At 71.5% G+C, this 102,040-nt stretch carries 104 protein-coding genes, 5 tRNA genes, 1 other RNA gene and 1 pseudogene (1 of these 111 cut by a window edge); 46 read left to right on the top strand and 65 right to left on the bottom strand.

The window, feature by feature from the left end; translation table 11 throughout:
* On the bottom strand, window positions 1–1,674 hold a 1,674-nt coding region (locus ACZ49B_RS16550), incomplete at its 3' end, for a DNA polymerase III subunit gamma and tau (protein ID WP_468305977.1).
* Window positions 1,675–1,740: 66 nt separating this feature from the next.
* An RNA gene (gene ffs / locus ACZ49B_RS16545) (signal recognition particle sRNA small type) lies at window positions 1,741–1,839 on the bottom strand.
* Window positions 1,840–1,969: 130 nt separating this feature from the next.
* On the opposite strand from ffs, the gene ACZ49B_RS16540 reads away from it, so the two are divergent.
* Window positions 1,970–2,054, top strand: a tRNA-Ser gene (locus tag ACZ49B_RS16540).
* A 75-nt stretch (window positions 2,055–2,129) separates the two neighbouring features.
* Here ACZ49B_RS16540 and ACZ49B_RS16535 read toward each other — a convergent pair.
* On the bottom strand, window positions 2,130–2,780 hold the full coding sequence (locus tag ACZ49B_RS16535; protein ID WP_468305975.1) for a DUF1326 domain-containing protein: 651 nt from the start codon (window positions 2,778–2,780) through the stop codon (window positions 2,130–2,132).
* Window positions 2,781–2,964: 184 nt separating this feature from the next.
* Here ACZ49B_RS16535 and ACZ49B_RS16530 point away from each other — a divergent pair, with 184 nt between their 5' ends.
* Window positions 2,965–3,798, top strand: coding sequence for a DUF2182 domain-containing protein (locus ACZ49B_RS16530; protein ID WP_468305973.1), 834 nt, complete (start codon window positions 2,965–2,967; stop codon window positions 3,796–3,798).
* A 22-nt stretch (window positions 3,799–3,820) separates the two neighbouring features.
* On the opposite strand, the gene ACZ49B_RS16525 is transcribed toward ACZ49B_RS16530, so the two are convergent.
* Window positions 3,821–4,333 (bottom strand): PadR family transcriptional regulator, encoded by a 513-nt coding sequence (locus ACZ49B_RS16525; protein ID WP_468305971.1) that lies wholly within the window; start codon window positions 4,331–4,333, stop codon window positions 3,821–3,823.
* Window positions 4,334–4,424: 91 nt separating this feature from the next.
* On the opposite strand from ACZ49B_RS16525, the gene ACZ49B_RS16520 reads away from it, so the two are divergent.
* Window positions 4,425–4,976: a hypothetical protein gene (locus tag ACZ49B_RS16520; RefSeq protein WP_468305969.1), complete on the top strand. Its 552-nt coding sequence runs from the start codon at window positions 4,425–4,427 to the stop codon at window positions 4,974–4,976.
* Window positions 4,977–5,202: 226 nt separating this feature from the next.
* Here the strand turns inward: ACZ49B_RS16520 and ACZ49B_RS16515 are convergent, their stop codons facing one another.
* The 15 genes from ACZ49B_RS16515 to ACZ49B_RS16445 form a co-directional block, all read right to left on the bottom strand.
* Window positions 5,203–5,385: a hypothetical protein gene (locus ACZ49B_RS16515; protein ID WP_266627812.1), complete on the bottom strand. Its 183-nt coding sequence runs from the start codon at window positions 5,383–5,385 to the stop codon at window positions 5,203–5,205.
* 64 nt (window positions 5,386–5,449) lie between these two features.
* Window positions 5,450–6,388, bottom strand: coding sequence for a lantibiotic dehydratase C-terminal domain-containing protein (locus ACZ49B_RS16510; protein WP_468305966.1), 939 nt, complete (start codon window positions 6,386–6,388; stop codon window positions 5,450–5,452).
* Between the two features lie 2 nt (window positions 6,389–6,390).
* Window positions 6,391–8,877: a hypothetical protein gene (locus ACZ49B_RS16505; protein WP_468305964.1), complete on the bottom strand. Its 2,487-nt coding sequence runs from the start codon at window positions 8,875–8,877 to the stop codon at window positions 6,391–6,393.
* Window positions 8,877–10,055 (bottom strand): PqqD family peptide modification chaperone, encoded by a 1,179-nt coding sequence (locus ACZ49B_RS16500; RefSeq protein ID WP_468305961.1) that lies wholly within the window; start codon window positions 10,053–10,055, stop codon window positions 8,877–8,879. The genes ACZ49B_RS16505 and ACZ49B_RS16500 overlap by 1 nt, the downstream gene beginning before the upstream one ends.
* A 165-nt stretch (window positions 10,056–10,220) precedes the next feature.
* Window positions 10,221–10,424, bottom strand: a complete 204-nt coding sequence (locus tag ACZ49B_RS16495; RefSeq protein ID WP_468305959.1) for a thiocillin family RiPP — start codon at window positions 10,422–10,424, stop codon at window positions 10,221–10,223.
* Window positions 10,425–10,480: 56 nt separating this feature from the next.
* Window positions 10,481–10,657 carry a thiocillin family RiPP gene (locus ACZ49B_RS16490; protein ID WP_468305957.1) on the bottom strand — a complete coding sequence of 59 codons (177 nt, stop codon included), beginning with the start codon at window positions 10,655–10,657 and terminating at the stop codon, window positions 10,481–10,483.
* A 57-nt stretch (window positions 10,658–10,714) separates the two neighbouring features.
* Window positions 10,715–10,891 (bottom strand): thiocillin family RiPP, encoded by a 177-nt coding sequence (locus ACZ49B_RS16485; protein ID WP_468305954.1) that lies wholly within the window; start codon window positions 10,889–10,891, stop codon window positions 10,715–10,717.
* 43 nt (window positions 10,892–10,934) lie between these two features.
* Window positions 10,935–11,108 (bottom strand): thiocillin family RiPP, encoded by a 174-nt coding sequence (locus tag ACZ49B_RS16480; RefSeq protein ID WP_468305951.1) that lies wholly within the window; start codon window positions 11,106–11,108, stop codon window positions 10,935–10,937.
* 74 nt (window positions 11,109–11,182) lie between these two features.
* The gene (locus ACZ49B_RS16475; protein ID WP_468305949.1) at window positions 11,183–11,956 is read right to left on the bottom strand and encodes a nitroreductase family protein; all 774 of its coding nucleotides are present in this window, start codon (window positions 11,954–11,956) and stop codon (window positions 11,183–11,185) included.
* A 2-nt stretch (window positions 11,957–11,958) separates the two neighbouring features.
* Window positions 11,959–13,668: a nitroreductase family protein gene (locus ACZ49B_RS16470; protein WP_468305946.1), complete on the bottom strand. Its 1,710-nt coding sequence runs from the start codon at window positions 13,666–13,668 to the stop codon at window positions 11,959–11,961.
* Window positions 13,669–13,677: 9 nt separating this feature from the next.
* On the bottom strand, window positions 13,678–14,406 hold the full coding sequence (locus ACZ49B_RS16465; protein ID WP_468305943.1) for a TOMM precursor leader peptide-binding protein: 729 nt from the start codon (window positions 14,404–14,406) through the stop codon (window positions 13,678–13,680).
* Between the two features lie 35 nt (window positions 14,407–14,441).
* Entirely contained in the window at window positions 14,442–15,776 is a 1,335-nt protein-coding gene (locus ACZ49B_RS16460; RefSeq protein WP_468305940.1) for a YcaO-like family protein, read from the bottom strand.
* Window positions 15,773–16,813, bottom strand: a complete 1,041-nt coding sequence (locus tag ACZ49B_RS16455; protein WP_468305938.1) for an ABC transporter permease — start codon at window positions 16,811–16,813, stop codon at window positions 15,773–15,775. Before ACZ49B_RS16455 ends, ACZ49B_RS16460 begins: the two co-directional genes overlap by 4 nt.
* Window positions 16,813–17,805: a heme ABC exporter ATP-binding protein CcmA gene (gene ccmA, locus ACZ49B_RS16450; protein ID WP_468305936.1), complete on the bottom strand. Its 993-nt coding sequence runs from the start codon at window positions 17,803–17,805 to the stop codon at window positions 16,813–16,815. The genes ACZ49B_RS16455 and ccmA overlap by 1 nt, the downstream gene beginning before the upstream one ends.
* Before the next feature lie 411 nt (window positions 17,806–18,216).
* The gene (locus ACZ49B_RS16445) at window positions 18,217–19,080 is read right to left on the bottom strand and encodes a LysR family transcriptional regulator (protein WP_468305933.1); all 864 of its coding nucleotides are present in this window, start codon (window positions 19,078–19,080) and stop codon (window positions 18,217–18,219) included.
* Window positions 19,081–19,369: 289 nt separating this feature from the next.
* On the opposite strand from ACZ49B_RS16445, the gene ACZ49B_RS16440 reads away from it, so the two are divergent.
* Window positions 19,370–19,774, top strand: a complete 405-nt coding sequence (locus ACZ49B_RS16440) for a TOBE domain-containing protein (RefSeq protein ID WP_468305931.1) — start codon at window positions 19,370–19,372, stop codon at window positions 19,772–19,774.
* Window positions 19,775–19,784: 10 nt separating this feature from the next.
* On the opposite strand, the gene ACZ49B_RS16435 is transcribed toward ACZ49B_RS16440, so the two are convergent.
* Window positions 19,785–20,126 carry a PucR family transcriptional regulator gene (locus ACZ49B_RS16435; RefSeq protein WP_468305929.1) on the bottom strand — a complete coding sequence of 114 codons (342 nt, stop codon included), beginning with the start codon at window positions 20,124–20,126 and terminating at the stop codon, window positions 19,785–19,787.
* The gene (locus ACZ49B_RS16430) at window positions 20,102–21,241 is read right to left on the bottom strand and encodes a PucR family transcriptional regulator ligand-binding domain-containing protein (RefSeq protein ID WP_468305926.1); all 1,140 of its coding nucleotides are present in this window, start codon (window positions 21,239–21,241) and stop codon (window positions 20,102–20,104) included. Before ACZ49B_RS16430 ends, ACZ49B_RS16435 begins: the two co-directional genes overlap by 25 nt.
* 267 nt (window positions 21,242–21,508) lie before the next feature.
* Here ACZ49B_RS16430 and ACZ49B_RS16425 point away from each other — a divergent pair, with 267 nt between their 5' ends.
* The 3 genes from ACZ49B_RS16425 to ACZ49B_RS16415 all read left to right on the top strand — a co-directional run bounded on the left by ACZ49B_RS16425 (window position 21,509) and on the right by ACZ49B_RS16415 (window position 25,652).
* Window positions 21,509–22,336 (top strand): FAD binding domain-containing protein, encoded by an 828-nt coding sequence (locus ACZ49B_RS16425; RefSeq protein ID WP_468305925.1) that lies wholly within the window; start codon window positions 21,509–21,511, stop codon window positions 22,334–22,336.
* On the top strand, window positions 22,333–25,125 hold the full coding sequence (locus ACZ49B_RS16420; protein WP_468305922.1) for a molybdopterin-dependent oxidoreductase: 2,793 nt from the start codon (window positions 22,333–22,335) through the stop codon (window positions 25,123–25,125). Before ACZ49B_RS16425 ends, ACZ49B_RS16420 begins: the two co-directional genes overlap by 4 nt.
* An 80-nt stretch (window positions 25,126–25,205) precedes the next feature.
* Window positions 25,206–25,652 (top strand): molybdopterin-dependent oxidoreductase, encoded by a 447-nt coding sequence (locus ACZ49B_RS16415; RefSeq protein WP_468305919.1) that lies wholly within the window; start codon window positions 25,206–25,208, stop codon window positions 25,650–25,652.
* A gap of 8 nt (window positions 25,653–25,660) precedes the next feature.
* Here the strand turns inward: ACZ49B_RS16415 and ACZ49B_RS16410 are convergent, their stop codons facing one another.
* Together ACZ49B_RS16410 and ACZ49B_RS16405 are read right to left on the bottom strand one after the other, a co-directional pair.
* A complete protein-coding gene (locus ACZ49B_RS16410; RefSeq protein ID WP_389009052.1) occupies window positions 25,661–26,080 on the bottom strand; it encodes a TOBE domain-containing protein in 420 nt (139 codons plus the stop codon).
* Between the two features lie 159 nt (window positions 26,081–26,239).
* On the bottom strand, window positions 26,240–26,431 hold the full coding sequence (locus tag ACZ49B_RS16405; RefSeq protein WP_468305917.1) for a DUF1059 domain-containing protein: 192 nt from the start codon (window positions 26,429–26,431) through the stop codon (window positions 26,240–26,242).
* A gap of 110 nt (window positions 26,432–26,541) precedes the next feature.
* Here ACZ49B_RS16405 and ACZ49B_RS16400 point away from each other — a divergent pair, with 110 nt between their 5' ends.
* The gene (locus tag ACZ49B_RS16400; protein WP_468305914.1) at window positions 26,542–27,063 is read left to right on the top strand and encodes a hypothetical protein; all 522 of its coding nucleotides are present in this window, start codon (window positions 26,542–26,544) and stop codon (window positions 27,061–27,063) included.
* A gap of 174 nt (window positions 27,064–27,237) precedes the next feature.
* Here ACZ49B_RS16400 and ACZ49B_RS16395 read toward each other — a convergent pair whose 3' ends face one another.
* Both ACZ49B_RS16395 and ACZ49B_RS16390 read right to left on the bottom strand, forming a co-directional pair.
* The gene (locus ACZ49B_RS16395) at window positions 27,238–27,486 is read right to left on the bottom strand and encodes a DUF397 domain-containing protein (RefSeq protein WP_468305912.1); all 249 of its coding nucleotides are present in this window, start codon (window positions 27,484–27,486) and stop codon (window positions 27,238–27,240) included.
* Complete coding sequence (locus tag ACZ49B_RS16390) at window positions 27,483–28,340, bottom strand: Scr1 family TA system antitoxin-like transcriptional regulator (RefSeq protein WP_468305911.1); 858 nt, start codon at window positions 28,338–28,340, stop codon at window positions 27,483–27,485. The genes ACZ49B_RS16395 and ACZ49B_RS16390 overlap by 4 nt, the downstream gene beginning before the upstream one ends.
* A 356-nt stretch (window positions 28,341–28,696) precedes the next feature.
* Here ACZ49B_RS16390 and ACZ49B_RS16385 point away from each other — a divergent pair, with 356 nt between their 5' ends.
* The 4 genes and pseudogenes from ACZ49B_RS16385 to ACZ49B_RS16370 all read left to right on the top strand — a co-directional run bounded on the left by ACZ49B_RS16385 (window position 28,697) and on the right by ACZ49B_RS16370 (window position 32,582).
* Window positions 28,697–29,590 carry a helix-turn-helix domain-containing protein gene (locus tag ACZ49B_RS16385; RefSeq protein WP_468305908.1) on the top strand — a complete coding sequence of 298 codons (894 nt, stop codon included), beginning with the start codon at window positions 28,697–28,699 and terminating at the stop codon, window positions 29,588–29,590.
* Window positions 29,587–30,146, top strand: a pseudogene (locus ACZ49B_RS16380) (Uma2 family endonuclease). The gene ACZ49B_RS16385 and the pseudogene ACZ49B_RS16380 overlap by 4 nt, the downstream one beginning before the upstream one ends.
* 94 nt (window positions 30,147–30,240) lie before the next feature.
* Window positions 30,241–30,648 carry a hypothetical protein gene (locus ACZ49B_RS16375; protein ID WP_468305906.1) on the top strand — a complete coding sequence of 136 codons (408 nt, stop codon included), beginning with the start codon at window positions 30,241–30,243 and terminating at the stop codon, window positions 30,646–30,648.
* A gap of 104 nt (window positions 30,649–30,752) precedes the next feature.
* A complete protein-coding gene (locus ACZ49B_RS16370) occupies window positions 30,753–32,582 on the top strand; it encodes a tetratricopeptide repeat protein (protein ID WP_468305904.1) in 1,830 nt (609 codons plus the stop codon).
* A 28-nt stretch (window positions 32,583–32,610) separates the two neighbouring features.
* Here the strand turns inward: ACZ49B_RS16370 and ACZ49B_RS16365 are convergent, their stop codons facing one another.
* Window positions 32,611–33,429, bottom strand: a complete 819-nt coding sequence (locus ACZ49B_RS16365) for a VOC family protein (protein ID WP_468305901.1) — start codon at window positions 33,427–33,429, stop codon at window positions 32,611–32,613.
* A 119-nt stretch (window positions 33,430–33,548) separates the two neighbouring features.
* Between ACZ49B_RS16365 and ACZ49B_RS16360 the strand changes: the two genes are divergently transcribed.
* A complete protein-coding gene (locus tag ACZ49B_RS16360) occupies window positions 33,549–34,148 on the top strand; it encodes an HhH-GPD-type base excision DNA repair protein (protein ID WP_468305900.1) in 600 nt (199 codons plus the stop codon).
* Between the two features lie 87 nt (window positions 34,149–34,235).
* Window positions 34,236–34,721, top strand: a complete 486-nt coding sequence (locus tag ACZ49B_RS16355; RefSeq protein ID WP_199828095.1) for a cupin domain-containing protein — start codon at window positions 34,236–34,238, stop codon at window positions 34,719–34,721.
* Here ACZ49B_RS16355 and opcA read toward each other — a convergent pair.
* Both opcA and ACZ49B_RS16345 read right to left on the bottom strand, forming a co-directional pair.
* Window positions 34,670–35,602: a glucose-6-phosphate dehydrogenase assembly protein OpcA gene (gene opcA, locus ACZ49B_RS16350; RefSeq protein ID WP_468305897.1), complete on the bottom strand. Its 933-nt coding sequence runs from the start codon at window positions 35,600–35,602 to the stop codon at window positions 34,670–34,672. The genes ACZ49B_RS16355 and opcA overlap by 52 nt on opposite strands.
* Before the next feature lie 166 nt (window positions 35,603–35,768).
* Window positions 35,769–37,349 (bottom strand): helicase HerA-like domain-containing protein, encoded by a 1,581-nt coding sequence (locus tag ACZ49B_RS16345; RefSeq protein ID WP_468305895.1) that lies wholly within the window; start codon window positions 37,347–37,349, stop codon window positions 35,769–35,771.
* A gap of 88 nt (window positions 37,350–37,437) precedes the next feature.
* Between ACZ49B_RS16345 and ACZ49B_RS16340 the strand changes: the two genes are divergently transcribed.
* Together ACZ49B_RS16340 and ACZ49B_RS16335 are read left to right on the top strand one after the other, a co-directional pair.
* A complete protein-coding gene (locus ACZ49B_RS16340) occupies window positions 37,438–37,737 on the top strand; it encodes a type II toxin-antitoxin system VapB family antitoxin (RefSeq protein ID WP_030160221.1) in 300 nt (99 codons plus the stop codon).
* Window positions 37,738–37,942: 205 nt separating this feature from the next.
* Window positions 37,943–38,593, top strand: a complete 651-nt coding sequence (locus ACZ49B_RS16335; RefSeq protein ID WP_468305892.1) for a LytR C-terminal domain-containing protein — start codon at window positions 37,943–37,945, stop codon at window positions 38,591–38,593.
* An 85-nt stretch (window positions 38,594–38,678) separates the two neighbouring features.
* On the opposite strand, the gene upp is transcribed toward ACZ49B_RS16335, so the two are convergent.
* A complete protein-coding gene (upp, locus tag ACZ49B_RS16330) occupies window positions 38,679–39,314 on the bottom strand; it encodes a uracil phosphoribosyltransferase (RefSeq protein ID WP_030160225.1) in 636 nt (211 codons plus the stop codon).
* A gap of 203 nt (window positions 39,315–39,517) precedes the next feature.
* Here upp and ACZ49B_RS16325 point away from each other — a divergent pair, with 203 nt between their 5' ends.
* The 10 genes from ACZ49B_RS16325 (at window position 39,518) to ACZ49B_RS16280 (ending at window position 46,473) form a co-directional block, all read left to right on the top strand.
* The gene (locus ACZ49B_RS16325) at window positions 39,518–40,468 is read left to right on the top strand and encodes a universal stress protein (RefSeq protein ID WP_468305890.1); all 951 of its coding nucleotides are present in this window, start codon (window positions 39,518–39,520) and stop codon (window positions 40,466–40,468) included.
* Between the two features lie 117 nt (window positions 40,469–40,585).
* Window positions 40,586–40,771, top strand: a complete 186-nt coding sequence (locus ACZ49B_RS16320) for a hypothetical protein (protein ID WP_030292405.1) — start codon at window positions 40,586–40,588, stop codon at window positions 40,769–40,771.
* 370 nt (window positions 40,772–41,141) lie between these two features.
* Window positions 41,142–41,690 (top strand): tRNA adenosine deaminase-associated protein, encoded by a 549-nt coding sequence (locus ACZ49B_RS16315; protein WP_468306170.1) that lies wholly within the window; start codon window positions 41,142–41,144, stop codon window positions 41,688–41,690.
* A 62-nt stretch (window positions 41,691–41,752) separates the two neighbouring features.
* The gene (tadA, locus tag ACZ49B_RS16310; RefSeq protein WP_468306167.1) at window positions 41,753–42,181 is read left to right on the top strand and encodes a tRNA adenosine(34) deaminase TadA; all 429 of its coding nucleotides are present in this window, start codon (window positions 41,753–41,755) and stop codon (window positions 42,179–42,181) included.
* Between the two features lie 67 nt (window positions 42,182–42,248).
* Window positions 42,249–42,333 (top strand) — tRNA-Ser (locus ACZ49B_RS16305).
* Between the two features lie 196 nt (window positions 42,334–42,529).
* Window positions 42,530–42,820, top strand: a complete 291-nt coding sequence (locus tag ACZ49B_RS16300; RefSeq protein ID WP_468305887.1) for a hypothetical protein — start codon at window positions 42,530–42,532, stop codon at window positions 42,818–42,820.
* Window positions 42,821–43,208: 388 nt separating this feature from the next.
* On the top strand, window positions 43,209–43,370 hold the full coding sequence (locus tag ACZ49B_RS16295) for a hypothetical protein (RefSeq protein ID WP_266995657.1): 162 nt from the start codon (window positions 43,209–43,211) through the stop codon (window positions 43,368–43,370).
* Between the two features lie 287 nt (window positions 43,371–43,657).
* Window positions 43,658–44,611 (top strand): RNA polymerase sigma factor SigF, encoded by a 954-nt coding sequence (locus ACZ49B_RS16290; protein WP_468306164.1) that lies wholly within the window; start codon window positions 43,658–43,660, stop codon window positions 44,609–44,611.
* Between the two features lie 219 nt (window positions 44,612–44,830).
* Window positions 44,831–45,697 carry an RNA polymerase sigma factor SigF gene (locus ACZ49B_RS16285; protein ID WP_468305885.1) on the top strand — a complete coding sequence of 289 codons (867 nt, stop codon included), beginning with the start codon at window positions 44,831–44,833 and terminating at the stop codon, window positions 45,695–45,697.
* 50 nt (window positions 45,698–45,747) lie between these two features.
* On the top strand, window positions 45,748–46,473 hold the full coding sequence (locus tag ACZ49B_RS16280; protein WP_468305882.1) for a hypothetical protein: 726 nt from the start codon (window positions 45,748–45,750) through the stop codon (window positions 46,471–46,473).
* Window positions 46,474–46,633: 160 nt separating this feature from the next.
* On the opposite strand, the gene ACZ49B_RS16275 is transcribed toward ACZ49B_RS16280, so the two are convergent.
* Window positions 46,634–46,876, bottom strand: a complete 243-nt coding sequence (locus ACZ49B_RS16275; protein WP_468305880.1) for a hypothetical protein — start codon at window positions 46,874–46,876, stop codon at window positions 46,634–46,636.
* A 214-nt stretch (window positions 46,877–47,090) separates the two neighbouring features.
* Here ACZ49B_RS16275 and ACZ49B_RS16270 point away from each other — a divergent pair, with 214 nt between their 5' ends.
* Both ACZ49B_RS16270 and ACZ49B_RS16265 read left to right on the top strand, forming a co-directional pair.
* Complete coding sequence (locus tag ACZ49B_RS16270) at window positions 47,091–47,483, top strand: MarR family winged helix-turn-helix transcriptional regulator (RefSeq protein WP_468306161.1); 393 nt, start codon at window positions 47,091–47,093, stop codon at window positions 47,481–47,483.
* 88 nt (window positions 47,484–47,571) lie between these two features.
* Window positions 47,572–49,125 carry an MDR family MFS transporter gene (locus ACZ49B_RS16265; RefSeq protein WP_468305878.1) on the top strand — a complete coding sequence of 518 codons (1,554 nt, stop codon included), beginning with the start codon at window positions 47,572–47,574 and terminating at the stop codon, window positions 49,123–49,125.
* Between the two features lie 81 nt (window positions 49,126–49,206).
* On the opposite strand, the gene ACZ49B_RS16260 is transcribed toward ACZ49B_RS16265, so the two are convergent.
* From ACZ49B_RS16260 to ACZ49B_RS16205, 12 genes are all read right to left on the bottom strand, one after another.
* On the bottom strand, window positions 49,207–49,842 hold the full coding sequence (locus ACZ49B_RS16260) for a TetR/AcrR family transcriptional regulator (RefSeq protein WP_468305875.1): 636 nt from the start codon (window positions 49,840–49,842) through the stop codon (window positions 49,207–49,209).
* Between the two features lie 90 nt (window positions 49,843–49,932).
* Window positions 49,933–52,224, bottom strand: a complete 2,292-nt coding sequence (locus tag ACZ49B_RS16255; RefSeq protein WP_468305873.1) for a glycosyltransferase family 39 protein — start codon at window positions 52,222–52,224, stop codon at window positions 49,933–49,935.
* Window positions 52,221–53,489, bottom strand: coding sequence for a bifunctional glycosyltransferase family 2/GtrA family protein (locus tag ACZ49B_RS16250; RefSeq protein ID WP_468305871.1), 1,269 nt, complete (start codon window positions 53,487–53,489; stop codon window positions 52,221–52,223). Before ACZ49B_RS16250 ends, ACZ49B_RS16255 begins: the two co-directional genes overlap by 4 nt.
* Window positions 53,490–53,514: 25 nt before the next feature.
* The gene (locus ACZ49B_RS16245) at window positions 53,515–55,080 is read right to left on the bottom strand and encodes a sensor histidine kinase (protein ID WP_468305868.1); all 1,566 of its coding nucleotides are present in this window, start codon (window positions 55,078–55,080) and stop codon (window positions 53,515–53,517) included.
* Entirely contained in the window at window positions 55,080–55,847 is a 768-nt protein-coding gene (locus ACZ49B_RS16240) for a response regulator transcription factor (protein WP_053785396.1), read from the bottom strand. Before ACZ49B_RS16240 ends, ACZ49B_RS16245 begins: the two co-directional genes overlap by 1 nt.
* A 190-nt stretch (window positions 55,848–56,037) precedes the next feature.
* Complete coding sequence (locus ACZ49B_RS16235; RefSeq protein WP_468305866.1) at window positions 56,038–56,916, bottom strand: amidohydrolase family protein; 879 nt, start codon at window positions 56,914–56,916, stop codon at window positions 56,038–56,040.
* Window positions 56,900–57,238 (bottom strand): antibiotic biosynthesis monooxygenase family protein, encoded by a 339-nt coding sequence (locus ACZ49B_RS16230; RefSeq protein ID WP_468305864.1) that lies wholly within the window; start codon window positions 57,236–57,238, stop codon window positions 56,900–56,902. Before ACZ49B_RS16230 ends, ACZ49B_RS16235 begins: the two co-directional genes overlap by 17 nt.
* A 117-nt stretch (window positions 57,239–57,355) precedes the next feature.
* Entirely contained in the window at window positions 57,356–58,237 is an 882-nt protein-coding gene (locus ACZ49B_RS16225; protein WP_468305861.1) for a DUF2797 domain-containing protein, read from the bottom strand.
* Window positions 58,234–58,668 carry an Lrp/AsnC family transcriptional regulator gene (locus tag ACZ49B_RS16220; protein ID WP_468305859.1) on the bottom strand — a complete coding sequence of 145 codons (435 nt, stop codon included), beginning with the start codon at window positions 58,666–58,668 and terminating at the stop codon, window positions 58,234–58,236. The genes ACZ49B_RS16225 and ACZ49B_RS16220 overlap by 4 nt, the downstream gene beginning before the upstream one ends.
* Window positions 58,669–58,859: 191 nt before the next feature.
* Entirely contained in the window at window positions 58,860–59,225 is a 366-nt protein-coding gene (locus ACZ49B_RS16215; protein WP_030292447.1) for a PH domain-containing protein, read from the bottom strand.
* Between the two features lie 220 nt (window positions 59,226–59,445).
* Window positions 59,446–59,518: transfer RNA gene (locus ACZ49B_RS16210), tRNA-Arg, on the bottom strand.
* A 266-nt stretch (window positions 59,519–59,784) separates the two neighbouring features.
* Window positions 59,785–59,875: transfer RNA gene (locus tag ACZ49B_RS16205), tRNA-Ser, on the bottom strand.
* A gap of 228 nt (window positions 59,876–60,103) precedes the next feature.
* On the opposite strand from ACZ49B_RS16205, the gene ACZ49B_RS16200 reads away from it, so the two are divergent.
* The 3 genes from ACZ49B_RS16200 (at window position 60,104) to ACZ49B_RS16190 (ending at window position 64,723) form a co-directional block, all read left to right on the top strand.
* The gene (locus ACZ49B_RS16200; protein ID WP_468305857.1) at window positions 60,104–60,541 is read left to right on the top strand and encodes an SSI family serine proteinase inhibitor; all 438 of its coding nucleotides are present in this window, start codon (window positions 60,104–60,106) and stop codon (window positions 60,539–60,541) included.
* 119 nt (window positions 60,542–60,660) lie between these two features.
* Window positions 60,661–64,125, top strand: a complete 3,465-nt coding sequence (locus ACZ49B_RS16195) for a response regulator (RefSeq protein WP_468305854.1) — start codon at window positions 60,661–60,663, stop codon at window positions 64,123–64,125.
* A 13-nt stretch (window positions 64,126–64,138) separates the two neighbouring features.
* On the top strand, window positions 64,139–64,723 hold the full coding sequence (locus ACZ49B_RS16190) for an antibiotic biosynthesis monooxygenase (RefSeq protein ID WP_468305851.1): 585 nt from the start codon (window positions 64,139–64,141) through the stop codon (window positions 64,721–64,723).
* 18 nt (window positions 64,724–64,741) lie between these two features.
* Here the strand turns inward: ACZ49B_RS16190 and ACZ49B_RS16185 are convergent, their stop codons facing one another.
* The 9 genes from ACZ49B_RS16185 to ACZ49B_RS16145 form a co-directional block, all read right to left on the bottom strand.
* On the bottom strand, window positions 64,742–66,391 hold the full coding sequence (locus tag ACZ49B_RS16185; protein WP_468305850.1) for a long-chain fatty acid--CoA ligase: 1,650 nt from the start codon (window positions 66,389–66,391) through the stop codon (window positions 64,742–64,744).
* 259 nt (window positions 66,392–66,650) lie between these two features.
* The gene (locus tag ACZ49B_RS16180; RefSeq protein WP_468305848.1) at window positions 66,651–67,184 is read right to left on the bottom strand and encodes a SigE family RNA polymerase sigma factor; all 534 of its coding nucleotides are present in this window, start codon (window positions 67,182–67,184) and stop codon (window positions 66,651–66,653) included.
* A gap of 169 nt (window positions 67,185–67,353) precedes the next feature.
* A complete protein-coding gene (locus ACZ49B_RS16175) occupies window positions 67,354–68,520 on the bottom strand; it encodes a lipid-transfer protein (RefSeq protein WP_468305847.1) in 1,167 nt (388 codons plus the stop codon).
* Complete coding sequence (locus ACZ49B_RS16170; protein WP_468305845.1) at window positions 68,517–68,900, bottom strand: MaoC family dehydratase; 384 nt, start codon at window positions 68,898–68,900, stop codon at window positions 68,517–68,519. The genes ACZ49B_RS16175 and ACZ49B_RS16170 overlap by 4 nt, the downstream gene beginning before the upstream one ends.
* Window positions 68,897–69,946: an acyl-CoA dehydrogenase family protein gene (locus ACZ49B_RS16165; protein WP_468305843.1), complete on the bottom strand. Its 1,050-nt coding sequence runs from the start codon at window positions 69,944–69,946 to the stop codon at window positions 68,897–68,899. The genes ACZ49B_RS16170 and ACZ49B_RS16165 overlap by 4 nt, the downstream gene beginning before the upstream one ends.
* Window positions 69,946–70,893, bottom strand: a complete 948-nt coding sequence (locus ACZ49B_RS16160; protein ID WP_468305842.1) for a bifunctional MaoC family dehydratase N-terminal/OB-fold nucleic acid binding domain-containing protein — start codon at window positions 70,891–70,893, stop codon at window positions 69,946–69,948. The genes ACZ49B_RS16165 and ACZ49B_RS16160 overlap by 1 nt, the downstream gene beginning before the upstream one ends.
* The gene (locus ACZ49B_RS16155) at window positions 70,890–72,041 is read right to left on the bottom strand and encodes an acyl-CoA dehydrogenase family protein (RefSeq protein WP_468305841.1); all 1,152 of its coding nucleotides are present in this window, start codon (window positions 72,039–72,041) and stop codon (window positions 70,890–70,892) included. Before ACZ49B_RS16155 ends, ACZ49B_RS16160 begins: the two co-directional genes overlap by 4 nt.
* 193 nt (window positions 72,042–72,234) lie before the next feature.
* Complete coding sequence (locus ACZ49B_RS16150; RefSeq protein WP_468305839.1) at window positions 72,235–72,546, bottom strand: hypothetical protein; 312 nt, start codon at window positions 72,544–72,546, stop codon at window positions 72,235–72,237.
* A 500-nt stretch (window positions 72,547–73,046) separates the two neighbouring features.
* Window positions 73,047–73,409, bottom strand: a complete 363-nt coding sequence (locus tag ACZ49B_RS16145; protein ID WP_468305838.1) for a DUF6344 domain-containing protein — start codon at window positions 73,407–73,409, stop codon at window positions 73,047–73,049.
* Between the two features lie 143 nt (window positions 73,410–73,552).
* Here ACZ49B_RS16145 and ACZ49B_RS16140 point away from each other — a divergent pair, with 143 nt between their 5' ends.
* Window positions 73,553–74,059 (top strand): GNAT family N-acetyltransferase, encoded by a 507-nt coding sequence (locus ACZ49B_RS16140; protein WP_468305837.1) that lies wholly within the window; start codon window positions 73,553–73,555, stop codon window positions 74,057–74,059.
* Window positions 74,060–74,132: 73 nt separating this feature from the next.
* Here the strand turns inward: ACZ49B_RS16140 and ACZ49B_RS16135 are convergent.
* From ACZ49B_RS16135 to ACZ49B_RS16110, 6 genes are all read right to left on the bottom strand, one after another.
* Window positions 74,133–74,217: transfer RNA gene (locus ACZ49B_RS16135), tRNA-Ser, on the bottom strand.
* Window positions 74,218–74,256: 39 nt separating this feature from the next.
* Complete coding sequence (locus ACZ49B_RS16130; protein ID WP_468305834.1) at window positions 74,257–75,228, bottom strand: trypsin-like serine peptidase; 972 nt, start codon at window positions 75,226–75,228, stop codon at window positions 74,257–74,259.
* Window positions 75,229–75,409: 181 nt separating this feature from the next.
* Window positions 75,410–76,468, bottom strand: a complete 1,059-nt coding sequence (locus ACZ49B_RS16125; protein WP_468305832.1) for a YeiH family protein — start codon at window positions 76,466–76,468, stop codon at window positions 75,410–75,412.
* Window positions 76,468–77,022 carry a cysteine dioxygenase family protein gene (locus tag ACZ49B_RS16120; protein ID WP_468305829.1) on the bottom strand — a complete coding sequence of 185 codons (555 nt, stop codon included), beginning with the start codon at window positions 77,020–77,022 and terminating at the stop codon, window positions 76,468–76,470. Before ACZ49B_RS16120 ends, ACZ49B_RS16125 begins: the two co-directional genes overlap by 1 nt.
* A gap of 99 nt (window positions 77,023–77,121) precedes the next feature.
* Window positions 77,122–78,027 (bottom strand): LysR family transcriptional regulator, encoded by a 906-nt coding sequence (locus tag ACZ49B_RS16115; RefSeq protein ID WP_468305827.1) that lies wholly within the window; start codon window positions 78,025–78,027, stop codon window positions 77,122–77,124.
* A gap of 120 nt (window positions 78,028–78,147) precedes the next feature.
* Window positions 78,148–79,698 carry a S1C family serine protease gene (locus tag ACZ49B_RS16110; protein ID WP_468305824.1) on the bottom strand — a complete coding sequence of 517 codons (1,551 nt, stop codon included), beginning with the start codon at window positions 79,696–79,698 and terminating at the stop codon, window positions 78,148–78,150.
* Between the two features lie 237 nt (window positions 79,699–79,935).
* On the opposite strand from ACZ49B_RS16110, the gene ACZ49B_RS16105 reads away from it, so the two are divergent.
* The 3 genes from ACZ49B_RS16105 (at window position 79,936) to ACZ49B_RS16095 (ending at window position 82,554) form a co-directional block, all read left to right on the top strand.
* On the top strand, window positions 79,936–80,721 hold the full coding sequence (locus ACZ49B_RS16105) for a glycerophosphodiester phosphodiesterase (RefSeq protein ID WP_468306158.1): 786 nt from the start codon (window positions 79,936–79,938) through the stop codon (window positions 80,719–80,721).
* A gap of 85 nt (window positions 80,722–80,806) precedes the next feature.
* Window positions 80,807–81,409 carry an ATP-binding protein gene (locus ACZ49B_RS16100; RefSeq protein ID WP_468305821.1) on the top strand — a complete coding sequence of 201 codons (603 nt, stop codon included), beginning with the start codon at window positions 80,807–80,809 and terminating at the stop codon, window positions 81,407–81,409.
* 170 nt (window positions 81,410–81,579) lie between these two features.
* Window positions 81,580–82,554: a DUF5926 family protein gene (locus ACZ49B_RS16095; protein ID WP_468305819.1), complete on the top strand. Its 975-nt coding sequence runs from the start codon at window positions 81,580–81,582 to the stop codon at window positions 82,552–82,554.
* Between the two features lie 181 nt (window positions 82,555–82,735).
* Here the strand turns inward: ACZ49B_RS16095 and ACZ49B_RS16090 are convergent, their stop codons facing one another.
* On the bottom strand, window positions 82,736–83,329 hold the full coding sequence (locus ACZ49B_RS16090) for a hypothetical protein (protein ID WP_468305817.1): 594 nt from the start codon (window positions 83,327–83,329) through the stop codon (window positions 82,736–82,738).
* 205 nt (window positions 83,330–83,534) lie between these two features.
* The gene (locus ACZ49B_RS16085; protein WP_468305815.1) at window positions 83,535–84,233 is read right to left on the bottom strand and encodes a bifunctional DNA primase/polymerase; all 699 of its coding nucleotides are present in this window, start codon (window positions 84,231–84,233) and stop codon (window positions 83,535–83,537) included.
* A gap of 407 nt (window positions 84,234–84,640) precedes the next feature.
* On the opposite strand from ACZ49B_RS16085, the gene ACZ49B_RS16080 reads away from it, so the two are divergent.
* A complete protein-coding gene (locus tag ACZ49B_RS16080; protein WP_468305812.1) occupies window positions 84,641–86,245 on the top strand; it encodes a PP2C family protein-serine/threonine phosphatase in 1,605 nt (534 codons plus the stop codon).
* 87 nt (window positions 86,246–86,332) lie between these two features.
* Entirely contained in the window at window positions 86,333–87,799 is a 1,467-nt protein-coding gene (locus tag ACZ49B_RS16075; RefSeq protein WP_468305810.1) for an aminopeptidase P family protein, read from the top strand.
* Between the two features lie 169 nt (window positions 87,800–87,968).
* Here ACZ49B_RS16075 and ACZ49B_RS16070 read toward each other — a convergent pair whose 3' ends face one another.
* Window positions 87,969–88,460 (bottom strand): ATP-binding protein, encoded by a 492-nt coding sequence (locus ACZ49B_RS16070; protein ID WP_468305807.1) that lies wholly within the window; start codon window positions 88,458–88,460, stop codon window positions 87,969–87,971.
* Between the two features lie 219 nt (window positions 88,461–88,679).
* Here ACZ49B_RS16070 and ACZ49B_RS16065 point away from each other — a divergent pair, with 219 nt between their 5' ends.
* The 9 genes from ACZ49B_RS16065 (at window position 88,680) to ACZ49B_RS16025 (ending at window position 98,445) form a co-directional block, all read left to right on the top strand.
* The gene (locus tag ACZ49B_RS16065; protein ID WP_468305804.1) at window positions 88,680–89,504 is read left to right on the top strand and encodes a hypothetical protein; all 825 of its coding nucleotides are present in this window, start codon (window positions 88,680–88,682) and stop codon (window positions 89,502–89,504) included.
* Window positions 89,505–89,613: 109 nt separating this feature from the next.
* A complete protein-coding gene (locus ACZ49B_RS16060; RefSeq protein WP_468305802.1) occupies window positions 89,614–90,318 on the top strand; it encodes a YcnI family copper-binding membrane protein in 705 nt (234 codons plus the stop codon).
* Between the two features lie 108 nt (window positions 90,319–90,426).
* Complete coding sequence (locus tag ACZ49B_RS16055) at window positions 90,427–91,077, top strand: SCO family protein (RefSeq protein ID WP_468305799.1); 651 nt, start codon at window positions 90,427–90,429, stop codon at window positions 91,075–91,077.
* Window positions 91,074–91,565: a copper chaperone PCu(A)C gene (locus ACZ49B_RS16050; RefSeq protein ID WP_468305796.1), complete on the top strand. Its 492-nt coding sequence runs from the start codon at window positions 91,074–91,076 to the stop codon at window positions 91,563–91,565. The genes ACZ49B_RS16055 and ACZ49B_RS16050 overlap by 4 nt, the downstream gene beginning before the upstream one ends.
* 20 nt (window positions 91,566–91,585) lie before the next feature.
* On the top strand, window positions 91,586–93,574 hold the full coding sequence (locus ACZ49B_RS16045) for a copper resistance CopC/CopD family protein (protein WP_468305793.1): 1,989 nt from the start codon (window positions 91,586–91,588) through the stop codon (window positions 93,572–93,574).
* Window positions 93,571–94,854 carry an iron uptake transporter deferrochelatase/peroxidase subunit gene (gene efeB, locus ACZ49B_RS16040; RefSeq protein WP_468306155.1) on the top strand — a complete coding sequence of 428 codons (1,284 nt, stop codon included), beginning with the start codon at window positions 93,571–93,573 and terminating at the stop codon, window positions 94,852–94,854. Before ACZ49B_RS16045 ends, efeB begins: the two co-directional genes overlap by 4 nt.
* A 42-nt stretch (window positions 94,855–94,896) precedes the next feature.
* A complete protein-coding gene (gene pheA / locus ACZ49B_RS16035; protein ID WP_468305791.1) occupies window positions 94,897–95,832 on the top strand; it encodes a prephenate dehydratase in 936 nt (311 codons plus the stop codon).
* Window positions 95,833–96,358: 526 nt separating this feature from the next.
* Window positions 96,359–97,636: a serine--tRNA ligase gene (gene serS, locus ACZ49B_RS16030; protein WP_468305788.1), complete on the top strand. Its 1,278-nt coding sequence runs from the start codon at window positions 96,359–96,361 to the stop codon at window positions 97,634–97,636.
* Entirely contained in the window at window positions 97,633–98,445 is an 813-nt protein-coding gene (locus tag ACZ49B_RS16025) for an HAD family hydrolase (protein ID WP_468305785.1), read from the top strand. Before serS ends, ACZ49B_RS16025 begins: the two co-directional genes overlap by 4 nt.
* A gap of 163 nt (window positions 98,446–98,608) precedes the next feature.
* Here the strand turns inward: ACZ49B_RS16025 and ACZ49B_RS16020 are convergent, their stop codons facing one another.
* The 5 genes from ACZ49B_RS16020 to ACZ49B_RS16000 all read right to left on the bottom strand — a co-directional run.
* The gene (locus ACZ49B_RS16020; protein ID WP_468305782.1) at window positions 98,609–99,256 is read right to left on the bottom strand and encodes a rhomboid-like protein; all 648 of its coding nucleotides are present in this window, start codon (window positions 99,254–99,256) and stop codon (window positions 98,609–98,611) included.
* Between the two features lie 85 nt (window positions 99,257–99,341).
* Window positions 99,342–100,061: an ABC transporter permease gene (locus ACZ49B_RS16015; RefSeq protein WP_468305781.1), complete on the bottom strand. Its 720-nt coding sequence runs from the start codon at window positions 100,059–100,061 to the stop codon at window positions 99,342–99,344.
* Between the two features lie 14 nt (window positions 100,062–100,075).
* A complete protein-coding gene (locus ACZ49B_RS16010; RefSeq protein WP_266627666.1) occupies window positions 100,076–100,987 on the bottom strand; it encodes an ABC transporter ATP-binding protein in 912 nt (303 codons plus the stop codon).
* A complete protein-coding gene (locus tag ACZ49B_RS16005) occupies window positions 100,984–101,871 on the bottom strand; it encodes an ABC transporter permease subunit (RefSeq protein WP_468305778.1) in 888 nt (295 codons plus the stop codon). Before ACZ49B_RS16005 ends, ACZ49B_RS16010 begins: the two co-directional genes overlap by 4 nt.
* Window positions 101,861–102,040 carry the 3' portion of an ABC transporter ATP-binding protein gene (locus ACZ49B_RS16000; protein ID WP_468305776.1) on the bottom strand. Its footprint extends 804 nt past the window's final position, so the window shows 180 of its 984 coding nt (coding positions 805–984); its start codon lies off the right edge, out of view; the stop codon is at window positions 101,861–101,863. The genes ACZ49B_RS16005 and ACZ49B_RS16000 overlap by 11 nt, the downstream gene beginning before the upstream one ends.

Genomic DNA, 102,040 nt, shown 5'->3' with positions numbered 1-102,040 from the left:
GTAGGAGGGGGGGGGGGGTGGTGGGGGGGGGGGGGGGTGTGGGGGTGTGGGGGGGCGGGAGGGGGGGTCGGGGCTGCCGCCCGTGGTCCCCCCCCCACCCCCCCCCGCGGCGGCACTCGGCCAGGCGCCCGCGGCCGGGGCGGAAGCAGCCGGGGCCGGGGCGGAAGCGGCGGCTCCCGGCCAGGCGCCGGGGGCACCGCCGCCGGGCTGCGCGGCCCCGGGCCAGGCACCGGGCGCGGGAGCAGGGGCCTGGGAGGCAGGGGCCTGCACGGGAGCAGGAGCCGGAGCCGGAGGCTGCACCGCAGCAGGGGCCGGCGCCTGGACCGGAGCCGGCGCGGCCGGGGCCTCCGGCTCGGGAGCCCGTACGGCGGCAGCAGCGGCACGCGCGGCGGCGACGCCCCCGCCGGGGCCGGCCGGGGCCATGGCATGCGCCTCGGGCCCGGGCACGTACCCCATGGCGGGCCCACCGGCCGGGGCGGCGGCCATGCCGACGCCACCGGCGGCGCCGGGCGTGAACCCGCTCCGCTCCAGCCGGTCGAGCCGGGCCTGGAAGGACCGCTCGTCGTCGAAGGCGGCGGGCAGCAGCACCCGGGCGCAGATCAGCTCGAGCTGGAGCCGCGGCGAGGTCGCACCGCGCATCTCGGTGAGCCCGGTGTTGACCAGGTCGGCGGCGCGGCTCAGCTCGGCGGCGCCGAACACGGACGCCTGGGCCTGCATCCGCTCGACGACATCGGCGGGGGCGTCGATGAGCCCCTTCTCCCCGGCGTCGGGCACGGCGGCCAGGATCACCAGGTCCCGCAGCCGCTCCAGCAGGTCGGCGACGAAGCGGCGCGGGTCGTTGCCGCCCTCGACCACGCGGTCGACGACCTCGAAGGCGGCCGCCCCGTCCCCGGCGGCGAAGGCGTCGACGACGGAGTCGAGCAGCGAACCGTCGGTGTACCCGAGCAGGGAGGTGGCCATGGCATACGTCACACCGTCCTCGGCGGCGCCGGCGAGGAGCTGGTCCATGACGGACATGGAGTCGCGCACGGATCCGGCGCCGGCCCGCACGACGAGCGGCAGCACGCCGTCCTCGACCTTGGCCCCCTCGCGCCCGCAGACCTCGCCGAGGTACTCGCGCAGCGTGCCGGGCGGCACGAGCCGGAACGGATAGTGGTGCGTCCGGGACCGGATGGTCCCGATGACCTTCTCCGGCTCGGTCGTCGCGAAAATGAACTTGAGGTGCTCCGGCGGCTCCTCGACCACCTTCAGCAGGGCGTTGAAGCCCGCCGAGGTGACCATGTGGGCCTCGTCGATGATGTAGATCTTGTAGCGGCTGGAGGCGGGCCCGAAGAAGGCCTTCTCCCGCAGGTCACGGGCGTCGTCCACACCACCGTGCGAGGCGGCGTCGATCTCGATGACGTCGATCGACCCCGGCCCGTTGCGCGCCAGGTCCTTGCAGGACTGGCACGCGCCGCAGGGCTCGGGAGTGGGACCCTGCTCACAGTTCAGGCACCGCGCCAGGATCCGCGCGCTGGTGGTCTTGCCACAGCCCCGGGGCCCGCTGAACAGGTACGCGTGATTGACCCGGTTGTTCCGCAGGGCCTGCATCAGGGGGACAGTGACATGCTCCTGTCCGATGACCTCGGCGAACGACTCGGGGCGGTAGCGGCGGTACAGCGCAAGGGACGACACGTCTACGAGGTTATCCGGGCCCACCGACAAAGACGCCCCGCCGACGGCCCCGCCGGCCGTCCCGGAACGCAAAGCGCCCCCCACGCACCCGCCAGAGCCCACTTACCCTTGCTGCCTTCCGGCCCTGGGGGAGTTGGGTGAGATAGCGCCACGTGAGGGGCTGGGCCCCACCCTAGCGGATGAAAGCCCCCGGAATCGACCCGCCCCCGCCCCGGATCCCGACCACCTCCCCGCCGGATCCCCCGCAGACGATCACGTTCGCGAGCACCCCTCAACGTCTTGTATTGTTTGCGGCGGAGGATTCGCCTAGTGGCCTAGGGCGCACGCTTGGAAAGCGTGTTGGGGGCAACCCCTCACGAGTTCGAATCTCGTATCCTCCGCACTCGCCCGCAAGGGCAAACGAAGGACCCGACCGCACAGCGGCCGGGTCCTTCGTCATGTTGCTGTCGGTGGCCCTAGGGCCCGGTCCAGTCGAAGGTGATGTGCTTGCTCGACTGGCCTTCCCTGCTCCACTGGAAGCCATAGGCATCGGCGCGGTCCGCTGTCGAGCGGCCCCAGGTCGCGACCTGGCCCGGTCCCGTCTCGGCGCCCGGCAGGTTGGTCGACTGCACGCGGGCGCCCTCCGGGGTGTTGGGTCCGGTGAGTGCCTGCGCGCCCGCCTCGACCCGGCCGGGCACCACGGCCCGCCAGCTCGAGAGGTCGTCGGCGACCTCCACCTCGATGGGGGCGAACTCCATGCCGCGCATCTCCGCGCCCATCATGCTCACCATCTCTGCCGGCCAGCTGCCCGCCTGGCCGCCGAAGATCATCTGGAGCGCTTGGCGCTGCGCGTCGTCGGCGCGCTCGTCGACGAAGACCGCCGCGTACGTGTCGGAGTGCTCGGCCCAGATGTTGCCGACGAAGGAGCCCAGCATCAGCACGTTGAGGCCGTCCAGCGGCACGTCCCCGTATCGGCCCTCTCGGATGTGCCACGCGAGGATGCCCTCGCAATCGCCGTAGGTGGGCAGCTGCGCGAACGAGCAGGGGCACGGCACGTTGCACTTGCAGGTGTCGAACCAGTCGCCCGCCGCGTGCCACCTCGGAACGGTCGCCGTCGTCTCGGACATCTTCCCGCCTCCTCGTGACGGCCCCGGACATCGTCTCGGGAGGACGGCGAGGCCCCCGGAAGACATCACCGGCCCACGCCCGGGTCGTACAGGTCTCCACGTCGATTATCCCCCCGCCGCGGCTGCCCGGAGGGGGCCAGGTTCCGCCCGCGCACGCACCCGTACGCCGTGATGTGCTGGAAGCGTGCGCCTCGACCGGAATGCCCTGTCGCCACCCCTGCGTCCGGCCAACCTGCTGTCGGTCCGGCAGCTTGCGCTCGCCTGGTCCGTGATGGGATCGATCGCCCTGCTCGCCTGGGTGCTGGTCGTCGACCAGGCCCGTGACATGGGGGTCGAACCGGGGACCATGGGCATGGGCATCCCGCTGTTCCTGCTGCTGTGGCTGGTCATGATGATCGCCATGATGTTCCCGTCCGTGGCCCCGGTGGCGATCACCTGGGCCCGGGCCATCGGCCGCCAGTCGGCCGGAGCCGTCCGCGCGGCCCGTACCGCCCAGTTCGTGGCCGGCTACCTCCTGGCCTGGACGGCCTTCGGCCTGATCGCCTACGGGCTCCTCGCCGCGACCGGGGCCCTGGTGGACGACCACCCCGGCGCCGGGCGGTGGATCGGGGCAGGAGCCTTCCTCGTCGCCGGGCTGTACCAGTTCAGCCCGCTGAAGGACCTCTGCCTGCGGCACTGCCGCAGCCCCATGGGCCAGCTCGTGCGCTACGCCGGCTTCCGGCCCATGGCCCGCGACCTGCGGGTCGGGGCCCATCACGGGGCGTACTGCGTCGGCTGCTGCTGGGGACTGATGGTCGTCCTCGTCCCGCTCGGCGTCATGAACGTCCTGGCCATGGCCGCGGTGGCCCTGGTGATCTTCGTGGAGAAGCTGTGGCGAATGGGCCCCGTCTTCTCGGCCGCCATCGGGATCGCCTTCCTCGTCCTCGCGGTCCTGGCCCCCTTCCAGCCCTGGCTGCTGCCGGGCCTGGAGCCGCCGCAGTCGCCGATGACGCACATGCTCCAGGCCTTCCGCGTGTGACCGGCGCCGCAGATCGTCGCCGCTACCGGATCTGGGCGGCCGCCCATTCGGCCCACTCGCGGCGCATGGCGTTGAAGCGGAGGCCGTACTCCAGGGCGATCTTGCCGTGGACCGACAGGGGGTCGTCGCCCCAGTCGATCGACTCGTCCAGCCGGCGCAGGCCCTCGTACTCCTGCTCGGACAGCTGCATCAGCTCGGTGAGATAGCCCCGCGCCTGCTCGGGCGTGAGCACCCCGAGGAAGAAGACCCTCAGCAGGATGTCGCTGCGGGTGTTGCGCTGCGGCTTGGTCTCGGTCAGCCAGTGCCGCAGTTCTGCCAGCCCCTCGTCGGTGAGGGTGTACTCCTTGCGCCCGCGCGGGCCCTCCGCCGAGACGCTGATCATCCCGGCGTCGGCGAGCTTGGACAGCTCTGTGTACATCTGGCTCTGGGTGGCGGGCCAGACGTTGGCCAGCGAGGTCTCGAAGCGCTTGAGCAGGTCGTATCCGCTGGCCGGGCGCTCTGACAGGAGTCCGAGAAGGGCATGTCGAAGGCTCATGCCCCTCACCTTACCTTCCATCCTTGACATGTCAGTAGTGGAACATCTACTTTCGACATGTCAGAACAGGAATATGAGCCGGGGGTTTCCGATGTCGTACGTACGCACCTTCCTCCCGTGGATCGTCTTCGCAGTGCTTCCGTCCGGCCAGTGGCAGTGGGCCGCGCTCGCCGGCCTCCTCGCAGCGGTGGCGGTGACCGTCCAGCAGCGCCGGGCCGGGGCCGGCTACGACGCGCTGATCATCGAGATCGGCTCCGCGGCCTTCTTCGCGGCCCTGACGGCCATCGCCTTCGCCGACCCGCACTCGGGCGTGCACGGCTACTCGGCAGCCCTCTCCTCGGCCACGCTGGCCCTCATCGCCGGGGCCTCGCTGCTCGTGGGCAGGCCGTTCACCCTGGGCATCGCCAAGCGCAGCACCCCCCGCGAGGTCTGGGGTCTGCGACCGTTCGTCCGGGCCAACGCCGTCATCACCGGAGTGTGGACCGCGGCCTTCGCCGTCACGGCCGCCGCGCTCGCGGCCCTCGCCCACGCCGGTCACGGCCACTCGGTGTCCGCCACGCTCGTCCAGGCCGCCGGGTTCGTCGTCCCGATGCTCTTCACCGTCCGCTACGTCGCCGCCGCGCAGGCCAAGACCGGCGCCTGACGAACACCCCACGGCACCTCGCAGGCGACTACGCCCCGGTCGGCGAAGAACTGACCGCGCACGACCTGCCCGTCACGAGCCTCTCCCCGGCAGGGGCGATCCGGTCTGCCGGTCGGCTAGGAAAAGGGTCGCGGGGTGTTCTGCATTCGGCGACCGCCCGTGCCGCGGGCGTGAAGAAGCCCCAGGGGGACCCTGGGGCTTCTTCGGGCTCAGGCGCCGAGCGGCGTCATTCCTTTGCAGCCTTGAAGGAGACCGCCGACAGCGTGACCAGGATGACCGCGAGTGCGACGCACGCGGCTCGCAGCGTGGCGTCGGTTCCGAGGGCGCCTCCGGCGGCCGCGGCGATCGCCGCGGCGAGCGCCGCAAAGGCGACCGTGCGGGAGCGGCCGGACTTCGGTGTCTGCTGCATCTCAACCTCAATCATTTCTTGCTGCGTGGTACATCCATGATCGGCCATGTTCAGTGACGAAACATCATCTTGTGGCCGGAATCGCATGGTTGATGGCAAACGGTTCGCCGAACGCCCCGGCCGCCACCACCCCCAGCAGGGCCTCCTCCCTCGGGAGGACACCGAGCCGGTTCGTCATCATGTGCACCTGATGGAACAACAAGTGGCCCGTGGTGCGCGGGATCCCGGCGGCGGACGCCTCGCGCAGGTGGGCGGTGAGCGTCGCGGTCCACGATGCAAGCCGTGCCGTCACCACTGCGTCCGCCGCGAGTTCGGCCATGCGGGCGACGATTCCCCAGCGGTCCAGCGCCGCTTCGTCACGCAGTCTCGACTGCAGTTCCCCGGCCTCAGGACCCGCGTCCCGTGTCCACCAATGCAAGTGCCGAACCCAGAAGTGCGCGGCGTCGAGCGGCACGTCTGCGGCTGCCTCGCCTAGGTGGTCCAGCGAGCGGACCGCCGCCTCCATCAGCAGTGCCGCCAGCGCGGCCCGATCCGGCGAGCGCCGGAAGTCTGCTGCCCACAGGGCCAGGTCACTCGACTCCTGGAAGACCGACTCGGCGAGCCGCGTGCCGTCCGGGCCGCCGTACTTGCCGTATTCCGGCTCGTACACCGCTACATCCGCCCCCGCATGGCTCCCGCCGAAAGGCCGGAAGTCGAGGTCGAAGAGGGAGAACCGCCTCTCGGCGCGCTCCCGGCCCAATGCGGCACACTGCGCGGCCAGCTCCGGCAGGCGCTGGTGCAGCTCGTCGAGCAGTGCGCGCCGGCCGTGGATCCGCAGCCGCAGATGCGGACCCCGCCAGTCGGTGTACTGGATGTGGAACCACCGGTCTGCGCCCTGCTCCACGGCCCGGGCGACCAGGGGGCGCAGCACGTCTACGACCGCCCTGTCGAGCCGGTCCAGCCCGCCTGGGTAGAGCCGTACGTACCACCAGCCCGGCTCATCGAGGCCTTGTACGTCGTTCACCGTCACCTTCCTTCTCCCCGGACCGGCCGGTCCCAGCGCAGCAGTGACACATGCTCGGCGGCCCGGCTCAGCCCGCGCCCGTCGCGGACCCAGAATTCGTCGGGCTTCGGCGACATCTCCGCGAACCGGATCGCCACGGTGTCCACTGCGCCGATCCGGCTGAGCGCAGCCCACACGGCGTGCGGACTGCGGAAGGACAGCCACGCGGGCTTGGCAGCGGACTGGTCGCCCATCGGCACGGCCGACTCCACGGACAGGAACACCTGGTCCGGCATTCCGTGTGCCAGGCGCCATCTGTGCACGCGCCGGTGGAAGGCGACGGCGTTCTCGCCGCGCTCCGGTCGGGGCATGAGCCCGGGGGCACAGCGCCAGGTGCGCCTGCCCAGCACCAGTCGGCCGTGTTCGACCCGCGGGATGACCTGCATCTCGTCGGGTGCGGGTGCGGGCGCCGTGTCCAGCGGGCTCCGGGTGCAGCGCTGCCGGGAGCCGTTGACCCAGGGGTCGGCGAGACACAGCAGCAGCCTGGCCACGCCCGGTATGAGGTGCAGCGGCACGACGCCCAGGTAGACGGGCGCCACCGGCAGGCCGTCCGCTCCGGTGAGCGTCAGGGTGCCGTCCGCCGTGCTGTGGTGCACGGCGATCCCGGTGAACGGCGTTCGCGGCATGCCGGACACACCGGGTTCACCCGGCCAGTCGAGTCGGCCCGGCAGGATCGCATCGGCGACCCGGTGCATGCCGTTCACGTCACCGGACAGGGTGAGCTGATGGGGGGTGGCGTCGGGGTACGCGGCACGGATCCAGTCCCTCAGCCGCGGGGTCAGGCCGCTGTAGCCAGGGGCCGAGGCCGGGTCGAGGCCGTCGAGAAGGTGCCGGAACCGTGCGACGAGGCCGCCCATACCGGGGTTGTACTGGTTGATCACGACCCGGTGGCGTCCGTCGCGAATCTCCTCGGCCGACGCCGCCGCGACCTGGTACAGCACCGCCGTCGCAGGTGGCGCGCTGGTGGCCGAAACCGGCAGCCAGGCCCGGTCCGTGGGGCCGCCCATGGTCCGGTGGTCCAGGGTCAGCGCCCGGGCGAACTTCTGGTCGTGGGCGGGATCCGCCGCCACGTCCCAGAGGAAGTCGAGTACGTCGTCGCACCGCCCGCCGGCGCCGTAGCGTGCCGTGAACTCATCGCGGAGCCAGTCGTACAGGTGCGAACGGAAGACGTAGGGCCGGATGAGGTCGCCCAGCTCGGCGATGTCCGTACCGACCTCGGACACCGGCAGTTCGACCCGTACATCGGACGTCGCGTCCTCGTAAACGGCGAACGGGGCGGCCGGGCGGGGCGAGCCCGCGTCGTCGGGCCGGGCCAGGGCAGCGAGGCGCTCCACGCTCCGAGCCCGGTCCACGCCGGGCAGCCCGCTCAGCTGCGCGGTCTCCTCCTCCAGTTCCGACAGGAGCCTGGCGGTGGCGCGTGCGTCATCGCCGTCCGACTGCCGCAGCCTGTCCGCCAGTACGGTGAGCGGCCGCGCGTCGACGGGTCGCCAGGGCAGTACCAGCCGAAGCCAGCCGGTGTCGAGCAGCCTCACGTAGGCGGCAAAGGGGTCGGCGCCGCCGATCAGCTCCAGGCACTCGGCAACGGGCATCCGGGGCCACGAGCAGATCTGCTGCAGCAGCGCTGCGTACGCGGAGGCGTCGGTGAGGGTGTCGGTCCGCCAGGCGGTGGATCCTCCCTCCCCGCTGTTGTTGTAAGAGGGGATGAGCAGCCGGGGAGTGCCGCCGACGTACCGGACCGAGTCGTTCGGCTCGACTTCCAGGACCGGCGCGAAGCGGCGGTCCCGGGCAACCGCGTCGAGCCAGGACCGTACGTGCTGTTGCGCGACATAGGTGTGCCCCGAACCGTCGGTGGGCATCGCGTCGAGGGCGAGCGCCGTCAGATGCGAGAACGGGCTCGTCTTCAGGGCGGCCCGCGTCACGTACCCGAGGACGGAACGCGCGGCCTTGCTGCGCGGCGTCAGCGGCTCGGACGCCAGGTGCAGCAGCACGTGCCGGTTGGCATGGGCGAGGCCCTGGGCCAGCCGGGGCTCTTCGAGGATCTCGCGGAGACGGCAGGTCGCCCGCTCCGCTTCGGTCTCGTAGCGCGCCTCGGTCTCGGCGTACTGCTGGGTGAGCCGACCCGCCGTGGTGCGCCAGGAGTCCAGCCGGGCCCGGTCCACCGGCTCGAGGAGTGCGGCGACGTCCTCCAGGGCGTCGAACGCCTTCAGCCTCCGGTTGTGCACGGCGCGGCGCAGGTTCAGGACCTTGCGGCGCAGCGCCGGCGTCCCGTCGAGCGTCGGTACCAGCGAGTGGAGTGCATCCGAGAGCTCCGCCGACACGTCGTCGAGCTGCTGCTCCAGTTCGGTTTCAAGGTGCAGCGATGCGTCCGTCCGGGGCATTTCCAGGTCGAGCGCTTCCACGGGCAGCCCGTTGACCCGGTGGACGGTGAACGGCGACACGATCGGGGTCATCAGGCGATCACCGCCTCGATCACGCCCCACCAGGAGCGGAGCACGAGACCCACCAGGACCACGCCGTAGGCGAGGCACCCCGTGCCGAAGGCCAGGTAGCCGAAGCGCTTGGCCCGGCCGATGGCGGCGAGGTTGCTGGGCAGCGGGGTCCGCGTCACCAGGTGGGTGAGGTAGGCGAAGGAGCGGCCGCGTACGTTGACCGAGCCCATCGCGGACTCGAGCGCGTGGTAGCCGTCCGAGGGCAGCAACGGGTTCAGGTTGACCAGCATCAGCAGCAGCTGGAGCTGGAGCAGCGCGCCCGCGACGTCGTGCACCGGCCCGTCGGCGGTGAGCAGCAACAGGCCCGCGGCCCCGGCCCATACGGCGTCGCTCATGGGACCGGCGAGCGCGATGAGGACGCGGGGGGCCCGGGAGCGCACCCGGTAGGCGTCGGTGCGGTCCACGTACGCCACCGGCATGACGTAGAGCATGAGGGTGATGCCGGCTTCACGCACGGGCACCCGCAGGTACTGGCAGACCAGGGCGTGGCCCAGCTCGTGCACCGCGATCTGCAGCATCAGCAGGGGGATCGCGAGCCAGGACCATGACGTGTACGACGGCAGGCCCTCGGTGGCGACGGCGTAACAGGCGGTGGAAAGGGCGGCGGCCACCAGGACGAGCCAGGAGGCGACCACGGCCGAGGACGGAAACGCCCGCAGCAGTCGTGCGACGGGTTCGAGAAGCACGTGGACGGAACGGGTCAGCGGCAGCCGGGGCATCCGTTCGCGCAGCGACCAGCTCATGAGGCGCTGGCGGCGGGACTCGTCCTGCGGCTCCACCGTAAGGACGCCGGCCTGCCGAAGCTCGTGGAAGAAGCGTGTCACCGCCTCCTCGATCCGCTGGGGATCGCCCGACGAGGACGCGATCACCCTGCGGATCACGTCATCGGCGGTCGGCGCGCCGTCGAGCAGCGAAAGGACGACGGTGCCGGCCTTCGAGACCGCCACATACCGGCCGTTCGAGCTGTCGAAGAGGAGCGGCCGGCCGTCGATCCCTTCCATCAGCTCGACGGTGTCTTTCAACGCCAGCGGTTCGGTGCCGAGCCACGCCGTGTCATCGGGCGCCTCGGCCTCGGCCGGCACGTCCACGGCGCCGGCCGGGGGCTTCCTACGCCGCGCGGACATGGCGACGGATCGCATGGGACCTCCTGAGGGGATACTGGGCCGAGGCCCCGCGGGGTCGGCAATCTTGCACATTGCCGACCCCGCGGGGCCGATCAGCCGGCGATCGGTGACTCGGTCATGGCGCAGGCCAGGCTGGGGATTGGCTGCCTGCGGCGGCTTCGGCCGTGAGGCCGCGCCGGCTCAGCCTGCCGAGGACCAGCTGCCGGCCGAGCTGACCGACGAGGCCGGGCAGCTGCCGCTGGCGGCGCAGGCGAAGCTGCCGGAGGTACCGAGCAGCGCCGTCTTGCTGAGCGGCTCGATCGTCAGGTCCTCGGCGGTGAGGTCGAGGGCGAAGAGGTCGGCGGTGGGATCCGCCGACGCGGCAGCCGTGGTGGTGTTCGACATGGTGTGCTTCCTTCCTTGTGGAGACCGGAGCGGTGCGCTCCGGAAAACTGGACCGATCAGTTGGAGCAGGACCCGGTGGACGCCGTCGAAGCGGTGGACCCGGGGCAGCTGTACGAGCCGACGCTGCTGCTGGAGGTCCAGCTCGCGAGGGAGGCGGTGTCGCTCAGCTGCTCGACCTGAAGACCCTCGGCGAAGTCCTCGGCGAAGAGGTCGAGGTGTGCGGTGTTTTCCATGTGCTTTTCTCCTGGGTGATAGAGGTGATGCGGTGTGGTGCGCCCTGTGCCGTCGGCTCAGCCGGCGGAAGAGGCACTGGCGCTCGTCGACGCCGTGGACGCCGGGCAGGAGGCGCTGGTGAAGGTGCCCGCCGAGCCCCACGTGCCGAGCAGAGCGGCGTCGTCGAGGACCTCTGCGGTCAGGTGGGAGGCCAGATCCTCGGCGAAGAGGTCGAGGCCGTCGTGGTCGCGCATATCGGATTCCCTTGGTCGGTCGAGGTGATCGGGAAGTGTGGCGTCAGCCCTGCGAGCTGGCGGTACCGGCGCACATCGCGGTCGATCCCGGGCAGGACAGGCAGCCCATCGAGCCGACGGTGGAGACGGACGCCAGCGAAGAATCGGTGGGCAGCGCATCGACCGTGAGCGAAATGTCCTCGGCGAACAGGTCGATGGCAATGTCTTCGTGATGCACCAAAAACTCCTTGTCGTGGTGGTTCGGGTCGGCCGCGCCCGACTGGGCGCGGAGTCTGTGGGAGCCCTTGGGGCTCAGGCAGCCGGACCCTCGAGCGGCGGGCGGCCCACGGCGAACGCCAGCAGCTGGGCCGTGCGGTAGCCGTCGAGACCGAGCAGCGGCTTGAGGGCCGACGAGAGGAAACCGGCGAAGATGCTGCCCGCCATGCCCTGATCCAGGGCAGCGAGCCAGGCGGTGTGGGCGGCCGCTCCCGCCCGGGCCAAGAGCAGCCGGTGGCCGTGGTCGCCGTGCCGGTCCAGCGAGGCCCCGAGGGAGCCGCAGACCAGGACGATGGCCGGGGCCCACGCGAACTCCATCTGGAGGACCATGCTTTCGGCCGCCTCGCCCTCGGGCAGATCCGCGAGCCGGGAGAACTCCCCGAGCTCCGGTTCATATCCGTAGAGCCCGGTGGGCAGCCCGGTCACATTGCGTGCGGCGACCAGGAAGCTGAGCGGGCCGCCCGCCTGGTGGTCGGGCCAGCTGAGGCTGTCGAAAGACCGCGCCTGGTTCAGTACGGCGGCCAGCTCACGGGCGGTCACCGGCTCCGGCGCGTACGTCCGTATGGCGACACGGTCCCTGAGCAGGTCGTCCAGCGGCCGGACTCCGGGGGCGGACGGGGTCACCGGCACGCCCGGGGCCACGGCCTCGAGGGACGGGGGCGCGAGTGCCGGATCGGGCGCGTCGTTGTAGCGCCGCACGGCCGCTCGGTCCAGACGGCTGCGCACTTGGAGTTCCCGCATCACGTCGTTGTAGTCGAGCGGGCCGGACAGGGGTTCGGGGCGCTGCCAGGTTGCCGGACTCGGCGTCATGGTCAGGACTCCTTCGCGACGGAGGGGTGAAGTGTCAGCACTCCGGTGATCGGTTCCGACTCCAGGTCGAGGTCGAGGACTTCGGCCAGGCCCAGGTCGTCCCACCGGTCGAGCGGTTGTGCCCGCAGACCCAGCGAGCTCGCGACGTGGCACATCTGCGCCAATGCCACGCCGGCGTCGAGATGGACGACGCGCCAGGCGAACGCCGAGTACTTGGACGCGACCCGGGCCAGCGCGCCGGTGAGGACGATCGTCACCGGGACGTTCTGGCCGCCTGCCACGGCGGGTTCGCCGCTCCGCTCGGAGAGCAGGGCCATCCGGTGGTCGGCGGACTCGTACCCCCACACGCCGCTGGGCAGCCCCTCGACGTCCCGCACCAGCGCGTGGAGTTGGACCGACCCCAGGTTGCCTCCGGTGGGTGTCCAGCGCTGGATGTCCTTGGCCGGCGCCGGGTCCTGCCGCAGGCCGGTGCCGCGCAGCAGGAGCGAGGTCAGATGGCCGAGACCGATGCGGGAGACGACGGGCGCGGAGTCGCCGCTCAGCGGGGTGAGCGGGGTGGTACCCGTGCCGGGCAGCGCCACCGTCCGTGCGCTCGGCCACTGCTTGCTCTCGCGTTGCAGGACGATGTTTCCCGGCTTGTAGTGCATCTGGTGATCACGGGGATTGAGCAGGCGGCGCGGGGGGAACGCGACCGACGTCTCGAAGGCGACCGCCAGCGGCACCCCGCCCTGAGCGAGCGTCGAACCGCCGTCGGTCCGCTCCGGCACGGGTGCCGTCACGTGGACCGACTGCCGCCAGGTGACGAGTTCGGTGCGCACCCGGCCGCGCAGGACGGGTGTCGATCCGACCCGGGCTATCAAGGCGGTGGCATGGCTGACGATCAGCGCGGCCAGGACGAGAGGTTCCGGGTGGTCGCCGGTCGGCCGTTCGTCCGAGGGCGGAGCAGGCGTACGCTGCCGCTCCGCGTCCCCGAACGACAGGGTGAAGGACTCGTCGATGTAGGGACCGATGTCGAGCGTCGGGCCGGTGACATGGACGGGCAGCAGGGGAACACCGTGCTTTGCGCACCAGGAGCCGGTGCGGCCCATGCCCTCGGCGTCGGCGTCGCTCCCCCCGATCGCCACCACCAGATCCGGCTGGGGGTCGCCTGCCGGCTCGGACAACGCCCATACGTCCGCAGCGACGCCCGCGGCGGCAAGCTCGTCGCGCACCAGTGCGCAGAGCGGGCCGTCCCCCGCCACGGCTACCCGTGCACGGGTGAGCCGGCGGGCAGCCTCAGAGGCACTGGTGTTCACGCGAGTGGAGTCCAGGTTCCGCGACAGGTACGTCGCCACCGGCCCGGCTACGTCGAGGTTCCCAGCGCCATCGGCCGTCGCGTCCTGGTCCTGCGGCGCCCCTTCTTCGAGCAGACCGCAGGTGTAGAGCAGAGCGCGCGCCTGTTCGACGTGCTCGACGGGGACGTCGGCGGCCGTCGCGACGGCGGACACCTCGCGTGTCCCGTCGAAGAGCGGAAGGAGTTTCGGGATCAGCTCGCGGCTTGCGGCTCCGCGGAGCACCTGTCGGCCTGCGGCTCCCTCGACGAGGATGCCGTCCGGGAGCGGCACCGTGACCAGTCCGCGGCACAGCGCGGGCCGTCGCGGGACCCGGAACTGCGGGTCCGTCACCACCGCCCGGTACATGTCCTGGGCGGAGAGCAGTTTGCTGTCGACCATGGTCTTTCCTCAGTCACGGGCGAGGAGCGCGGGCGCGTCCTCACGCTCGGTTCGGACCGGCCGCGAACGGTCGGCCGCAGGGGAATCCGCGTCGGCGGGAGGCAGCAGGCCGGAGAGGTCCTGGGCCAGGGCCTCCCAGCTGGGGCGCTCCTGTCCACTGCGGCGGCGGCAGCGGTCGCAGCCGTGGACGCCCACGACCCGGGCGTGGCTGATGTGCTGCTCCAGCAGATGCCAGTGGCGCACACTGCCGGCGTCGTGCCGGCCCCCGTCACGCGCCAATCCGCGGAGCAGCTGGAGGGCTGCGCCGGCGGCCATCGCCGTGTGCTGGGGCAGGAATCCGCCCGGGCCGGCAGTGGGGTGGGCGTCGTAGTGGGCGTGCAGGGCCGCCGTCAGCACGCTGCCCTGTTCGTGCTGGGCACGGCGGCCGCGGAAGCACCGGTAGCAGGCTCCTTCGCCGGGCACCACCAGGGGGCCGACCCGTAGCCTCGGGTGCTCGTTGACCACCGCGAACCAGGGGGCTCCCCAGTCGGCGGACTGCGCGTCGAGCACCTCCGCGAGCGCCGGGACCTCCCGCCAGGAGACCAGCACCCGGATGTCGGCCACGGGCCACCGGGCCGGGACTGCGAGGTCGGCGGCGTCCTGCCCGGCGGTGACCTCGATCGCGTCGTGATGGCGGAGCATGCGCTCCGCGACGGCTTCACCGAACTCGCCGACGGCGAGCACATGCACCTGCGTCATGACTGGTTCATCTCCAGGAGGCGTGAGCGTGCGCATCACGCGAACGGCTGCGGCAGCGGGTTGAGGTCGGGTTCGGCGTGCACGGGGTATCCCATGCGGGCCGGTGCCTCGTAGAGCCGGGGATGCGCGAGATACCGGGCGCGGTGTGTGAAGGACAGCGGCATCAGGCCCGGTACGAGCACGCGGACCACGCGGAAGCCGACGTCGCGCGCCTCGTCCGTCGTGCAGTCGACGGCCACCGCCTCGTATCCGGCCCGCGCGAGCATGTCGACCAGCAGAGCGAGGTCCTGGCCGCTGTCTCCGCTGGACAGGTGGGGCAGCTCGCTGAACGGCGTCCGCGCCTTCCCCTTGAGGAGGAAGTCGAAGTCTCCGAGCCGGTCGGGGCTCCCCATGTAGGAAGCGCCGTGGAAGACGTGCTGGAAGTCGTCGACCGAGTCGGGCATCGGCCGGTTGACCTGCATCGCGATCCGCGAGGACGCCGACTCCCTGATGATCTTCGCCACCGAGTCGGCCGGGTCCAGGCTCGTGTTGCACATGACCATCTGTCCCAGCACCTCGTTGTGCGGTGACAGGTCGACCGAGTAGACGGTCGGGATGCCGAGGTCCGTGGTCGCGTCGAAGAAGACGGTGTCCACCAGGCTGTCGCGCGACTTCCTGAGGAACGGCTCCAGAGCAGCGGGCACCTCGTCGAAGTCGATGCGCGGCAGGGCGAGGCGCTGGTACCACGTCAGTGCGATCGCATCGCGCTCCACCACTTCGCACAGTCCGTTGATCAAGGCCTGCGCGAGGTCGCTGTGCGTGGCGCAGCCGGTGGAGATGGGGTTCCAGCCCCGTTCACCCACCGACTGGGGCGGGATATGCATCCACACCTGGACCGCGGGCACCCACTTCGGCTCTCGCCGGGTAAGGGACCAGCCTCGAACCCAGCGCATGGGGGCGCGGGTGTCGACGTCGACGGTGAGCGCCTTCGGGTGGGCGAGCTCCGCGGGCGAGCAGCGGGGGAAGCTCTCGAGGTCGAGGGCCTGCGACCCCAGCTCCTGCGCGGTCGCCCAGATGATCTCCTCAGGGCGTACGACGCACATGGAGTAGCGCTCCAGCGCCTCGGCCACGCTCAGCAGGGATGCCCGCTGCGGATCGGGGGCGCCGCCGGCGCCGTCCATCTCCCCCCGTACGTCCCGACCGCCCACGGAATGCGCCACGTTGGGGACGACCGGGGTCAGGTTCCCCAGCGACGCCGTCGAGATGGGAAAGCGTGCGTCGCCGTGCTGATTGGGCAGCCGGTGGGTCCGCTCGACCAGTCCGTACGGCCCGACCAGTGCGTCGAGGTCCTTGAGCCGGCCGAGGCCGGCCTGCAATGCGCCAGAAGTCATCGTTCTTCTCCCTGGTCCCAGCGGAACAGACAGGCGGCAAGGCCGCCGAAGATCAGCGTCGCGATGGTCAGCACCAGCCAGTCGACGCCGAGGCCGTGCGTGGACGGCGCGCCGGTGAGCTGGTGATTCAGTGCGTCCACCAGGTACGTGGTGGGTACGGCGTCGGACAGGGTCCGCAAGGCACCCGGGAGCATCTCCAACGGGATGAACAGGCCGCCGAGCAGAAGGACAAGAGGCATGAGGACGGCCAGCATGCCGTTGGCCACTTCCGGGTTTCGCAGCCTCGAGGCGGCCAGGTAGCCGAAGGCGAACAGCATCAGCGCCCCGAGCATGCCGGTCGCGAACAGCAGCACCGTGCCTGAGGCGGAGAGGAAGCCGAGCGACACGGCGACCGCTCCCAGCAGGATCAGCTGGCCGGCGACCAGCGCCAGTCGTACGGGGGCCTGCGCCACCACGAAGGTGAGCCGGCGCAGCGGCGTGGTGCCGAGCAGCCTCAGGGTGCCCCGCTGCCGCAGGGCGATGAGCGGCGTGGCCGTACCGAAGAACGCCACCGACATCAGCGCCATCAGCAGCGCCGTCGGCAAGGAGGCCTTGACAGGATCGAAGGGCTGACCCCCGTCCGGGGTGCGGAAGGCGGCTCGTGACGGGCTGACGCCGCTGTCGTCGAGCACCTCGCGCAGAGTCCGCATGGCGCCGAACTTCGCCGAGTCGAGGGTGACGGTGGCACGGCCGTCGGCCGCCTGGACGATCGCGTCGTATCCGCCGAGCTGCGTCGGATCGGCCTCACCGGACCACGGTTCGGCCGAGAACCCGTCCTCGGCCGCGATCCGTTCGAGGATCTGCTGCTGTACGGGCGACGCGACGACCGCCACACGGTATGAACCGCCGGTGTTCAGGTGGCCGAAGCCGAGGAACATCCCGAGGAAGAGCAACGGGAAGAACACCACGAAGAAGAGGGTCTTGCCGTCTCTGTACAGCTCACGGGCATTGGCCGTGATCAGCTGTCGCAGTGCCGACGACGGGCTCGCCGAGCGCATCAGGATCCCTCCGGCGTTCGTGTGGCGTCCGCGGCACGCGCACCGGCACCGGTCGCCAGGGTTTCGAAGACCTCTTCCAGGCCTCCGCGTACGACGTCCAGTCCGCGTACCTGCAGTTCCCGGTCTGCGGAGATGTTGCGCAGCGTCTCGTCGGAGTCGCGGGTGCGGACCCGCACGGCGGCCCTTCCCCCCTCGACCGGAGCTGCCTCGACGGCAATGGTCGAGCTCAGGAGCCGGACGGATTCCAGGGACGCCGAGGCGTCGACCGTGAAGGTCACCGTGCTCGTGTCCGCCAGCCGCGCGACGAGTGCCGTCGGGGTGTCGCACGCGGCGATCCGGCCGCCGACGATGACGGCCACACGGTCGCAGAGCTCGGCGGCTTCCGTCATGTCGTGCGTGGTGAGCAGGACGGTGCCGCCGCGCTCGCGGTGCGCGCGCACCACGGCCCACAGGTTCTTGCGGGACTGCGGGTCGAGGCCCGCGGCCGGCTCGTCCAGGACGAGCACGTCCGGGCGGCCGACCACCGTCACGGCGAGCAACAGCCTTCGCCGTTGTCCCCCGGACAGGGCCTGGACCCTGCGACAGGCCTCCTCGGCGAGCCCAACGTCGTCCAGTACCGCATCGACGTCGGCCGGGTCCGGATAGAAGGACGCCCACAGCTGCACCGTTTCGTGCACCGTCAGATTCGGGAACAAGGCGCCTTCCTGGGGCTGTACGGCGACCGACCTCCGGAATTCCTCGGTCCGTTCTGCCGGGTCCAGGCCGAGGATCCGCACGGTGCCCTCGGTAGGCCTGCGCAGCCCGACGAGACATTCCAATGTGGTTGTCTTTCCTGCCCCGTTGGGGCCCAGCAGACCGAACACCTCACCGGGACGGACTTGGAAACTCACCCCTCCGACCGCATCTTCGGTGCCGTACCGCTTGTACAGCTCGCGGACGTCGACGACCGCGTCCGCGGGGCCGGACAGCGCTGGACTCTGTACATCGGACACGGGAATGCACACCCTTCCAACAAAAAAGAACCGGCCAGGGAATATGCGTGCACAGGAGAAATCAGGGCACGCCAAAGAAAGCAGTCTCCCCAGCCGAAAAATGCCGGACTGCAACAACACACTAAGAAACGAAAGCGAAACGGAGGTCCTGCAATCCGCACGAAAGCGGCGGATCAAACCCTCTACGCCTCGCGGCACACCGTGAGCGGTAGCCGTAACTGGTCGGGCCAAACAGACATAAAATTCCCCTTCCCCCGTGAGCCGCACCGACGGGAACTGGTTAAACCCTCGTCAGCGGCTCGAACTTGACTATATATCCGAAGCCAGTCGGTCCAGAAATAGAATCTCACCCGTATTTATGCGGGTGGCGCATGAATGAGCAGACCGGCTCCTTGTGCGGCAGGCACGCCCTCAGGCGGCCACCTCGGCCGACTCTGCAGCCTGATGGGCGGCAAGGATGAGCCGCCGTGTCAGCGGATGCGCATCACGCTTGCGATGCACCATGTGGAGGGGAACCGGCGGCGCGTCCACCATCGGCACGAACGAGACACCGGGATGCTGATGCCGCCGGGCCGCCGCGTCCGGAAGAACGGCGATGCCACGTCCGGCCGCGACCGCCTCCAAGGCCTCGTCGAGGTTCCCCACCTCGACCCCGACCCGCGGCCTGCACCGACGCGGCCATTCGTCAGGCGGAGTCGAGTCGCTCACCGTATTGAGGACAAGTGGCAGGTCAGCAGCCTCGCCCCAAGGAATGCCGGCACGCGCCGCCCATGGCGTATCGCGCCCCACCGCCGCCACGCGCTCTTCATGGAGCATGATCGTGGCCGAGACGTCGGGGGCCGAGATCCTGCCCCAGACCAGCGCCACATCCGCGTCCCCGCGCTCCAGCTCCGCCAACGGGTCGTCACGCCTGACGAACTCGACGCCCACTCCCGCGGCCCCCTCGAAGCGAGCCGCGGCCCGCTGCGCCCAAGTGCCCGGCAGCCCCCACGCGAAGACGAGGCGCGGTCGGATCCGGGCCCCGTCCAGCCGCAGGGCGGCGTCCAGCCGCGGCAGCAGAACGGACAGCTCCCCGTAAAGACGCTCTCCTTCCTTTGACAGTTCCACTCTCCGCGTCGTGCGATTCAGCAAGCGCGCACCCGCGTGCTCTTCCAGTACTTGCACCGTACGACTCAGCGTCGGCTGTGCAATGTTCAACTTATAGGCCGCGCGAGTAAAACTGCGCTCCTCGGCAACGGCCAGAAATCCCCGTATGTGGTGCAGCTCAATCCCCATGGCTCATGGATACCACCCGGCACTGACCTTGATCGCGAGCCGTGACCTGAGGTCGCAGTGACCGCCGTCACCCCACCGACGATCCCACCCATCCATTGTGGAAACTATTTTCCACGAACCGCGTCCCGATGAATTCAATTCAGCCATCCAGGCACATGTGGCCGAAAACAAGCTGTTCCTCCTGCCCGGCGGGACCGTCCGAGCCCCGCGCGGTTCGGACGCATCCGTCGCGGACGAACGGCCCCCGCCCGTGAAGATCCGGGCCTCGGGCCGCGGGTAGGGTGCGGGCGTGCCGTTGTACTCGATCGGGCAGGCTGCGGGTCTGCTGGGCGTGAGCGCCGAAACCGTGCGCCGCTGGGCCGACGGCGGGCGGCTGGCCGCGCGCCGCGCGCCCGACGGGGCGCGCACCGTCGACGGCGTGACGCTCGCCGCCTTCGCCAAGGAGCGGGCCGGGGTGCCGCAGCCCCAGCCGCCGGCGGGCAACGGCACGGCCACGTCCGTACGGAACTCCTTCGCGGGGATCGTCACCGCCGTACGGCTCGACGACGTGGCGGCCCAGGTGGAGATCCAGGCGGGCCCGCACCGGGTGGTGTCCGTGGTGACGCGGGAGTCGGTCGAGGAGCTCGGGATCGCGGTCGGGGTGAGCGTCACCGCACGGGTGAAGTCCACCGAGGTGTACGTCGACCTGCCGTGAACCGCGACCCTCAGCCGCAGCGCAGCGCCGCGTAGAGGTCCAGCTTGTCGTCCAGGCGGGACAGGTCACGGCCCGTCAGGGACTCCACCCGTTCGATCCGGTAGTGCACCGTGTTCACGTGCAGGTGCAGCGCCTCCGCCGTGCGCGTCCAGGAGCAGTTGTGGGCCAGGAAGACCTCCAGGGTCTCGCGCAGCATGCCGTCCCCGAGCGCCCCGAGCGTCCGCGCCGCGTAGACCGCCCGGACCTCGGCCGGGACTCCGGCCAACAGGGCGGCCAGGGTGTCCAGTTGTTCCACCGCGCGCACCGGAGTGGACCCGTCCGTCGCCGTCAGGGCGAAGCGGGCCTGGTGCATCGACGCGCGTAGTCCCTCAGCACCCGAAGCGCGCCCGCCCGCGCCGAGACGGAGATCCGCGTCCGGGCCGCCGCACGCCCGGAGCAGCGGCCAGACCGGGCGGAGCCGGCTCGGGACGTCGACCGCCGCGTCCTGGTCCTCGTACAGGACCGCGACCGAGCGCCCCACCGCGTACGGGACGTCCTCCAGGTGGGCCAGCGCCTCGGCCAGGGCGTCGCCGTCCGTCGCCGCGAGCACCCGGTAGGCGCCCCCCCCGTCGGGAGTCCGGCCGCGGCCAGCGCCTCCTCCAGCGCGCCCGGGTCGGCGGCCGGCCCCTCCGCGTCGAGGAGTGCGGCCAGCTCCCGGCCCGCCGCGCGCACCGCGCCGGTGCGGCGCGCCTGGCCGTCGCGGTACTGGGCGAAGACCTCGGCGATCTCGTGGAGCACGCGCGGGGGCGCCGCGTCCGCGTCCGGCACGTGCAGCTGCCAGGCGTCGTACGGGGAGCTCTCGGACTCGATGCGCAGCGAGAGCCCGTCGCGCACGGCGCCGGCCCGCCGGGCCGGGATCGCGGGTGCGGACGGGGTGCGGGCGACGGTGCGGCCGCTGGCGGTGAGCAGGTAGCAGGCGACCTTGCCCAGGTGGGCGCAGGCCCGGTCCAGCAGCTCGGCCGGTCCTGCCCCGCCCTCGAGGAGGCGGCTGAGCTCGCTGCGCACGTTCTCGGGGAGCGCGAAGAGCCGGGTCGGGCGGCGGCTCAGATCGCCCCACTGGCGCAGGTAGACCGCCTCGGTGACGGCCCGGAAGCTGGTCTGCGCGGGCACGGCCACGAGCGGTACGCGGTGGGCGCGGCAGACGGCCACCAGCTCGTCCGGGACCCTGCCGTGCGTCTCCTCGCCGGCGAGGAGGGCGGTGGCCCCGGCCTCGGCGAGCGCGGAGACGAATCGATCCGCCTTGGCCAGATCGCCGTCGGCCCACCACACCAGACCGCTGAGCACGAGCTCTCCGGGGCCCAGGAAACGGCGCGGGTCCTCCAGGTCGGTGGCGGTGACCCCGCTGACCTCCTGGCCGAGAAGGGCGTCCTCGCCCCAGAGCAGGGTGAGGCCGAGGTTGTCGGACTGGAGCAGGTCGAGGACGTGCACGGCGGGGACTCCTTGCGGTGGCTGGCAGCCCACATCGGCCACATTCGCCAGGCGAATACGAGGAAAATCATCGTAAATGCAAGGGCAAGTGCCTGGTTGGCCTCTTGGTCGATCATCCAGGGCGAACCGTCCGGAGTCCACCTGTTTCCGTGTCCGGCACCAGTCGTTTCCGCCCCGCCCCCGTTGCTTCACTGACTGGAAACGCACGGTCATCCCCCGGGGCAGCCACATGTCCCCGCGTCAGTCCGGAGAGGCTGGTGGCTCACCTTGGATCTCAACACGGTGCTCGACGTGCGCGATGCACGCCGCCGCGAACCCTGGCGCCCCGGCGACGCCTGGCTCGGCGGCGGCACCTACCTCTTCTCCGAGCCCCAGCCCCACGTCCGCCGCCTGGTCGACCTCTCCCGGATGGGCTGGCCGCCCCTGTCCTGGCAGCCCGACGGCTCCCTCGACATCGCCGCCACCTGCACCATCACCGAGCTGTCCCGGTTCGGCCGGACCCTGCCGGCCACCGCCGCCCCGCTCGTCGAGCAGTGCTGCCGCGCCTTCCTCGCCTCGTTCAAGATCTGGAACATGGCCACCGTCGGCGGCAACCTCTGCAACGGCCTGCCAGCCGGCCCGATGATCTCCCTCACCGCCGCACTCGACGGCACCGTCCTCCTCCAGGGCCAGGACGGCAGCACCCGCCGCATGCCCGTCGCCGACTTCGTCCGCGGCGCCGGCGTCAAGGACCTGCGCGACGGCGAGCTGCTGCGTTCGGTCCGGCTGCCCGCCCGCTCGCTGGAGTGCCGTACGGCCTTCCGGCAGGCCTCGCTCTACGGGCTCGGGCGCTCCGGAGCCCTGGTCATCGGCACGTCCGACCCCCAGGACGGCTCCTTCGCCCTCACGGTCACCGCCGCCACCACCCGCCCCTTCCGTTTCTGGTTCGCGCTGCCGCCGACCGCCGCCGAGCTGCGCGGGGCGATCGACGGCGCCGTCCGGCCCGACGAGTGGTTCGACGACATCCACGGCCTGCCCGACTGGCGGCGCCACATGGCCCTGCACCTGGCCGAGCAGATCCGCCGCGAACTCTGCCCCTCGGAGGCACCGCGATGAGCTACGAGATCGAGATCAACAAGCAGCGGTTCGAGGACGAGCCCCGCGCCGGCCAGTGCCTGCGCACCTACCTGCGCGAGCGCGGCTGGTTCGGCGTGAAGAAGGGCTGCGACCAGGGCGACTGCGGGGCCTGCACCGTCCACGTCGACGGGCAGCCGGTGCACAGCTGCCTCTACCCGGCGGTCCGCGCCGAGGGCCGCTGCGTCACCACCGTCGAGGGCCTCGCCAAGGAGGGCGGCGAACTCCACCCCGCCCAGCAGCAGTTCCTCGACGCCCAGGGCTTCCAGTGCGGCTTCTGCACGGCCGGGTTCCTGATGACCACCGCCGCCCTCCAGGCCGAGCAGGGCACCGCCCACGACGACGGCAAGCTCGAGGACCTCCCGCGCGCCTTCAAGGGCAACATCTGCCGCTGTACGGGCTACCGCGCCATCGAGGACGCCGTCCGCGGGGTGAAGCACACCGAGTCCCCCGAGGCCGGGCAGGCCGTCGGCACGTCCCTGGGCGCCCCGGCGGGCCCCCTCGTCGTCACCGGCACCGCCCGCTACACCTTTGACGTCGAGGTGCCGGGCCTGCTCCACATGAAGCTGCTGCGCTCCCCGCACCCGCACGCCCGCATCGTCGACATCGACACCCGCGACGCCCTCCAGGTCCCGGGCGTGCACGCCGTCCTCACCCATCACGACGCCCCCGACCGGCTGTACTCGTCCGCCCGCCACGAGCACCCCACCGAAGACCCGATGGACACCCGCGTCCTGGACGACGTGGTCCGCTTCGTCGGCCAGCGCGTGGCCGCCGTCGTCGCCGACAGCGAGCAGGCCGCCGAGGAGGGCTGCCGCCGCGTGGTCGTCACGTACGAGGAACTCCCGTACGTCATCGACCCGGAGGAGGCGATGCTGCCGGGCGCCCCCGTCCTCCACCCCAAGGGCCCCGAGTCGGGGATCTTCCGCGCCGAGAACAACGTGTGCGGCGAGGTGCACAACACCATCGGCGACATGGAGAAGGGCTACGCGGAGGCGGACGTCGTCTACGAGGAGACCTTCCGGACCCAGCGCGTGCAGCACGCCAGCCTCGAGACCCACGGCAGCGTCGCGTACTTCGAACCCAAGGAGGAGGGCGACGGCGAGCGCATCACCGTCCGCTCCTCCACCCAGGCCCCGTTCCTGACCCGGCGGGCGCTGTGCGCGCTCTACGACCTGGGCGAGGACGAGGTCCGCGTCGTCGCGGGCCGCGTGGGCGGCGGGTTCGGCGGCAAGCAGGAGATGCTCACCGAGGACATCGTGGTCCTCGCCGCCCTGAAGCTGCGGCGCCCGGTGAAGCTCGAGTTCACCCGGGCCGAGCAGTTCTACGGTGCCACCACCCGCCACCCCTTCAAGATCACCATCAAGATCGGCGCCAAGGCCGACGGCACCCTCACCGCGCTGCGCATCCGCGTGCTCTCCAACACCGGCGCCTACGGCAACCACGGCCCGGCGGTCATGTTCCACAGCGTCGGCGAGTCCTTCGCCGTCTACAAGGCGCCGAACAAGGAGGTGGAGGCGTACTCCGTCTACACCAACGGCGTACCGGCGGGCGCCTTCCGCGGCTACGGCCTGGGCCAGGTCCTGTTCGCCCTCGAATCGGTGATGGACGAGCTCGCCGTCAAGCTCGGCATGGACCCGCTCGAACTGCGCGAGAAGAACGTCATCGGCGCCGGCGACCCCATGGTGACCCCGATCGGCCACGAAGAGGACCTGTTCATCGCCTCGTACGGGATGAAGCAGTGCATGGACGTCGTCCGCAGGGCCATCGCCGAGGACCGCAGCCACGAGGACGTCCCGGAGGGCTGGCTCACGGGGACGGGCGCGGCCGTCGCGATGATCGCGACCGGCCCGCCGGGCGGCCACTTCGCCGACGCCCGGGTCAGCCTGCTGCGCGACGGTACGTACGACATCGCGGTCGGGACGGCGGAGTTCGGCAACGGCACCACCACCGTCCACCAGCAGATCACCGCGGGAGCCCTGAACACCACGGTCGACCGGATCACGGTCCGCCAGTCCGACACGGACGTCGTCCGCCACGACACCGGGGCCTTCGGCTCGGCCGGCACGGTGGTGGCGGGCAAGGCGGTGATGCTGGCGGCGGGTTCGCTCGCGGAGCGCCTCCAGACCTTCGCGGCCCGGCACACGGGCGTGGCCAGGCACCTGTGCACGCTGGAGGCCGAGGCCTTCGACTGCGCGGGCCGGACCGTCACGCTCAAGGAGCTGTACGAGGCCGCGTACGACAAGGGCAAGCTCGACGAGCTCGCGGCGGACGGCCACTGGGGCGGCTCCCCCCGCTCGGTGGCCTTCAACGCCCAGTGGTTCCGCCTCGCGGTCGATCCGGACACGGGAGAGATGAAGATCCTCCGGTCCGTCCACGCGGCGGACGCGGGCAAGGTCGTGAACCCGATGCAGTGCCGCGGCCAGGTGGAGGGCGGCGTGGCCCAGGCGCTGGGCGCGACGCTGTTCGAGGCCGTACGGGTGGACGAGCGCGGGGAGGTGACCACGGCGGCGTTCCGCCGCTACCGGCTCCCGCAGTACGCGGACGTCCCGCGGACGGAGGTGCACTTCATGGAGACCTCGGACGCGATCGGCCCGCTGGGCGCGAAGTCCATGTCCGAGAGCCCGTTCAACCCGGTGGGCCCGGCCTTCGCGAACGCCCTGCGGGACGCGACGGGGGTGCGGTTCACGGAAATGCCGGTGACACGCGACATCGTCTGGCGCAAGGTGAATCGTAGGTTGCAAGATCTGCAAGGGCAGAGCACACGATGAAGCCACATCTGCGGGCTGTGTCAAGCCATCAACCTTGCAGATGAGGTTCCGGAATGACGGGCCCCGGGCACAATCGCCACATGGCCAAACTCATGCTGCACGGAGATCTGGACCACCCGGCGACGCTGAGCGTCGCGGACCTGCGGGACCGGGCACAGCACCGGGCCGCGGTCACCTTCGAGTGCGCGACGAACGGTCCGCAGCACCATGTGTTCGAGGGCGCGCTGCTGCGCGACGTGGTCGCGGACGCCGGGCCGTCCTTCGACGCGCGCCGGCGCAAGGACCGCAGCCGGTTCCTGCTGGCGGTCAGCGGCGGGGACGGGCACCACAGCGTCCTGTCCTGGGCCGAGCTCGACGCGGACTTCGGCGACAGCCCGGTGCTGCTGGCGACCCGCCTCGACGGGGAGGACCTCGACGAGACGGGCGCACAGCTGGTGGTGCCGTCGGACCGGTGCGGGGCGCGCTACGTCAGCGCGGTCACCCACGTGTGGTTCGGCGCGCTGTCGCCACCGAGCCTGGGGCTCTGACGAGGCGGTCAGGCGGTCGCGAGCGAGATCTCGGTGGACTTGATCAGCGCGACCACGGACGACCCGGCGGCCAGGCCGAGCGCCTCGACGGCGTCCTTGGTGATGGCAGCGGTCAACCCGCCACCGTTCACGTCCACCTTGACGGAGGCCATGGCACCCCCGGTGGCGACGTCGGAGACGGTGCCGGCCAGCTGGTTGCGGATGCTGATGCCGTCGACGGCGCCGGTGGCCAGCGCCACCTCGGTGGCCTTGACCAGCGCCTTGACCGAGGACCCCTCGGCGATCCCGAGGTCCTTGACGGCGTCGGCGGTGATGGCGGCGGTGATGTCCTGGCCGCCCTCCAGCCGGACCTTGACCGTGGCCATGGCCTCGCCGGTGGTGACGGCGGTGACGGTACCGGCGATCTGGTTGCGGATGCTCAGGCTCATGGGGTGCTCGACCTCTTGGCTGGTGACCTCGCACGGTCCGGAAGAACCGCACGAGATCGACCGTAAGCACCCCTGCCCCGCCGTGCATCCGACCCATCGCATCCGCCAGCCGGAACCACTCGTGCGGCTCGCCCCTGCGGTTGTCAGGCGTGCTGGCTGTCAGGCGTGCTGGGGTACCTCCGGCTTCAGCATGCCGCGCAGCGCGTCGCGGAACTCCTGGGTGTCCTCTTCACCGTGCACGGAGACGCCGTGCTGGACGGCCGCCCCCAGGACTTCGTCTTCCTCACCCGTGATGGTCAGGGTGCACCCGATCTCGCTGGGGTACTCCCTGCAGTCCATGACCTTGCGCATGACGCGCCTCCCTTCCACTCCCCACGATCCTCCCTGCCCGCCCCCGGCGAAAGCCGGGCCGTCATGATTGCGGTCAGGACCAGTGACGGCGACCGGGACGGGGACGTGAAATGCGGCATTACGGTCTGAGACGTCGTACGGGGCATCTCTTCGCGGTCGCCCTCGCGGCCTCGCTGCTGGCCCTGTCGACGGGGTGTTCGAACATCATGGAGCTCCCCTACACGCCGGAGCGGATGGATCCCGACCCGGCGCGCGCGAAGACGAGGGAGGTCTCGGAGCGCGTGCTGGAGATGGCCGGGGTCGGGGGCGAGGTCAGTGAGCCCGGCATCAACGTCGTCGTTTGCGACGAGTACGGCGAGGACCTGTACGCGATACAGCACCCCTGGTCGGTGGCCGGGCTGACCAGCGACCAGCTCGACGCCGCCATGCAGAACCTGCACAGGGCGCTCGGCGAGAACGGCTGGAAGATCCGGGACGACGGTCCCGCAATCCAGGCCTCGGACGGGACGGGGCGGTTCTCGGTGACGGTCACCGCCCACAAGGAAGCACGGGCGCAGGAGCCGCAGCTCGAATTCTCCGTCGGCTCCCCCTGCTATCGAGCGGCCTCCCACGCCGCCGCCAACAACGCCTGACGGGGGCGGCGGCTGGGGCCTGTCTTTTGGATCAGGCCGGGTCAGGGAGCGGGGCTTGGTGCGTGCGATCGCAAGGCGGAGGAGGGAGTCAACGCGGAGCGTTGGCGAGTGACGACGACGCGGCGAGCGCGTGTGCCAAGCCCCGCGAGCCCGGCATGATCCGAAAGACAGGCCCTAGACCTCGCGCGCGTACGAGACGAAGCCCGCCCAGGCCTGCGGCGCGAGCGCCAGCTGGGGCCCGTCGAGCACCTTGGAGTCCCGGACGCGGACGGCTTCGGGGCAGGCCGCCACCTCGACGCAGGAGTCGCCCTCGCTGCCACCGCTGTAGCTGCTCTTGAACCACGCCACCTCGACGCAGGAGTCGCCTTCGCTGCCATCGCTGTAGCTGCTCTTGAACCAGTCCAACTCGCGGTGGTGGATCATGTCACTCCCAGCAAGTGCTCGATGAACGCCCGGGACTCCCACGGCGAGAGAGCCTGGGCTCGGATCATTCCATATCGCAGCTCAAGGATCCGAAGCTGCTTCGCGTCGGAGACCGGACGTCCATTGAAGGCGCCTGCGGAGCGCCCCACTGCCGTTCCGTCTCCGAACTTCAGCACGTCGATCCCGCCGTCCATTCCGGCATGGACCTCACGGTCAAGCGGCATGACCTGGAACGACATGTTGCGCAACTGGCTTACCTCCAGCAGATGTTCGAGCTGCTGACGCCACACCATTGTGCCCCCGAGCGGGCGGCGGAGCGCACTCTCTTCATGGACGAAACTGAGCGTGGGTGCCGGGTTTCGGTTGAAGATCGACCAACGGTCCTGGCGCGCGGCCACGAACCGCTCGACCTCGTCCTCCGTGTATGCCGGCTGCCGCATCTCGAACATCGCTCGCGCGCATGCCTCGGTCTGAAGTAGGCCATGAACGTGGTGGATGCTGTAAGCCGCGACCTCGACGGCCTTGACCTCCATCTTCTTGAGCTCCCGGACCTTCTTCGGGTACCGGACCCGGCCCAGGTCCTCCCCCATGGCCCGGATCAGGCCTCCGGCCTTCAGGGCCGCGTCCACCTTGTCCAAGTACTCCGGCTTGGCAATCCGCTTGCCGCCCTCGACCTTGTAGATCAGGGCCTCGCCGTACTGGATCGCCGCCGCGAGGTCGCCGACCCGCATCCCCAGCGCTTCCCGCCGCGCCCGCATCTGTCGGCCGAGCGCCGCGACCACCGCCGCGCCCTGCTCGTCCTCGGGGTCCACGGCCCAGCTGTGTTCTTCCGTGCCGTCACTGTCCACGCCCATGCGCACCCACCTCCTCAACGCGCCTTACCCGTCACTCACGTTGAGGCAGTCCCGACAGCTTTGGACAAAGTCGTGGACATGCGTGCGGGCCGCTCGCGCCGTCGGGTCGCGCTGGACCGGGACCCGGTGCGTCACGACGCTTTTGTTTTCAAGAACCGGGAGAAAGAACTCCAACCAACCCCTGCCAGCCTCCCCGGAGCGCGTCTCACTCACACGGGTGAACCGACCCAACTCAACTGGATTTCATGCCGGTTGCCTGGCATATGCTCGCCGCGACAACTCCAGACACAAGGCGGCCCCCGCCGGGACTCGCAATCCCGACGAGGGCCTGACCACGAGAAGGATCCAACTTCCCGATGGCTTTCCAGCACTCTAACGCTCCCTCGCGCGCCACGTACGGCGTTCAACACGCCAACGTCCGGCAGACCCGCAATTTCACGGTCGTCAGCAACGACCTGATCCGGCATCCGCACCTGTCGATGAACGCGCGGGCCCTCGCCTCGTACATCCAGTCGGTGCCCGCCGGCACTCCCGTCGGCATCAAAGCCCTGGCCAGGCAGCTCCCGCTCGGGGAGAGCGCGATCGGTAAGGCACTGCGCGAGCTGGTGGCGTACGGGTACCTCAGGCGGCTCGCGGAGCAGCGCCCGGACGGGCGGATCGTCACCCGGACGGTGTTCTACAACGACCCGAAGGCCGTCACCCCACCCGAGGGAAAGCCCGTACGGAGGCCGGACCCCACCTCGGAGCCGGAACCCGACCTGAAACCGGCACCCAACCCGGGATCCGACCCGGAACCGGCACCCCGGCCCCGGACGCCCCCAAAGCAGCCGGAGGCCCCTGCGCGGCCGAAACCACAGGTGGCGGCCCTCCCGGCGCCCCGCAACCCCGACAACCCGGCCCGCCGACAGCTGGCCGAGGAGCTCCTGGCCGAACTCCGCCGGGCCGACCCACGCCTGCTCCTCGGAGCGAGGGACGTCCAACGCCTCGCAGGCGGCGTCGAAGCCTGGCTGGAACGCGGGGCCACCCATCAGGCCGTGGCCAGCGCCCTCACCGCGAACCTCCCGGACCACCCCCGCAACCCGGCAGGCCTGATCGCCCACCGCCTGACGACCCAGCTCCCGCCCTTGCTGCCACCTCTGGCCCGCAGGGAGCCCTACGTCGCGCCGGACCCCTTCCAGACCTGCGGGAAATGCGACCGCGCCTTCCGCAGCCCAACCCCCGGCACCTGCAAGGGCTGCGCCCCCGCATGACCACCGCCCGCTACCGGGCGATGCGCGCCGCAGTCGAGCACATGCAGGACACCCTGCCCGGCAAGCTGGAGATCACCAGGGAAGGCATCGTCCACGACATGACGGCGCCCAACGGCCCTCACGAGCTGACGGCGGCCCGGATCAGCCGCCGCCTCGAGAAGGTGATGCCGGAAGAGGTCGTCGCCCACACCGGAGCCCCGGACGTGGAGGACGAGCCCCAGGGCATCCTGCGTCTGCCCGACATCATGCTGATCGCCGAGGCGGACATGGAGATCCCGGGGTCCTTCGACCCCCGCACCCTCATCGCCGCCCTCGAGGTCGTCTCCGCTCCAACCCGGACAACGACTGGGTCGGCAAGATGCGGGACTACCCGCTGCTCGGCATCCCGGTCTACGCGATCTTCGACCCCCGCACGGGCACGGGCTCCGTCCTGTCGGACATCCACAAGACCGCCGCCGGGCCGCGCTACGCGACGCGCAAGGACTTCGTGTACGGCGAGGACGTCACCATCGGCGACTGGACCATCTCCACGGTCGGCCTGCCCCTCTACGTATAGCGGCCCCCAGGCACCCATGCAGTTCCCCTGAAGCACCCGTGCGGGAAGTCGCTTGGCATTACGGTCGGTTCCACGTTCAGGCGGGGGAGGCAGGATGCTCCAGGAGTCGTTGACGGCGCTGGCCGCGGCGGGCGGGGCCGGAATCGTGCAGGCGGCAGGCACGGATGCCTGGGAGGGCGTACGGGACCGGGTCGCGCGGTGGTTCGGCCGTGCGGCCGAGCTGGAACGGCTGGACCGTACGGCCGCCGAGCTGGCCGCCGACGGCTCCGAACGGGCCCGGCTCCGCCAGGAGGGGATCTGGCAGACGCTGATCGAGCAGCGGTTGGAGAGCCTGGCCGAGCGTGAGCGGCAGCAGGCTGCCTCCGACTTGGAAACGCTGCTGACGCCGGGTGTGGCCTCGGCAGGCCGGGACATCACGATCCGGGCGGACAGCGGGTCGGCCGCTGCGAACGTGGTCTACGGGGGCATCCACATCAACCCCCCTCACCCGCCGGCTCCGTAACAGGGCTGACCGGACCGGCATCCGCGATCCAGATCGGCAACATCCCGCCGCAGGCGCTCCATTTCCAGGACCGCCCGCTGAACGGCGCCCGTGTCCTGGCCGGGATGGGCGGGGTCGGCAAGACCCAGATGGCCGCCGCGTACGCCCGAAGCACCCTGGCTGCGGGAGAGTTGGAACTGCTGGTCTGGGTCACCGCGAGCACCCGGAGCGCGATCGTGGAGGCCTACGCCGAGGCAGCGGCGCGCCTGCTCGGCCGCGACTTCGACGACCCCGAGAAGGCGGCTTCGGCGTTCCTTGCCCACTTGGAGCCCAAGCCCGATGCGGGGCCACGCCGTTGGCTCGTGGTCCTGGACGACCTGGCCGACCCCGCCGACCTGCGCGGTCTGCGGCCCCCGCCCGACCGCACCCTCATCACCACCCGCCGCCGCGACGCCGTCCTGACCGGGCCGGGCCGCCACGCGCGCGAGGTCGAGGTGTTCACCGAGGCCGAGGCGGTCGCGTACCTGTCCCACGGCAGGGCGGACGCCCCGGAGGAGATCGCAGGGCTGGCCCGTGACCTGGGATACCTCCCGCTGGCCCTCTCCCAGGCCGCCGCGTATCTCCTGGACGCGGGCCTGGACTGTGCGACCTATCGCGGCCGGCTGACGGACCGCGCCCGAAGCCTGGACCAACTGCTGCCGGAGCCCGGCGCCCTGCCCGACGACCAGGCCCACACCGTGGCCGCCGCCTGGTCCCTGTCCATCGACCGCGCCGACACCCTCCGCCCGGTGGGCATGGCCCGCCCGGCTCTCCAGCTCCTGTCCATGCTCGACCCGAACGGCATCCCGACCGCCATCCTGCCCGGCGAGGAAGCCTCGGCGGCGTTGCGGGCCCTGCACCGCCTGAGCCTCATCGACCACACCGGCCAGACCGTACGCGTCCACCAGCTCATCCAACGCGCAGCCCGTGACACCCTCACCCATGCCGAGTACGAGGACGTTGCGCGCATCGCCGCCGACGCGCTGCTCGACGCCTGGCCCGATATCGAACGTGACACGCAGCTCGCTCAGGCCCTGCGCGCGAACACTGCTGAGCTCACCACCCACGCCGAGGGCCCCCTGTACGGGCAAGGTCCGCATCGCCTGCTCTTCCGGGCAGGGAGAAGCCTGGGCGAATCTGGGCAAGTCTCAGCAGCCCGTGATCACTACCAGCGGCTCGCCGTAGCCGCGCACCGCCGACTCGGGCCGGACCACATCGGCACCCTCGCCGCCCGGAACAACCTTGCCCAGTGGCGCGGGCAGGCGGGTGATGCCGCCGGGGCGACCACTGCCTTCGAGGAGCTGCTGCCCGATCTGACACGCGTACTCGGGCCCGACCACCCGTACACCCTTCTCAGCCGCAACAACCTCGCCATGTGGCGGGGGCAGGCCGGGGACCCGTCCAGCGCGGTGGGAGCCCTGGAGGCTCTACTGCCCGAACTGATCTGCGTACTCGGGCCCGACGACCGCCATATCCTTTCCGTCTCCAGCCACCTGCATTACTGGCACGGCCAGGTGGGTGACCCGGCTGGAACCATGGCCGGCTTCGAGGAACTGCTGGCCCACCACTCGCGGGTACACGGCTCCGACCACCCCTATGCCCTGGCCACCCGAGTCAATCTCCACTACTGGCGTGGGCAGACAGGGGATGCCGCCGGGGCGGCCGCCGGTTTCGAAGAGCTGCTCCCCGAGCTGACGCGCGTACTGGGGCCCGAGCACCCGTACACCTTCACCACCCGCAACAACCTCGCCAACTGGCGCGGGGAGGCCGGGGACGCGGCCAGAGCGGCAGCGGGCCTGGAGGAACTACTGATCGACATGGTGCGAGTCCTGGGACCCGAGCATCCCGATACCCGCGGCGCCCTGCACAACCTCGCCTACTGGCAACAGCAGGCGGGGCCACCCACTGAGGAGTGACCCCGCCTGCCACCGGAGGCGGAGGCGGCTACGCGTCCGACAGCTTCGGCATTTCGCCCGTCGTCTTCGACATGTCGATCACCGCGAACGCCGCGCCCTGCTGGTCCGTCAGGGCGGCGAAGCGGCCGAACGGGCTGTCCATCGGGCCGAAGTGGAGCTTGCCGCCGTGCTTCTTCGCCTTGGCCACCGCCTCGTCGCAGTCCGGGACCCCGAAGTAGACCTGGATGTACGGGGGCATGTGCGCCGGGAAGTCGTCGCCCATCTTCATCCGGCCGAGGACCGGGTTCTCCGTGCCGCCGACGCTGAAGATCTTGAAGTCCATCCCCGCCATCTCGGGGTCGTCGCCCGGCTCCATCTTCTGGGCGCCGAGCGGGAAGACCTTCGGGAGGAACGCGTCCGCCTTCGCCGGGTCACGGGTGAAGACCTCCGCCCACGCGTACGCGCCCGGCTCCCCGATCTTCTCGAAGCCCTTGTGCTCGCCCGGCTGCCAGACGCCGAAGACCGCGCCGCTCGGTTCCTTCGCGATCGCCATCGTGCCGAAGGTGCCGACCTGCATCGGCTCCATCATCAGCTCGCCGCCGGCCGACTTGATCTTCTCGGCGGTGGCCGCCGCGTCGGGCGAGGCGAAGTACAGACACCACTGCGACGGCGCCTCGCCGCCCTGCATCGGCGGGACGACGGCCGCGACCGCCTTGCCGTCGGAGTAGGCCTGCGTGTAGTTGCCGTACTGGCTGGAGGCTTCACCGAAGGTCCATCCGAGCACGTCGGAGTAGAAGGCCTTGGCGCCCTCCACGTCCTTGAACATCGCGTCCACCCAGCACGGAGCGCCTTCCGGGAACTCAGCCATGATCGATCGACTCCTGTGTCGTCGTTTGTGTGTCGCGGGTCGCGTTTTGCGCGGTTCTCACGCTAGGGCCGCGGTGCGGCGACCGCGCGGGGAACGCGGCCACGCGGGAGGCTGGATCCATGGACATCACGATGCGGCTGGCCCAGCAGCCGGAGGCCGACGCGCTCCTCGGCCGCAGCCCGCTCGCCGCGCTCGTCGGCATGCTGCTGGACCAGCAGGTGCCGATGGAGTGGGCGTTCTCGGGGCCGTACACGATCGCCACGCGGATGGGGGCGGACGATCTGGACGCCCATGCCATCGCCGCCCAGGACCCCGAGGCCTTCGCCGCGCTGCTCTCCGAGAAGCCGGCCGTGCACCGCTACCCCGGTTCGATGGCGAAGCGGGTGCAGCAGCTGTGCGCGTACCTCGTGGAGCACTACGACGGGGACGCGGAGGCGATCTGGCGCGGCGTGGGCACCGGGGACGAGCTGCTGAAGCGTCTCAAGGAGCTGCCCGGGTTCGGCGAGCAGAAGGCCCAGATCTTCCTGGCCCTGCTCGGCAAACAGCTGGGCGTGCGCCCCAAGGGCTGGCGCGAGGCGGCCGGCGGCTACGGGCAGGCGAACGTCTACCGCTCGGCGGCCGACATCACCGGGCCGGAATCCCTGGCGAAGGTGCGGGCGCACAAGCAGGAGATGAAGGCCGCCGCCAAAGCCGCCAAGGCGGAGAAGAGCATCGACTGACCGACCGGGGTTGACCGAGATTGACCGGGAATTTATGGCGCCAATTGGCCCCTGCTGCCGGTCAAACGGCCGGGTAGATTCATGATCATGACGAACGAGAAGAACGAGATCCTGACCCGCGCCGCCACCGCCGAGACCATCACCGACGGTCCCGGCAGCGTCATCACCCTCCTCACGGACACCGCCGAACTCACCTGCAACACCGCCACCTTCGACGAGGGCGCGGCCGGCGCCCCCGTCCACTTCCACACCAAGGCGACCGAGTTCTTCCACGTCACCGCCGGCCGGCTCGACGTACTCGTAGGCGACGAGGTCAGGACCCTCACCGCCGGGGACTTCCTGTCCGTCCCGGCGGGCGTGAAGCACGCCTTCGCGCCCTCCCCGGGGCACACGGCGAGCGTCTTCGTCGGCTTCACGCCCGGCATGGGCCGCTTCGACTACTACCGGCTGCTCGGCCGGGTCCGCGCGGGCGAGGCCACCGTCCAGGACATCATCGACAGCCAGCCCACGTACGACAACCACTACGCGGAGAGCGACGCCTGGGCCGGCCGCCTGCGCAGCGCCGACGCGTAGACCTCGTCCGCGTCGAGGCGCCGCAGCTCCTCCGCGATCAGCTCGGCCTTGCTGCGGATCTTCAGGGCCACCTTGCGGTCGGGGCTGCCCGGCAGGACCAGCGTGGCCAGCGCCCCGTCCGGGCGGTTCACCGTGATCTCCCCCTCCGGGCCGTCCAGCCGGACCCGCGTGATCACCGGTCCGTCCGTGGTGACCCGGTCCACCGGCACCCCCAGCCGGTCCTCGAGCCAGCGGGCCAGCAGCTCGGCGCTCGGGTTGTCGGCCTCGCTCTCCACCGCCCCGCCCGTCACCGGCAGCGGCTTCTGGTCCATCGCGGCGGCCAGCAGCGCCCGCCACGGCGTCAGCCGGGTCCACGCGAGATCGGTGTCCCCCGGGGCGTACGAGGCACCCCGCGCGTCCAGGACCGCGACCGGGTCGGCGGCGGCCTCCGCGTCGGTGATCCGGCGCTGCGCCAGCGCGCCCAGCGGGTCCCGCGCCGGGTCGGCGGGTGCGTCGCCCGGCCACCACGCCACCACCGGCGCGTCCGGCACCAGCAGCGGGAGGACGACCGAGCCCGCCTGCTCGGTGAGCGCCCCGTGCAGGCGCAGCAGCACGATCTCCCCGGTCCCGGCGTCCGAGCCGACGCGCAGCTCGGCGTCCAGGCGGGTCTGGCGCAGCTTCTGCGGGCCGCGCGAGGTGCGCTTGATCACCGCGATGATGCGGCACGGGTGTTCGCGCGAGGCCTCCGAGGCCGCGCGGACGGCGTCGTACGCGTTCTCCTCGTCGGTCGCTATGACGAGCGTCAGCACCAGGCCCATCGTGGGGCTCCCGATGGCCCGGCGGGCCTCGAGCAGGGCCCGGTCGATCTTGCTGGACGTGGTGTCGGTGAGTTCGGTCCGCATGGGGCGAAGTCTGTCAGCGACGGAGCCCCGGGCGGCACCCCGGCTGCGGATCCGGCCGCCGAATCCGTCACTTGGGTCGCCTCGCCGTCACTTGGGCCGCCTCGCCGTCCCCTGCGCCGCTCCGTCGCCACCCGCGCGACCGGCGCGCTTCCCCCTCACCTCCCCGTCACCTCCGCCGCTTCGCCGTCCCGAACAGCGACCGCGAGATCTCCCGCCCCAGCTGGGTCCCGACCGACCGGGCCAGTGAGCGGAACAGCCCGCTCCCCACCACCTGCCGGGCCAGCGACGGATCCGCCTTCGGTGCGCTGCGCGCCGCCTTCGCGGCCTCCTTGGCCTGCTTCTCGGACGCTGCCTCGGACGCGGCCGCCTCCGCCGCCGCCTCGGCCGCAGCCTGCTCGGCGCTGATCTTCTCGTACGCCGACTCGCGGTCGACCGCCTCCGCGTACCGCGCGTGCAGCGGCGAGGACTTCACGGCCGTGTCCAGCGCCGCCGCGTCGATCGGGCCCATCAGCGACTGCGGGGCGCGCAGCCGGGTCGCCGCCACCGGGGTCGGGGCGCCCTTCTCGCTGAGTACGGTGACCACCGCCTCGCCCGTCCCGAGCCCGGTCAGCAGCTCCTCCAGGTCGTACGGGGAGTTGGGGAAGGTCTTCACGGTGGCCTTCAGCGCCTTCGCGTCGTCCGGGGTGAAGGCGCGCAGCGCGTGCTGCACCCGGTTGCCGAGCTGCGCGAGGACGTCCCCCGGCACGTCCTTGGGGGTCTGCGTCACGAAGAAGACGCCGATCCCCTTCGAGCGGATCAGCCGCACCGTCTGGGTGATGGACTCCAGGAAGGCCTTGGAGGCGCCGTTGAACAGCAGGTGCGCCTCGTCGAAGAAGAAGACGAGCTTGGGCCGTTCCAGGTCGCCGACTTCCGGCAGGTCCGTGTACAGGTCGGCCAGCAGCCACATCAGGAACGTGGAGAAGAGCTGCGGCTTGTCCTGGACCGCCGGGAGTTCCAGTACGGAGACCAGCCCGCGCCCGTCGGCGGCCGTCCGCAGGAATTCGCTCGTGTCGAACTCCGGCTCGCCGAAGAACTCCGCGGCGCCCTGCTGCTCGAACGCGGTCAGGGAACGCAGGATCACCCCGGCCGTCACCGTGGACAGCCCGCCGATGCCCTTGAGCTCGGCTTTCCCCTGGTCGGAGACGAGGAAGGCGACGACCGCCCGCAGGTCCTTGAGGTCGATCAGCTCCAGGCCCTTGGTGTCGGCGTAGTGGAAGATCAGGCCGAGCGACTGCTCCTGGGTCTGGTTGAGCTGGAGCACCTTCGACATCAGCACCGGGCCGAAACTCGTCACGGTGGCCCGGAGCGGAATGCCGGGACCGATCCCGCCCAGCGAATAGAACTCGCTGGGGAATCCGTTGGCCTCCCACTCCTGGGCGACTTCCTTCGCCCGTTCCGTGATCTTCTCGTTGGGCGTGCCGGCGGCCGAGATCCCGGAGACGTCCCCCTTGATGTCGGCGAGGAACACCGGGACGCCGTTCGCCGACAGTTGCTCGGCGATGAGCTGCAGGGTCTTCGTCTTGCCGGTGCCCGTGGCGCCCGCGACCAGGCCGTGGCGGTTGAGCATCGACAGCGGGATGCGGATCTGCCGGTCCGGCAGGCAGGTGCCGTCCCAGAGCAGGGCACCCAGTTCGAGCGCGGGTCCGGTGAAGGCGTACCCGGCGGCGATCTGGTCGGCCGGGGACGCGGGGTCGGTGCTCTCGCTCATACATCACTCCCGAAATAGCCCTGTCTGCCACTTTTGCACCGGCATAGCGAGGCTGCGCCCGCAGGCACCGGCCCGGTAGGCTTTCCGTGTGATCTTCAAGCGCATCGGAAACGGGCGGCCGTACCCCGACCACGGCAGGGAAACCACCCGGCAGTGGGCGGATGTCGCCCCGCGCCCGGTCCGGCTCGACCAGTTGGTGACGACCAAGGGGCAGCTGGACCTCGAGACGCTGCTGGCCGAGGACTCCACGTTCTACGGGGACCTCTTCGCCCACGTCGTGAAGTGGCAGGGCGACCTGTACCTGGAGGACGGCCTGCACCGCGCCGTGCGCGCGGCCCTGCAACAGCGCCAGGTGCTGCACGCCCGCGTCCTCGAAATGGACTACTGACGCCGGGAACGCCGGGGACACACCGGGGCGAGGCCCGCCGGGCGAGGCGACACCTGAGCTCTGAAACCTGAGCCCTGAGACCCGAGCTCTGAGACCCGAGCCCTGCGCGTTCCGCTTTCGCGTAAATTGCGCCTTTCGGGTCGGTCTTGCCCTATCAACAGATCATTTGGTGGGCATCGGCAGCAGGCGGTATTACGCTGCGCCCATGAGCATGCTCACTCCCCCCGGCATGGGCGGAAAGTACCGCGTCACGGGAGCGGCTTACCCCCGCATGAGCCGACCCCGGCGGCGCCGGCGGATCGTCCTCACCGCGCTCGGAGCAGTCCTCGGTCTCGCCCTGCTGGGCTACGGAACCCTGCAGCTCATGAACGTGTTCCGCGGCGGGAGCGGGAAGCCCGTCGCGGCGGGCAAGGACTGCGCGACCCCGAAGCCCAGGGCGGGCGCCGAGGCGGCCGCCAGCCCCGCCGCCAAACCGGCTGTCGCACTGCCCCAGCCCGGCCAGATCACGGTCAACGTCTACAACGCGACCCCGCGCGCGGGGCTCGCCAAGGCGGTCGCCGACGAGCTGAAGAAACGCGGCTTCACCGTCGCCAACGTCGGCAACGCCCCTGCCGACTTCGACAAGAAGGTCCCCGGGACGGGGATACTGCTCGGCTCGCCCAAGACCGACAAGGCGGCCTTCTCCGTACTGGGCACCCAGCTCGAGGGCGATACGCAGCAGACCGATGCGCGCGAGGGCGCGGACATCGACCTGATCCTCGGGGACGCCTTCAAGGAGCTCAGCCCGAAGGAGGCGGCGGACAAGGAGCTGGCCCTGCTGGCCAACCCCCAGCCCGCGCCCGCCAAGACCTGCTGACCCCCCTGACACGAACAGCCGGCCGCCTTCGCAGGCGGCCGGCTGTCGGCCGTACGGGTACCGGTACGGGTAGGGGGCCGTCGGCCTACTCGGCCGAGCCGTACATGCGGTCGCCCGCGTCGCCCAGGCCCGGCACGATGTAGCCGTGCTCGTTGAGCCGCTCGTCCACCGCGGCCGTCACGACCGTCACCGGCGTGCCCGCGAGGTCGCGCTCCATGACCTCGACGCCCTCGGGCGCGGCCAGCAGCACCACGGCGGTGACGTCGTCGGCGCCGCGCTTGATCAGTTCCTGGATCGCCGCGACGAGCGTGCCGCCGGTGGCGAGCATCGGGTCGACGACGTAGACCTGCCGCCCGGAGAGGTCCTCCGGCATGCGCGTCGCGTACGTGGAGGCCTCGAGGGTCTCCTCGTTGCGGACCATGCCCATGAAGCCCACCTCGGCGGTCGGCAGCAGCCGCATCATGCCGTCCAGCATGCCGAGACCGGCGCGCAGGATCGGCACGACCAGCGGGCGCGGGTGCGAGAGCTTCACGCCGGTGGTCGGGCCGACCGGCGTGACGATGTCGGCCTGCTCGGTGCGCACGTCACGGGTTGCCTCGTACGCGAGGAGGGTCACCAGCTCGTCGGCGAGCCGACGGAAGGTGGGGGAGTCGGTGCGCTTGTCGCGCAGGGTGGTCAGTTTGTGCGCCACCAAGGGGTGATCGACGACCTGCAAACGCACAACATCCTCCAAGGCTCAGCTGCCGGGTTTCGACCTGCGACCTGCAAAAACGGCCGCACTTTTTCGCGACCCACGGGCAAAAGGCTACGCGGTGTGCGCACCCCCGTGCGTCCGAACCGGCAGCCGCGCCCGAACGTGCCTGCGGGCGGGCCTGCGGGCGGCCTGCGGATGCGACCCGCCCGGCCGCCCAGCACGCTGGACTGATGAGCAACGCACCGGTGGTCGCGGCGGTCGACGGATCCGATCACAGCCTCCGAGCGCTGGAATGGGCGCGGACCGCGGCGCTCCGCCACCGCACCGGTCTCGTCGTCGCGCACGTGCTGCCCGATTCCGCCCAGCTCTATGCGGCGCGCCGCTCCTCCCTCGCCGACCCCTCGCAGCCGGAGGAGTACGCCGACCCCGTCGGCGAACGGGTGCGGGGCATCCTGGCCGAGACCCCCGAACTGCCGGAGGAAGTGCGGTACGACGCCCTGGAGGGCTCCGTGCCGGAGGCCCTGCGGGTGAGCGGGGAGGGTGCCCTGATGCTGGTGATGGGCTCCCGGGGGCGCGGCGGCTTCGCGGCCCTGCTGCTCGGCTCGAACAGCCGCGCCCTGGCCTCGACGGCGGCGTGCCCGGTGGTGGTGGTCCCGCACGCGGCGCGGAGCGCGCCGGCCGAGCCGTCCGACGGGTCTGCCGGTTCCGCCGGCCGGGTGGTGCTCGGCCTGCACGCCGCCGAGACCGCGGACGACGTACTGGCCTTCGCCTTCGCGGAGGCGGCCGCACGGGGGACCACCGTCCAGGTGGTCTCGGCGTACGCGATCCCGCCGGCGCCGACGCTGGTGATGGACAGCCCCTTCCAGGTGATCCCGCCGGAGGGGCTGGCCGACGACGGGAACGCGGTCCCGGCGGAGCGGGAGATGCTGCGCTCCCAGACGGAGCGGCTGGCGCCGTTCCGGGCCCGGTGGCCGCAGGTGCCGGTCGAGCAGGCGGCGGTCCCGGGCGACGCGGCGGAGCGCCTGGTGACGGCCTCCCGGTCGGCGGCCCTGGTGGTGGTCGGCCGCCACCACCCGCGGCGCAGCGTCGGGCACCTGATGATCGGCTCGGTGGCCCACGCGGTGCTCCACCACGCGCACGGCCCCGTGGCGGTGGTCCCCACCCTGTCGGACGACTCGTAACCCTTCTGAGCTGCGACGGGGTGGCATCAATCGGCCCGTCCGGGGGAAGGTGGGGTGCGGGGGGTCTGCTTCGCGCCGGCGGAGGAGGACGACCGGATCAGCCTGGGGTGGTGGCCGATGCCCGACACGCAGCCGAGCCGGGAGAACGACGCGCCGGAGACGGCGGCGCAGCGCAGGGCGCGCCGTGCGCAGTTCCTGCGCGACCTGATGGAGGCGCGTGCCCTGCGCGACCGCGTACAACCCCGCCGCGCCCGCGCCGCCCGCATGCGCCAGCAGATGCGCATGCGCACCTTCCGCTGGTAAACCCGGGTCCGCTTCCGCTGGTAAACCCGGGTCCGCCGGGCACATCCAACGGCGCCGGGCAAAATCCAGCCCCGCCGGCGTTTGAGGCGCGGGGGTCCGGGGGCAGAGCCCCCGGCAACGGCGCCGCGCCGAGGAGGTCCGCGGGATCGTGGGCGGGCCCGCAAGGCCGCCTCGCCGCGCCCCGGCAACCCCCACGGCAAGCGGCACGGCACGACGCAAGCGCGGAAGACCTCTCGCAAAGCCGCCGTTTCTGCCACGATGCCGATTGGGCGGGGCACGAAACGGCGAGCAGGACAGCCGTTCCAACCCTTCCCACCTCCGGCCGGGGGGACCTCCAACCGGCACGCCTATGACCAGTGGGAGAGTCACGGTGTACTTCGCCGCACTGCTCGCGCGCACCGAAGACGGGTGGGAAGCGAGCGACATGGAACTCGACGACGTCGAGTCCCTGAGTGATCTGATCGATCTCGCCCGTGCCGCCGCTGTCGACGACGACACGGTGGTCGCCCTCATCGAGCAGGAGGACGCCTGGTTCGGCGTCGTCCGCGTGGACGGCGAGGAGGACCCGCGGTACTACGTGTCGAACGCCTCCGCGGCCTCCCGCAGCTCCTACGGCTCGATGCTGACCGACGAGCTGCTGGGCAGCGACGAGGAGGACGACGAACTCGACGAACTGGACCTGGACGGCACCGAGGACGGCGAGGAGGACACGATCGCCGCGTTCGCCGACGCCGACGACGACGGGGACGAGGAGGACTCGCCCGGCGCGGAACCGGTGCCGGCCGGTCCGCTCGGCGACCCCCGGCTGCTCGACGACCTCGGCGTCAGCCACAAACAACTGATGACCCTCGACGGGGACGCCCTCTCGGAGATCGCCGATTCCCTCGGCGCCACCGAGGTGCTGGAGGCCGTCCGCTAGTGATCACCACGCACCACCCCCTGCAGGGCCCCGATCCCGTACGGGACCCGTGGCGGGACTCCATGCGCCTGGCGCTCCAGGAGGCCGCCCGGGCGGTGCCGGCCGGCGACGTGCCGGTCGGCGCCGTCGTGCTGGGCCCGGACGGGGAGGTCCTCGCCACCGGGTACAACGAGCGCGAGGCCACCGGCGACCCCACGGCGCACGCCGAAGTGCTGGCGCTGCGCCGGGCGGCCGCCCGGCTCGGTGAATGGCGGCTTCCGGGGTGCACCCTCGTGGTGACCCTGGAGCCGTGCGTGATGTGCGCGGGCGCGCTCGTGCAGTCGCGGGTGGCACGGGTCGTCTACGGCGCCGACGACGAGAAGGCGGGAGCCGCGGGGTCGCTCTGGGACCTCGTACGGGACCGCAGGCTCAACCACCGTCCCGAAGTGGTCCGCGGCGTGCTCGCCGAGGAATGCGCGCGGCAGCTCACGGACTTCTTCCGCGACCTCTGAGGCGGCTCGGGGACCCTCGGGGACACCGATTTCATTTGATGCGGATCCGTAGGCTAGGATCCATCTCGGTAGTGTGTCCGAGTGGCCGAAGGAGCTCGCCTCGAAAGCGAGTATGGGGCAACCCATCGGGGGTTCAAATCCCTCCACTACCGCTTCGACCGGAAGCCCCGCCCCGCAAGGGACGGGGCTTTCGGCGTGTCCGGGCGCTCCCGGTCTCGTCCGGCACTCTCCCGGCACGCCCGGCACGCCCGGCACGTCTCGGTGCGTCCGGCGCCTTCGGCGCGCCCCGACGCGTCTTTACGGATGACGCCCGCGTGACCGTGTGCCCTGCTCTGCCGTTGTCACGGCATGACCAAGACCCAGCGCATGCTCGCCGCCTTCGCCCTCGCGGGGGCCGCCGCGGGCCTCGCCGCACCGGCCGCCTCCGCCGCCCCCACGGCCCCGATCGCCCTCCCGGACCTGCCGCAGGCCGCCCCGGGCATGCCGGAAGGGGCGACGCCGGGTTCCGTCCAGGAGCTCGGCGACAGGGTCATCCCGGGGGTCAACCAGCTCAATCAGCTGATGAACCTGCCGGACCAGCTGTGGCCCGTGGTCTCGCCGGTGGCGCCCGTCCTGGACCTGCTCGGCGCCGTCCAATAGCCGGAACGGCAGCCCGTACGGGACGGTCCGCACCGCCGGTACGTCGAAGGCCCCGACCGGGGTCGGGGCCTTCGACGTACGGGCGGGGGAAGTGGCATCGGGGGGACAAGCCACCTCCCCCGACGAGGACGGAACCTGCCAGTCCGGGCCGCAGTCAGGGGGAAGCTTGCGGCTCGGACCCCGCAGTGAGGTCCTGTCCCTCACCCACCGGTTTCCTGCCAGAACCGGTGGGCTCGTCTTCAATGCTGCGCCACCCGCGGCCGCCCGCCCCGCGGCAAAGGACCCGGACCACCGGGTCATTGGTCCATAAAGACCTGGTCAGTGTCCGAACCCGTCCGGATAGACTCACCCGACTGCGCAGGACCGGTTGGGGAGGCCGACACCGCTCATGGACACCAAGAAGATGATCACGGGTGGGCTCGTCATATTCGTGCTCTTCGTGATCATCACCCAGCCGGTGAAGGCGGCCGACATCGTGAAAATAGGCTTCCAGGGCATTTCGGACGCGGCCCACGGCATCGGCGCGTTCATGACCGAATTGGTGCGCTGAACCCGTACGCTGACGCGGCTTCCGGACAGACCGGCCCTCCACTCCGACGGGTGGGGGGCTTTTGCATTCCCGCACCCCGTGAGGGACCTATCCAAAACACCCCATTATGCCCAACTTGCCCTCAACACGGTGATATACGGTGCTTGCACACAGTGCACATGTCTTGTGATGCTATGACCGCTTTTGACGGATGAGTTGATACATGAAGGGGTGGCGTGACCGTGCCGGCCAGTACTGCGCCTCAGGTGCCACCCCAGCAGGATCCCCAGCACGGCCCGGAGCGCGAAGTGACGCACGGCCCGCAGGGCGCCTCGCACGCCCCCCAGCACGCCCCTCAATGCGCCCCTCAGTGCGCCCCTGAGCACGACGCTCCGCGCCACGCCCCGCACGGCGCCCCCCGCGAGGCCCAGCCGGACTCCCAGGTCCCGCCCCAGCAGGACTCCCCGGAGGAGCCTCCGGCGGCCCCGAGACCGCAGAGCCGGGGCGCTGACACCCGGGCCCTCACCCAGGTCCTGTTCGGGCAGCTGAAGGGCCTTCAGCCGGGCACGAGCGAGCACCACCGGGTGCGCGGGGCCCTCATCGAGGCGAACCTTCCGCTCGTCCGGTACGCGGCCGCCCGCTTCCGCAGCCGCAACGAGCCGATGGAGGACGTCGTCCAGGTCGGCACGATCGGCCTCATCAACGCGATCGACCGGTTCGACCCCGACCGCGGGGTGCAGTTCCCGACCTTCGCGATGCCGACCGTCGTGGGCGAGATCAAGCGGTACTTCCGCGACAACGTCCGCACCGTCCACGTGCCGCGCCGGCTCCACGAGCTGTGGGTCCAGGTGAACGCCGCCACCGAGGACCTCACCACCCTGCACGGCCGCACGCCGACCACGCCCGAGATCGCCGAGCGGCTGCGGATCACCGAGGACGAGGTGCTGTCCTGCATCGAGGCCGGGCGCAGCTACCACGCCACCTCGCTCGAGGCCGCCCAGGAGGGCGACGGGCTGCCGGGCCTGCTGGACCGCCTCGGCTACGAGGACCCCGAGCTGGCCGGGGTCGAACACCGGGACCTCGTACGGCACCTGCTCGTACAGCTGCCCGAACGTGAACAAAGGATCCTGCTGCTGCGGTACTACAACAACCTGACGCAGTCGCAGATCAGCGCCGAGCTCGGGGTGTCGCAGATGCACGTGTCCCGGCTGCTCGCCCGCAGCTTCGCCCGGCTCCGATCCGCAAACAGGATCGAGGCGTAGCTGAAACGGGTGGAGATCGTTCCTCCGTTTCCCACGGAATGGGCTCATTCCGCTCTGTCGCTGGAGATATATGTCGACTTGGCGCTACAGCGCGTTGCCGACATGTGACATTCTGCTGGAACCGCGTTTGCCGCAGCCCCGCCTCCGGTATTCAGGTGGAGGCTGCGTTCCTCCGACGGGCGCGCCGTACGCGACCGTCCGCGACCTCAAGGGGGTGGCATGTCCGTAGACCAGGGCAGCTCCAAGGTGCTCACACTCGTCAAGAGCGCTGCGCCGACAGCACCTGCAGTGCCTGCACTGCCTGCAGCGCCTGTCCGCTCGGAAGCCATCGACACCCGCACCCTCTCCCGCTCCCTCTTCCAGCGACTTGCCGCCCTGGACGCGGACAGCCCCGAACGGGCGTACGTACGCGACACCCTGATCGAGCTGAACCTGCCCCTGGTGCGGTACGCCGCCGCTCGCTTCCGCAGCCGGAACGAGCCGATGGAGGACATCGTCCAGGTCGGCACGATCGGCCTGATCAAGGCGATCGACCGGTTCGACTGCGAACGCGGCGTGGAGTTCCCGACGTTCGCGATGCCGACCGTCGTGGGCGAGATCAAACGATTCTTTAGGGACACCTCCTGGTCCGTGCGCGTCCCGCGCCGGCTCCAGGAACTGCGCCTCGCCCTCACCAAGGCCAGTGACGAGCTCGCCCAGAAGCTCGACCGCTCGCCGACGGTGCCGGAACTGGCCGCGGTGCTCGGGGTGTCGGAGGAGGACGTCGTCGACGGCCTCGCCGTGGGCAACGCGTACACCGCCTCCTCGCTCGACTCGCCCTCACCCGAGGACGAGGGCGGCGAGGGCTCGCTCGCGGACCGCCTCGGCTACGAGGACACGGCGCTCGAGGGCGTCGAGTACCGCGAGTCGCTGAAGCCGCTGCTCGCCAAACTCCCGCCCCGGGAACGGCAGATCATCATGCTGCGGTTCTTCGCGAACATGACGCAGTCGCAGATCGGCGAGGAGGTCGGCATCTCCCAGATGCACGTCTCCCGGCTGCTCACGCGCACGCTGGCGCAGCTCCGGGTGGGCCTGATCGGCGAGTAGTCACCGAGGGCGGGGTTCCCATCTGACACGCAGTCAGTCACACTACCGCGATGCCGCGAAGGGAACGCCGAGCCGCCCTCACCCCGCTCACGCTGCTCGTACTGGCCGCCGCATGCCTGACCGGGTGCGGCGGCCCGGCACGTGACGGCTACGCCGCCGCGGGCGCCGTCGCCCCCGGCCCGGAGCGCCGCGCGGGCGACAACGTCGCGCCCGGGGCGCCGGTGGAGTTCCAGCAGCTGGCCGGATCGGCCCCGTCCTCCACCACGAGTACGTCGGCCAGTACCCCGGGTCCGCAGAGTCCTGCCGCCTCCGCCCGGAGCGGAGCCACGACCACCCCGCCCGGGACCACGCCACCCGGGGCCAACCCGCCCGGGACCACGCCGCCACCCCAGCCCCCGTCCGAGGCGGCCCCGCCCGCCCCCGCCCCGGGAACCCCGACACCCAAGCCGGGGACGACACCCCCGGCCACGCCGGCGAGGCTGACCGTGAGCCCGCCGACCCGCACCCCGGCGGCGGACCGCTGGTGCGAGAACGTCACGGTGGCGTTCACCAACACGGGGACGACGCCGACCCGTTCAGGCACGGTGTCCTTCGCGACGCACATCATCGGCGCCCTCGGCATCGACTGGGCCACGATCACCACGAACCAGCCCCTGCCGACCCCCATCCCCGGCGGCACGACGAAGACGCAGACCTACACGGTCTGCGTCGAATCCTGGCGAGTCCCGCTGGGCATGCACATGGAGACCCGATCGACGACAGCCACCTGGACGTAACAGGGCCATCACCGGCCCCGCCAGCGTTCGAGGCGCGGGGGTCCGGGGGCAGAGCCCCCGGCTGCCACGGCGGCGCGCCCGACCAGGGTCCGGGGCAGGCCCCGGCAAAAGGAGAAAGGGCGGGGCGGGGAGAGAGAGCACGCGCAGCGACCCGGCAGGGCTACCGCAGGGCCAGCCAGGCCACCACCCCGATCAGCGCCAGGGCGGCGATCCCCACCCCCAGCCACATCCCGGCCTTCGACCCGGACCCCGAAGCAGCCTGCGTCTGCCGCCGCCGAGACCCCGGAGCGGTCGGCCCCGGCGCGACCGGCGCGGCCTCCTCGACGAACGCCCGGAACATCTGAGTGCTGCCCGCGGGGTCGTAGTTGCCCTCGGGGCCCTGTGAGTTGTGGTTCGCAGCCATGCCTCAGGACCCTAGCGGGTTTTCCGATTCCTTTACCGCCCCACCCCCTCGATTCATTTGCCTGTAGCAACCAATCGATTCTATGGTTGCCCTAAGCAACAACATGAGGAGAGGAGGGCCGATGACCACCCATGCGCCGCAGGCACCCCACGCACCACCTGCACGCCGGACGCCGCAGGCACCATCGCCGCCCCACCCCACCCGCTACGAGGAACTGGCCCGCCAGCTCACCGGCATCGGCGCAGTCAAGCGCGACCTCGCCCGCAGGCTCCCTGCGGACTGCCCGCCGGGCTCCGCCGCCGTCCTCACCCTGCTCGACCGCCACGGCGAAATGCGGCTCAGCCGCCTCGCCGACCTCATGGCCATCGACATCTCGGTGACCAGCCGCCACGTCGCCCACGTCGCCGACCGCGGGTGGATCACCCGCGACATCGACCCCGGCGACGGCCGCTGCCGCATCCTGCGGCTCACCCCGGCCGGCCACGCGCTCCTCGCAGAGCTCGGCGCCCGCTACACCAGCGCGCTGGAGAAGGCCCTGGCCGACTGGTCCGCCCACGACATCGACGTACTGAACACCCTGCTGACCCGGCTCCGATCGAGCTTCTAGACAAAGGAACCACATGGCGACGACCGCACCCACCGGCGTGCAGGAAGGCAGCCGGTCACAGACCACTCCCCATTCCACACCCGCCCCCATGACCCACCCGCAGATCATGAAGGCGCTGTCCGGGCTGATGCTCGGCATGTTCGTGGCGATCCTGTCGTCCACGATCGTCTCCAACGCCCTGCCGCAGATCATCAGCGACCTCGGCGGCACCCAGTCCTCCTACACCTGGGTCGTCACCGCCGCCCTGCTGTCGATGACGGCGGCGACCCCGCTCTGGGGCAAGCTGTCCGACCTCTTCAGCAAGAAGCTGCTGGTCCAGATATCCCTGGTGATCTACGTCCTCGGCTCCGTGGTCGCGGGCCTGTCCCAGAACACCGGCATGCTCATCGCCTGCCGCGTGGTCCAGGGCATCGGCGTCGGCGGCCTGTCGGCCCTCGCCCAGATCGTGATGGCCGCGATGATCTCCCCGCGCGAGCGCGGCCGGTACAGCGGCTACCTCGGCGCGGTCTTCGCCGTCGCCACCGTCGGCGGCCCGCTGCTCGGCGGCGTCATCACCGACACCTCGTGGCTCGGCTGGCGCTGGTGCTTCTACGTCGGCGTGCCGTTCGCGGTCATCGCCCTGATCGTCCTCCAGCGGACCCTGCACCTCCCGGTCGTCCGCCGCGACGTCAAGGTCGACTGGCTCGGCGCCTTCCTGATCAGCGGGGCCGTTTCCCTGCTCCTGATCTGGGTCACGCAGGCCGGCGACTCGTACGACTGGATCTCCTGGACCACCGCGGCGATGACCGGCGGCGCCGTCGTGCTCGGCCTGCTCTTCCTCCTCGTCGAGTCCAAGGCGAGCGACCCGATCATCCCGCTGCGCCTGTTCCGCAACAAGACCATCACCCTCGCCTCCGCCGCCTCGCTCTTCGTCGGCATCGCGATGTTCTCGGGCACGGTCTTTTTCAGCCAGTTCTTCCAGTTGGCCCGCAACGAGTCCCCCACGATGTCCGGAATCCTCACGATTCCGATGATCGGCGGGCTCTTCGTCTCCTCCACGGTTTCCGGTCAGGTGATCACCAAGACCGGCAAGTGGAAGGCCTGGCTCGTCTCCGGCGGCGTCCTGCTGACGGCCGGCCTCGGACTGCTGGGCACCCTGCGGTACGACACCCCGTACTGGCACATCGCGATCTACATGGCGCTGACCGGACTCGGCCTCGGCATGATGATGCAGAACCTTGTCCTCGCCACCCAGAACCAGGTGGCCCCCGAGGACCTGGGCGCGGCCAGCTCGGTCGTCACCTTCTTCCGCTCGCTCGGCGGCGCCGTGGGCGTCTCGGCGCTCGGCGCGGTCATGGCCAACCGGGTGACCCACTACGTCAAGGACGGGCTGGCCGCACTCGGCCCGAAGGCCGCGGCGATGGGCCACGGCGGCACCGCCGGCGGCGGGATCCCCGACCTCGACAAGCTGCCCGCGCCGTTCCGCACGGTCATCGAGTCCGCGTACGGGCACGGCGTCGGCGACGTCTTCCTCTACGCCGCGCCCACCGCGCTGCTCGCGCTCGTCCTGGTGCTGTTCATCAAGGAGGTCGCGCTGAAGTCGAAGCCGGCCGCCCACGCCCCGACGGCGTCGGCATCCGCGGCGACGGCCGCGGCGGAATAGCGACACCGGGCAACACCGGACCCCCGTCGGGCCGCCTCCCCCCTGTTCAACAGGACGGGCGGGGCACCCGGCGGGGGTTTTCTACGTCCCCGGCCGGGCGGCGGCCTTCGCCTCGATGCCCGCGATCAGCACGTCGAGCGCGAGGACGAAGTCCCCGTCGGGCACCCGCCGGGCGGCGCCCCCGCACCCGTGCAGGAACTGCGAGACGGCCAGGTGCGCGCCGGTCCGGCAGGCGCCCGCCAGGCCGGTGGCGTCGAGCAGCCGCTGCAGGGCGGAGTCGAAGGCTCGGGCGTGCGGGCCGATGTTCGGGTACGCGGCGGTCAGCGGAGCCACCCACGGGTGCTCCGCCAGCAGCCGCCGGTAGCCGCAGGCCAGCGACCGCAGCCGGCCGGGCCAGCCCTCCTGGGCCGGGTCGGCCGGTGCGCTCCGGGGCAGCGGAAGCTCGCCCAGGGCGCGGTCCAGGGCGAGTTCGAGCAGATCGTGCTTGGTGTCGACGTACCAGTACAGGGACATCGCGGTGACCCCGAGCCCGGCCGCGAGCCGCCGCATCGAGAACCGGGCCAGCCCCTCGGCATCGAGCAGCCGTACGGTGGCGCCGGTGATCCGCTCCCGGTCGAGGCCGGAGGGCGCCTCGGTGCGGCGTCTGGCGGGTGCGGTGTGCCCGCCGGCCAGCCAGACGCTGGTCCGGGCCTTGCCGGGATCGGCCGCGGTCACCATGGAGGCACCCTCCTCACGACAGCTGGATCAGCCCGGAATGCCCGGTCCGCCCACTTGATGCTAGAGGGTGCCCCTCGCGTTTCGGCAGGATCAGGACGGGGCGGACGTGCCGTTCAGGGGGGCGGTCAGGTCGTAGAACGTGGCTCCGCCGACCGTCGTGGACCTGAAGTTGGCCTTGACCCAGCTCGAGATGGCGCTGCTGGTGCCGCCGCCCGGGCCGCCGCCGCGCATGGCCTGCCCCTCGCCGCCGGCGCTGCCGTTGTCACCGATGAAGTAGTGGACCTTGCCGGTGCGCACGTACTCCTGGAACTTGGCGAGCGTCGGGGACGGGTCGCTGCCGTTGAACCCGCCGATCGGCATCACCGGCTCACCGGAGGCCAGCTGGTAGCTCGCCGCGTTCTGCGCACCGATGGCGGCTGCCGCCCAGGTGTACTTCTCGGCGTCCTTGCGCAAGGCCGCCGTGGCCTCCTTGCTGGCCTTGGTGCCGTTCAGCAGGCCGCCGGGACCGCCGCCGGCGTTCTGCGGGCCACGCGCACCGCGCCCGCCGGCGGCCGGGCCGCCCTGGCCGCCCTGGCCGCCCTGGCCGCCCTGGCCGCCGGGGAACTGCCGGGGCCCGCCCTGGACGTTGCCCTGGGGGCCACCGCCCTGGATCCCGCCCTGCCGGCCCTGCCCTTGCTGCCCCGGCTGGCCCTGCTGGCCCTGCCGGCCCTGCTGGCCCTGCTGCGGCATGCCGCCCTGCGGGGCCGCGCCGGGCGGGAGTTCACCGGCGCCGAAGAACCGCATGCCCATGCCGCCCCGGCCGCCCGAGACCGCGGGCCCGGCCGTCACGATCGACCCGCCGCGCGTGGAGTCCACGGTGGTCAGGCAGTACGCGAGGGGACCGGCCAGCGCCGCGCCCAGCCCGAGCGCCGCCGCGCCCAGTACGAACCTCCGGCCGAGCCGCGCGCCGAGGAGCAGCCCCGCGGCCGCCACCAGACCGGCCACGAGGACCGTCCAGCGCAGCCACGGCAGGTATCCGGTCGCGCGGCCGAGCAGGACGTACGACCACCACGCGGTCAGGGCGAGGGTCCCCGACAGGGTGAGCGCGGCGGCCTTGCCGCCCCGCTCCTCCCACAGCATGGCCACGCCCATGCCCACCAGCGCGGCCACGAACGGCGCCAGCGCCACGGTGTAGTACTCGTGGAAGATGCCCTGCATGTAGCTGAAGACGAGCGCCGTGATCAGCAGGGCGCCGCCCCAGACCAGGAAGGCCGCGCGGGCCATGCTCTCCAGGGAGTCGGTGGCACGCCGGGCGCGCCAGGTGATCACCAGTCCGGTGACGAGCATGACGAGGGCCGCCGGGAGCAGCCAGGAGATCTGCCCGCCGATGTTGGCCGAGAAGAGCCGGTCGATGCCGGTCTCGCCCCAGCCCCCGCCACCCCCGCCACCGCCGCCGCCCGGGCGTGCTCCGCCGCCCACGCTGCCGGTCTCGTTGCCGTTGATCCGGCCGAGGCCGTTGTAGCCGAGGGTCAGCTCGAGGAAGGAGTTGGTCTGCGAGCCGCCGATGTACGGGCGGGAGGACGCGGGCCAGAGCTCCACGATCGCGACCCACCAGCCGCCGGCCACGACCATGGCGGCTCCGGCGAGCAGCAGCTGGCCCAGTCGGCGGCGCAGCCGGGTCGGCGCGCAGACGGCGTACACGAGGGCGAGCGGCGGCAGGATGACGAAGGCCTGCAGGGTCTTGGTCAGGAAGGCGAAGCCGACTGCGACGCCGGCCCAGACGAGCCACTTGGTGTGGGCTCCGTCGAGGGCGCGCAGGACGCAGTAGACGGTGACGGTCAGCAGCAGGGTCAGCAGCGCGTCGGGGTTGTTGAAGCGGAACATCAGCGCGGCGACCGGGGTGAGTGCGAAGACCGTTCCGCTGAGCAGTGCGGCCGCGGGCCCGAAGTGCCGGCGTACGGCGGCGTAGAGCACGGCGGTGGTGCCGACCCCCATCAGGGCCTGCGGGACGAGGATCTGCCAGCCGCCGAGCCCGAACAGCCGGACGGACAGCGCCATCGGCCACAGGGCGGCCGGCGGCTTGTCGACGGTGATGGAGTTCCCGGCGTCGGAGGAGCCGAAGAAGAAGGCCTTCCAGCTCTCGCTGCCCGCCTGGACGGCCGCGGAGTAGAAGGAGTTGGCGTAGCCGGAGGCTCCCAGGTTCCACAGCAGCAGGACGGCGGTGGCCAGCAGGAGCGCCGCGTACGCGGGGCGCTCCCAGCGGGGGCGCCGCGCGGCCGCGGCACCGGCCGTGGCGCTCGGCGCGGTCGAGGAGGTCGGGGAAGTCGGGGAAGTCGGGGAAGTCGGGGCGGTCGGGGCCCGTTCGGGGAACGGGGAGTCCATGGGTGGTACGGCCGTGGTCATCGGGTGTCGTCCTTCGCGGGAGTGGCGCGCCGCTCGGGGAAGACCCAGGCGCGGAAGAGCAGGAACCTCAGCACGGTTGCGGCGAGGTTGGCCGTGATCAGCACGGCCAGTTCGGTGCTGTGGGAGGGGTCGGCCGTGGCGGCGCCGAGAGCGGCGAGCGACCCGCTGGTCAGGGCCAGCCCGACGCCGAACACGACGAGGCCCTGGGCCTGGTGGCGGACGGCCCGGTCACGGCCGCGGACGCCGAAGGTGAGCCGGCGGTTGGCGGCGGTGTTGGCGACGGCGGAGACCAGCAGGGCGCCGGCGTTGGCGAGCTGCGGTCCGGCGCCGAGCCGGAAGAAGGAGTACAGGGCGAGGTAGGCGAGCGTGGACAGCACCCCGATGACGCAGAAGCCGAGGAGTTGGCGGGCCAGCCCGCGGGGCACGCCGGGCAGGGCGCTGCGGTCGCGCGGGTCGTCCCCGAAGGGGCGGGCGAGCCGGTCGAGCGGCAGCGCACCGACGGCCAGGGCCCGGCCCACCCGCCACATCCCCTTGAGGTCCTCGGTCGCCGTGCTCACGATGTGCACGGTGGAGTCCGGGTCGTCCACCCAGTCCACCGGCACCTCGTGGATCCGCAGCCCGGCCCGCTCGGCGAGCACCAGCAGCTCGGTGTCGAAGAACCAGCCCGAGTCCTCCACCAGCGGCAGCAGCCGTTCCGCGACCTCCCGCCGGATCGCCTTGAACCCGCACTGCGCGTCGCTGAAGCGGGCGGCGAGGGAGGAGCGCAGCAGCAGGTTGTAGGCGCGGGAGACGAACTCGCGCTTGGCGCCGCGCACCACGCGCGAGGAGGGGGCGAGGCGGGTGCCGATGGCGAGGTCGGAGTGCCCGGAGATGAGCGGGGCGACCAGCGGCAGCAGCGCGTTGAGGTCGGTGGACAGGTCCACGTCCATGTACGCGAGGACGGGTGCCTCGGAGTGGGACCAGACGGTGCGCAGGGCACGGCCGCGGCCCTTCTCCTCCAGCCGGGTGCTGCGTACTCCGTCGACGGTGGCGGCCAGGCCGGCCGCGACCTCGGGGGTGCGGTCGGTGCTCGCGTTGTCGGCGATCGTGATGCGGAAGGGGTACGGGAACGTACCGGTGAGGTGATCGTGGAGCCGGCGCACACACGGGCCGAGGTCCTGCTCCTCGTTGAAGACCGGGATCACCACGTCGAGTACGGGCTCGCCGGGCACGGGCGCGAGGTGCGCCCGTGCCGGAAGGGCGCCGGAGGAGGTGTCGGTTGGCATGCACCGACCCTCTCCGGGCGAGCTGTCACCGCTGTGTGGTGAGCCTGTGCCCCGTCTGTGAGTCCGTGCGGGAGCCGGTCCGGGAGCCCTCGTTCGGGGACTGAAGCGGGGCGAGGGGGAGCAGGACCTCGAAGCGGGTACGTCCCGGCGCGCTCCGTACGTCCACCTGTCCGCCGTGCGCTGACACGACGGCCTGGACGATGGCGAGCCCCAGGCCGGTGGAGCCGGCGGCCCGGGAGCGCGAGGCGTCGCCGCGGGCGAACCGTTCGAAGACGTGGGGGAGCAGGGCGGGCGGGATACCGGGCCCGTCGTCCTCGATCCGCAGCCGGACGGCGGATGTTTCACGTGAAACATGGGCGGTGACGGTGGTGCCGGGCGGGGTGTGCGTACGGGCGTTGGCGAGCAGGTTGACCAGGACCTGCTGGATCCGGGCCGGGTCGGCGAGGATCGGCGCGGGCTCGTCGGGGAGCTCGAGGCGCCAGTGGTGCGCGGGGCCGGCGGCCCGCGCGTCGCTGACGGCATCGACGACGAGCGGGGCGAGGTCGGTGTCGGTCGAGGAGAGCGGGCGGCCCGCGTCGAGCCGGGCGAGGAGCAGCAGGTCCTCGACGAGGCCGGTCATCCGGGTCGCCTCGGATTCGATGCGGCCCAGGGCGTGCCTGGTGTCGGGTCCGGGCTCTTCCCTTCCCCGGCGGGTGAGTTCAGCGTATCCGCGGATGGAGGCCAGGGGCGTCCGCAGTTCGTGGCTGGCGTCCGCGACGAACTGCCGGACCCGGGTCTCGCTCTGCTGGCGGGCCGTGAGCGCGGAGGAGACGTGCCCCAGCATCCGGTTGAGGGCCGCGCCGACCTGACCCACCTCGGTACGGGGGTCGGCCTCGGCGTCCGGAACCCGCTCGTGGAGGGCGGGTTCGCCGCTGTGCAGGGGCAGTTCGGAGACGCGGGTGGCGGTGGCAGCCACCCGGCGCAGCGGGCGCAGGGCGACCCCGACCAGGGCCTGCCCGGCGAGGGAGGCCGCGATCAGCCCGGCCACGGTGACGAAGACCTCCACCGCGATGAGCGTGCTCACGGTGGAGTCGACCTCGGCGAGCGGGAAGCCGAGGACCAGGCTCCCGTCGGGGGCGGTGAGCACCCGGTACGCGCCGAGCCCCGGCAGGTCCAGGTTCGTGGCGCCCGGCCGGCCCTGCTCGGCGGCGTTGCGGGCGGCTCGGGCCAGGGCCTCGGTCTGGGCTGCCGTCAGGTGCTGGATGTGGTCGTACCCGGGTCCGCCGACGGCGGCGCTGCGGGCCGTACTGGCGACCGTGCCGTCGGCGAGGAGTCGGATCCCGGCGGCCCCCAGCGGGGACCCGGGAGCCAGGACGAACTTGTCGTCCTTGTCCCGGAGCGCCTTCTCCCCGAGGGGCTTCCGGGTTCCCATCTCGACGGAGACCCTCAGCTGGTCGTCGAGCTTGTCGACCAGGTACGAGCGCAGCGCGAGGGTGGTGACGGTCCCGATGGCCGCGCCCACCACGGCGATCAGCGCCACCGCCGAGACGACGAGCCGGGACCGCAGGGACCAGGCACGGACGGGCCGGGGTCGCGGCAGGCGGAGTGCCACTACTCCGCCGGCTTGATCAGGTAGCCGGCGCCGCGCCGGGTGTGGATCATCGGCGGGTAGCCCGGGCCGCTCTCTAGTTTCCGCCGCAGGTAGGAGATGTACAGCTCGACCACGTTGGCCTGGCCGCCGAAGTCGTACGACCACACCCGGTCCAGGATCTGCGCCTTGCTGAGCACCCGCCGGGGGTTGCGCATCAGGTAGCGCAGCAGCTCGAACTCGGTGGCGGTCAGGTGGATCTCGCGGCCGCCGCGGGACACCTCGTGGCTGTCCTCGTCGAGCTGCAGATCGCCTACGGCCAGGACGGAGCCCCCGCGGGCGGCCTGCGCCGCGCCCGAGCGGCGGACCAGGCCGCGGAGCCGGGCCACGACCTCCTCCAGGCTGAACGGCTTGGTGACGTAGTCGTCGCCGCCCGCGGTGAGGCCCGCGATCCGGTCTTCGACGGAGTCCTTGGCGGTCAGGAAGAGCACCGGGAGCTGCGGGATCTCCCGGCGCAGCTGTCCGAGGACGGCGAGTCCGTCCATGTCGGGCAGCATGATGTCGAGGACGACGACGTCCGGCCGGAACTCCCGCGCGGCCCGCACCGCGCCGGCCCCGTCGCCCGCGCTGCGGACCTCGCAGCCCTCGTAGCGCAGGGCCATGGAGAGCAGCTCGGAGAGCGAGGCCTCGTCGTCGACGACGAGCACCCGGCAGGGGCCGCCGTCGGGCCGGACGAGGGCCGTGGGGTTGCTGGTGGACGTGGACGCGTGGGAAGTGGTCGTCGCAGTCATGCGACCACGCTGACCGCGGCCTCTGAGAGCGTTCTTGTCCCTACCTGTGAATTTCCTGAGAACTGCACAGCCTGAGAACTTCACCGCCTGAGAACTTCACCGCCTGAGAGCTGCACAGCTTGAGAGCTGCACAGCTTGAGAGCTGCACAGCCTGAGAGCTGCAGGGCCCAAGAAGCTCTCGGAGGCCCGCTCAGACCAGCCGGAACAGCCGGGCGCCGTTGTCGTGACAGACCGCGCGCAGCCAGTCGTCACCGAGGCCGAGCCGTTCCAGGGCCTCGAGCTGGTGCTCGTACGGGTAGGGGATGTTCGGGAAGTCGGTGCCGAGCAGGATCCGGTCGCCGAGGTCCGCGAGCCGCCCGAGCTCTCCCCGCGGGAACCCGTGCAACCGCTCGGAGAAGTCGGTGAAGGCCATGGTGGTGTCCAGGCACACCGCGGCGTACCGGTCGGCGAGGTCCAGGAAGTCGGCGTACTCGGGCATGCCCATGTGCGCGATGATCAGCGGCAGCCGGGGGTGCCGGGCCAGCAGCCGGGCGATCGGCTCGGGTCCGGTGTACTTGGCCGCGACGGGTCCCGACCCGCAGTGGATCACGGTCGGGATGTCCGCCTCGGCGAGCAGTCCCCAGACCGGGTCGAGCCGGTCGTCGTTCGGGTCGTACCCGCCGACCTGGAGGTGCGCCTTGAAGACCCGGGCCCCGGCCGCGACGGCCTGCCGGACGTACGCCTCGGCGCCCTCCTCCGGGAAGAAGGTCGCGGTGTGCAGGCAGTCGGGGGTCCGGGCCGCGAAGTCCGCGGACCAGGAGTTGAGCCAGGCGGCCATCGCCGGCTTGTGCGGGTAGAGCATGGAGGTGAACGCCCGGACCCCGAACTCCCGCAAGAGCGCGACCCGCTGCTCCTCCTCGTGCCGGTAGGTGATGGGCCACTCGACACCGGTCAGCGGTCCGACCGCGTCGAAGTAGTCCCACACCTTCTCCAGGACCCGCTCGGGCATGAAGTGGGTGTGGACGTCCACCAGTCCGGGCAGCCCGAGCCGCTCCCGGAAGGCCCGGACCGCGTCAGCCGTTGCGGGCAAAGCCGTGGCTCCGCTCGACGGTCGCGACGTGCAGGGTGTAGCTCTCGTACCAGTCGTTGCGGCCCTGCTTCATGGCCGCCTGGTGTTCCAGGTCCTGTCGCCACACGGTCAGGGACTCGTGGTCGCGGAAGTAGGCGACGGTGATGCCGAGGCCGCCGGGCGTGCGGGCGGACTCGTAGCCGAGGAAGCCCGGGTTCGCGCTCACGATCTCTTTCATCCGGTCGAGCGTTTCCGGGTAGCCGGTGTCGTCAGGGGTGCGGGTATTGCTGAAAACCGCCATCACGTACGGCGGTTCGAAGGCAGGTACGGGCTGGATGCTCATGCCCTCCACCCTCTGCGGCGGCCCCCCGGCATGTCCATCGGAAAGGGGCCCGGGAGCCCAAAGGGATCCAAGTTTTGACCTTGGACGCCACGCCGGCGCCCGGGCCGGGCCCGCCGGTCAGAACAGCCCGTCCTGCCCGCCGGGGGCGGCGAGCGGCGGCAGCTCGGCGACCGGTACCGCAGTCGTGCCGTCTTCGGCCGGGGCGACGAGCTCCCAGCCGGCGAGCAGCCGGGAGTCGACCACGAGCCCGTCGGCGAGGTGCAGATCGGGACCGGCCGCACCGACGAGCCGGCCCACCACGGCCCCGCCGGCGACCATTCCGGTGACCACCCGCGTGGGAGCGGGCAGCCCGTCCAGCCCGAACGGCCCGGCGTGGTCGACGGTTTCGCACACCATCTGCTCCAGTGACTCCGGCCAGCCCGGCAGGGCCGCGGCCCGGGCGTGCAGCTCGGCCACCTCCCGGGCCCGGTCGGCCGCCGCCGGCAGGTGGCCCCGTACGGAGCGCTTGCGGGCGTACGCGATCCGGTCCGGCACCCCCAGGGCGGCCCGCAGCAGCTCCTCGGTGCGGCGGGCGGCCATCAGCGGACCCCGGCCCAGCCAGGTCCAGGTCACCGCCCCCTGCTCCAGCAGCCGGGCCGGACCGCGCTCCTCGGCGGTGATGCCGACCTTGACCAGGCCGGGCCCGAACCAGGCCAGGTAGACGCGATAGGTGCGCGGATCGGCGGCGTTGGTGTCGGCGGCCACCGAGAACGACCGGTCCAGGCGGGCGCATTCGGGGCACTGGGCGTTCCCGGCCCGGCCGGGCACCGTGGCGGCCGTGGGGCACGGGGTCCGCTTCCCGGCCCGCCGCACGCCGAGGCAGTGCCGCTCCCCGCGGGCCGCGAAGGCCAAGGGCTGCCCGTACGTGAGCAGGCTGCTGCGCTCCCCGCGCCCCTCGGCGCACCAGCCGATGGCGGGGCGGCCGTCGTTCCACCGGATCCCGGTGCACCGCCAGGTCACAGCGGGAGCGGACGCTCGAAGAAGGTCTCGAGCGCGACGGTGGCGTGCGTACCGCTGACGCCGTCGATGGCGTAGAGGCGGCGCAGGACGTCCTGCAGCTGCCCGGTCGTGGCGGTGCGCACCTTCACCAGGACGGACGCGCTCCCCGCGATGATGTGCGCCTCCTGGATCTCGGCGATCGCCTCGAAGGCCGCCTTCGAGTCCCCCATCCAGGCGTTGGAGTCGACCATCACGTAGGCGAGCACCCCGCTCCCGACGGCCGCGGGGTCCACCTCGACCGTCGTGCGCCGGATGACCCCGCGCTCGCGCAGCTTGCGCACGCGCTCGTGGGTGGCCCCGGCCGAGAGCCCGACGGCGGCGCCGAGGGCGGCGTACGACTGGCTCGCGTCCTGCTGCAAGCGCAGGACGAGCGCCCGGTCGATGTCGTCCACGCGATCTTCCTCCCACATCCCCTGGAATCCCTGGGGCCGACGGTACCGGATCCTGCAATGCCTGTACGAGACCGAATCGAATTCGGCGGCGAGCTCCCCTTGCGGAAGAATGTCCCCATAACCGGGCCCCGAAGCATCTGCGAACATCACTTCCGGCGGCCCGTGGACCACCCGCCTCGGCCCCGGCGGTGCTACCGCGCGACGAACTGCGTCAGGATCGCCTGCACCTCGTAGATGTCCACACCCTTGGTGAACGTCTTCTCGATCGGCGCCGCGCTGCCGGAGAGCCAGATCTTGAGCTCGGCGTCGAGGTCGAAGTGACCGGCCGTCTCCACGGAGAAGTGCGTGATGCTCCGGTAGGGGATGGAGTGGTACTCCACCTTCTTTCCGGTGAGCCCCTGCTTGTCGACGAGCACGAGCCGCCGGTCGGTGAACAGGATCGTGTCCCGGATCAACAGGTACGCGGCGTGCACCTGCTCCCCCTGCCCGAGCAGCCGCGCGTAGTCCCGCTGCGCCGACGACGGATCGACCGTGTGCGCGTTCCCGAACAGCCCCATGGAGTCCCCCTCTTCCGGTTCCGAACCCTTCCGAACCGTCTCCGAGGACCGTATCCAGGCCCCGCCCGCCGGTCGTCCCCCACGGGATCGATCTCCGACCCGGAGAACCCCCGGGTCCCCCTCCCCACCAAGGAGGACCCCCGCACACGCACCGGACACCACCAACAGACCCCGGACAACGCAAGAGGCCCCCCGGCGAACCGGGGGGCCTCTTCGGCTGTGCACTCGGCAGGATTCGAACCTGCAACCTTCTGATCCGTAGTCAGATGCTCTATCCGTTAAGCTACGAGTGCTTGGGCTTCCCGGGGTTTTGCGCCCCGTTGGCCTTGCGAGAACAACAATACATGGACCTCGGCGGGACGCGAAATCCATTAGCCAAACCTGCTCTGACCTGCGAAAACGCTCCTGACGGAGATCATCCGGAGGGGTTCGCACAGATGTCGGGGCGGGGTTGGGGCGCCGGCGGTCCTGGCCGGAAGCCGCCGACGCAAGCCCCCGGACGCACCCACCGCGAACGCACCGAAGCCCCGGTCCGTCAGGACCGGGGCTTCGGCAGGTGCGGAGGCGGAGGGATTTGAACCCTCGATGGGCTTTAAGACCCAAACCGCATTAGCAGTGCGGCGCCATAGACCGGACTAGGCGACGCCTCCAGCACACCCCCGCGTACGAGGGTGCGTGCAGATGATGACACAGCCACAGGGCCGCTCACCAATCCGCTCCCACGGTACAAGGACAGCCGCCACCAGAGCAAAGCCTTAAGCACCCGGCACGCCCCACCCGCACGCATGCACGCACGGACGCGCCACCGCCGGTACGCAACGTCGGCGGGCGCACGTCGTTGGTCAGGCGTACGACGTACGGACGACCTGGAGTGCCCCATGCTGCGTCTCGCCGCCTTCGCCGTCACCTCCGCCCTGGCCGCCACGGCGGCCACGGCCGCCGGGCCGCTGCCTCCGCTGGCGCCGCTGGCCCGGCTGCTGGCGGCGCCCGACCGCCTCACCATCGCCGTGTCCGCCACCGGCAACCCGCGGGCGGACGGCGAGTACCTGCTCGAGTGCAACCCCGTCGGCGGAAACCACCCCGAGGCCGAACGGGCCTGCGCCCGCCTCGACGACCTCGCGAAGCAGGGCAAAGACCCCTTCGCGCCTCCGGCCAAGCGGCAGATCTGCACCATGCAGGACGGCGGTCCGGCCACCGCGCACGTCACCGGAACATGGCAAGGCCACAAGGTGGACGCCACGTTCCGGCGGACCAACGGATGCGAGATCGCCCGGTGGAACGACCTGGAACCTGTGCTTCCGGGTGGGCGCTCCTGACCTGGGAGGATGCGAAGGATGCACGGTATCCACCGAACATCCGCCACCTCGGGCCGGGGCCGTGCCCTTAGACTCCTCCCGTGACATGCCGGTAGTTGTGGTCAGGGAGGAAGCTCGTCGTGAGCAGCAGGCCATCCCGAGGCGCTGCTCGCCTCGCAGCAATACTCGACGCTCTTCCGGACGCGCTGTTGCTCGTCAACGCCAACGGCACGGTCGTCAACGCGAATTCGATCGCCCTCGAGGTCATGGAGAGCCCCGGCACCGGGCTCGTCGGCCGCGGCGTGCTGGACCTCCTCCCCGAGTTCGACTCCAAGCTGATCCCCGGCTCCATGCGCCGGCCCGGCGAGGACGAGGGCGGCCGGGCCAGGCCCAAGCGGATGGTCGCGCGCCGCACCGACGGCACCGAGTTCCCCGTCGAGGTCACCGCCGCCCATCTCGACGGCCGCGACGCCTACCGCGAGCCTCAGCCGTACACGGGTGACGAGCTGCTGATGCTCGTCGTACGCGACCTCTCCGAGACCGTGGACACCGAGGCCGAGCTGGCCCGCTCCCAGCGGCAGACCGAGATGATCCTTCGGGCCGCCGCCGAGGGCGTCGTCGGCACGGACACCGACGGGCGGGTCGTCCTCGTCAACCCGGCCGCCGCGCAGATCCTCGGGTACCGCGCCACCGACCTCGGCAACCGCGAGCTGCACGGGCTGATCCAGCACTCGCGCGCCGACGGCTCGCCCTTCCCGTTCGAGGAGTCCCCGCTCGCCGACACCCTGCGCAGCGGACGCAAGCACCGGGTGCGCGGCCAGGTGCTGTGGAACAAGGCCGGGCAGCCGGTCTCCGTCGACCTGACGACCTCGCCCGTACGGGACGGGGACCTGCTCGTCGGCGCCGTCATGACGTTCACGGACCGGCGGCCCTACGACGCCCTGGCCGCGCGGCACGCACAGCTGCTGGCGGTCCTCGGCGAGTCCCTGCGCGGGCCGCTGGAGGAGCTGCGCGGGGAGCTGGCCACTCTGGCCGCCGACGACGCGGGACAGCTCTGGCCCGAAGCCAACCAGCTGCTGCACCACCTGGCCGCCGGGTACTCCCGGATGACCGCGCTGGTCGACAACGTGCTCGGCTTCCAGCGCCTCGACGCGGGCACCGAGAAGCTCAAGAAGAAGAAGGTCCTGATCGACGGGGTGGTCGCGGACGGCATCGACGGCGCGGTCGAGCTGATCGGCCCGGGCCGCGTGCAGTTCGCCGTGCACGCCCCGACCATCGAGGCCGAGGTGGACGCCGAGCGGATCGCCGGCGCCCTCGCGCACCTGGTCGCGGACGTCGCCGGGGTCGACGCCACCGGCAAGACCCGCCAGGGCAGCGGGTACAGCGACTCGACGATCGTGGTGGCCGCCGCTCAGCGGGGTGACGTCGTACGGATCGAGGTGCGCGGGCCGTACGAGGGCGGGAACCCGGTGCACGAGCCGATCGTGCGGGGCATCGTGACCGCGCACGGGGGCGTGCTGCAGACGGTGGAGGTGCCGGGCGCGCCCGGCGGTGCGTACGTGCTGGAGCTGCCGCTGGGCGCGGGAGCCGGCACGGTGACGCTGCCGGACCCGGAACCGGAGCCCGCGAAGGAGCCGCCGGCCGAGGCCCCGGGCAAGGGCCCCGCCGGGCGGCGCGCCCGGCGCGGTGTGGACGCGTTCCTGGAGGACGCGGCCGACGAGGCGAAGGCGAACGGCGTCGGCGGGAGTGCGCTGGCCCTGCCGTCCGGGCGGCGGCGGGCGGGCGAGGCAGGTGCCGTCGACGCCGCGAGCCCCGAGCTCGCGCAATCCCCGGTGAACCCGGCGGGGCTGGGCACCGGGCGCCGGCGCGGCCGGGACGGCGACGGAAGCGGAACCGGCGGCGGCGAGGGCGGCGTTCAGGTCGGCCCCGGCGGCCGGCCCGTGCCCCCGCAGGGCACCGCCATGCCCGCACTCCCACCCGTGCCTCAGGTGTCTGCCGGTCCCGGTGTGACCCCGGTGCCGCAGGGCTTGGCCTCGCCGGTGCCCCCGGGTGCGGGCTCGCCGGTGGCGCCCGTGCCGCCGGTGCCTGCCGTGCCGCCGGTTCCGGTGACCGAGCATCCCGCCGGACGCCGGCGGGCGCTGGGGCCCGCGGCCGCGCCGCAGCCCGGCGGTCCCGTGCCCGCGACGGGGCTCGGGCCGGTTCAGGCCGCCCCGCAGACCCCCGCTCGGCCCATCGCCCCCGAGGGCGGCTTCGCGCTGCCCGCCGGACCGACCCCGCCGCCGGCTCCCGCGCCGGCTCAGGGTGCGGTCCCGGCTCCGGCTGCCGCGCAGACCCCCGCCATGGCCGGTCCGGCCCCCGCTCCCGGCGAGACCGAGGGCGAGACCCCGGCCGGGCGGCGCGGGCGACGGGTACTCGGCGCGCCCGGTGCCGAGCCCGCGGCTCCCGCCGCGCAGCCGGCCGCGGGCGCGGAGGAACCCGTAACCCCGACCGGGCGGCGGCGGGCGCTGCCCGCCACTCCGGCCTGGCCGGTTCCGGCGGCGAGGACCGCTCCCGAGGACGAGGAGGCCGCCGGCCAGGCTGCCGTGCCCGGTGCCCGGCAGCCTCAGGACTCCCCGGCGGAGGCCGCGCAGCCGATCAGCGTGCGCGCCCTCGGCACCCTCGGCCAGGGCATCTCCGTCGACTCCGGAAGCACCAACGGCGCAGGCACCACGGGCGGCTCCGGTCGTCGTCGCCGGCTCGCCGAGCCCGCGCCCCAGGGCCGGGCGTTCGCGATAGGAGCCCCCGAGGCGGGTGCCGACGAGGGCCCCGAGCCGCTGGACGGGCCCGGCGGCGCCGTCGAGGTGGTCAACCGGCCCGTACCGCTGCCGGTGGACGACGAGCTGCCTCCGGAGCCCCTGGACAACCCGCGCCGCCTCCTGGTGTGGCCGGCGCCCGATGTACAGACCCAGCAGGCGCTCAGCGACCGCGGCTACCGCCCGGTGATCGTGCACTCCCGCGAGGAGGTGGACGCGCAGATCGCCGCGTTCCCCGCCGCGCTGTTCGTGGATCCGCTGACCGGGCCGATCACCCGGACCGCCCTGCAGTCCCTGCGCCAGGCCGCGGTGGCCGCGGAGGTGCCCGTACTGGTCACGGCCGGATTGGGGCACGCCACGCGCGAGGCGGCGTACGGGGCCGACCCGGCCGTCCTCCTCAAGGCGCTCGCGCCGCGCGACAGCGAGCAGCACCCTTCCCGGGTCCTGCTGATCGAGGAGCACGACGAGATCGCGACCGCGCTCACGGCCGCCCTGGAACGGCGCGGCCTCCAGGTCGCCCGGGCGGGCGCGGACACCGACGCGGTGGAGCTGGCGACGCGGATGCGGCCCAACCTGGTGGTCATGGACCTGATGCAGGTCCGGCGCCGGAGGGCCGGGATCGTGGACTGGCTGCGTGCCAACGGGCAGCTCAACCGGACGCCGCTGGTCGTCTACACGACCACGGGGATCGACCCGGCCGAACTGCCGCGGCTGGCCTCCGGGGAGAGCGTGCTCTTCCTCGCCGAGCGGTCCACCACGGCGGACGTCCAGGGCCGCATCGTGGACCTGCTGGCCAAGATCGGTACGAACTAGCCATCCTGGCCCGATGGCCATCATCGACACGAGCGAGCACACCGTCCCCGCCGACAACGGGGAGGTGAACCTCCTCATCGCCCGGCAGGTGGAGCCGGGCCACGAGGAGACGTTCGAGGCCTGGGCCCACGGCATCCTGGAGACTGCTGCGACCTTCCCTGGGCACCTGGGGTACGGGTTGTTCCGTCCGGCGGCGGACGGGGGGCCGTGGTTCCTGGTCCACCGCTTCCGGGACCAGGCGGCCTTCCAGCGGTGGCAGGACTCCGCCGAGCGGGCCCAGTGGTTCTCCAACTGCCTGGGCCACCACCACACCGAGATAGCCCGGCGCGAACTGCACGGCATGGAGACCTGGTTCGCGAAACCGGGCACGACCCGGCCCGCGCCGCCGCGGTGGAAGATGGCGATCAGCTCGGGGCTGGCCATCTTCCCGATCTCGCTCGCGGGCAACGCGGTGCTCGGGCCGTACCTGGTGAACCTGCACTTCGTCCTGCGGACGGCGGCCTTCGCCGTCGTCTTCAGCACGCTGATGACCTACCTGGCGATGCCCGCCGTCAGCAGGCTGCTGCGGCCCTGGCTGACGAAGGCCGGCCAGGGCTGAGCAGGTACCGCGCGCGTTTCAGTCGAGCCTGGTGACGTCCAGCTCGCCGTCCGCGTACTGCTTGCGTATGACCTTCTTGTCGAACTTGCCGACGCTGGTCTTCGGCACGGCCGCGACGATCGCCCAGCGCTCGGGCAGCTGCCACTTGGCGATGGACTGGCCGAGGAAGACGCGCAGCCCCGCGTAGTCCACGGTCGCGCCCTCCTTGAGGACGACGGTGGCCAGCGGTCGCTCGCCCCACTTGTCGTCGGGTACGGCGACGACCGCCGCCTCGGCGACCTCGGGGTGCGCCATCAGCGCGTTCTCCAGCTCGACGCTGGAGATCCACTCGCCGCCGGACTTGATGACGTCCTTGGCGCGGTCGGTCAGCGTGAGGTACCCGTCGGGGCTGATCACGCCGACGTCACCCGTCTTGAGCCAGCCGTCCGCGCTGAACTTGTCCTCGGGGCGCAGCGGTTCGCCGGAGGCGCCGCCGTAGTAGGCGCCCGCGATCCAGGTGCCGCGCACCTCGAGCTCGCCCGCCGACTCGCCGTCCCAGGGCAGGATGTCGCCCCCGGGCCCCACCAGGCGCGGCTCGACGCCCGCCGGGAAGCGGCCCTGGGTGATCCGGTACGGCCACTCCTCCTCGGCGCTCAGGCCGGCCGGAGGGTGCGCCATGGTGCCGAGCGGGGAGGTCTCGGTCATGCCCCAGGCGTGGCAGAGGCGGACGCCGAGCTTGTCGTAGGCCTCCATCAGCGAGGGCGGACAGGCCGCGCCGCCGATGGTGACCTGCTTCATGGAGGTGAGGTCGCGCGGGTTGGCGGTGACCTCGGCGAGCAGGCCCTGCCAGATGGTGGGGACGGCCGCGGCGTGCGAGGGCTTCTCCCGCTCGATCATCTCGGCGAGCGGGGCGGGCTGCAGGAACCGGTCCGGCATCAGCATGTTGATGCCGGTCATGAAGGTTGCGTGGGGCAGGCCCCAGGCGTTCACGTGGAACTGCGGGACGACGACGAGGCTGGTGTCCTTGTCGGTCAGAGCCATCGACTCGGCCATGTTGACCTGCATGGAGTGCAGGTAGATCGAGCGGTGGGAGTAGATGACGCCCTTGGGGTCGCCGGTGGTGCCCGAGGTGTAGCACATGGCGGCGGCCTGACGCTCGTCCAGCTCCGGCCAGTCGTAGCTGTCGGGACGCCCCGCGAGGAGCTCCTCGTACTCGTGGACCCGTACGTCCAGCCCGTCGAGCGCGGAGCGGTCGCCGATTCCGGAGACCACCACGTGCTCGATGGTGGGCAGGTGCGGCAGCAGCGGTGCGAGCAGCGGTAGCAGGGTCCCGTTGACCAGGACGACCCGGTCGGCCGCGTGGTTGACGATGAAGACCAGCTGCTCGGGAGGCAGTCGCAGGTTGAGGGTGTGGAGGACGGCGCCCATGGAGGGGATCGCGAAGTACGCCTCGACATGCTCCGCGTTGTTCCACATCAGGGTGGCCACCCGGTCGTCCTGCTGGACGCCCAGCTCGTCGCGCAGGGCGTTGGCGAGGCGGGTGGCGCGGGTACCGATCTCGGCGAAGCTGCGGCGGTGCGGCTCGGCCTCCCCGGTCCAGGTCGTGACCTGGGATTTACCGTGGATCGTCATCCCGTGCTGGAGTATGCGGGTGACGAGGAGCGGTACGTCCTGCATGGTGCTCAGCAAAGCGTCCTCCCGGTGAGCGCTGCGGCGCTGCGGCGGCTACGGATGCCGTCGATTCTGCGCACGTACCGGTCGGCATGTCACTACCCGGGGGTACAAACGCGGCAAGTAATCGCTGTTCGGGTGCTTGCGTTGGCATCGTGCACAGGCGGGGGGCGGGCTCGCGGTGCATCGCGCACAGGGCCGGGGCGCCGTGACTGTTTCACGTGAAACATCCTGGGTTGTTTCACGTGAAACGTCGGCCGGTTCAAACGTCGGCCGTTCAGCGGACCGGGGTGAGCTCCGGATCCTCGCGGAGCTTGACCAGGGCGCGCGAGACGGCGCTCTTGACCGTGCCGATCGACACCCCGAGCAGCTCGGCGGTCTGTGCCTCGCTCAGGTCCTCGTAGTAGCGCAGGACGACCATCGCGCGCTGCCGGTCGGGCAGCCGGGTCACCGCGCGCCACATCGCGTCGCGCAGCGCCTGCGCCTCGGCGGGGTCCGATGCCGGTGTGTCCTCGGTCTCCGGGAGCTCGTCGCAGGCGAACTCGTCGACCTTGCGCTTGCGCCACTGGGAGGTACGGGTGTTGACCAGGGCCCGCCGGACGTATCCGTCGAGGGCGCGATGGTCCTCGATGCGGTCCCAGGCGACGTACGTCTTGGCGAGGGCCGTCTGCAGCAGGTCCTCGGCATCGCACGGGTTGGCGGTGAGCGAGCGTGCGGTGCGCATCAGGACCGTGCCGCGGGTCCGGACGTACGCCGAGAACGACGGGTACGGCGTCGGGTTCGAGGCGAGCGTGCACACAGGCGTGGTCATGGCTCCACGCTAGAAGCGCGGCCCCGGCCTGGGATCGGCCGCAAGTGCCGAAGCCGGATCCATCTCAGGTTGTAGGGGTGGGGCTCACCCCACCTCCTGAAGGTGGAGGAGGCGGGGTGAGCCGCGGGCGCCCGGGGGCGGGCCCGAAGACCGCCCCGTGTGTCCGGCCTCAGCCGTCGGCGCCGAGGATCAGTCCGGACGTCGGGACCCCGGTACCGGCCGTGACCAGGGCACGGGCGGCTCCGGCCACCTGGTTGACGGAGGTGCCGCGCAGCTGGCGGACGGCCTCGGCGATGCCGTTCATGCCGTGCAGGTACGCCTCCCCGAGCTGTCCGCCGTGGGTATTGAGCGGCAGGGCGTCCGCGGCCACGAAGTCGGCGGCCTCGCCGGGCTTGCAGAAGCCGAACTCCTCCAGCTGCATCAGGACGAAGGGGGTGAAGTGGTCGTAGAGGATGCCGACGTCGATGTCCGAGGGCCGCAGTCCGCTGGTCCGCCACAGCTGGCGGGCGACCACGTCCATCTCCGGCAGCCCGGTGAGGTCGTCGCGGTAGAAGGAGGTCATGCCTTCCTGGCGGCGGCCGGCGCCCTGCGCGGCCGCGGTGATCACGGCGGGGGCATGGCGCAGATCCCGGGCCCGCTCGGTGCTGGTGACGATCAGCGCCTGGCCGCCGTCGGTCTCCTGGCAGCAGTCCAGCAGCCGCAGCGGTTCGACGATCCAGCGCGAGGCCGCGTGGTCGGCGAGGGTGATGGGCTTGCCGTGGAAGTACGCGGCCGGGTTGTTCGCGGCGTGCCGCCGGTCGGTGACCGCGACATGGCCGAAGGCCTCGGGGGTCAGGTTGTAGGCGTGCAGATAGCGCTGGGCGGTCATGGCCACCCAGGAGGCCGGGGTGAGCAGCCCCCAGGGCAGCGACCAGCCGAGCGCCGCCCCCTCCGCCGAGGGCTCGCGCTGCTGCACGCCAGAGCCGAAGCGCCGGCCGGAGCGCTCGTTGAAGGCGCGGTAGCAGACCACGACCTCCGCGACCCCGGTGGCGACGGCGAGGGCGGCCTGCTGGACGGTGGCGCAAGCCGCGCCGCCGCCGTAGTGGATGCGGGAGAAGAAGGAGAGGTCCCCGATGCCGGCGGCCTGGGCCACGGTGATCTCGGGGCTGGTGTCCATGGTGAACGTGACCATGCCGTCGACGTCGGCGGGGGTCAGCCCGGCGTCGTCGAGAGCGGCGTGCACGGCCTCCACGGCGAGCCGCAGCTCGCTGCGGCCGGAGTCCTTGGAGAACTCGGTCGCGCCGATGCCGGCGATGGCGGCGCGCCCGCCGAGAGTGTCGCGGTGCCGGACGCTCATGCCGCCACCTCCGCGGTGACCGTGCCGGTGACGTGGTGGCCGATGCCGTTGGCGCCGACGACCCGGATCTCCACGGTGTTCCCGTCGACGGCGGCCACGGTGCCGGTCAGGACCATGGTGTCGCCGGGGAAGTTGGGGGCGCCGAGGCGGATGGCCACCTTGCGCAGGACGGCTCCCGGTCCGAGGCGGTCGGTGATGTACCGGCCTACCAGGCCGTTGGTGGTCAGGATGTTCATGAAGATGTCCGGGGAGCCCTTCTCGCGCGCGAGCAAGGCGTCGTGGTGCACGTCCTGGTAGTCGCGGGAGGCGATCGCGCCCGCGACGATCAGCGTGCGGGTCACCGGGATCTCCAGCGGCGCCAGTGTGTCGCCGACGTTCATGCGCGGTCCCCCTCGGGTGTGGCGTGGTCGGACAGGAGCGCGCCCAGTTCGGCCAGCAGCTCGCTGCCGCAGCCCAGGTACGCGTCCAGCTGGCGCCCCCACAGGAAGTGCCGGTGGACGGGATGGTCCAGGTCGGCGCCCATCCCGCCGTGCAGGTGCTGGCCCGCGTGCACGACCCGCTTGCCCGCTTCCGAGGCCCACCAGGCCGCGGTCAGGGCGTGCTCGCGCGCAGGAAGCCCCTCGTCGATCCGCCAGGCGGCCTCGTACGCGGTGACCCGGATCGCCTCCGTGTCCATGTACGCGTCGGCCGCGCGCAGCATGACCCCCTGGTTCGTGGAGAGCGGCCGGCCGAACTGCTCGCGGGTGGAGGTGTACTCGACCGCGCGGGCCAGGGAACCCGCGCACACGCCCGCCTGGAGCCCGGCGAAGGCGGTGCGGGCCGTGGCCAGGACCTCCTCGTAGGCCCCGCCGTCCCCCAGCCGTTCCGCCTCGGCCCCGGCCAGGGTGAGCCGTCCCGCCGACCAGGGGGCGGTGGTCTCCACGTCGGCCGTCCCCACGCCGGGCGCGTCCGTCCGTACGAGCCACAGCGCCCGGTCGGCGTCCGGGACCAGCACGTGCGTGGCGTCGCGCAGCCAGGGCACGACGGGTGCGGTCCCGGTCAGCCGCCCGTCCCGCGAGGCGTTGACGCGTCCGCGGGCCGGGAAGGCTCCGGTGGCCACCGCCTCGCCCGAGCCCAGGGCCGGCAGCAGCCGGGCGCGCTGTTCGGCGCTGCCGTGCGCGGCGACGGGCAGGATCCCGTACACGCAGGTGGCGGCGTACGGGACCTGCGCGGTGGTGCGTCCCTGCTCCTCCAGCAGCAGCACCAGGCCGAGCAGGCCGACGTCCTCCACGGCGGCGGTCAGCCCGGCGGCGGTGAGGGCCTTCCACAGTTCGGCGTCGCCGGCGGTGCCGGCGGCGGCGAGGCGTTCGTGGGTGGCGAGGTCGCGGAAGATCCGGGCGGCGAGTCCGGCCGCCGCTGCCTGTTCTTCGGTGGGGTGGAAGTCCATCAGCCCTCGCTCCCTCGGAAGACCGGCAGTTCCAGGTCCTCGTCGACCTGCAGGAACTCCAGCTCCACGGGCAGCCCGATGCGCACCTTGTCGTACGGGACGCCGGTGATGTTGCTGACCATCCGGACGCCCTCGGCGAGTTCGACGAGGGCTACCGCGTACGGAGGGTCGAACGCGGGGAAGGGCGGGTGGTGCATGACGACGTAGCTGAACACCGTGCCGGCGCCGGAAGCCTCGACGGTGTCCCAGTCCAGGCTCGCGCACGCGTTGCAGCCGGGCAGCCACGGGAAGCGGAGGGTCGCGCAGGAGGTGCAGCGCTGGATCAGCAGCTTGTGGTCCGCGACCCCGTCCCAGAACCCTTGGTTGTCGCGGTTCACGACCGGGCGGGGGCGCCGGGCCGCGGGCTTCTTCCCGCGCGGGGCGGCGGGTGCGTACTTGAGGATCCGGAAGCGGTGGGTCCCGGCGAGTTCGCCGTCCGCCCGGACGTCCATGCGGGTGGTCACGAAGTGGCCGGTGCCCAGCTTGGTCGTCTTGCGCGGGGACACCGACTCGATGACGGCGTCGTAGCTGATCGTGTCGCCGGGGCGCAGCGGACGCAGGTACTCCTGCTCGCAGTCGGTGGCCACCACGGAGGTGCAGCCCGCGTCGTCGAGCAGCCCGAGGAGCTCGTCGTAGGCGGACGAGCGGTCGCCGTGGCCGGAGAGCCCGCCCATCGTCCAGGCCTGGAGCATGGTGGGCGGGGCGATGGCGTCGGGGCCGGTGTAGGCGGGGTCGGTGTCGCCCATCGCCTCGCACCAGTGCCGGATCATGGGCAGGTTGACCGGGTCCTTGCCCTGGCGAGCGGTGGCTGCGGGCTGTCCCTCGAAGGCCTTGAGCAGCGTGTGGAACCGGGCGGCCTCCTCGGCGCCCGCCCCCGCATCCGCTGCCTGGTCCGCCGTGGCGGTCATCGCTTCCTCCCCTTCATGCCGAGCCGCATCATGGCGACGATCTCCCGCTGGACCTCGCTGACGCCGCCGCCGAAGGTGTTGATCTGGGCGGCCCGGTTCATCCGCTCCAGCTCGCCGCCGGCGAAGGCGGCAGGCCCCCGTACGAGCGCCTCCTCGCCCACCACCTCCTGGCACATCCGGTACACCTCGACGGTGGACTCGGTGCCGAGGAACTTCACGCCGCTGGCGTCGCCGGGGGCCAGGGCCCCGCTGCCCACGTCCTGGACGAGGCGCCAGTTGAGGAGGCGTACGGCGGCCAGCCGGGCATGTGCCTCGGCGAGCCGGGACTGCACCCAGGGCCGGTCGGCGGGGCGTTCACCGGTGACCGGATCGGGGGTACGGGCGTGGCGGAGCGCGCCCGCGTAGAAGTCCTCGGCCTGCATGCCGATGGCGGCGAGGGCCACGCGCTCGTGGTTCAGCTGGTTGGTGATCAGTCCCCAGCCGCCGTGCTCGGGGCCGACGAGGTTGCCGGCGGGCACGCGGAGGGCGTCGTAATAGGTGGACGTGGTCGTGAGGCCGCCGACCGTGTCGATCGGGGTCCACGCGAAGCCCGGGGCGTCGGTGGGCACCAGGATGATCGAGATGCCCTTGTGCTTGGGGGCGTCGGGATCGGTGCGGCAGGCCAGCCAGATCCAGTCCGCGTTCTGGGCGTTGGAGGTGAAGATCTTCTGACCGTCGACGACCCAGTCGGCTCCGTCGCGTACGGCGCGGGTACGCAGTGAGGCGAGGTCCGTGCCGGCCTCGGGCTCCGAGTAGCCGATGGCGAAGACGGTCTCACCGCCCAGGATCCGGGGCAGGAAGTAGTCCTTCTGCTCCGGGGTCCCGTACTTCATCAGGGTCGGCCCGACGGTGTTGAGGGTGACCATCGAGACGGGGGCGCCGGCCCGGTAGGCCTCGTCGAAGAACACGAACTGCTCCTCGGGTCCGCGCCCTTGGCCGCCGTACTCGACGGGCCAGCCGAGGCCGAGCAGTCCGTCGGCGCCGATGCGGCGCAGCAGTGCACGCTGGGCGGCAGGGTCCTCGGGGGGCCCGTCGGGCAGCAGATCGTGGAAGTACTCCCGCAGTTCGGCGCGGAGCCGCAACTGGCCTTCGGTCGGGGCGAGGTGCACGGCGCAGGCCTCCCGGCATCACATCATCGAGTGAACCTGACTGTCCGTCAGATTCCCTGCCGATGTCAAGGTCGGGAGAGCCCGGAAGGAGCCGGGCCGGCCGGCACCCGGACGCGCGGGGGCGCCCGCCCCACCGGACCCCAGCCGGTCCGGTGACACAGGCGCCCTCAGCAGTCAGAGGACCCGGGCAGGTCTACCACCAGGGGTGGAAGTTGACCGCGACGTTGGAGTTGGCCTGGTGGATCGCCGTGAAGGCCGATCCGTTGACCTGCGCATTGTTGTTCTGGTTGGAAGCACCGGAGCCGGTGGCGACCTGCTGGGAGGTGGACGAGTTGCCGTGGTTGTCACCGCCGACACCGCTGCCGATGATGCTGGCGACGCTCGCATTCGATCCGTCGTTCGCGAAGGAGCCGTTGTCGGCCGAGGCCACACCGCCGAAGAGGGCGACGGTGAGGGGGAGAGCGGCGACAGCGGCGAAGACGCGGGCGGTGCGGATGCTTGCCATGTCTGAATCCTCCAGAAAACCGAAGTGGGGGTCACTCCAAGGCAGTTGGCCGGCCGCCTCGGTCGTTCCGCGTGCTGACGACGTCGCGAGACCAGAGTTGCCCACCGAATCCCCGGCGAACCACCCCGGAGTCCACGATTCCCCCGCAAGTATGAGCAACATCGGATAAACCCCATTCGGCTACCGACGCCGCAGGTCAGCGCCTCGGAGGAGGTTGAAACCGCTGCCATTCATGAGCTGAAACGTTCCCTCAAACTCATGTGCGCCGGACATGCCGAAAAGGGCCGCGTCGTCCGGGAACCCCACCGTCTCCCGGGCCTGCGGCCCTGCAATGCCAAGCTTCGCGCCCCCTGCGCGCCCCCGGCGCCCGCCGGGGCCGTCCCACCGTGCCCCGCTCCGGGGGCACATCTCCGGCGCGATCCGCGGTCGCGACCTGCCGACCGGGCTCGAGCGCCTGCTGGTGTTGGTGTTGCTGCCGTTGCTGTGCTTCCGTACGGGCGCTACGCGGCCAGCCCGAGTTCATCGCGACCGGCTCCGGAGGTCCCCCCGGCGAGCGACTCGGCGGTGGTCGAGCGGCGGACGGACGGGGCCTTGCCGTGCGCCTCGGCGCGGATCCGCTGCTTGATGGTCGGCGGGAGCGAGCCGCCCCGCATCATCGCCCGCCAGCTCCGTCGCCCCATCGGCCGGCCCGGCCGGCGTACGGCGGCGGCCGCACGGCGGGAAGGAGCGGGGGCGGGGGTCGCGGTCGCACCGGAGGCGGCGGCCGGGGCCACCTCGGCGCCGAACCCGAGGGAGGCGAGGAGCGCCACGAGAGCAGCGACGACTGCGGTCCAGATCGACGTGACGGTGATGCGGTGGGCCATGACGGGGTCCTTCGTTTCGCGATGTTCCGACGGGCGGATCTGCATACATTCGTCATGATGTGTTCGCAACCGCAGTGTCCCCACCACGCGCGCCGATCTTCCGACAAACACCACTCAAAAGGCCTAGCGCCTACCGTGACGGCATGGACACCTCCCTACAGCTCCTGCCCTGGACGGAAGACGACTTCTGGCTTCTGCTGCGCAAGAACGAGCCCGTCATGACCGAACATCTCGGCGGCCCGGAGACCGAAGCCAAGCTCGAGGACCGCCATCAGCGGTATCTGGCGCTGAGCGCGCGCGAGCCGGCGGCCGGGCGGGTGTTCCGGGTCGTCGCCGAGGGCCAGAGCGTGGGCACGATCGCCTTCTGGGAGCGCACATGGAAGGACGAGGAGGTCTACGAGAGCGGTTGGGGCATCCTCCCCGAGTTCCAGGGCCGCGGCCTCGCCGCGCAAGCGGCCCGCGCTGTCATCGCCCACGCGGCCGCGCACGGCACGCGCCGACACCTCCATGCCTTCCCGTCCGTCGAACACCGGGCATCCAACGCCGTCTGTCGCGCGGCGGGCTTCGTACTGCTCGGAGAGACCCGGTTCGAGTACCCGCCCGGTCAGTGGCACACGAGCAACGACTGGCGGGCCGTGCTGGCGGGGTGAGACGGGCTCCATGACGAAGGGGCGCCCCTGATGTGGGGCGCCCCTTCCGGCCCGCGGCTACGCGGACCTGGTGCGGTGGGTGTGGGATTTGAACCCACGGTGACTCGCGCCACGACGGTTTTCAAGACCGTTCCCTTAGGCCGCTCGGGCAACCCACCTGGCCGGTACAGAGTACCGGCAGGTGGGGGGCGGCCGGGTCAGGAATTCTGGGCCTTGTCGTAGGCCGCCTTCGCTTCGTTGCCGAAGTAGGGGCCGAACATCCGGTTCGGCAGGAAGGTGTAGCCGAAGCTGTTCACCGACACCTGGGTGCCCAGGCCGGTGGACTCGTTGAAGTCCTGGAACCAGGGTCCGCCGCTGGAGCCGCCGGTCATGTTGCAGCCCAGGCTGTGGTCCTTGGTCAGCAGGAAGTCCTTGCCGGTGTTCCCGCTGCAGTAGACCAGCTTGGTGCCGTCGTAGGGCGCGGCCGCCGGGAAGCCGAAGGAGTACATCTTCTTGTTGTAGCCGCCGTTGAACAGGATCCCCTGGGCGCCGACGACCTGGCTCAGCTTCTGGCCGTTCAGCGGGGCGACGACGGCGAGGCCGACGTCCATGTTCATGTCCTCGCTGGCGGCCCACTGGTCGGTGGCGAAGGTCTTCGTGGCCGACCACTGGCCGTAGGGCGCGTTCCCGTTGTCGTACGCCGGGACGAAGATCCAGTTGGTGTGCCAGGCGCCCTGGTACTTCACGCAGTGGCCGGCGGTGATGACCGTGCTGCCGTTGGCGCTGCTGATGGAGTCACCCGAGCAGGACGCGGTCCGGTCTCCGAAGGTGAAGAAGACCCGGCCCGAGGTCTTCACCACCGCGCCGCCGCCCGTCCACGCGCCGCCTGCCTGCGGGAACGCCGTCGGGGAGGCGGACAGGGAGGCAGCCGCGGAGGATGCCGCCGTCGGGGCGACCGCCGTGGGCCGGTCCGAGGCCGCGACCGGCGCCCGCCCTCCCCCGGGCGCTGCCGTCACGTCCAGCGGGGTGGCGCTGCGCATCCGCTCGGCGGTCCAGAAACCCTGGCTGTGCTGCTGCTTGAACGAGGCCGGGGCGTCGGCTGCGGCCGAGGGAGTGGCCGCCGTCAGCGCGCCCGCAATCAGGGCGCCCGCCGCCATGAGGACCGATGCTGCCGTGCGATGACGATTCACGCAGGACTCCTTCTGCCGTGCCCGGTCCCGTCGGAGCGGGCAGGGTGGGGGTGAAGAGCTGTCGGTGCGGATCGGCCGCAGGGTCGCACGCGCGGCACGAGAAGTCAGGAGACGGTCGGAACGTTCGGTCGGTTCCGGCCAGGAATTGGCCAACTCCCGTCGATGGAAAATGCCCCGCGGGTCATGCCGTCAGCAGCACTCCCGCGTACGAGACACCGGCCACCACGATCCAGGCGCCGAGCCCCAGTACGGCGGCCCGTACACCTGTCTTGGCCAGCCGGGGCAGGTCCACCGCACTGCCCAGCCCGAACAGGGCCGCTGCCAGAAGCAGTTCCTGCGCGGTGTGCGCCCACTCCAGTGCCGCGTCGGGCAGCACCCCGGTGGCGCGCAGCGCGGCCGCGGCCAGGAACCCGGCCACGAACAGCGGGACCGGCGCCGGGCGGCGGCCCGAGGGCGTGCGCACACCCTGTCGGCGCGCCCGTACGGAGAAGGCCACCGCGGCCACCAGCGGGGCCAGCAGGGCCACCCGCATCAGCTTGACCAGAACGGCCTCGCCGAGCGCACCCGGGCCCGCCGTCTGGGCGGTGGCGACCACCTGGCCCACGTCGTGGACGCTCGCGCCGACCCAGCGCCCGAAGGCCGGGTCCGAGAGCCCCAACGGGCTCTGGAGCAGGGGGAGGACCGCGATGGCCAGCGTCCCGCACAGGGTCACCAGCGCCACCGAGGCGGCGACGTCCTCCTCGTCGCTGCCGGACACCTGGCTCACCGCGCCGATCGCCGAGGCCCCGCAGATCGAGTACCCGGTGGCGATCAGCAGCGGCTGGTCGCCGGGGAGCCCGAGCTTGCGGCCCAGCCAGAGCGTGCCGAAGAAGGTGGCGGCGACCACAGCGGCCACCATCGCCACCGTGGCCCAGCCCAGCCGGAGCACTTGGTCCAGCCCCAGGCCGAGGCCCAGCAGGACGATGCCGATCCGCATCAGCCGCCGTCCGGCCAGCGACAGCCCTGGGCGGGCAGCTCCGCGTACGACCTCGCGTATGCCCGGGAGATGGGCCACGGCGATGCCGAGCACCACCGACGCGGTCAGCATGGGTACGTCGGGCACCAACCGGTGCACACACCACGACACCAGCACGCCCACGGCCGCCAGCCCCAACCCGGGCCAGGAGGAGGATGTTTCACGTGAAACACGCCCGGCGCGCTCCGTCTCCGCTCCGCGTACCGGGCGGTTCAGCAGGGCCATCAGTCGGTGGGGAGCGAATAGACGCGACGGACGCTGCTGCCCAGGCGGATGACGTCGGCTCCGTAGACGTGAAGGGATATCGCCGTGGTGCCACAGGAGTTGCGGACCTTGTGGATATCGCCGGGCGGGGCGAATCCGCAGACGTCGCCGGGGCCGTTGACCACCTGCTCGGTCGCCACCAGCCGGGCGCAGGACTCCCCCGCGGCGGGGGCCAGCCGGTAGCGGAGCTCACTCTCCTCGCCCTCGTGCACCCCGGCGACGCACCAGGAGACGTGGTCGTGGATGGCGGTCTCCTGGCCGGGCAGCCACACCAGGGCGACCACCGAGAAGCTGCCGTCGGGCTCCGCGTGCAGAACGTGCTGCCGGTACCGGTCGGGGTGCCCCTCGCGCTGCTCGGGGGTGAGCAGGTCTGCCGTGCCCAGATGCGGGGCGACGCGCTCGCCGACGAGGTAGGCGGTCAGGTCCGGGGCCAGCCCCCGGTCCACGACCGTACGGATCTCACTGACGAGGGCGGCCATCCTCGCGGTCGTACGGGCCGGCGTTGTGGTGGTCATACAGGGAGCGTCGAGCAGCCGTCCCATCACGTCCAACGACAGTTCTCACCTGAAATCCCAAGCAGTGCTTATGGGTTCGAGACAGGAGCCGTCGGGTGGTCAGCAGCCGACGCGGTTGGAGGCCGCCTGCTTCAGCGCGTTGAGGACCACGGACGTCGCCGGGATCCGCAGATGGTCGCGGTAGACGTGCGCGGCGATGTGCCGGCGGGCGGCCGGCTGCAGCGGCCGCCCGCACACCTTGCTCAGGGAGAGGGAGGGCAGCACCAGCGCGGGCATCATCGCCACGCCGAGACCCTGCCCGACCATGCTCTGCACCACCAGGTTGTCGTCCGTGGCGAACCGGATGTCGGGCACGAACCCCAGCTCGGCGCACTCGTGCAGCAGGTTCGCCCGGCAGCGCGGACAGCCGGCGATCCACTGCTCCTCCGCGAGGTCCGCCAGGTGCACGGCCCGCCGCCGGGCCAGCGGGTGCCCGGTCGGGAGCAGCACCGTCAGCTGGTCCTCCATGAGTCTGACCTCGGCGACCTCCTCCGGGATCTCCTCGTGGAGCCCGGGATAGGTGAAGGCGAGGGTGATGTCGCACTCCCCGCGCTCCAGCCGGCGCAGCGACTCGGGGGGCTCCCCCTCCAGCAGCTCGACCTGGATGCCCGGATGCTCCTTGGCCAGGCTGCTCAGGGCCTCCGGGACCAGGGTGACGTTGGCGCTGGGGAAGCCGCACAGCCGTACCCGCCCGGTGCGCAGGCGCGCGTACGCCTTGAGCTGGGCCTCCGCGGCGGAGAGACTGCCCAGGATGGACTCGGCGTGCCGGGCCATGGACTCCCCGGCCTCGGTGAGCTGCATCTTGCGGCCGACCCGGGTGAACAGCGGGGTGCCGGCGGCGCGTTCGAGGGCCTTCATCTGCTGGGTGACAGCAGGCTGGGTGTACCCGAGGACGCGAGCGGCCGCCGAGTAGGACCCGTTGGTGACCACTTCGTGGAAAGTACGTATGTGCCGCGAATCGAACACGTGGGAAGCATAAGCGGACATTGGGAGGGGCCGTAGGCGTATTCGCGCCCACGGCCCCTCGCCATCAGGCCAGCGGCCCCGGCCGGTCCCCGCGCACGGTTACCGGCCGGTGAGCCGTGGTTACTTGTCGCCGACCCGCGAGCCGAGCGTGATGTCGACGGTGTTCGGCTTGCCGTCGCGCAGGTAGGTCAGCTTCACGACGTCGCCGGGCTTGTGCGTCCAGATCTCACTGATGAGGGTCGGGCCGCTGTCGATCGGCTTGTCGCCGAACTGGGTGATGATGTCGCCGGGCTTGAGACCCGCCTTGCCGGCGGGACCGTTGGGGTCGACCAGCTCGTTGGCGGGCGCACCCTGCTCGGAGATCTTGGCGCCGTCGGCCTTGGCCTGGAGGTCCACGGAGACCGAGATGATCGGGTAGACCGGCTTGCCCGTCTTGATCAGCGATTCGGCGACGTTCTTCGCCTGGTTGATCGGGATGGCGAAGCCGAGGCCGATCGAACCGGCCTGGCCGCCGCCGAAGCCGCCGTTGCCGGCCGACTGGATGGCGGAGTTGATGCCGATGACCGCGCCGCGACCGTCGAGCAGCGGGCCGCCGGAGTTGCCGGGGTTGATCGAGGCGTCCGTCTGGAGTGCGCTCATGTACGAGCTCTTGCTGCCGGAGCCGTCGCCGGAGGCCACCGGTCGGTTCTTGGCGCTGACGATGCCGGTGGTGACCGTGTTGGACAGGCCGAAGGGGGCACCGATCGCGATGGTCGAGTCGCCGACGGCGACCTTGTCGGAGTCGCCGAGCGGCAGCGGCTTGAGCCCGGCGGGAGGGTTCTTCAGCTTGAGCACGGCCACGTCGTAGCCCTGGGCCCGGCCGACGACCTCGGCCTCGTACTTCTTGCCGTCGGAGAAGATCGCGGAGAGCTTGCCGCCGTTCGCGGCGGAGGCCACCACGTGGTTGTTGGTGAGGATGTGGCCCTGCTGGTCGTAGACGAAGCCGGTGCCCGTGCCGCCCTCGCCGTCGCCGGCCGACGCCTCGATGGTGACCACGCTGGGCAGGGCGCCCGCGGCCAGGCCCGCGATGGAACCGGCCTCCCGCTTGAGGTCCTTGGGGGTGTTGCCCGCGGTGATCGTGGTCGAGCCGAAGCCGTTGTCGTTGCGCTCGGCGGCCCAGTAGCCGATGCCGCCACCGACGCCGCCCGCGAGGAGGGCGGCCACGAGCACGGCGGCGACCAGGCCGCCCTTGCCCTTCGGCTTTGCGGGCGGCATGCCGCCGGCTGCCGGGGGAGCGCCCCAGGCGCCGCCGCCGTGGCCGCCGGAGCCGTACGCCGGAACGGTGGGCGGCGGGGGCGGCCAGCCTCCGGCGCCGTGCGCGGCCGGAGCCTGCGCCCCGGGGGCCTGGGCATAGGCCGGGGCGGGGGTGTGCGGGAGCTGCTGCGTCGGCTCCGCACCCGGCGCGGGCGTCGGCGGGAGCTGCTGGGTGACCGGCTCCGCGGCGGGCACGGCCGGCGCCGGGGCATGCGTGGCAGCGGCCTGCCCGGCCGCCGGGGCAGGTGCAGGGGCGCCCGCGGGGGCCTCCGCAGCCGGGGCGGGCGCAGACGTCTCGGGGGCGGGAGCGGCCACCGGGGGTGCCGACGGGGCCGCGGGGGGCGTCGGGGCCGCGGTGCCCTCGTTCTCGGTGCTCACAGCGCTCTTCTCCTCGTCACACACGGCTTCAGACAAACTGGCGGTTCGGCCCGACTGAACGTTCGACGTGCCGCACAAGTTCCTGGGAAAAGCCTTCCCCATGACCCGTCAGAGCACTGTAAGCCGGACCTGTGTATCTCCCCCATCCTTTATCTCCGACAATTCGGTCGCATCCGGAGGACGGAAGCCTGACACCGCACACCTTCTCGGTGGCACCATGACCCGGTGACCCACGCAATGCCGCCCATCCAGGTCGTCGCCCACCGCGGCGCCTCGGAAGATGCCCCCGAGCACACCCTGGCCGCCTACCGCAAGGCCATCGAGGACGGCGCCGACGCCCTCGAGTGCGACGTCCGGCTCACCGCCGACGGCCATCTGGTCCTGGTCCACGACCGCCGGGTCAACCGCACCTCCAACGGCCGCGGCGCCGTCTCCGCCCTCGAGCTGGCCGACCTCGCCGCCCTCGACTTCGGCTCCTGGAAGGACCGCGAGGAGTCCCCCGACTGGGACGCCGACCCCGAGCGCACCTCCGTGCTCACCCTGGAGCGGCTGCTGGAGCTGGTTTCCGACGCCGGCCGGCCCGTGCAGCTCGCCATCGAGACGAAGCACCCGACCCGCTGGGCCGGACAGGTGGAGGAGCGCCTCCTCTTCCTCCTCAAGCGGTTCGGGCTGGACGCACCGCCCGCCGAGGGCCCGCACCCCGTCCGCGTCATGAGCTTCTCCGCGCGCTCCCTGCACCGGGTGCGGGCGGGCGCGCCGACGATCCCGGCCGTGTACCTGATGCAGTTCATCTCGCCCCGGATGCGCGACGGGCGGCTGCCGGCCGGGGTACGGATCGCCGGTCCGGGGATGCGCATCGTGCGCAACCATCCCGGGTTCATCCGCAAGCTCCAGAGCGCGGGTCACTCCGTACACGTATGGACCGTAAACGACCCGGAAGACGTTCAGCTCTGCGCTGATCTGGGCGTAGAAGCGATCATTACGAACAGGCCGCGACAGGTTCTGTCACAGCTCGGGCGCTGACGTCCCCTTTTGCCCACCCGTCCCGCCCACCCCTCGCGTGACAGGGTGTGCTCCGGCGCATCCGCTCCGCAATCGCTGGTCATGAATGCGTCAGAGGGCTCCGCTTGACCGGTTTCCGGTCCAGGCCATTGGGGCATCCAGACCATGGCGTGGGGCTAAGGAGGTTCCGGGGGTGGCGTTGGTGGTGGCACAGGAAGTGCCCACGTCGTCGTGCATGGACGTATGCCATGGTCCTGCGGGCGTGGGCGAGGCGAGACGCCGCATGCGTGAGCAATTGCGTATGAGCGGGGTGTCCGAATCGGTCGTGGACGACGCCGTACTGATCCTTTCCGAACTGCTCAGCAACGCCTGCCGACACGGCAGACCGCTGGGCGCCGGGGAGATCGGGGACGGGGAGATACGCGCCGCGTGGCGCATCGACAAGGCGGGGCGGCTGACGGTCGAGGTCACGGACGGGGGCGGTCCCACGCGCCCGGTTCCGGCCACGCCTTCGGTCACCGCGCGCGGCGGCCGGGGGCTGAACATCATCAGCGCCCTCGCCCAGGACTGGGGTGTCCGGGACGGAGCGGCAGGCGAGGTCACCGTATGGGTGACCGTTGCATGTGGGCCCCGGCACGACGATTTCGCTACGCGCGTTGCGCCCCCGGCGATCGACTTCCGCACGGCCTTCGACGATCTCCATCCGTGACCGGATCCCCGACCGGATCCGCGACGGCAACACCGGCCATCCGAACGAGCGGCCGCCGGGAGCGCACGCCGACCGTGCTCCCGGCCGCAACTTCCGGGTTGCAGCGGTACGAACGGCTAGGCTCGCGCCCAGACACAACGCCGTACCGCCGCAACCGGGAGACACCCACGATGGCCAAGAAGCGCCCCGCAGCCAAGACTGCAAAGCCGCAGCTCAAGAACGGGGAGATCCCGGTGGTGGGCGCACGCGAGCCCTGCCCCTGCGGATCCGGGCGCCGCTACAAGGCCTGCCACGGAGCAGCCGCCGCGCACGCCGTCACCGAGCACGTGGCGCGCCCCTTCGAGGGCCTGCCCGGCGAGTGCGACTGGGTCGCGCTGCGCGAGCTCGTGCCCGCGGCGACCATCCCGCTCACGCTCAAGGGCGGCCTGCCCGAGGGCGTCCCCTCCGTCACGCTGGTGACCGTACTGCCCATGGCCTGGCCGGCGCTGCGCCGCGAGGACGGGTCCGTCCTGCTCGGCCTGCAGAACGACTCGACCACCGGGGACCTGTCCCGGGACATGGCCGACACGCTGGAGCGCGCGCTCGTCGCGGAACCGGGTACCCCGGTTCCGGCCCGCCGCGTTCCCGCCGAGGGTCCGCGACTTCAGGATCTCCTGGACACGGACGGCGTTTTCGAGCCGGTTGTGCACAGCGGCTTCGAATTCTGGATTCCGGATGCGGAGAGCGCCCAGAGCGCCTCCCCGGAGATCGCCGCCTCCCTCGAGCGCGCCAACGCCGCCGCCATCCCGACGGTCAAGCTGGCCGGCGTGGACGCGGCCTACTGGTGCGAGACCCCGGACAAGAACCACCTGCGCTGGGTCATGCCGCACCCCGAGGAGAAGCTGCTCGACGCCCTCGCGCGGCTGCACGCCGCCGGCACCTCCTCGCTCGGCGAAGGCACCCGACTGGTCGGTTCCTTCCGGGCGCACGGCCTGATGGTCCCCGTCTGGGACCTGCCCACCGGAGTGACCGCCGACGACGTGGAGAAGCCCGCGGCGGAGTTCGCGGAGCGGCTGGCCACGGCCCTGGCCGCGGACGCCCCGCTGACCGCCGAGGAGCGCCGGGCGCGCGGCGGGCTCACCAACCGCCAGGTCACCCTCAGCTGACCGCCGAGCCCCTGCAGGACCGGTGACTGGGGTCACAACTCCCGCTAATCGCCTGCAAATCGGTGTCTGAATATCAGAGATCGAATTTGCGAACAGGCGATCTCTTGTTACCGTTCTTGTAGCCCGGTCGCTGGTGCATCCCCCGTCGCCAGCGACCGGGCCCTTCCTTTTCCGCCGTCGCTCAACCGACGGCCGGTGCCGGTGCGTTGCTCCCGGACCTCAGCAGCAGCCGCCCTTCATCATCCGGAACTGCAAACTCCGCTACGGCCGAGTAGGCATCCGGCGCCCCCACCGAGTCCTCCCTCGGCGTCTCGCAGAGTCCCGGCTCGTCGCCCGCCCCGACCGCGCACCGGATCTGCACCGTGCGCCCCGCGGGCCCCATCACCGTCAGGACGGCGTCCAGCGCGCGCCCGCTGGTGTTGCGGTAGTAGCTGCGGCCCCAGGTCCGCCCCTCGCCCACCAGGATGCAGGTCTGCGCCTCCACGCCCTGCGGGGAGGAGAGTTCGGGGCCGCACCGGGAATCCGTACGGGGCTGCTCGGACGGACCCGGCTGCTGCGGGGCGGCCTGCTGCGGGGCGGCCTGCTGCGCGGACGGAGCGCCGGGCGCCGGCGTACGGGATCCGCCCGCCGGATCGGCCAGCCCGAGCGAGGAGAGCAACCCGCCGCCTTTTCCGTCGTCCTGACCGGCGAAATCCGGTCCGGCGATCGCTCCTGCCAGCGGGAGCGACAAGATGATCAGCACACCCGCGCTGATACCGATCAAGCGGAGATTCATTCGGCGAACATAGCGAGGCGGGAATGGGGCGCGGAGATCCCCGCGCCCAATTCCCTTGGAAACTCGTCGCGCTGGCACCCGTACGAGTGATCGGCGGGCGCCCGGAGCGTCGGCCCGCCCGCCCGTGCGCGGGCCGTACGCCCACCCCGCGCGGGCGGTACGTTCACCGCCCACGGGCCGCCGTACGCCCCTCGTCCGTGCGGGATCAGTACGCGAGACGGCTGCCGCCGCCGGACGCCCCGGTGCTCGCCTCGACCAGTGCGTCCACGACGGCCTCGACCTCCGGCAGCCACAGGCCCCCGGCATCCGCGGGCTCGCGCTCCCACCGCACCTGCCCGCCGCCGGACGCGGGGGAGGGCGGGAGCAACAGGTAGCCGCCCTCGCCGTGGAAGCGCAGGGCGGAGGGCACGTGGTCCTTGGCGTACAACAGTTCGCCGAGCCGTTCCAGCGAGTACGGCGCGACCAGGAGCGCCCACCGGGTGGGGGTGGCCACGATCGGACCCAGCCGCATGCCCTGCGCGTCCAGCCGTACGACGGCCCGCGCGGCCGCGGCGGCCGGCAGGCTCACGGCGCACGGCGCGGACCCGCCGGTGGCCAGCAGCACGGGAGCGGTGGGCCGGTTGGTCCACCACCAGGCCACCATCCGGGGGTCGGTGGTGGCCGCCAGCAGCCCGGGGTCGAAGGGGTGGGCGCCGGGGACGACGCAGTCGGGGTCGGGGCAGGCGCAGCGGGCGCTGTCGGCGCCGGAGCGGCCGACGCCGGGCAGCACCGGCCACTGCCAGGCGGTGGCGCAGGTGAGCGCCGCGTCGAAGAGGGCCTGGTCACCGCTCTGCCCGGGGGCGGAGCGAAGGGATTTCAGGCGATTGCGGAGCCGCTGGAGACGCCTTCCGAGGATCTCGCGCATGAGCGCTCGTTCCTTTCCGTTGAACGCCGAGGGCCACATCACACCATGTAACCGGTGTCTCACCACACGTACACGTTTCGCGTCACTGTCCGCTTGAAGCAGGTTCACACGGTTCGTGCAGTTTTCTTACGGGTCCATGAAACGTCCGGCGGGGGCGGAACGCGACCCGCGCCGGTGCCGAGACCGGCTGCCGCCGCTAAGGACGACGGACCGTGCCGGGCGGTTCCCGGCGACCACCGGGCTGCGCCAACTCTCCCCGGGCACCACCGATTAGGTACCCGGAGCCACTGCGGCGCCCGACCAGTCGATCGCAAAAACCGTCCGCTTCCAGCTTTTTCCGGCCAAGTTCTAGCCTTGGCTGGACAGTGAGTTGCAGCCCCACGGACACCAGGATTCCCACCTGGGCAATGCTGGACATCGATCCTCGTGTGCGTGTAGATGTGGATTCATTGATGGCGGCGCAGCACGATCTGGGGGTTTGCGATGCTATATGGCGAATCGCACCAGGTGGAAAGGCGGACGCCATGAGCGCCCCGCATCTGCCGAAAGTGGCTGGAATCGATCCAGCAGTTACCGCGGTCCCGCAAACTGCGGCGCCCACGCCCGCCCGAACAGCCCCCGCACCGGCCCCGGCACCGGTCCCCGCACCGAGCACCCTGATCCAGGACCGCCTGGCGGGGATGGTCTCCGATCTCACCACCCTCCACGAGCTCACCGAACGCCTCGCCCGCGCCCGTGACCTCGACTCCTCCCTCCAGGAGTTCCTGCGCGCCGGGGCCGCGCTCGTCGGCGCCCGCCGCGGCCTGATCGTCCTGGAGCCCTCCGACGGGCTCGGCCCGACGGCCACGATCGGCCTCGGCCTCGGCCGCGCGGACCTCGGGCACATCGAGACCGTCCCGCGCACCGCGACCTCGTACGGCCGGATCCTCGACGGGCTCCCCGACGCCCACGGCGGCTCCGAGGTGCTCCCCGAACCCGACGCCGCCCCCGGCTCGGGCGGCTACGGCACCCCGGTCGACCCCCGCCACCGCGAGGTCGCCGCCCGGCTCGGCTACGCCGCGAGCTACGCCGTGCCGCTCACCGCCGAGGCCGCCGGCCGGCTCGGCGCGGCCGTCTGGCTCTACGACGAGCAGGCCGAGCCGAGCGACCGCCAGCGCGATCTCGCCGGTCTCTACGTCCGCCACGCCGCCGAACACCTGGCCCGGATGCTCGAGGTGGAACGGTGCCGCAGCCGGCTGGCCACGGTCGCCGAGGAGCTGCTGCCCAGCCGGCTCCCCCGGATCCCCGGCGTCCAGCTCGCCGCCCGCCACCACACCGGACCGCGCGGCGGCGGCGACTGGTACGACGCGCTGCCGCTGCCCGAGGGCGCCCTGGGGCTGGCCGTCGGCTCCGTCACCGGGGCGGGGCCCAGCGCGGTCGCCGCGATGGGGCGGCTGCGGGCGTCGCTGCGCGCGTACGCCGTCATGGAGGGGGAGGACCCCGTCGCGGTCCTGTCCGACCTGGAGCTGCTGCTGCGCCTGACCGAGCCCGCGCGCTGCGCGACCGCGCTGTTCGCGTACTGCGAGCCGGCCCAGCGCAAGATCATCCTTGCCGGGGCGGGGCACGCCCCGCCGCTGCTCGTCGGCGAGCGCCGCACGGAGTACGTGGAGACCTCGCTCTCCGCGCCGCTCGGGATGCTGTCGTGCTGGGAAGCGCCGAGCGTGGAGATCGAACCTGCGCCCGGAGAAACGGTGCTGCTGTACACCGACGGGCTGCTGCGGCGGACCGGCGACCCGATGGACCGGGCCTACGCGCGGCTGCACGCGGCGGCCGCGGGGGTGCCCCGCGGCATCCGGGACGACCCGGCGGCCGTCTGCGACCACATCCTGCGGACGGTGCTGCCCGAGGACGACCCGGCGCTCGCGCCCGCCGGATCCGCGGCTGCCGCGGCTGCTTCCGGGACCACCGCCGCCATGGCCGCCACGGAGGACGGGGTGGAGGACATCGTCCTGCTCGCCGCCCGTTTTGACTGATTTATCACACTCGCCGCCGGGCGTCTTCCCCTCGCACATACGATGGATGCGGTCCATACCCGGTCCTGTCGTAGCTGAGGAGAAGACGTGGCTGACGAGCTCACCCCGGAGACCCCGGAAGAAGAGCAGCCCCAGAAGAAGCACAAGCAGCGCAAGAACGGGCTGTACCCGGGCGTCAGCGACGAACTCGCGGAGAACATGCGCACCGGCTGGGCCGACACCGAGCTGCACGGGCTGGAGCCGATCGCGCAGGCCGCGCACACCGCCGCCCGCCGCGCCGCGCTGTCCGCGCGCTTCCCCGGCGAGCGCCTGGTCGTGGCCGCCGGTCGCCTCAAGACCCGGTCGAACGACACCGAGTACCCCTTCCGCGCCTCGACCGAGTACGCGTACCTGACCGGCGACCAGACCGAGAACGGCGTCCTGGTCCTCGAGCCCGCGGGCGAGACCGGCCACACCGCCACCGTCTACCTGCTGCCCCGCTCGGACCGTGAGAACGGCGAGTTCTGGCTGTCCGGCCAGGGCGAGCTGTGGGTCGGCCGCCGCCACTCCCTGGCCGAGGCCGAGCAGCTGCTGGGCATTCCGGCGAAGGACGTCCGCAAGCTCGCCGAGGAGCTGGCCGAGGCCGAGGGCCCGGTCCGCAACGTCCGCGGCCACGACTCCGTCATCGAGACCGCCCTGACCGACAAGGTCACCAAGGAGCGCGACGATGAGCTGCGCGTCTACCTCTCCGAGGCCCGCGCCGTGAAGGACGACTTCGAGATCGGCGAGCTGCAGAAGGCCGTCGACTCCACCGTCCGCGGCTTCGAGGACGTCGTGAAGGTCCTGGACAAGGCCGAGGCCACGTCCGAGCGCTACATCGAGGGCACGTTCTTCCTGCGCGCCCGCGTCGAGGGCAACGACGTCGGCTACGGCTCCATCTGCGCCGCCGGCCCGCACGCCTGCACCCTGCACTGGGTCCGCAACGACGGCGACGTCCGCTCCGGCGACCTGCTGCTGCTCGACGCCGGTGTGGAGACCCACTCCCTCTACACCGCCGACGTCACCCGCACGCTGCCGATCAACGGCACGTACACCGACATCCAGCGCAAGATCTACGACGCGGTGTACGAGTCCCAGGAAGCCGGCATCGCCGCCGTCAAGCCGGGTGCGAAGTTCCGCGACTTCCACGACGCCTCGCAGCACGTCCTCGCCGAGAAGCTCGTCGAGTGGGGCCTGCTGGAGGGCCCGGTCGAGCGTGTCCTGGAGCTCGGCCTGCAGCGCCGCTGGACCCTGCACGGCACGGGCCACATGCTCGGCATGGACGTCCACGACTGCGCCGCCGCGCGCACCGAGGCGTACGTCGACGGCACGCTGGAGCCGGGCATGTGCCTCACCGTCGAGCCCGGTCTGTACTTCCAGGCCGACGACCTGACCGTGCCCAAGGAGTACCGCGGGATCGGCGTCCGGATCGAGGACGACATCCTGGTCACCGAGGACGGCAACCGGAACCTGTCGGACGGGCTGCCCCGCACCTCGGCCGATGTCGAGGCCTGGATGGCGCGCCTCAAGGGCTGACTCCGGCCGGCCGCGACGGCGGGCTTGCGAAGGCTGCCTCGGGACGGCCCCCGGACGGCTGACCTGGGACGGCTGACCTCGGACGGCTGACCTGGGACGGCTGACCTCCGATGGGCGGGATCTCGTACGCGAGTCCCGTCCATCGGCGTATCCGGGAGGACTTGCGCGGCTACGACGCCTTCAGCAGCGCTCCCTCACGCCATTTCAGGATCTTGTCGAAGCTGACCACCGCGCCCCGGCCCGGCCGGTTGCGCAACCTGACGTGGTCGGCGAGCTCCGCGATCAGCCACAGGCCCCGGCCGTGCTCGCTCTCCGAAGGCGCGGAGGGGCCGGCCGGCGGGGGTCTGCGCCCCGCGACCGTCGCCGCCGGGAAACCCGGGCCCGAATCGGTCACCTCGATGCGGCAGCAGTCCCCGTCCAGGTACGCCGTGACGCGGTACGCCGCGCACGCCTCCGGATCCGGTTCCGCGCCCACACCGGCTTCGGCCGCCGGGCCGCCGTGCTCCACCGCGTTCGCGCAGGCCTCGCTCAGTGCCACCGAAAGATCGAAGGAGATGTCCGGGTCCACCCCCGCGGTCTCCATCGTCCCCAGCAGCAAACGCCTGGCGAGCGGCACGCTCGCGGCTTCGCGCCTCAAGTGGAGAGACCACCAGATGCTCATACGGGTACCTATTGCCGCCCGCGAGGGTGCGTAAGCGCCCGGCGGCCGCCACAGCCCTCATTCGGCCGATGCGGCACTCCCGGACACCGGTGTATGCGGCGGCTCACGGGCCTGCGCCGCGGCGGGGACACCCGAGGTGAAGCCCTCGTACAGGGGCACTTGCGACCTTCCGGACCTGCCGTATGGACGGCGTGAGCTCAGTGCGATGATGGCCCGGCCATGACTGTCCCCCACGCGACGCCCGCCGGAGCCGGCCTACGGCTCATCCGGGCCGCGGTGTTCACCGCGGTCTGCGTCGTGCTGTCCGCGGCCGGGCACGCGCTGGCGTCCTGCGCCACCGTGCCCTGGTGGGCCCTCGTCATCGCCTTCCTCGCCGTGTTCGCGGTCGCCGCCCCGCTCGCGGGACGCCGGCGCTCGCTGCCCGGCATCGCCGCCGGACTCGCCTTCGGGCAGCTCGGACTGCACGCCGTGTTCGGGCTCGCCCAGCACGGCGACTCCGCCGCCCAGGCACCCGCCGGCACCGACACCTCGGTCGCGGCGCTCGCCGCCCGGCTGGTCTGCGGGGGCAACTCCGTCCCGCTCAGCCCGGCCGACGCCCGGCAGATCCTGGAGACCGCCGGACTGGACCCGGCCGCCGTGGCGGCCCAGGCCGCAGGGCAGGCCGCGGCGCAGGCACATGCCGGCCACGCGCACATGGCGCAGGCCTACGCGGCGCCCGCCACCGGCCTGTTCAGCACCGGCATGCTCGTCGGCCACCTGCTGGCCGCGCTGGCCGCGGGCTGGCTGCTGGGGCGCGGCGACGCCGCCCTGTTCCGGCTCGTCGAGCTGTCCCGCGCCTCCGCCGGAGCCGATCCGGTACGCCCGCTGCGCGCCGCGCTGGCCTTCGTACGCGCCCTCGGCGCCGGGCTCCCGGGCACGCCTGCCGGTACCCCGCCGGCCATGCGGGCCGCCGCCGAACCCGGCGCGCACACCGGTCGGGAGGCACTCCAGCACACGGTGATCAGGCGCGGGCCGCCCTCCACGGCGCTCGCCCTCGCAGCCTGACGCGGCACCCCCTTCCCGGAACATCCGGCGGAAGCACCGGTGCCGCGAACTCCGCGCGCGCTCGTGCGCGGAGCCACCGTCACCACTGCCCCTGTGGAGTGTTTCTGCCATGAAGACTTCTCGCGTCTCCTTCGCCGCCGCCCTTGCCGCCGGCAGCGTCCTCGTCCTGTCCGGCACCGCCTTCGCGCACGTCGGCGTGCAGCCCGGCGAGGCCGCCAAGGGCGGCTACGCGACGATCAACTTCAAGGTTCCGAACGAGCGCGACAACGCCTCGACCACGCAGCTGGAAGTCAACTTCCCCGTGGACCAGCCGCTGACGTCCGTCATGCCGCAGGACGTCCCGGGCTGGACCGTCACGGTCGAGAAGAGCAAGCTCGACAAGCCGCTCACCGTGCACGGCAAGCAGGTCAACGAAGCCGTCACCAAGGTGACCTGGAGCGGCGGCAAGATCGAGCCCGGCAAGTTCCAGCAGTTCCCGGTCTCCGTCGGCAAGCTGCCCGACAACGCCGACCAGGTGGTCTTCAAGGCGATCCAGACGTACGACAACAACGAGATCGTCCGCTGGATCGAGGAGACGAAGGAAGGCGCCGCGGAGCCGCAGAACCCGGCGCCCGTCCTGAAGCTGACCGCGGCCAAGGCGGCCGACAGCCACCACGACGACAAGAACGCCGCGGCCACCAAGGACGACAAGGGCCACGACGAGGCCGCCGCGGACGCCTCCGACACGACCGCGCGGGTCCTCGGCGTCGCAGGCATCGTCATCGGCCTCGGCGGTGTCGCCTTCGGTGTCGCCTCGCGTCGCCGCGCCTCCTGACCCGGCGCGACCGCAGGCCGTATCCCCTATTCCAGAACGTGCGCGCAGCCGGCCCGCCCTCGTGGCCGGCTGCGCGCACCGCATACCCGATCCCAGGGACATTTCTCCATGCGCACCACACGTGTGACGGTCGCCGCCCTCGCGGCAGCGGCCGCGCTCACCCTCACCGCCTGTGGCGGCGAGCCCGCCAAGACCAACGCGGTCACGCAGATCACCGGCCAGTCCAAGGCCGGTACCGCCACGGTCCTCGACCGCCCCTTCGACAAGCCGGAGCTCGTCCTGACGGACACCACCGGCAAGCCGTGGAACCTGCGCGAGCAGACCAAGGGCAAGCCGACGCTCATCTACTTCGGCTACACCAACTGCCCCGACGTGTGCCCCCTGACGATGAGCAACATCGCCGTCGCCAAGAAGGCACTCCCCAAGGCCGACCAGGACAAGCTCCAGGTCGTGTTCGTCACCACCGACCCCGAACGGGACACCCCCGACTCCCTCGGCGCGTGGCTGAAGGCCCAGGACCCGTCCTTCACCGGACTGACCGGGGACTTCGCCACCATCCAGGCCGCCGCGCGCAAGCTCGGCATCGGCATCGAGGCCGCCAAGAAGGAGGCCGACGGCAGCGTCGTCTCCATGCACGGCGCCCAGGTCATCGCGTTCTCGCCCAAGACCGACGAGGGATACCTCCTCTACGGCGAAGGCAGCACCGTCGACGACTACACCAAGGACCTGCCGAAGATCGTCAAGGGAGAGAACCCGTGAACGCCCGCACCACCCGCACCCTCGCCGCCGCACTCTCCCTGACGGCAGCGCTCGCCATATCCGGCTGCTCCTCGGACTCAGGCTCCGGTGCCGAGGCGGGCGGGGACGAGCCGAAGATGACGGTCACCGGCGCTTTCATGCCGGAGCCCGTGAACGACAAGATGGCCGGCGCGTTCATGGTCATCAAGAACGACTCGAAGACCGCCGACAAGCTCACGGCCGTCACCAGCCCGCTCTCGGACGATCTGCAGATCCACGAGACCAAGGACCAGAAGATGCAGCAGGTCGCGGCCATGGACGTGCCGGCGAACGGCGAGCTCAAACTGGAGCGCGGCGGCAGCCACGTCATGTTCATGGGGCTGAAGAACACGCCGAAGGTCGGTGACAAGGTCACCGTCGAGCTGCGCTTCGAGAAGGCCGATCCGGTCAAGGTCGAGCTGGACGTCAAGGAACGGACGTACAACGCCCAGAACACCAGCGCCCACTGACGGACCGAGGTACTGACGCCATGACGGCCATCGCCCCCTCCCCGGCCCGCGTCCGGGCCGCGGCACTCCTGCCGCGGCTCGCGCTGGTCCTCGCAGCCCTGCTGGCAGCCCTGTTCACCGCGGCCGGCCCGGCCACGGCACACGCTGCACTCACCGCGAGCGACCCCAAGGACGGGGCGGTGGTCGCCACGGCCCCCGCCCAGGTCACCCTCTCCTTCTCGGAGCAGGTCGCCATGGGCGACGACTCCATCCGCGTCATGGACCCGCAGGGCAGGCGGGTGGACACCGGAGAACTGCGCGACATGTGCAGCGGATCCACCATCCGCTACGGCACCGCACTGCACTCCGGGCTGCCGGACGGCACGTACACCGTCGCCTGGCAGGCCGTGTCCGCCGACAGCCACCCCGTCTCCGGCGCCTTCACCTTCTCCATCGGCGCCCCCTCGGCGACCAGCGTCACCCTGCCCACCGGGCAGGCGGGCGGCGGACCCGTCGGCATCGCGTACGACATCGCCCGCTACGCCGCCTACGCCGGATTCACCGTCCTCGTCGGCGGGGCCGCCTTCATCCTGCTGTGCTGGCGCCGCGGCGCCGCGCAGCGTCCGCTGCAGAAGCTCGTCGTGCGCGCCTGGGTCACGCTCACCGCCGCCACCCTCGTGATGCTGGTGCTCCGCAACCCGTACACGGGGTCGGGGAAGTTCGCCGACGCGCTGGACCTCGGCGGCCTCAAGGCCGTTCTGGAGACCAAGCCCGGCGCGTCTCTCGTCTCCCGGCTGCTGCTTCTCGGTGCTGCCGCGCTGTTCATCGCCGTGCTGTTCGGCGCCTTCGCGCGCAGGACCGCCGAGACCGGGGACGGCGGCAAGGGCAAGAACGGGGACAGGAAGAAGGACAAGTCCGACGGCGGGGGGCAGGCGGCGGACAAAGAGGCCAACGACCTGCTCTTCGGCCTCGGCATCGGCGGAGCCGTCGTCGCCGGCGGTATCGCCGCCACCTGGGCCCTGTCCGAGCACGCCTCGACCGGCATCCAGCCCGGGATCGCCATGCCCGCCGACATCCTGCACCTGCTGGCCGTCGCCGCCTGGCTCGGCGGGCTCACCGCACTGCTCGTCGCGCTCCACAAGGTCCCCGGGATCGAGCGCGAGGCGGTCCAGCGGTTCTCCCGGGTCGCGTTCGTCAGCGTCCTGGTGCTGGCCGTCACCGGCATCTACCAGTCCTGGCGCCAGGTCGGCAGCTGGTCGGCCCTCACCGGTACCAGCTACGGACAGCTCCTGTTGCTGAAGGTCGGGCTCGTCGCCATCCTCGTCGGGATCGCCTCTGTCTCCCGCTCATGGACCGCACGGCTCACCGACGCACCCGCCGGGAAGCCGGCCAAGATCGCCCGGCAGCGCGCTGTTTCACGTGAAACACAGCAGGCCGCCGTCACGGTCCCCGAGGACCCCAAGCGCGCCGCCCAGCTCGCCCGCCAGCGTGCCGCCCGCGAGAACGCGCGCGAGAAGCAGGTCCGCGACGCCGATCCGACCCGGGCGGGGCTGCGCCGCTCCGTCCTCGCCGAGGCCGGGGTCGCCGTCGTCCTGCTCGCCGTGACCACCGTCCTCACCAGCACCGAACCCGGCCGGACGGCCGAGCAGGCGAGCGGTCGCGACTCGGCGGCCACCGCCGTCCCCAACCGCGCCATCAAGATCACCCTGCCGTTCGACACCGGCGGCGAGAACGGCAAGGGATCGGTCCGGGTGGAACTCGACCCGGGCCGCGTCGGCGCCAACTCGCTCCACGTATGGGTCGACGACCCCGAGAGCAAGCCCCTCGACATCCCCGAGATCAAGGTCGCTTTCACCCTCCCCGCCAAGGACATCGGCCCCCTGCCGCTCCTCCCGGAGCGCGCGGCCCCCGGACACTGGAGCGCATCCGGCGTCCAGCTGCCGCTCGCCGGAGAATGGCGGATCGACGTGAGCGTCCGTACCTCCGACATCGACCAGACGACCGTGCAGAAGAACGTGAAGATCGGCTGACCAGCGTGACCGAGAGCAACCCCCACATCGAGATCTCCCGGCGCCGCCTGCTGGGCACCGTCGGCGCCGCAGGCGCCGCCGGGCTCGCGCTCGGCGCCACCGGCGGAGCCCTCGTGCACTCCGCACTCGCCGACTCCCCGGCCGGAGCCCCCGGCGCCGCCGGGAGCCTCGCCTCCCTCGGCGCCAACGAGGTCGCCTTCCAGGGCGACCACCAGGCCGGCATCACCACCCCGCTGCAGGCCAAGGGCCACGTCGTCGCCTTCGACCTGGCCCCGGGTGCGGGACGCAAGGAGGCCGCCGCCCTGATGCGCCGCTGGTCCGACACCGCGCGCCTGCTGATGGCGGGCAAGGCTGTTTCGGCCGCCGACACCGGAATCGCCCTCGACGCCGGGCCGTCCTCCCTCACCGTCACCTTCGGCTTCGGCCACTCCTTCTTCGAGCGCACCGGGCTCACCGCCCGCCGCCCCACCGCCCTCGACCCGCTGCCCGACTTCTCCGCCGACCGGCTCGACGCCCAGCGCAGCAACGGCGACCTGTGGGTCCAGATCGGCGCCGACGACGGGCTCGTCGCCTTCCATGCCCTGCGCGCCCTGCAGAAGGACGCGGGGGACGCCGCCCGCGTGCGCTGGCAGATGAACGGCTTCAACCGGTCCCCCGGCGCCACCGCCGCCCCGATGACCGCCCGCAACCTCATGGGCCAGATCGACGGCACCGGCAACCCGAAGCCCGCGCAGCCGGACTTCGACAAGCGGATCTTCGTCCCCGCCACCGGCCCCGGGCCCGCCGAACACGCCTGGATGGGCGGGGGCTCGTACGCCGTCGTACGCCGCATCCGGATGCTCCTCGACGACTGGGACAAGCAGTCCCTGGCCCAGCAGGAGCAGGTCATAGGCCGTACGAAGGCCACCGGGGCGCCCCTCACCGGCGGCACCGAGACCACCGAGATGGCCCTCGACAAGATCGGCCCCGACGGCAAGCCGGTCATCCCGTCCAACGCGCACGCCCGGATCTCCGCCCCCGAGCAGAACGGCGGGGCCGCCATGCTCCGGCGTCCCTTCTCCTTCCATGACGGGATCGCCGCCGACGGCACCCCGGACGCCGGGCTCCTGTTCATCTGCTGGCAGGCCGATCCGCTGCGCGGTTTCGTCCCCGTCCAGCGCAAGCTCGACCGCGGGGACGCCCTGTCGGTGTTCATCCGGCACGAGTCCAGCGGGCTGTACGCGGTACCGCCCGGCCCGCGCGACGGGGAGTACGTGGGGCAGCGGCTGCTCGAAGGATGAACAGCACCCCGGCGGTCGGGGGCCCGGCATTAGGCTGATCACATGTCGGCCACCCGCTTCACCTACCTCGGTCCCGAGGGCACCTTCACCGAAGCCGCCCTCCGCACACTGCCGGAAGCCGCGACCCGGGAGCTCGTCCCGATGGTGTCGGTCCCGGCCGCCCTGGACGCCGTACGCAACGGGGAGGCCGCGGCCGCCCTGGTGCCGATCGAGAACTCGGTGGAGGGCGGGGTCACCGCCACCCTGGACGAGCTGGCCTCCGGCGAACCGCTGATGATCTACCGCGAGGTGCTGCTGCCCATCGCGTTCGCGCTGCTCGTACGGCCCGGGACCAAGCTGTCGGACGTCAAGACCGTCACCGGGCACCCGGTCGCCCAGCCGCAGGTCCGCAACTGGCTGCGGGCGAACCTGCCCGACGCGCTGTGGGAATCGGCCGCCTCGAACGCCGACGGTGCCCGGCTCGTCCAGGAGGGCCGCTTCGACGCCGCTTTCGCGGGCGAGTTCGCGGCCACCACGTACGGGCTCGTCCCGCTGGTCACCGAGATCCACGACGCGGAGAACGCCGAGACCCGGTTCGTGCTCGTCGGGCGGCCCGCCCGGCCCGCCGCACCGACCGGCGCCGACAAGACCTCCGTCGTGCTGTGGCTCGGCGACGACCACCCCGGTGCGCTGCTGGAGCTCCTCCAGGAGTTCGCCGTCCGCGGGGTCAACCTGATGCTGATCCAGTCGCGGCCGACGGGCGCGGGCATCGGCAACTACTGCTTCGCCGTCGACGCGGAGGGCCACATCTCCGACCGCAGGGTCAGCGAGGCCCTCATGGGGCTCAAGCGCACCTGCCCGCAGGTCCGCTTCCTCGGTTCTTACCCGCGTGCCGGCGTCGCTCAGGGTGACGTGCGCGCTCCGCGGCCCGGTACCTCGGACGGTGACTTCACGGCCGCTTCCGACTGGCTGACGCGCTGCCTCGACGGCCGGGCGTAGTTCTTCCTCCCCTGTCCACAGAGTTATCCACAGGCCGAGATGGGGACCTGTGGACTAGTCGACATCATGGCGCGACAAGGTCGACAAATCGGTCGGCGGGCCCGGGTTTCGCGCTGGGGAGCGGAAGGTGAACGGCGTCACCCCCGCATCGCCGATCAACTCTTTGGAGCGAGCCATTCCCACCCGAATGAGTGTGTGAGGGTGGTTTGAACCCTGATTCGTCCCGACGGTCCGCCAGTGTGGATTGATCTAATTCCGTGTCCACAGATCCGGCACACAGCCTGTGGAAAAGTCCCCGCGGTGGACAATTCCTGTGGACAAGGAAGCCCTTCCCGCCCTGCTCAGAGGGTGCCCGGATACCCCGGTTGTGCCCCTTTTCGGGGAATGGGGCGCTTTTATTGACCGCCCGACAAGGGCCACTTCCAGCCAGTCGGCCAGAGTTTTCCATTCTCCGCAATTAGGACATAGCGACACGCAGCGTTATATCGGTGTGAGGCCAGGAAGCCCAGCCCGGTAGCCTGGAGGGGTGATTGACCTCCGGCTGCTCCGTGAAGACCCTGACCGTGTCCGCGCCTCGCAGCGCGCCCGTGGAGAGGACGTCGAACTCGTCGACGCACTGCTCTCCGCCGACGAGCGCCGCAGGTCCTCCGGCATGCGCTTCGACGAACTCCGCAATGAGCAGAAGTCGCTCGGCAAGCTCATCCCCAAGGCCTCCCCGGAAGAGCGGGCGGAGCTGCTCAAGAAGGCCGAACAGCTCAAGACGGACGTCAAGGCCGCCGAGGCCGAGCAGAACGAGGCCGACGAGGCCGCCAAGCGTCTGCTGCTCCAGCTCGGCAACATCGTCCACGAGGACGTCCCGGTCGGCGGCGAGGAGGACTTCACCGTCCTCGAGACGCACGGCACGATCCGCGACTTCGGCGCCGAGGGCTTCGAGCCCAAGGACCACTTGGAGCTCGGCGAGTCGCTGGGCGCCATCGACGTCGAGCGCGGCGCCAAGGTGTCGGGCTCGCGCTTCTACTACCTGACCGGTGTCGGCGCCCTGCTGGAGCTCGCCCTGGTCAACGCGGCGATCGCGCAGGCCACCGAGGCCGGCTTCATCCCGATGCTGACCCCGGCGCTGGTCCGCCCGCGCGCCATGGAGGGCACCGGCTTCCTCGGCCAGGCCGCGGAGAACGTGTACCACCTCGAGAAGGACGACTATTACCTGGTCGGCACCTCCGAGGTCCCGCTCGCCGCGTACCACATGGACGAGATCATCGACGCCGAGAAGCTGCCGCTGCGGTACGCCGGCTTCTCGCCGTGCTTCCGCCGCGAGGCCGGTACGTACGGCAAGGACACCCGCGGCATCTTCCGCGTGCACCAGTTCGACAAGGTCGAGATGTTCTCGTACGTCGCGCCGGAGGAGGCCGAGGCCGAGCACCAGCGTCTCCTGGAGTGGGAGAAGCAGTGGCTGACCAGCCTGGAGCTGCCGTTCCAGGTGATCGACGTCGCCACCGGTGACCTGGGCTCCTCCGCCTCGCGCAAGTTCGACTGCGAGGCGTGGATCCCGACGCAGGGCAAGTACCGCGAGCTCACCTCCGCCTCCAACTGCAACGGCTTCCAGGCCCGCCGCCTGTCGATCCGCTACCGCGACGGCAAGAAGACCGCGCCGCTCTCGACGCTGAACGGCACGCTGTGCGCCGTACCCCGCACGATCGTCGCCATCCTGGAGAACCACCAGCAGGCCGACGGTTCGGTGCGGGTGCCGGCGGTGCTCCGTCCGTACCTGGGCGGCCGCGAGGTCCTGGAGCCGATCACCAAGTGAGCCCGGCCCCGTTCCCGTACAAGCTCGTCGCGACCGACCTCGACGGCACGCTGCTGCGTGGCGACGACACCGTCTCGGAACGCACCCGTGAAGCGCTCGTCGCGGCCACCGCGGCGGGCGCGGCGCACATCATCGTCACCGGCCGTGCCGTGCCCTGGACCCGGAGCGTGCTGGACGATCTCGGCTACAAGGGCATCGCAGTGTGCGGGCAGGGCGCGCAGGTTTACGACGCGGGAGCGCACCGGCTGCTGACCTCGGTGACGCTCGACCGGCAGCTGGCCGGTCTGGCGCTGTCGAAGCTCGAGGCCGAGGTGGGTCCGCTGGCGCTCGCGGCCAGCCGGGACGGGGTGGACGGCGACGTGCTGTTCGGGCCCGGCTACCGGGTGCAGGGGGGCCTGCCGGCGCTCTACCTGGAGGACACGGCGGAGGTCTGGACGGCTCCGCTGAACAAGCTGTACATCCAGCACCCGGAGCTCGACGACGACGCGCTGGTGAAGGTGGCCCGGGAGACGGTGGGCGCCTTGGTGGACATCGTCATGGCCGGCCCGGGGATAGTGGAGATCCTGCCGCTGGGGCTGACGAAGGCCACCGGCCTCTCGCTGGCCGCGCGTCGGCTGGGTGTGAAGGCGGCGGAGACGATCGCCTTCGGCGACATGCCCAACGACATCCCGATGTTCGGCTGGGCGGCCCACGGCGTGGCGATGGCCAATGCCCATGCGGAGCTGAAGGCGGTGGCCGACGAGGTGACGGCCTCCAACGAGGAGGACGGCATCGCGGTGGTGCTGGAGCGCCTGCTGGGCGCCGCCTGACGGCTCGGCCGAGAACGGGGAAGGTCCGGAACAGCCCGCGCCGCAAGGCGCGCTCGAAGTGGCTGCTCCGGACCTTTTTGTTGCTCCCCGCACGACTCACTCTGCCCGGGGCGTACGTCCCGTACCAGTCAATTTCTGCGCATCAGCCCGGCGAGCGCCGTGCTCATGTTTCACGTGAAACATGTCTGGGGTGCGGGTGGCGGGTCAGCGGCCAGGCGAGCAGGCCGACGGAGAGCGAGATGGCGTGCCCGAGGTCGGTGAAGGTGCCTCCGGTGAGGAGGGGGAGCCCGAAGAAGGCGACGACACAGGCGAGGTAGAACCAGCGCAAAGGGTTCGGGAGCCGGTAGGTGAGGACCCCGATCGAGGCCGCGAGTCCGTAGCTGACGCCGACGTCGACGACGTGGACCATGCTCTGCGGGGCTCGGTGGTCCTGAATGGCCATCAGAACGACCTTCTGGCTGATCAGGGTGGCCGTGATGTGGGCGGTCGCGACGATGGCGAGCCAGCGCAGGGTGCCGAGCCAGCGTTCGACGGGGGCGTGGAAGAGCTCGAAGAGGACGGCGTACAGGGCGAGCGAGGCCGGGTTCGCTATCCAGAAGGCGCTGGAGAGCAGGGCCCGCACGGGGTGCCGGGTGAGCTCGTGGATATTGCTGCTGTGGCGGTGGAGCAGGACGTGCTCGAGGTGGTCGGGCGCGATCACGACGATGATGCTCGTGACGGCGATGATCAGCAGCCATATGTGCGTACCGGGCGAGGAGCGTATCCAGGACCGTACGGGCCTGGACGGCTCGGGCTCGGTGTGCTCGATCATGCACTGATTTTGCCCCGTACGGCGGTGCCCCGCCCGGCTGGTGGGCCGGGCGGGGCACTGGATGCGGAGCGGGTGCTGCGGGGTCCTACTCCTCGCCCGCCAGGGTGAGGCGGCGCAGCTTCTGGCCGGCGTAGACGGTGGCGCCGACGGTGACCACCGACAGCAGGATCACCGCGGTGGGCAGGCCGACGGTGGCGTCGACGTACCCTTCGCCGGCGACTTTCTCGGCGAGGGACAGGGCCCACTGCTGGATGCTGAGGGTCTTCGCCCCGGAGACCAGGCTGCCGAAGAGCGACTCCCAGATCAGGGCGTAGACCAGGCCGAAGACGACCGCGTGCCGGCTGACGGTGCCCAGCAGCAGGAACAGGGCGCTGTAGGCGATCGAGGCGACGAGGGCCGCGACGGTGTACGCGACGGCGATCTGCTGGCCGTTGCCGTTGAGGATGAACCCGGCGATCAAGGTCGGGATCGCGGAGAAGGCCATCGTGACGGCGATCGCGACGATCAGCTTGGTCATGATGATCGTCGGGCGCTTCACCGGCTTGGAGAGCAGGTAGACGATCGAGCCGTCGTCGATCTCCGGGCCGATGGCTCCCGTGCCGGCGATGACTCCGATCAGCGGAACCATCGTGGCGAGGGCGAAGCCGCCGAGCAGGTCGGCGGCGACCTTGTCGTCCAGGCCGGTGAAGGCGCGGACGGCGAGCGAGATGACGATCAGCAGGACGGGCAGTCCGCAGAGGATCAGCGCACGGCGGCGGCCGAGCAGCGCGCGGTAGGTGAGCCGGGCGACGGTGGGGTTGTACATGGGTGCCAGCTCCTTCAGGCCGCGACGAGGTAGGAGAAGACCGACTCGAGGGACTCGTCGGAGGGCGAGACCGTCAGCAGCCGGATGCCGTGCGCACGGGCGACCCGCGGCAGCAGCTCGGTGAAGCGGCCGAAGTCGACGGCCTGGATGCGCAGCGCGCCTTCCTTGAGGTCGATCTCGATGCCGGCGGTGGAGGGGTCGGCGATCAGGGCCGCGGCGAGGGCCCGGTCGTCGGAGGAGCGGACGACGTAGCGGTGCGGGCGGTCCGTCATCAGGCGGCGGATCTTGCGGAAGTCGCCGGAGGCGGCGTGCCGGCCGGCGACGACCACCTCGATGTGGGAGGCGAGCTGTTCGACCTCTTCCAGGATGTGAGAGGAGAACAGCACCGTGCGGCCGTCGTCGCCCATGCGCCGCAGCAGGTCCATGAGCTGCATGCGCTGACGCGGGTCCATGCCGTTGAACGGCTCGTCGAGGAGCAGTACGGACGGGTCGTGGACGAGGGCCGAGGCCATCTTCACGCGCTGCCGCATGCCCTTGGAGTACGTGGAGATCTTGCGGTCCTGGGCGTACTCCATCTCGACGGTGGCGAGCGCCCGCTGGGCGGCTGCGTCGTCGAGGCCGTGGAGCTCGGCGTTGGCGACGACGAACTCCCGGCCGGTGAGGAAGTCGTACATGGCCTCGCGCTCGGGCACGACGCCGATCTGCTTGTAGACCTGCTCGTTCTGCCAGATCGGCGCGCCGTCGAGGGTGACGGTGCCCGTGGAGGGGGCGAGGAAGCCGCCCATCATGTTGATGAGGGTGGACTTTCCGGCGCCGTTGGGACCCAGGAGCCCGGTGACGCCGGGGCCGATGTGCATGGTCACGTCGTTGACGGCGACGACGTTCCCGAACCAGCGGGAGGTGTGGTCGATGTCGATGGTGGTCACAGCCCGGCCTTCCGGTAGCGGGCCATCAGAGCGGCGTAGGAGCCGGCGATGAGGGCGAGGACGACGAGCAGGTAGACGAAGCCGACGCCGGCCGAGGGGCCCTCTCCGCCGGGGAAGGCGGAGGTGGCACCGAGGAAGGCGGTCTGCACGCCGTCGATCAGGCTGATCGGGGAGAACAGGCCCATCCACTCGATGGCACCGTTCGAGCCGGTGCTGTACGCGATGCCCTGGACGGCGGTCACCGCGCCGAAGGGGATCAGGAGCACGGCGATGATGGCGGCGACGCCGAAGCCGCGGCGCGGCGTGAGCGCGGCCATGATCAGGCCGAGGCCGGCGAACAGCAGCGAGAGCAGCAGCACGGAGACCAGTCCCTGGGCGAACCCCTTGGTCTGGTCCGCGAAGTCGAATTTGGCCAGCAGCGAGCCGATCCACATGATCAGCAGCGGGGTGGCGGTGAGGATGAACAGGGCCGAGGCCATCGCCGCGAACTTGGCGAGGACGTAGTCGACGCGCTCGATGGGCCGCGAGAAGTAGAGCGGCACGGTCTTGAAGCGCAGGTCCCGGGAGACTGACTGGGGTGCCTGCGAGGCGAGGTAGAGGCCGATGATCACCTGGGTGGTCAGGGCGTACGTCGTGTACTTGATCGGCAGGCTGGTGGAGCCGGGCACCGCGATGGCGACGGCGACGATGATCAGCGCGGGGACGCACATCACCGCGAAGAGGAGCATCGGGAGGACCTTGGACTTCGCGGACCGGCCGAGTCCGTACGCGCCGCGCAGGGACTGCGAGAACAGCGACTTGCGGGCGTAGGCGCGGCCGAGCCGGGCTCCTTCGTAGGACCGGTAGCCGATGTTGTGGATCTGGGTCGAGGTGTCAGGCGCCATCGGAACCGGCTCCCTTCCGGACGAGCTGCTGCTGGTCGTTGTCGCGGAAGACCTCCGCGATGTGGTGGCGGCGCTGCTCCATGCGGACCAGGCCGAGACCCAGGTCGGCGACGGTGTCGCGCACGGTGTCGTAGGTGTCCTCGCCGGTGGCCTCGACGAGCAGGATGTG

This window comes from Streptomyces sp. NPDC031132 (assembly GCF_055570595.1).
This window is presented reverse-complemented; position numbering and strand designations above follow the sequence as displayed.

Coding starts and splice junctions, on each gene's coding strand:
- ACZ49B_RS16505 (WP_468305964.1), bottom strand. CDS start 8,877: ATGACCCCGATCGTGTCGCCGTTCACCGTCCACCGGGTCAACGGGCTG.
- ACZ49B_RS16265 (WP_468305878.1), top strand. CDS start 47,572: ATGACCCACCCGCAGATCATGAAGGCGCTGTCCGGGCTGATGCTCGGC.
- ACZ49B_RS16160 (WP_468305842.1), bottom strand. CDS start 70,893: ATGACCGCCACGGCGGACCAGGCAGCGGATGCGGGGGCGGGCGCCGAG.
- ACZ49B_RS16230 (WP_468305864.1), bottom strand. CDS start 57,238: ATGAGCATCCAGCCCGTACCTGCCTTCGAACCGCCGTACGTGATGGCG.
- ACZ49B_RS16190 (WP_468305851.1), top strand. CDS start 64,139: ATGGCCATCATCGACACGAGCGAGCACACCGTCCCCGCCGACAACGGG.
- ACZ49B_RS16335 (WP_468305892.1), top strand. CDS start 37,943: ATGAGCATGCTCACTCCCCCCGGCATGGGCGGAAAGTACCGCGTCACG.
- ACZ49B_RS16260 (WP_468305875.1), bottom strand. CDS start 49,842: ATGGTGACCGCGGCCGATCCCGGCAAGGCCCGGACCAGCGTCTGGCTG.
- ACZ49B_RS16460 (WP_468305940.1), bottom strand. CDS start 15,776: ATGACTTCTGGCGCATTGCAGGCCGGCCTCGGCCGGCTCAAGGACCTC.
- ACZ49B_RS16400 (WP_468305914.1), top strand. CDS start 26,542: ATGCGGCATTACGGTCTGAGACGTCGTACGGGGCATCTCTTCGCGGTC.
- ACZ49B_RS16275 (WP_468305880.1), bottom strand. CDS start 46,876: ATGGCTGCGAACCACAACTCACAGGGCCCCGAGGGCAACTACGACCCC.
- ACZ49B_RS16420 (WP_468305922.1), top strand. CDS start 22,333: ATGAGCTACGAGATCGAGATCAACAAGCAGCGGTTCGAGGACGAGCCC.
- ACZ49B_RS16345 (WP_468305895.1), bottom strand. CDS start 37,349: ATGAGCGAGAGCACCGACCCCGCGTCCCCGGCCGACCAGATCGCCGCC.
- ACZ49B_RS16060 (WP_468305802.1), top strand. CDS start 89,614: ATGAAGACTTCTCGCGTCTCCTTCGCCGCCGCCCTTGCCGCCGGCAGC.
- ACZ49B_RS16320 (WP_030292405.1), top strand. CDS start 40,586: ATGCCCGACACGCAGCCGAGCCGGGAGAACGACGCGCCGGAGACGGCG.
- ACZ49B_RS16365 (WP_468305901.1), bottom strand. CDS start 33,429: ATGGCTGAGTTCCCGGAAGGCGCTCCGTGCTGGGTGGACGCGATGTTC.
- ACZ49B_RS16410 (WP_389009052.1), bottom strand. CDS start 26,080: ATGAGCCTGAGCATCCGCAACCAGATCGCCGGTACCGTCACCGCCGTC.
- ACZ49B_RS16405 (WP_468305917.1), bottom strand. CDS start 26,431: ATGCGCAAGGTCATGGACTGCAGGGAGTACCCCAGCGAGATCGGGTGC.
- ACZ49B_RS16140 (WP_468305837.1), top strand. CDS start 73,553: ATGGACACCTCCCTACAGCTCCTGCCCTGGACGGAAGACGACTTCTGG.
- ACZ49B_RS16325 (WP_468305890.1), top strand. CDS start 39,518: ATGAGCAACGCACCGGTGGTCGCGGCGGTCGACGGATCCGATCACAGC.
- ACZ49B_RS16065 (WP_468305804.1), top strand. CDS start 88,680: ATGACTGTCCCCCACGCGACGCCCGCCGGAGCCGGCCTACGGCTCATC.
- ACZ49B_RS16465 (WP_468305943.1), bottom strand. CDS start 14,406: ATGACGCAGGTGCATGTGCTCGCCGTCGGCGAGTTCGGTGAAGCCGTC.
- ACZ49B_RS16435 (WP_468305929.1), bottom strand. CDS start 20,126: ATGCACCAGGCCCGCTTCGCCCTGACGGCGACGGACGGGTCCACTCCG.
- ACZ49B_RS16415 (WP_468305919.1), top strand. CDS start 25,206: ATGGCCAAACTCATGCTGCACGGAGATCTGGACCACCCGGCGACGCTG.
- ACZ49B_RS16020 (WP_468305782.1), bottom strand. CDS start 99,256: ATGATCGAGCACACCGAGCCCGAGCCGTCCAGGCCCGTACGGTCCTGG.
- ACZ49B_RS16360 (WP_468305900.1), top strand. CDS start 33,549: ATGGACATCACGATGCGGCTGGCCCAGCAGCCGGAGGCCGACGCGCTC.
- ACZ49B_RS16475 (WP_468305949.1), bottom strand. CDS start 11,956: ATGACGCCGAGTCCGGCAACCTGGCAGCGCCCCGAACCCCTGTCCGGC.
- ACZ49B_RS16085 (WP_468305815.1), bottom strand. CDS start 84,233: ATGCGCGAGATCCTCGGAAGGCGTCTCCAGCGGCTCCGCAATCGCCTG.
- ACZ49B_RS16525 (WP_468305971.1), bottom strand. CDS start 4,333: ATGAGCCTTCGACATGCCCTTCTCGGACTCCTGTCAGAGCGCCCGGCC.
- ACZ49B_RS16490 (WP_468305957.1), bottom strand. CDS start 10,657: ATGGAAAACACCGCACACCTCGACCTCTTCGCCGAGGACTTCGCCGAG.
- ACZ49B_RS16390 (WP_468305911.1), bottom strand. CDS start 28,340: ATGGGCGTGGACAGTGACGGCACGGAAGAACACAGCTGGGCCGTGGAC.
- ACZ49B_RS16255 (WP_468305873.1), bottom strand. CDS start 52,224: ATGACCACGGCCGTACCACCCATGGACTCCCCGTTCCCCGAACGGGCC.
- ACZ49B_RS16515 (WP_266627812.1), bottom strand. CDS start 5,385: ATGCAGCAGACACCGAAGTCCGGCCGCTCCCGCACGGTCGCCTTTGCG.
- ACZ49B_RS16445 (WP_468305933.1), bottom strand. CDS start 19,080: ATGGGGATTGAGCTGCACCACATACGGGGATTTCTGGCCGTTGCCGAG.
- pheA (WP_468305791.1), top strand. CDS start 94,897: ATGTCGGCCACCCGCTTCACCTACCTCGGTCCCGAGGGCACCTTCACC.
- ACZ49B_RS16455 (WP_468305938.1), bottom strand. CDS start 16,813: ATGCGCTCGGCGAGCCCGTCGTCGGCACTGCGACAGCTGATCACGGCC.
- ACZ49B_RS16180 (WP_468305848.1), bottom strand. CDS start 67,184: ATGACCACGCCTGTGTGCACGCTCGCCTCGAACCCGACGCCGTACCCG.
- ACZ49B_RS16200 (WP_468305857.1), top strand. CDS start 60,104: ATGCTGCGTCTCGCCGCCTTCGCCGTCACCTCCGCCCTGGCCGCCACG.
- ACZ49B_RS16395 (WP_468305912.1), bottom strand. CDS start 27,486: ATGATCCACCACCGCGAGTTGGACTGGTTCAAGAGCAGCTACAGCGAT.
- ACZ49B_RS16150 (WP_468305839.1), bottom strand. CDS start 72,546: ATGGCAAGCATCCGCACCGCCCGCGTCTTCGCCGCTGTCGCCGCTCTC.
- ACZ49B_RS16520 (WP_468305969.1), top strand. CDS start 4,425: ATGTCGTACGTACGCACCTTCCTCCCGTGGATCGTCTTCGCAGTGCTT.
- ACZ49B_RS16125 (WP_468305832.1), bottom strand. CDS start 76,468: ATGGCCCTGCTGAACCGCCCGGTACGCGGAGCGGAGACGGAGCGCGCC.
- ACZ49B_RS16090 (WP_468305817.1), bottom strand. CDS start 83,329: ATGAATCTCCGCTTGATCGGTATCAGCGCGGGTGTGCTGATCATCTTG.
- ACZ49B_RS16240 (WP_053785396.1), bottom strand. CDS start 55,847: ATGACTGCGACGACCACTTCCCACGCGTCCACGTCCACCAGCAACCCC.
- ACZ49B_RS16250 (WP_468305871.1), bottom strand. CDS start 53,489: ATGCCAACCGACACCTCCTCCGGCGCCCTTCCGGCACGGGCGCACCTC.
- ACZ49B_RS16080 (WP_468305812.1), top strand. CDS start 84,641: ATGCTGGACATCGATCCTCGTGTGCGTGTAGATGTGGATTCATTGATG.
- tadA (WP_468306167.1), top strand. CDS start 41,753: ATGCGCCTGGCGCTCCAGGAGGCCGCCCGGGCGGTGCCGGCCGGCGAC.
- ACZ49B_RS16295 (WP_266995657.1), top strand. CDS start 43,209: ATGGACACCAAGAAGATGATCACGGGTGGGCTCGTCATATTCGTGCTC.
- ACZ49B_RS16470 (WP_468305946.1), bottom strand. CDS start 13,668: ATGGTCGACAGCAAACTGCTCTCCGCCCAGGACATGTACCGGGCGGTG.
- ACZ49B_RS16285 (WP_468305885.1), top strand. CDS start 44,831: ATGTCCGTAGACCAGGGCAGCTCCAAGGTGCTCACACTCGTCAAGAGC.
- ACZ49B_RS16055 (WP_468305799.1), top strand. CDS start 90,427: ATGCGCACCACACGTGTGACGGTCGCCGCCCTCGCGGCAGCGGCCGCG.
- ACZ49B_RS16300 (WP_468305887.1), top strand. CDS start 42,530: ATGACCAAGACCCAGCGCATGCTCGCCGCCTTCGCCCTCGCGGGGGCC.
- opcA (WP_468305897.1), bottom strand. CDS start 35,602: ATGCGGACCGAACTCACCGACACCACGTCCAGCAAGATCGACCGGGCC.
- ACZ49B_RS16100 (WP_468305821.1), top strand. CDS start 80,807: ATGCGTCAGAGGGCTCCGCTTGACCGGTTTCCGGTCCAGGCCATTGGG.
- ACZ49B_RS16485 (WP_468305954.1), bottom strand. CDS start 10,891: ATGCGCGACCACGACGGCCTCGACCTCTTCGCCGAGGATCTGGCCTCC.
- ACZ49B_RS16215 (WP_030292447.1), bottom strand. CDS start 59,225: ATGGGGCTGTTCGGGAACGCGCACACGGTCGATCCGTCGTCGGCGCAG.
- ACZ49B_RS16165 (WP_468305843.1), bottom strand. CDS start 69,946: ATGGACTTCCACCCCACCGAAGAACAGGCAGCGGCGGCCGGACTCGCC.
- ACZ49B_RS16170 (WP_468305845.1), bottom strand. CDS start 68,900: ATGAACGTCGGCGACACACTGGCGCCGCTGGAGATCCCGGTGACCCGC.
- ACZ49B_RS16355 (WP_199828095.1), top strand. CDS start 34,236: ATGACGAACGAGAAGAACGAGATCCTGACCCGCGCCGCCACCGCCGAG.
- ACZ49B_RS16145 (WP_468305838.1), bottom strand. CDS start 73,409: ATGGCCCACCGCATCACCGTCACGTCGATCTGGACCGCAGTCGTCGCT.
- ACZ49B_RS16095 (WP_468305819.1), top strand. CDS start 81,580: ATGGCCAAGAAGCGCCCCGCAGCCAAGACTGCAAAGCCGCAGCTCAAG.
- ACZ49B_RS16280 (WP_468305882.1), top strand. CDS start 45,748: ATGCCGCGAAGGGAACGCCGAGCCGCCCTCACCCCGCTCACGCTGCTC.
- ACZ49B_RS16495 (WP_468305959.1), bottom strand. CDS start 10,424: ATGTCGAACACCACCACGGCTGCCGCGTCGGCGGATCCCACCGCCGAC.
- ACZ49B_RS16375 (WP_468305906.1), top strand. CDS start 30,241: ATGCTCCAGGAGTCGTTGACGGCGCTGGCCGCGGCGGGCGGGGCCGGA.
- ACZ49B_RS16070 (WP_468305807.1), bottom strand. CDS start 88,460: ATGAGCATCTGGTGGTCTCTCCACTTGAGGCGCGAAGCCGCGAGCGTG.
- ACZ49B_RS16535 (WP_468305975.1), bottom strand. CDS start 2,780: ATGTCCGAGACGACGGCGACCGTTCCGAGGTGGCACGCGGCGGGCGAC.
- ACZ49B_RS16105 (WP_468306158.1), top strand. CDS start 79,936: ATGCCGCCCATCCAGGTCGTCGCCCACCGCGGCGCCTCGGAAGATGCC.
- ACZ49B_RS16120 (WP_468305829.1), bottom strand. CDS start 77,022: ATGACCACCACAACGCCGGCCCGTACGACCGCGAGGATGGCCGCCCTC.
- ACZ49B_RS16500 (WP_468305961.1), bottom strand. CDS start 10,055: ATGCGATCCGTCGCCATGTCCGCGCGGCGTAGGAAGCCCCCGGCCGGC.
- ACZ49B_RS16015 (WP_468305781.1), bottom strand. CDS start 100,061: ATGTACAACCCCACCGTCGCCCGGCTCACCTACCGCGCGCTGCTCGGC.
- ACZ49B_RS16005 (WP_468305778.1), bottom strand. CDS start 101,871: ATGGCGCCTGACACCTCGACCCAGATCCACAACATCGGCTACCGGTCC.
- ACZ49B_RS16385 (WP_468305908.1), top strand. CDS start 28,697: ATGGCTTTCCAGCACTCTAACGCTCCCTCGCGCGCCACGTACGGCGTT.
- ACZ49B_RS16370 (WP_468305904.1), top strand. CDS start 30,753: ATGGGCGGGGTCGGCAAGACCCAGATGGCCGCCGCGTACGCCCGAAGC.
- ACZ49B_RS16175 (WP_468305847.1), bottom strand. CDS start 68,520: ATGAGCGTCCGGCACCGCGACACTCTCGGCGGGCGCGCCGCCATCGCC.
- ACZ49B_RS16045 (WP_468305793.1), top strand. CDS start 91,586: ATGACGGCCATCGCCCCCTCCCCGGCCCGCGTCCGGGCCGCGGCACTC.